The organism is Synechocystis sp. PCC 7509, assembly GCF_000332075.2.
Taxonomy (GTDB): domain Bacteria; phylum Cyanobacteriota; class Cyanobacteriia; order Cyanobacteriales; family Chroococcidiopsidaceae; genus Aliterella.
Map to the genome: position 1 here is coordinate 57,175 of NZ_ALVU02000001.1, position 114,453 is coordinate 171,627.

Genomic DNA, 114,453 nt, shown 5'->3' on the forward strand with positions numbered 1-114,453 from the left:
AATTGCTAAAGTCTCATCTTGAGAACCATCGTTGACAACAATTATTTCTAAGTTTTGATAGGACTGTTGTAAAACCGATTCAATAGTTTCTTTGACAGTGGTTGCCCCATTATAAACGGGAATAACTACAGAGATTAATGGTCTATTCTCGCTCACAATACCCCCTGAATCATTTTTCTAGCTGTTTTCCCTGCTATTGACCAATTTAAGCGAGTTTGGTATTCATTAAAAGAGGAATAAGCGAGTTTTTTGTAGTCCTGATAATTATTCATCAATGATGCAATATAGTTACAGTATTCAGAAATATTTGCACTTAGGGAAAATGTTTTTCCATTAATGTCGTGCTTAATTAAAGTTGGGATACCTCCTACTTGTGTGCCGATACAAGGTAATCCAAAAGAGTTCGCTTCACAAAAAACGTGGGGAGAAAAATCTGCTCTTGAAGGTAAAATTAGAAAATGAGATTCAGTAAATAGCTTGTTAATTTTATTTAAACCTTCCCACGTGTGTTTAGGAATAAAACCTAATTTTTTTACATAACTAGGTAAAGGAATCTCTGTTTCTGGTTCGCAACCTACTACAACTAATTCCGTTTCTATCCCTCTAGAATTTAATTCTTCAGCTACTTCAAAGGCGATGTCTCCACCTTTCCTAGTCCAGTCTACACCAATAAATAATAGCTTGCAAACTTCATTGTCTTTTGCTTCTACTATATTACGAATATCATGGCGATCGCGGTTAGTTTCTAAATTTGCTCCCCAAGGAACTACCGCAACCTTAGCGGCATCGATACCATAGGTTTCAATTGCAGTTTGAGCTGCCCAATCTGACAAAAAGATTGCTAATTCACACCTTTCTAGTGCCATTTTTTCCATAGCATATAAATTATCCTGGGTTTCTTTAGTTAAATTACTCAACCACGGATAAAAATTTATAGAGGCAGATAATGGTGCATCCGTCCACAATACAATGGGTTGCTTGCATTCAAGGTGAGCAATAGGAATTGTATTTTCTGGACATAATACTATATCGGAGTTGAAGTTAGCTAACTTGGGCAAAATTTGAGCGCTGTATTTTTCTAGAACTGATGGCTCTAAAAAATAAAAATAGTCTTGTTGAAACAGCTTTTGATGTAAGTGCCACTTAAACTTATGCTTTAGCGACGGCTTAACAAACTCTAAAGGTCCAACATAATCTAAGGGTGTGGATTGTGATTCTAGAGTTTTAGCTAAATGATGACCTGCGCCACAAAGACCTGCTTTATTTGCAGGCCACTTTGTCGAATCTAAAACATCATAGCTAGTGAGATAGGCCATGCGCATAAATGTATAGTCTCCTGACTGGCGATGATTAACTATTAGCAAAAAATGTTAATTAACTTTAACATTTTACTATTTTTTTTACAAATTTAATTTGACAATAAGTTAGATGTTTTTACAAACTTAGCGAAAAAAAAGTATAAAATATCCTCCTAAATTAGGATGTTTGAGTGTTAATCAGTCTAAAGGAATAGCTATCGAGCAACTATAAGTAAAGTTTTCTGGCTTATCGGGCAAGGCTTCTGTCTGTTAAAACTAACAACAAAAAACCGAGATAGAAAGTATTTTCTATCTCGTCGGTTACTTAAATTTAATTATTGTTGGGTACTAATTTCTTTGACCTAATTCATTTTGCATATTGTGATAATTCCACAATTTGCCGCGTTGCAAGAGGAGTTCTTGATAAGCTCCCTGTTCGACAATTTTACCTTGCTCTAAGACTACAACTTTATCAGCTTTGGCAATAGTTGATAGACGATGAGCGATCGCAATTACTGTTCGACCTACCGATAGTTTTTCCAAAGATTCTTGAATTAATCGCTCAGATACAGAGTCAAGGGCGCTAGTTGCTTCATCTAGAATTAGAATTTCTGGATTGCGCAGCAACGCCCGCGCGATCGCAATTCTCTGGCGTTGACCTCCAGATAAGCGTACTCCTCGATCTCCAAGTACCGTATCAAAACCTTCGGGCATTTCCAAAATAAACTCTAAAGCATTAGCAAGTTGTGCCGCTTGTTCTACTTCTGCTTGAGTAGCATTCATACCATAACTAATGTTGTCAAATACAGAGCTATTAAAAATAAAAGTGTCTTGACTAACAACTGCCATTTGCTGGCGGACTGTATTGATATCAAACTCGCGTAAATCGACACCATCATAGGATACTTGACCTTGCAGGGGGTCATAAAAGCGCGGGATTAAATCAGCCAAAGTAGTCTTCCCCGCGCCGGAAGAACCGACTAAAGCTGTCGTCTGTCCTTTTTTAATTGTTAGGGTAATATTGTTTAGCACTAGAGAGCTAGAATCGTAGCCAAAGTCTACCGATCTAAATTCAATAGCTTGTCTTAAACCAAGAAACTGCTGCGTCCCATTGATTAAATATTTTTTGTCCTCCGTCTTCAATAGATCCATAACATTAGTAATCGACCCACCAAAACTACTTAAGGCGGCTCTGCTGCCATTGATCTCATGAATAGATGGGACAAGCCGAAATAGTGTAAATAAAAATGTTAGTAAAGAAGCTACTTCTAAAGTGCCATTAGCAACAAATACTGTGAGCGCTAAAATAATCATGCTCACTAGCACCGTAGTAGCTGCTCCTTCGGCTAGTGGTCGGACAATTGCCAAGCCCAAACTTGCTTTGATTGAGCTTTGGACTACATTATTACTAGCTCTGTAGTAACGCTGGCGTTCAAACTCTTGGGTTCCCGATGCTTGGACAGTGCGAATACCATTAATAAGTTCTATAGCTCTAGTGGCAAACTTCCCATTAGCTTTAGAGACAGCAAAACTAGCCTCTCTTACTCGCTTATTGAGCGCTGATAACCCTACACCCAAAAGGGTAAATAAAGCGATCGCGATAATTGATAGCTGCCACGATAGTTGAAAAATTATAATTCCATAAACTGCTAAGGCTAGACCTTTAGTAAAAATAAAGGCACTTAAACCAAAAGCTTGTTGCAGCTTAAAAATTTCTCCGGTAATTGTATTAATAAGTTCCCCAGAGTGGCTGGTTGAAAAGTAACTTAAACTTAATGATTGCAGTTGTTCAAATATTCTTTTTCTTAGCCTATCTACCAAATTTAACTGCGTCATTTCAGTGTAAACTTGACCTAGATAGTTAAAAACTGCTCTAATCCAAGTAGCTGTAAGTATCAGTGCCGACACTCGATAAAGCCGCTCAGTTGAAGGTTTGTCTACTCCTAAAATTGAGATATCAAACCATCTAAGACCCGTTTGAATTGGTGGTGAATCAGGGTTAACTAAACTTTGCAAGAAAGCTAGCAGAAATCCTAATCCAAAACCCTCAAAAGCTGCGGCCCCGATGGCAAAAGCTATGGCTAAAATTGCCAGTTTGGGAAAATACTTAAATTCTCGAAGAATTAGATAATTATTTTTCCAAAAAGCACTAGCTTTGAGAGAATTGCGAATAGGAACAGGAAGATGAAAACCCATGGTTATCTGTTAATAGTAATAATGGATTAGTTGATGCTACTGGAGAAAAATTTTGGTAGAGTTTGGCGCAGAATTTTTAAGTCTTTAGCCAATGACCAATTGTTAATGTAAGTTAATTGAACCCCACTAACACTACTGACGGCAAGCGGGGTTTCAATTTCCGGTAAGCCTGTAATCCCTGGCAAAGTATTAAGTTGTTTTGGCGCTAGATAGTTGACTTCTGTTAAAGCCCAAGGACGCGCCCCTACTAAACTCATTTCACCACGCAAGACATTAAATAGCTGTGGTAAATTTTGAACGCGATCACCAGTTCCGGCGGTAGTTAAAGTATTAAACTTGAGTAATTCAAATAGTTGACCGCGCGCTCCGATACGCCATTGTCGAGAAAATATTGGCGACTGAGGAGATTTTATCCATTGCCAAGCTATCAACCCTAAAATTACCGGACTGAGGATGAGAAGTAAAGCGATCGCCATAAAGAAGTCGCAAGCACGCTTTAATCGCCAGCGACTAGAGGATACGTAAGTCAGTTTTTGGATCTTAGCCGCGCGTACAAATATCGCTTTTTGAGCGTGTTTACAGGCGGTCGCCCACATTTGTAAATTTGCCGCTCCTAGAGCTGGATCTATATGAATTATTTTTACAGAGGACTTTTGCAAGCATTCTTGCAGCCTTTGCTCGTCGGCAAATTCTAAGCCCGCCTGATGAGACTGTGGCTTTCGAGCCTTGACTATCAAGTGTTTTTGCTGCCACTTCAAAGTCCAGCTAATTAACTTGTGGTCTGGTTGATCACTTACCAAGGAGTAAGTAGGTAGATTGGGAGGATTAGAGATTAACATTGTACGGCGATCGCATTTTTTATGCTTCCTACAAAAATAATTAAGCTGTTTGTCGAGCCAAAACTCAAACTTAACTTATTGAGAAAGAGTTTTTTCCAACTTTCTAAAACTGCTAAAAAATTATCATTGAGTTTCAATTCCACTCCCATTTTTATTTTTTCAATGCAACTTTCTCTTATAGTTTAATACTTTACAAACTAAAGTTACTGATTCAATGGCTACTTTACGGACTCTTTAAATAGGCTTTAGTATTGATATTATTGAAATTCAAGTATCAAACAAATTGCTAGGTAGATTGGATAATGTTATCTCATTATTTTTGACAGTAAATACATATAAAAAGACTTATTATCTACCTAAATAGGTAGATAATAAGTCTTTTTTATCAAGTTATTTTTTTCAACATTTACTACTTTTGAAATAGTAAACACTTTCAATTTATTGCCAACTTTGTTGTAAAACTACTCCTTGGTCTTTTGTCGAACTTACATAAGTAGTGCTACCGTTAGCATGATTGGCAACCACGCCGATTGTATTTAATTTACTCAACATAGCTGTGGCTTGAGTAAGTTCAGTGCGTGTTACTTTACCCATGCGTGATACTAACAATACACCGCTACAAAACGATGCCGCCAAAATAGCATCAACCATTCCTAGCACTGGGGGAGCATCGACAAGAATTAAATCGTAAGTATCCTCAAACTTTGCCATCAATTCTCGCATTCTTTGCGAACTTAAGAGACTTGCGGAGTCGGTTGGTACAGGCCCTGCCGTTAAAATATCAATATAAGCGCCGGACGATTGAATCCCTGCATGGTTTGGGGCGGTATCATCGCTTTCTAGTAACGTTGAAAGCCCTTGTTCGTTGGGTAAATTAAGCATTTGATGCAGATTAGGATGACGCAAATCTGCATCTATTAATAGTACCCGTTGATGCAGACGAGCAGCACTTAGAGCTAGTCCCAATGCTAAAGTTGACTTGCCTTCGCCAGCTAAGGCAGAAGTAATCATAATCGATCTTAAAGTTGACTCGGTGGTATTTAGTAACTGGATATTTTTATAAATTAGATCCAGTGATTCCCAAGACGGAGGCCAATTACTAACTTGAACTGTCCAAGGAGCTAAAATGTTTGGCTTGCCAAAAGGTAAACTAACAATTGGTTCGCTGGCTTTAGTTTGCGATAACTCTGGAGTTATTCCTAATACTGGAATCGAGACTTGTTTTTCTAAGTCGTCACTTGTATGTACCGCATCATCCATTACTTCCCGCAGGAAAGCCGCAACTCCACCAAGCATTAACCCAGCTACTAAACCAAGCAATAAATTTTGCCTAATATTTGGGCCAATTTGTACGCCCAAGGATGGTTTTTCTATAGCTTGCCATTCAAAGCCGCCTCTGGCAATTTCTAGACTTAATTCTTGTTGCGCTTTCAATAATTGCTGCAACTTCTCACGGTTGATTAACACGAGCGGAATCAGGCGATTGTACTCCGCTAATAAGGCGGGAAAACGATCAAACTGGCTGCGTAAATTTTGCTCGGTCTTTGCCAAACTAACATCTTGAGCTTGCAAAGCACTAAGAAGTGTTTGGACTTCTGCCAACTGACCAGTTAAATTGATATCTAGTCCTGTTCTCTGTCCTTGAGATAGAAAATTTGTATTTGCAGCGTTTAGTTGCGCCGCATCGGCACCGACCACTCGCCCTTGTTCTGATTGCAATAGCGATTGCTGATTTTGGCGTAGTTCGATCAACTTTTGCACGCCGGGATCTGCATCGGTGAAAGTTCCTCGTCTGGCAGCTAAGAGCAAATCTGTTTTTTGTAACTCATTGAGCAGCGTTTGGTAGCGTGGTGATTGGCTCAAACGCGAAGATGCTAAAGCTGCTTGCGGGTTACTACCAACTTGTTGTTGCAGCACTTTGTAGCGTGCTTCTGTATCTTGAAACTGAGCGCGCAGAGCCTGTCTTTGCTGGACTACAGAATTTAAAGAATTGTTGATAGTGGCAGCTTGTTGTTCGGGGTCAATTAAATTTTGATTTGTGCGAAAGTCTTTCAGCTGACTTTCTGATTCCTCTACCTGTCTGCGAACTCCAGGAATTTGCTCGTTGATAAACTCCAGTCCTTTTTTTAACCGTTGCTCTTGCTGTTCTCGGTTGTAAGCTTGATAAACTTGGTAGATTGTTTCTAAAACTTTTTGCGTTTTTACCGGATCGTTGCTGACGTAATCTGCTTGAACAATTTTTGTATATTTTGCATCACTTTCTTCTTCGATGACTGGAGCTAAAAGTAGCGCTCTTTTGACTTCTTTGATAGTAATGCTTGGATACTCAGGTCTAAGCAAATCTACCGCTCTTTGAATTAGCAAGGTACTACGCATAACGTTAATTTGGGTTGCGTAGTCGATTTCCACATTCGGATCGGCAAATTCTGATTCCGATGGTTGAACGTCGCTTCTACCTTTGTAGTTTGCTTCGATCAAGATTTGCATAGTGCTTTCATAAGTGGGTTCTGCCGTCAAGCTAACAACCGTAGCTATTGATAAGACACCTGCTAATACACTTAGTAACCAGTAGCGGCGGCGACTTAAAACTGCAAATAGTTGGCCGTAACCTGGCTCGTTCTCAGTCCCAATGTTATTATTTTCAATTACTTTTACCATAAGTTTTGCTCCAGGGTTAAGACTTTACTATATTTATCAAACTAAGCGGCATTGCATACCTCAGCAACTACTCGGTCGATTTGGTTAAAGAAAGCAACTTCAGAAAAATTAGAAATTGCCCAATTACGAATATCTTGATAATCCCAGGTAGTTTGCTTTGCTTTTAAAAGGGCAGCTTGCAACGCATCGGGTGTTTGTTTGGAGAAAAATACTCCAGTTTTTCCCGGTATTTGTGTATCTAGTACGCCGCCTGCGCCATAGGCTATTACAGGAGTTCCACTCGCATTTGCTTCTATTGGTACTAACCCATAATCTTCTAAAGCGGCGACTATTACAGAACGAGCTTTCGCCATTAAACCTGAGCGTTCGCTATCAGTTACATGACCTAAAAATTGGATATTACTTAAAGCTTTTGATTGCAAGCGCGACTTTTCTGGGCCATTGCCAATTATGATTAACGGCCATCCCAACCAATTGAAGGCTTCTATAATTACATCTATACGTTTATAACCAATTAATCTCGCTGACGCTAGATAGTAGTCTTTTTTGCTGTCGGAAAATTCAAAATTATTGGTGTTGATTGGATAGTTAATAACGATCGCCTGCTTGCCGTAATTTTCCCGAACTCGCCCCGCTACGGTACTAGAATTAGCAATGTAAAAATCTGGCTCCTGGGCATACTTCAAGTCTACTTTCCTCATTGCCGCAAACATAGCTTCGATAACTGGGTAAAAATATCGATAATTTCCGTATTCTCGCAGATAAGTTTTTGTATCCCATAAAAATCTAGTTACGTTGTGACAAAAACAAATGTGCTTGGCTTTGGGGTTTTTGCGAACGGCTTTAGCAAAACTGGTGGTGCTGCTGATAATTAAGTCATAATCTTGTAGGTCTAGAACGCGAAAAGCTGGAAAATATAGTGGTGCTAAAAGCCTAAAATACTTAGCTGCTCCTGGAATATTTTGCAAAAAAGTTGTTTTGACTAAGCGTCCTTCCAAATCAATGCTGTTGTCTGGATCGTAAATTGATGTAAAGATATCTGCGTCGGGATAATGCTTACAAAGTAGCTCAAAAACTCGCTCTGCGCCCCCTGGCTGTGTTAAGTAATCATGGACTAGAGCAATTTTCATATATCTACAAAATCTAAGTATTATTGCTTACGAAATTTAAAGTCAATATTAGTTTAATCTACCCGGAATGCTATCGAAATATGCTTTGATTTCTGTTACCACCAATTTCTGCTGTTTTTTAATACTTAGAAGTAAAATGGTAGCTTTTTTCACAAAATGACACCTATATCTAAAGATATAGGTAGTAATGATACTCGATAAACGCCTGTATCCAAGCAAAGTGGAATATTTTGATACTTTAGAGCAGTGCATAAATTTTCCTACTTATTTACAGTTATAGGTAAAATCCGCCGTTCAATTTACATATTACTGTAAAGAGTTTGTAATGAAACTGTAAAATCACAGATGCTATGTAGTTAGTTTAAGCCGTGGCTAGTCGATTCTATTGAGAAGTAGTAAAAATTACAAAATGACTTGGAAGCGATCGCTTTAATTAATTTTGAGTAGCTAGACCTAACTATTTTATGCTATTGTTAACGATCTCTTGCAGATTTTGGCATTGTAGTATGTCTTCTTGCGGCACAATTCAAAGCGTGTATACAGATGGAGCTTGCACTGGCAATCCTGGCCCTGGGGGTTGGGGCGTAGTTGTTTACTACACAGATAAATCAGTGCGCGAATTTGGCGGCAATGAAAAGCAAACGACCAATAATCGTATGGAGATGCAGGCAGCGATCGCAGCATTAACTTTTTTAACCGAAACACCGCCCACAGAACCAATAACGTTGTATACCGATAGCGAATATTTAATTAAAGGTGTAACTCAGTGGGTAAAAAATTGGAAAAAAAAAGGCTGGAAAACCGCCACTGGTAAGCCCGTACTAAATCAAGACCTGTGGGAAAACCTCGACCAATTGAATAGTAAATTGGTATTGTGGCAACACGTCCGGGGTCATGCGGGAAATGTGGGTAATGAAAGGTGCGATGCGATCGCACGGGCGTTTGCTAATGGAAAAACCTTATCGCTACAACAAGGCAAACCAAACCTCCCACAAACAACAGAATTAGCTGAAAAAAAAGGCGACAATACCGCCACTAACCCAACTATCCAACCTAACTTGCTGGTTGCAAAAACAACAAATATGGATTCACCAGCCCCAATAAATACTCATGCAGACGAATTACCCCGCGAGGTCAAAGTGGGACAGTTGCGCCACTTGATTGATACGCTGCGTATAGCGGAAGAAATTGCGACCAAAGGCTACCTAATTACAAGTTCCGAACTTGCCGATTTGATGGATGTCCACGCCAGCGCCGTCACCAGTCGCGGAGACGAGTGGCGCTGGCGCAACTGGATTGTGTCGAGAGTAAGACGAGAAGGCAATCAAATTCTGTGGGAATTAGAACGAGGAGACGATGTTAGTTCGGCAACTAGCTATAACTCCGACCCCGCCACTGAGTAGGAATACGGTTAGCAGACAAGAAAATTCGCAGTACCGCTAAAGGATCGGCAATGGGAGAAAGCCAAAATAACCAGCCGCCTTTTGCCGTTGAAAAGTCGTAAGTAGAAGCAATAGCTAGTAACAACGCCCAGCGAATCGCCAAAAGAAAAGAATTTAAACCTAGTAAAAGCAGGGGTAAAAGCGCTGGGGAATGCTGCATCAAGCTGAAGTAAAGGACAACAAATAAAGGCAATCCTTGCACCGATAACAGTAGCCATAAATCGCCCCAAACTTGAGCCATTGACGACGCATCTTTGAGATCGAGACTTCGCCCCCATTCTTTCCAGGTTTCTAATGCGCCCTCATACATTCTTACCTTGAGGACTTTTGAGCCATCTAAGAAGCCAACTTTGAAGCCAAGAGAGGCGATATTTCTCGCTAAGGTGACATCATCGCAAAAAGACGACTTTGCGCTGGTATAACCCCCTAATTCTGCTAAAACTGAGCGACGGCATAAAAAACATTGTCCGTTTGCCATCACTCGTTCGGCAATTTCGCTATCAACTCCAGCGCTTTCAAATCTATACAGCAAAGTCATTAACAGCGCTGGTTGCAACCAACATTCTCCAGGATACTTAAGGATAAATTGCGGCGATAATGAGACTAAATCGTAGCCTTCTGCCATAGCAGTAGTAACGAGTCCCGCAATTAATCCCGCCCTTGGCTGAGTATCCGCGTCCATGCCCAAAATCCACTGACTTTGCTCGGAACTATAAAGAAATCCATTGTGCAAAGCCCAAGGACGACCGATCCAACCTGTCGGTAAAGCGTCGTCATTTATTAACCGAAAACGTGGATCTTTTTGTCCTGCTGCTTTGACAAGTTCTGGCGTTCCATCAGAGGAGTAGCTGTCTACAACAATAATTTCCCGCACTTCATAACTTTGCTGACTTAACCCAGTTAAACAAGGACTAATTCGTTCTGCTTCGTTCAACGTCGGTACTACTACGCTGACGTTTGCCAAAAGGTCTGGGGTTGCCCTACTTGGTTGAATCGGTGGGTGACGACTCGCTCCTTTTACCAACCGCGACAGCAAAACTGCCGTGGCTGGTAATTGAATTAGTAATATTCCAAAAGCAAGCCCACTTTCTACAGTCAACCAGTCACTCACAATTTATTGTCCAATAATTACTAGAGCTTACTTATAAGCAACTTGTTTGACGGGTATTACCGGAAGATGATTGCTTGTTTCTTCCGTCATTAAAACGGGTTGAGCCATATTCCATAAGGCGATCGCCGGAATTACACCCACAACTACCCCTAACAATACAGGAATCCAGTAACCCGCCGCGCAACTCATTACCGCCGCGAAGATAAAGTTAGTTAAATAAACTATTAATGGTACTGTTAATTGCGGTTTTTGCAATTTAGGAATTGGTGTAGTTTTCCACAATAAGGCGGCGACACTCATAAATAAAGCGCTAGTCCCAAACCAGCCAGCATAGTTTCTATAAGGCGTACCAAAAAATGCCCCAGCTTCTTCCCAAAACCAAAAGGGAACGGCAGTTTGACTCATAGCAGGTTCTAAAGCAAAGTCCCAAGAAGTGAAGATTGCCGCACCTAGCGCGATCGCTCCTATATGCCTTAATAGAGTAGGTTTTTGGTCTACATTTAACCCTACTCTTGCCAGCAAGTAAGCCGCCAAACCCACATAAAACCAAGATAAAGGAATCGTAAAGGGTACTAATCCAGCAATTTTATAACCCAAACCGCTCAAGTAACTATAGTCACCAAAGGGAAAGCCTGTGCTAGTTCCGAGTAGTTCGCTACCTAAAGATATAACAATTGTGGGCAACATAAATAACAGCCAAGCTTTAACGCCCAACTGCCTGTAAGCATAAATTGATACTGCCGCTATTCCTAGTAAAATATCTGATACTCCCCCACCCGCCATACTCAATTGAAAAGCTGTTTGTCCCACACTTCCCAAGTTTGTAATTACCTCCGCGTGAGGTACGACTAACAATAAACCTGCTAGTCCAAAAACTTTTGCCAAAATATGACCGCTTAAGCAGAAGCGCTCCGCTTTAACAAGTTGCTGCATGAAAACTCCCTAACAAAACTTGACACTCCAAAAGTATCTTTATTAGTTTACAAATCTTTAAGAGAATATTGTAAGTATTTTTTTGATTTAGTGCGATCGCCATCTTTCTTCTTTGTTCGCTCTCGATAGGATCGGTTTAAGTAGGAATTAACTGTACTATATATTGACATTTTTTTTAAATCATGATACAGAAAATACCTTGGCTGGCTTTATCACTACTATTAGCGACAAATATTACCCTAGGGGGCTTTTTATCGGCTTTACACGAGCATTGGTCAGCTTGGGCGGTAGTTTCGCTGTGCATTTTATTACTTGGAGCCGTGTTGTCGTGTTCTTGGGCAACAATGCGCGATAGTTTTGCTTACTTACTGGCTTCAGATTTTAAAGCCTTTTTAGTGGCGGTGCTTGTGGCTTTTTTGGGGGTAGTGATTGTTTTTTGGTTACACACTTTTGCTCATCTTTTGGTAATTATTTGTGCTTTTTTATTAGCCAAGATAGATTTGCAAGCAGCCAATTTTAGCGATCGCCAAATTTTTAGAACTATATGTTTTATATCGCTATTGGGTTTATTTTTAGGCGGCTTAATTAACTATTTAATCTCAACTTTGATTTTAGAGTAAGGATTTCGGCAAAAAATCTATTTTTAAACAAAAAACCCAGCTAATTTTAAAATTAGCCGGGTTTTTTAACCGAACTGACTAAGCAGCAGCTACCGCTTCTTGAATAGGAGCAGCTTGAGGAGTGTAGACACTTACTTTTTTGCGGTCTTTGCCTTTTCTTTCAAAGGTGACAACGCCATCAATTAGCGCAAACAAAGTATCATCGCTACCGATACCTACATTATTGCCGGGGTGAAATTTAGTCCCGCGTTGACGCACAAGAATATTGCCTGCACGTACAACTTGACCGCCGTAACGCTTGACTCCTAACCTTTGGGCGTTAGAATCGCGTCCGTTACGGGTACTACCTGTTCCTTTCTTATGAGCCATAATTGTTCCTCTTTTTTAACTTTAAATAACGAGGGAGATCCCCCCTTAAAAGGGGGGGAAATATTTTTAAAAGTCTACTGAGAGAAAGACTTTTAAAATATTTTTTATTCTGCTTCAGTTTGCGCTAGTTCTTCGCTGGCGGGGATATCAGTTTCAGGAGCGGTAAACACTGCACCATTAAAACTAATGGAGTTAATCATTAGTCTAGTAACTTCTTGACGATGCCCCCGCTTTTTGCGAGTTTTCTTTTTGGGCTTCATCTTATAAACAAGCACTTTGCGGGCGCGGAAGTGCCGCATTATCGTACCTTCTACCGTTGCACCTTCAACAAAGGGCTGTCCGATGGCGATCTCGTTGTCGTTGTTGACTAATAAAACGGTTTCTAAAGTCAACGTTTCTTCCGGTTCAAGATGCAGTAATTCAATGTCGTAAAAGCGACCTGGTTCAACTCTTAGTTGTTTGCCGCCTGTTTCAATGATTGCGTAAGTCATGGGATGATTTGTAAGTTTGCCGTACAGGTAGCTGGATTTTTTTTGATAAATTCCAGCATTTGCCAAGTGTCTACCCGATCCGAGCAGAAATTAGACAGCCGATCTAGCATTATATAAGACTGCCTGAATATTTGTAAATCTTAAAAATAATTTTTATGTCTCAAGCAATGGATACCAACGCTTCAACTCGCCCAATATTCATTTTAGTTGACGGACATTCTCTAGCTTTTCGATCTTATTTTGCCTTTGCTAAAGGACGAGATGGCGGGTTAAAAACAACTACGGGTATTCCTACCAGCGTTTGTTTTGGGTTTCTCAAGTCGCTACTAGAAGTAATGACCGCTCAAAAACCCGAAGCAATGGCGATCGCCTTCGACCTAGGTTTACCGACTTTTCGCCACGAAGCGGACGATACCTATAAAGCCGATCGTCCTGGTACGCCAGAAGATTTTGTCCCCGACTTGAAGAATTTACACGAATTGCTAGAAGGCTTGAATATTCCAGTTTTAACCGCTCCCGGCTATGAAGCGGACGATATTTTAGGCACTTTAGCGGTACAAATGAGTGCGGTGGGTTACGAAGTCAAAATATTAACAGGCGATCGCGATTTGTTTCAGCTTGTAGATCCGCAAACGCATATTGGGGTCTTATATCTCAACACTACTTTTATTCAGCGTGGCGGTACAGGCCCTAGCGAATTTGGCATTGAACAAGTCCAAGAAAAGTTAGGAGTTTTACCTTCTCAAGTTGTCGATTTTAAAGCTTTGTGTGGCGATAAATCTGATAATATTCCCGGTGTGCGAGGTATAGGGGAAAAAACCGCCGCCCAATTGCTGAAAGATTACAATAACCTTGATGAAATTTACGCTTCTTTAGACCAAATCAAAAGCGCTACGCAAAAGAAGCTCATAGAAGGGAAAGACGAGGCTTACCACTCCCGTTTTATGGCGCAAATTGTGCTGAATGTACCTGTAGAACTTCAGTTAGAAGATTGCAAATTAACAGGTTTTGATAGCAGTAAATTAGAGCCAATTTTAGAAAAGCTAGAATTTAAAACCTTTTTAAGCAAAGTTAATCAACTTCAACAGCGATTTGGGGGTGTAGTGGAGGAAAAACCCGCCGTTTCTGCTCCCGTTATTGAAGAACCCGAATTTTCCAGCGATGACCTGTGGTTTTTTAGCGCCGCCGATACCGCCAAAGCCGCCGAGCAACTAATCTCGCCCATTACACCGCAAATTATTGATACAGAAGCTAAATTAAGGCAACTAATTGAGAGATTACAGACCTTTACTGATATTAATACCCCCGTTGCTTGGGATACGGAAACGACAGATTTAGAGCCAAGAGACGCGCAATTAGTAGGAATTGGTTGTTGTTGGGGTAGTGAACCAACAGAGATGGCTTATATTCCCCTTGGACACAAAGCCGGGACAAATTTAGATAGTGCGATCGCTCTAAACCAATTAAAAAGTATTTTAGAAAGTTCCAACTATCCTAAATCCTTGCAAAATGCCAAATTCGATCGCCTAGTTCTGCACTGTCAGGGCATAAACCTAGCTGGGGTTGTATTTGATACGATGCTGGCAAGCTATGTAATAGATCCAGATAGCAGCCATAATCTAAGCGATTTAAGCCAAAAATATTTAGGGATAACGGCTAAAAGCTATACAGAGTTAGTCCCCAAAGGTCAAACCATTGCCGATATAAGTATTTCCGCCGTCGCTGACTATTGCGGGATGGATGTTCATTGCACGTTTAAATTAGTACCTAAACTGAGAGCAGAATTAGCCAAAGTCCCCAATTTACACAAGTTGTTGTTAGAAGTAGAGCAACCTTTAGAGCCTGTTTTGGCACAAATAGAGTATGACGGGATTCGGATTGATTCAGAGTACCTAAAAGAACTTTCAGACAAGCTAGAGCAAGATGTAGCCGCCTTGGAAATCCAAGCTTACGCCGCCGCCGGAGAAAAATTTAATTTAGGTTCGCCCAAACAGTTGAGTGCATTATTATTTGACAAACTCAACTTAGATCGCAAAAAGTCGCGGAAGATTGCTACAGGTTATTCTACCGATGCAGCAACTTTAGAAAAACTCCAAGGAGATCACCCGGTAGTTGATGCACTTTTGGAATACAGAACTTTATCTAAATTAAAATCTACCTATGTAGATGCGCTTCCAGCTTTAGTACGCTCGGATACGGGACGATTGCATACTAATTTTAACCAAACTGTCACCTCTACCGGACGCTTATCTTCTTCTAATCCCAACTTGCAAAACATTCCAATTCGGACAGCTTTTAGTCGGTTAATTCGTAAAGGCTTTATTCCCGAAACTGGTTGGTTGATGGTAGCGGCGGATTATTCCCAAATTGAGTTGCGGATTTTGGCGCATTTATGCCAAGAACCTATATTGATTGAAGCGTACAAAGGCAACGAAGATATCCACACTGTAACAGCGCGACTGTTGTTTGAAAAAGATATAGTTACCCCCGATGAGCGGAGACTAGCAAAAACTATTAACTTTGGCGTAATTTACGGGATGGGCGCTCAAAGGTTTGCTAGAGAAACTGGAATGAAAGCTACCGAAGGTAAGGTGTTTATTGAGAAATTTAACCAAACTTACCCGATGGTTTTTGAATATTTGCAAACAATGCAACAACAAGCGATCGCCAATGGTTATGTAGAAACAATTTTTGGTCGTCGGCGTTATTTTAATTTTACAAGCGATCGCCTCCGCAAGTTGCACAATTCCAAAATTGCCGACATTAACCTTGATGAAATTCGCGGTTTGACAGCTAATGATGCGGGTTTATTAAGGGCGGCGGCTAATGCACCAATCCAAGGATCGAGCGCTGATATTATTAAAGTGGCGATGATTCAATTGCACGATATTTTAAAAAACTACCAAGCGCGAATACTACTACAAGTTCACGACGAATTGGTATTTGAAGTTCCCCCCAATGAGTGGGAGTCTTTGCAGCCAAAAATCAAATCTACAATGGAAAATGCTGTAAAACTAAGCGTTCCATTAATGGTTGATGTGCGGGCGGGTAACAATTGGATGGAAACCAAATGATTGACCACGATCGCTTATTTAAGGAACTCATCAGCACATTTTTTTTAGAGTTTTTAGAGCTATTTATCCCGGAAGTATTAACTTATCTAGAGCAAGATTCTATTACGTTTATAGATAAGGAAATATTTACAGATATAACGGCGGGTGAAAGGTACGAAGCCGATCTAATTGTTAAAGCTAAATTTCGTTCTCAAGAATCATATTTTTTGATTCATATAGAAAACCAAGCACAACAGCAAACTGATTTTAGCAAGCGGATGTTTCGGTATTTTTCACGGTTGTATGAAAAATTCGACTTACCTATTTATCCAGTAGTTTTATTTTCTTACAAATATCCCAAAGCTATCGAACCAAACTACCATCAAATAACATTTCCAAATAAAGTAGTTTTACAATTTAACTACGATGTCATTCAACTAAATCAACTGAATTGGCGTGACTTTGTCCAACAAGCAAACCCCGTTGCTAGTGCATTGATGGCAAAAATGAATATAGCAGATAGCGATCGCCCAAAAGTAAAGCTAGAATGTTTGCGTTTACTGGCAACCTTGCGCCTAAATCCTGCAAAAATGCAACTAATATCTGGGTTTATCGATAGTTATTTGCAGTTAAACGCTCAAGAAAAGCGGCTTTTTCAAGCCGAAATTGATAAAATTGAACCAACCCAAAAGGAGGCAACAATGAAAATAGTTACTAGCTGGATGAGAGAAGGTATTGAACAAGGACTTGTTCAAGGACTTGAACAAGGAAAGAAATCTGAAGCATTATCTCTAGTTATGCGTCAGCTTAATCGGAGAATTGGTACAGTTACCCCCAAATTGCAACAGCGCATTGAGCAATTAAAACTTAGCCAGGTAGAAGATTTAGCAGAAGCATTGTTAGACTTCTTTGAAGTTGCAGATTTAGAAGCTTGGTTGCAACAAATTCCTGTGGAATAATTGCCAGCTTCTATTTGCGAACATCATTAAAGGAAAAATCATCTTCATCAAAGTCATCATCGGTATTTTTCCTCGCACCAGCAAAACTCCACAATGGTTGCATTAGCGCCATTAAAACTATACCCGCACCAACGCTGAAAGCAATTACTAGAAAAAAGGGTAGTTGAATAGAGGTAAAAGTAAAAAACTTTAAAGATACTGGCGTAACGTTTTTTAACGATAGAATTGCGATCGCAATTACCCACGTAGCCACAATTAAAGAAACAATTAAATTAGCAATAGTTTTCATTTTTACTAAAAATTAGCGATTAGCTGTTATTTTAGCTAATCGCTAATTTATTTAAACTGCTACAGGTTTTAACTGACTAATCAGTTGTTCCATTTGGGAGGCAATTTTGTTTTGCTGTTCTACCGAATGAGTTTCTAAGTAGACGCGCATCAAAGGTTCAGTTCCCGAAGGACGCAACAACACCCAGCTACCATCTTCTAAATACAGCTTAATGCCGTCTTTGCGCCCAACTTCTTTGACTTTGACTCCCGCAATATCTGAAGGAGGGTTTTTAGTAAAAGACTCAATAGTTGCAGCTTTGTGGGCATCATCTAAATGTAAGTCTAGACGCTGATTGTACAACGGGCCGCCCGCTTCGGCGATCGCTTCTTCTACTAGCTGACTTAAGGGCTTACCTTCGTAAGCAATTACTTCCGCGACTAGCATATCTGCCAAAATCCCGTCTTTTTCGGGAATATGCCCGATAACGCTCAATCCTCCCGATTCTTCACCGCCGATTAATACGGCAGTTTCCCGCATTTTTTCGCCAATATACTTAAAGCCTACCGCCGTTTCAAAAATCTCTAAGCCGTACTTAGCTGCAAGATTGTCGAGTAAATGGGTAGTTGCTACCGTGCGGACAATTGCCCCAGTTTTGCCACGATTTTTACTCAAATGACGCGCTAATAAGAGTAAAACCGTGTTGGGCGAAAGCATATTGCCTTGTTCGTCAATAATACCAAAGCGATCGCTATCTCCATCGGTTGCTACCCCAATATCAGCGCCATCTCTTTTTACCGCTTCGGCAAGCTCTACTAACTGCTCTCCTTTGGGTTCGGGCATCCCCCCCCCAAACAACACATCGCGGTAGGTGTGGAAGCTTTCTAATTCACAGCCACAGTGTTCTAGCACCGTATCTAAGTAGCCGCGAGAGGTGGAATAAAGTGCGTCATACTTTACCTTCAAGTGAGCGCTACGAATGCGATCTACATCAATAAGAGTGTAGATAAATTTCAGATACTCTGGTTTGGGGTCAAACGTAGTAATTTTGGCGCTAAAATTGCCGTTAACGGGCGTATCGGCAGCGCTTTCAAGATTTGCGACAATCGTATCGGTAATTTCTGGGGTGGCGGGGCCTGCATAGTCGGGAATATATTTAATTCCGCAGTAGGGTGCGGGATTATGACTAGCAGTGAACATTAATGCCCCCGCAGAATTTAGAAGACGGGCATTGTAGGCAATTACTGGGGTCGGACAATCGCGATCGCAAATCAATACATTCCATCCCAACTCTGCCAATACTTCAGCAGCAGTGTAGGCGAACTTCTCGGCTTGAAAGCGCGTATCGTAGGCGACCAGAACCGGGCGGTCTTTGGGGTAAGCGGTTTCGAGGTAAAAAGCGATCGCTCTAGTTACTTTCCGCACGTTGGGAAAAGTAAAGTCATCGGCAATTATTCCTCGCCATCCATCCGTACCAAACTTAATTTGATTAGAATTGCTAATACTGCTCATCCTTTGCCACTCAAGGAAGTGTTTATCATTAATAGTACAGGAAGCTTCTCCTTTTTCGGTGTAGCTAAGAAATAGGAAATGGGCATTTTTCTAAAACTGTTCCTGTTAAAGGCGATCGCCTACTTTGAGCGGTTTATTCACTGTAACTAAGTAATGCTAATTTTTGGGCAACCTTTTGCCAGCTATCATCTATGGTCATTAGTTGCCCCGGCGGTGGGACAAGAGCGTTGGCATTGTCAAATGAAGCGGGGATTTATTAAGGCACGGCAAAAAGAACCGATAGTCAAAGAGCTTTTAGCTCAAGCTACACCACCGCAGCGTATTGGGATTTTGGCTCAAAAAGGCGTTTATGAGTTTCATCACCATAGGGAATTATTAACCCAGCCAGACGGTGTAGAAAAAGTTGCTCAGTTACTTAAGTTGAACAAAACAACTGAGGAAGTGCAGCAGCGTGTAATTCAAATATTGAAAAATTATCATCATGCTCCGCTATTAGAAGGTAAGCATATTGTTCAGTTAACACGCGGTGATGAGGGCTTCCCGCGTCCAATTTTAATTAAACAAGTGGAGCATCCTTTTAGGTTGTATGCGGCAATGGACTGCATTTTTAGCGAAAATGGCAGCAGGCTACATATTATAGATTTTAAAACGGGTAAGTCAGCTTTCGATCAAAGGCAAGCTTTGGTATATTTAGTTGCTGCTCGTTATTTGTATCCTCATAATTATGCTGTTGCTTCTTTTTATAATTTAGAACACTGCAAAAAGTCGGTGTTAATTACTGTTAGTTCTAGTCAACTAGATACGATTGAAAATCAGTTGGCACAAGTTGCCCAAAAGCATCAGCAAGATTTACGCCGCTACGAGCAAAAACCCGTTAATTTTAGTAAAATTTTTCCTCCCAATCCTGGCAATCACTGTCGTTACTGTGCGTTTAATTCTATTTGTGAGTTCTCTGGGTTTAAAGCGTCTACTCCTGAAAAAATAGAGTTGAAACCTTAACAATAAGATTAGAAAATTAGTTTTTTAAACAAATATTTTGAAACGAACTATAGCAATCCTAAATGAGCGAGCAAAGCCTTACGCCCCTATAATTAATGTTTATGAATCAAACAGGATTGCTATAGCAATCCTAAATCAGTCGTGAACAGCAAGAGGGTTTCGCCCCCTAACCCCCAACCTTGGGGGGACAAGACTTCTGCGCCACCTCCAATTGGGGGTTGGGGGCTATCCATATTTCATAACTCAAATAGGATTGCTATATCTAAATTTGTAGTAGTTGTAACAGTTTTTATATTTTTGCTTAAATAATATAAACGAAATTAGAAGATTGAATCGCTAATTTAATCTATTATCTAACTCGATTGCTGTCTAAATAATGCCAATTTTTAGACACATAGATAAAGCAGATAGTGCTTTTACTTGCTGCAAGTTTTTGCTGGCGACAAATAATCAGGCAGTTTTGAATAATGTTTATAAGCGTGGGGAGAAACATTTAGTGAGCAAATTAGTTAAACAAGCTACCACAATATTAGTAACTCAGGGAGCATTACTAGCAAGCTTGCCCGTAGCAACTATAGCAGCGACATTCAATTTAATAGAGGCGACAATATTTGATATTAATGCTGTTTTTGATGCTGGCGCGTTGAATTCAGAGCAACTGACGCAATTATATCTTAACCGTATCGATGCTTATGATGATAGCGGCCCTAGTTTGAACTCGCTAATTACGATTAATCCTAATGCTTTGGAGACGGCGGCGGCTTTAGACTTAGAGCGCAAAACTACAGGAGCGCGATCGCCTTTGCATGGCGTACCCATAATTCTTAAAGATAATTACGATACTTTTGATTTGCCAACCACTGGCGGTTCGGATGCGTTGAATGGTTCATTACCGCCAGATGATGCTTTTGTAGTTGAGCAATTTCGCAATGCTGGGGCCGTAATTTTAGGCAAGGCAGAAATGGATGAATTTGCTATATCTGGGTCAGGATATAGTTCTCTTGGTGGTGCTACTCTCAACCCCTACCAACTAAATCGTCAATCTGCCGGATCGAGTGGTGGAACAGGGGCGGCAATTGCTGCCAATTTTGCGATGGTAGGTACAGGAACTGATACTGGTGGTTCGATTCGTACTCCTTCTTCACTTTAGACATTTTTTAGTAGTTCAACAAAAAGCCGAACCATTGCGCGTAGTTCGGCTTTTTGTTGGCATTAGGAAACGCGGTTAATTAATTGTTACCCGTGACTAGCTCCTTTACTAATTCAGCAAACAGCCAATCAATGGCGCGACTGGCGATCCGACTGCGGATAAGTCTTATCGGGCGCGACTGGTCTTTTTCTTTATCAAATATTGAGCCGAGCGCCGTGCCAATAGAATTTTTGACGCGGTTTCTTTTTGGTTCAATGCGAGTAAAGACCCACTGCCACAGCGCCATTCTAATCAAGCTAGATCCGGCTTTCTTGCTTTTCTTCTTATCGCCGCTATCTTCCCGCGTCGGCGCTACCCCTAGTGCTTTTTGAAAGCGTCTACGGGACAAGTGGCGTTTAGTTGGTTTGCCCGATACTCTACCTTTTTGGACTTTAATCTCTGGCTTTCCATCCGCGCCAAAGTAGTTTTCAAGCGGATAGATTTGCGAGAGGATTAGGGCTTCTACCCGTTCTCCAAACCCAAAACGAGCAAAGACTTTGCGGTATTTGAGAAAGCGTACGTCCTTCATTAAAGATCGCATCATTAGCTCTAAAGCTCGTTCCCGGCGCTGGAGTTCGCAAATAGCCTTAGCACTGTAAATTACTTCACTTTCCAGCCCCAGACCAGAGCTAAGAGTCAGCTTTTTATCATACCTTTGGCTTTTACGTTCTCCGGCTAGCCACCCCCAAAATAGCGGCGCATCTAAGCTAGTTTTGGCGACTTCTGGGAACTGCCATGCTAAGTCTTGGCGAATCCGGTTGATAATCGGCGACTGTACCCGGTTGAGGTGCTGAAGGCGTAAAACAATGTCCCGAATTTGAGAGATGATCGGATCGCGGATGCGGACAAAACGGCGATCGCTCTTTTGATGCTCTAGGTAGTAACAAGCTAGTGCCAAAGCGTCGGCGGAGTCATCTTTATCCGGTAAGTCCAGATTCACCCTGTAGGCGTGTAATTGCTTGTGTCCGACTAGGGCGATTTCTACTCCAGCTTCCGCTAGTTTTGTTACCCAAAACTTAGAGTAATTAACACCTGTTGGTTCTAGTACCGCTACATCAGGTTTGAGAGATAGTAGCGCTTTTATACCCCTGCTATCCGTGAAAAAGCTGGGAAACTTGTAATCGTAATATAATTGTCTAGGCTCTTCTACCGCAGCAGAAAGCAAGCAAGCAACTACAGAATTCTTGCAAACGTCGAGTCCGACAACTCGCATTAATTATTCTCCTTTTTGTTTTGCGGTGAGCGCCTTTTTACCCATGGCATTTTTTGGTGGATTTATTCCTCCAAAAAATGCCCATCTATGCAAGCCTGCGAATCACCCATAGGCACGCACTTAAGAGCGCCTAATTCACTTTTAAGGCCGAGTCTAAGCACGAATGCTTAGGCATAGTGGGGACTACCAAACTTCAACCACAAGCGCCTATGAAGATGGAAAGGCACTAAGCCTACTTCTTTTCTAAGGTCTTCTTCGTGGTTGATTTTTTAGTAGTACGCCTTGGTTTGGACCCAATGCGCGACACTCCACCATTTAATAGATGGGTGTTTCGCTAGGTGAGTTACCCTAGCTCGTCAGGCGTTGTCGTGGTATTAGAGTTGATAATCTGTAACCAAGTGGTTAGCAGAAAAACTGCTTTTTGATCTCGATAAGTGGTGCGTTTTCCGTCAGCCCAAGTAACTACTACAAGCAATGGATCGTCCTCGTATTGAAAAGAGCGGACGTGATCTAAATTAATCCACTCATCCTCGGACAAAAAACAAGGAAGCATTGCTTACATACCGCCGGAGTAATCAAAGATGTCATCTTCATCGTCAAGGGGTGTAACTTTGTCCTCGTTTGACGTAAGTTGCCCGTCAACAAAGGCGCGTAACGGCTTGACTGCTTCTGTTACGCTTTCATCTTCCCCGACGGTGGCAGTGGCTTCTAGGCGCTCGGATTCGTAGTTGCCAAGGTTTTTAACTTTCTGGTAACTGATAGACGTAATAATCATAAGTTTTTGTTAATGCGAGTTTGATTTAGTAGGGTACGCCTAGCGCGTTCAATCGCTCTTGAATGCGATCGCGCACTTCCCCTGACAAGCTAGCTAAAACCATCTCCCGCCAGTTTTTAGGGATGGGAGCGACTTCAATATCGGGCAGATCGGCAACGGTGAAGATTTTGGGAGTATAAGCGGGCGCTTCGGGGATAAAATTTTTGTACCATTCCTCTTTTAAACACTTGAATAGCCACCCGGCAGCGCTCTGAATTTCCTTGCCTTTGGCGATGGCTGCTTTGTAGTAGTCCAAGGATTTAGTTATTTGTTCAATACTAAAATCCTTCAGCGAATTGGCACTGGTGGGAGGAAGCGCGATCGCATACTTTTCAATCAGTTTGATTTTCTCCTCAGTAGAATTTTCCTGATTGATAACGGGCGAAGTTGGCATAGGCATAGGCATAGAAACCACTGCCAGTTTTTGGACTCTTTCGTTAATGAAAATATCCTTTAATTCCAGTCCTTCAGTGGTAACTAATTCCCACACCGTAGATAGCCTTTTAAGCTTGCGCGATAGTTCCCCAGCTTCAAGTATCCAGCCATCAGCAACGCGAGATAATCCCATGCCAACATCCCCAAGGATTTTAAATACTCGGTTTGTCTTGGGGCGGACGATTGGTGTAATGTCCCTGGCACGATTAATAATTGTCTTTTTTTCCCTCAGTTCGGCTTTTAAGCGTTCGTTCTCCTCTAAAAGTTGGCGGTACTTTTCTTCCATTGATTCCGGTAACTTCACTTGCTCTCCTCCGGTTGATACAAACGTTTCTAATGCTCCATTACTGCCAAATGCGATCGCTACGGCTTACGGCGGCAAGTGTTGGGCGTGAGAAACTGAGACGAAAGGACGGACATTAAGACTTAATTCTCGTGCTGGAGGCATTAATCAAATGCCTGTCCTTTTGTGTTGTTTATTCATGTCTCATTATGAGGCTTCATCTTGTCATGTGTCAAGTACAAGCCTCAGATTGAGACTTAACTGTGGTAACATGAATCCTAGAAGTAAAAGACAGAAGCAGGAGAGTCAATCGCCAGTGGAGACTCTAAGGATAGACCGTACAACATACAACCAAGATGAATTTGCTATGCGCTGCGGTATTCCTCGTGCTACCTATCAACGTTGGATAGCAGGAAAAGCAGAAGCTAGGCTAACTCTCGGTCAATTAAAGAGCTTATGTCGAGAATTGGGCATCATCAAAGTTGAGGATCTGCCCGACGGCTTCGGCATTCAAAATCGTTTGTTTGAGTCCGAATAAAACCAAAAGCCGCCCAGACTGATAACAGTCTGGGCGACCTAGGGTGAAACATCGAGCTTTTACACTTCGCTTTACAATCATGGCAAAAAAACGCACCCTCGCTGACCTCATCCGAGACGAAGTAGAACAGACTTCGCTATTTGACACGGAAATTTATAGCGGCGGATATTCTCCCGACTGGGCGATAGATATTGGTTCGTGCGTCCCCCAAAAAGAGGTAACGCACGAACCAACGCACGAACCAAAGTTATTTGCTTGGATCCAAACTTACTGGGTATCAAGACGCGGAACAAAACACCAATACTATAGATTCTGCTACTTAAAAACCCCTGGGAAAATTGGTTCGTGCGTCCGGGTACATTTACCCGGCGGCAACACAAACAGCGATCGCGCTAACTTACTCAAAGAAAAAGTAGAGAAGGCGATCGCGTTGGGTACATCTCCCCAAGAAATCATCGCCCTGATTGCTGGGCGGTAATGCGTTGCGGCAGTGGCTCAGGCACGGCTATCGCCTTAAAAGTAATTAAGCGCTCGTAAATGTTCGCGCCTTTCTCATCCTTGCCTACGCAGCGACTAAACCAGATCGCCGCATCAAACTTATTTGTAGGACTGCGACGCAAGTAAGTATGGTTGCGCCAAATAATCGCCGTCGCTCCATCGCTGTCGAAGTCTGCCACCACCGCGCCGATAGAAGCCCAATTAAAAGCGCTATAGTCCTTTAACTCAAACTGATAATTAGGAGCCGCCTGGGGAGGAATCATGTGTTCAAGAGCGATCGCAATCCTGGCAAGTGACTCAATAATTAACTGCTGCGTTCTCAGGTAGGTTTGAAAGTTTTGGGGAGTCATAGCTACATCGTTAAGCCAGCAAAAGAAGTAACAGCATTAAATAACTGACAAGAGCCACAAGATTTGCCATAAGATTTATCGCCTCAAAGCTGCGACGGATTTCGTTTTCTTGCGGTGTCATAAATTTAATGAGTTTTCACTACTTCTAATCTATACGAATAGATGGGGGCGTAAATTCAAAAGCCTCCTTCCAAGCACTATCAGAGAGAATTTCCAGCGCCGCCGCCAATTGAGCAATGTCTTTGAATTGTCCAGAAACAAGCCTTGCCACAAACAAGCCCATCTGATAAGCCAGAACCGGGGAAATTTTCATAGTAGAGCTAGAGCCTTAGTAATGCGATTGGGGTCAGCTTCGATGTATCGAACCAAAGCTTTCGGGTCTTTATGACCCGTGAGTAATTGGATGGTATGCAGATCGACACCAGCTTCCCAGAGCCGAGTAATAAAAGTCCGCCGCGTCGAATGGGTGCTAAAGCCTTTATGAGTCAGCCCCGCTAGTTCCACCGCGCCGCGCAGCATTAAGTCCGCCGCCCGTAACGTAATGTGAGTGCCAGGATAGATCCGACTCTCGAACATCCAGCCCGATTTAACAATTGGGCGCATTGCCGCCAGTTTTTCGCGCAAAACCGGATGAACGGGAACTTGACGAGTGAAGCGATGGCCCTTGGTGTCAGCTTTGCGAATGCCAGAAGGAAAAGTAATCTCTCCTAGCGGATTACCCGCCGCATCAAAAATATCTTCTATTTTTAGCTGCACAATCGCCCCCCAACGCTCCCCAGTAAACCTAGCGATATCTAAAAGCAACTTATATTTGGGGTCTTCAATTTTGGAGCGGATTTTCACATATTCAAATTCAGATATTAAAGCAGCTTGACCGTAGCGATTATTTTTCACTCTTTCTTCTACTTTTAACTAATAATTAACTTCTTCTTTTATCCAAATAACTATTAAAAGTGGAATATCACCACGAATAACTATTAATTGAAAGTGAGTCAACTATAGCCCAGTGCTAGGGTGTAGCGTCATCAGTAATCTTCCTGATTTCCATAGAAGTAGAAGTTTACGATAAATTTATAAACCCATAAACTAGGAGCAAATCTACAAATAATTTTTAAAACTATGACGGCTATAACTATTGCTACCGACATTCCCACAAACATTAATACCTTAGAAAAACTAGCTGTATGGGTGGGACTTGCCCTAGAACGCTGCAACCCTACGTTAAAGATCCTCGAATCTCCCGAAACCGAACCCCAAAGAGTAGCGCAAGCCGTATTAATTCGCGCCGATGACGCTACCCACCGCACAATCTTGCGAATATCCGTGCCGATTAGTGCTGACTATGCCTCCAATTCCACCGTCAAGTTTTGGCAGAACGCCACAGAAATATCTAACGTCGCGCTGCCTACTGCTTACAAAGCAAACTAATGAGCGGTTTACTTTTGGCTTTTGTCCCGTCGCCAGCCGTAGTCCCAAAAGTCACGCCCCCCAAACCTGCTAGTCTCGTGATTAAACCAGGTCCGGCAACTGTTGCTAGGCCAATTCATCCCAGGATGCAGCCTAGGCTACCTGTAAGCCCTTTGCCCGCCGTACCTGGTGGAGGCGCTGGAGGTTTGCCCCCAGCAAGCAACATTCCGGCAGCGGCGGGAGCGGCGGCGGGAGGTTTAAGCCTGCCAGCGCTCGGTTTCGCTTTTGCTCTGGCAATTCCTCAAGTTTTATTCTTTGACCAACCCCTTAGCCCCGATCAGGGGAACGTTCCCCAACCGGGAGAACCCAGCCAAACTTTAGAACCGCCCGTGTTTCCTTTTACTGGCGGACAAGATCCAAATAGAGATTACGAGATACTTTTTGCCGTTACTAATTTGTCCTATTTCACTCCCTCTGGAACCGAAATAAGTGGGGGAGCAATTAGAGGCAAAGTTACTTCTGTAATAATCGTTCAAGTGTTTGTCGGCGATGACTCCAACGGCCGACCTCGATACACCCATACTGTTGAAGCTAGAAATAATTTAGGTCAATTAGCAACAAGAAGGCTAGATCCCGGTAATGGGGAAGCTAAAGATGCCTATCGACTTAAAGGACTCATACCGTTAGGAGCGGGAGCCGATAACTTTGGCAATCCCCCCGCCACGTCTCCCGGTATAGATTCCCCACCGGGAAACTTTATCGCTCCCGGTGTCCCCGCGCCGCCAAACTTCGCCCCTGTTCCCGTACCTGGTGCGCCCCCGCTAATCGCTCCTTCTCCAGCGCCTAATAATCCCAACCCCGACCAGGAAGAAGAGCCGAAGAAATCCCCCGTACCTATTCCCGTTCCCAGGCCCAGGCCTGGAGATACGCCGCAACCTAATAGAGATCCAGATCCTACCCCTAGCGCTCCAGATTTTTTCCCCACCTTCGATCCAAGTCCTACCCCTGGTGTGGGTGTGGGTTCTCCCAATCCTGCCCCTACCCCCGCCCCTGGCGTACCGCAGATCCAAAATCCAACGATTGTAAATCCCAGGATCTACACGCCTAACTTGCCTCTAGTTGGCAACCCATTAACTCCTAATCCTCTCCCCACTCCCGCGCCTTTTACGGCTAATCCCTTACAACCCAACCCCCTAAGCCCCAGCCCTTTTACCCCCAATCCCAATACAGGCAACCCCGAACCACTCCCAATCCCGGTGACTCCAGCGCCAAATACTCCAGCGCCTACCCAAACGCCGATAGATGACATTAGGGAAAACATTAATAGATATCTTGGACCCATTGCGGTTATGGCGGCGGGGATTACAGCTTTAGTTCAGCCCGAAAGATTGCGAGAAGCTGCTAACGCCGGATCTTGCCAATCTTTCGCCCCTGGTGGCTGCAATGCGCCAATCGCGAATAATGCGGCGGCGGCGGCAGCCAACAGCGCCAATAACAACACGCTACTTGCTCAAATCCTGGCAGTTTTGCAAGCGCTGCAAACATTTTTCATGGTTCCCATTCTTGCCGGGGTAAACCTGATTAATACTAAGCTTGGCCCTGTGATGAGCGGTCTTAATGGTATCGGTGGCTTTTTGGCTCGTACTGCGGAAGCTGCCAAGCTCGATAAAGTCCTAAACGCCATGAACACAATACTGTTGCTGCATAATGCCGCGATGCTTTCGCGCAATTTGGGCAGTACCCTAGGCGACCTTACGAGCCAGGCACTAACCACTATTGGAATTAAAGATTCTGAAGGTGCGGGTATTGATGTTAACGAGATTCTAGGCAAGCAAGCTAATAGTTTTATGGCATCTCTCCTCGGCGCGGAAGTCTGGGCGGGAACAAAAGCTAGTTGGAATAAAGCCTCGTCGATTATTGCCAGCGCTACTAATCTCATGTACACCATGCGTTCGATATTCGACTCCACAAGAGAGATCCTCGAATGGACGGCAGAAAATACCGGCAAAATCGGCAACGCCTTAAAACGCTTTCGCATTGTGGGAGAGAACGCCTTTAATTGGCTACCAGAACGCGTCACCGTGCAAAACTCCTTTACTCGCAAGCTCGACCGCTTTAGAGAAGGGGTAGACGACCTAGACGACGCGGCAAGTAGTTTTAGTGGAGTTCTGGGGGAAGTCCAGTCGATTCAGCAAGAATACGCCGATTTGCAGGAACAAAAGCAAAAGTTTGAAACCAATATTAAAGATTTGACTCCCAAGCCAAGAGTAGAAAACAAACCTGTTGCTGACGCGGCAGTTGTTGCTAAAACTGCCAGCGCCGCCCCATCGGGAATTGAAAACGTATTTAGAGGCGAAGGAGAACAAATAGATGCCTGAACCCGATAATTTTACCCCCACTGAGCAGTTTCAAGACGTTAATAAAAGAGTCTGGAATAAGCTCGTTAAAGAGTATTTTCGCGATGTTAATAAACTAGAATCTGACTTAGATTTGACCACCCCAAGACAAGCATTATTAAAAGCTTGTTTGCACAAAGAAGATGACTCGCTGCTATTAACAATTGGGCGGATGCAGTTGTTTTTGCATGGTACTACTTACACCCGCGACCAGTTCCCAATTGTCGCTGGAAGCTTGCTTGACGACGTTGATACAAGTGTTACCTACAGACCTAAAATTACGCTGTTTTTTGTGGAGGATGCCGAAGATGCGGAAGCAGGTTATAAGCCCGCAGATATGGAAGTAAGTTTTAGATTAATTAGCGAGACTTCTTCAACAATTACCGAGGCAGAATTAAGAAGTATTGCTACTAAAATTAAAGCTAATTTTGGTACTGGAAGCGGCAAGATTTTTAAAAAAGGTCGCAAGTTAATTTATTACCTCGACCGCGCTAAAGGTTATAACTTTTTACTTCGTTCTCGTGACTTAGCGGAGGGCAAAGAGTTAATCCGGGAAATATTAACCATGAACGGCGACACCTTAGACACGAGCTTATTAAAGGTATCGGAAACCGACGACGAAGCCGACGCATACCCCTACAACCCAGGAACGCAAGTAATCCTTGGCAAGCGTAAATCTAAACCCCGCCGAAGACCCTTAGTTAACGTGCGGTTTAAATATGCTTACGCGACGGTACACGGGTACAACAAGCCAATTTACCTCTATAGCAGGTCGAGCTTTATTCCCGATGCGTTGGTTCAGTTCTAAAGGGGGAAACCTAGGTTTCCGCGCCTTCTAAAGCGATTTTTCCTATGCCAGATTTGACAAATCAACCTCGATTACAAAGTACGAAAATTTTTAATTATGGGTAAGCGATTTGGCGACTTAGAAAAGCAAGCTTTAGCAATCCTAGCCGGTGGCGGCGATCCTGCTACTTCCTTAGACGAAGGCTTAAAAAAATTCTGGGCTTGGAAAATCAACCCCAGCGCGGCTAGTCATAATTTACCCGCAGTTTCCGAGCGACCTAACGGACGAGAAACCCTTGAGATACATTTAAAACCTTTTGCAGCTACACTGCCGGCAAATGTATTTGCTACAGTTACCCTCTCAAAGCGCAGCGATACGGCGGGTGGCAATGCGATTAAAACGGCTTGCGGGCTAACTGTTCCCACCGTTGGAACAGATATCGGGCTAAAGCTTAAAAATTTCACTCCCGCGCGAGTCTACTGGCGTGTTGGTAGGGCGGCGAGTTCTTCTGACCGGATTAGCCGAATTACTGGGCGGTCTTACAAGAGCTACTACGCTGCGGCTGATGAAGGGTTTAGTATGCCTTTTGGCAAAAAAGGAACGGACGATTTAGAATCCCGCCAAGTAGAAATCGAAACTGCCGTTGAAGAGCTTGCTGGCGTAGGTGCAAACGGATTAATTACTTTCTCCCCTGAGAAATACCGCAAGTAAGGATTTTTATGAGCTTCACTGAATCAATGCTTTTATGGCTGCCGTCTTCAATGTCCTTTGAGGAATCATTAATAGAGGAAGTCACGGCAGCTAATGGCGCGATAATAGATTTTTGTGACGGTGAATTGTCCTTTGCTGACACGCTAGAAGCGATTGAATACTACGGCGCTGATGTTGACGAGTATCGAGCGGGATTAGCAGAAGACTTGCAACGGCTGGGGGTTTAAGATGAGCCAGCCCGTCCTTAACTTACAAGTTCAAGGCAATTGGGTGAAGGTTTACGACGAAGTTCGCACCACTTCTGTTGTGGTAGACAGCAGTTTTATCCCGATTCCAGCCTTTGAACTTGGGGTTTTATTCGAGTCTCATATTTTAGCCGTGCGCTGTTTGAGCGATTCGGCTAAACCTACTTGGAGCTTTGCTGGCATTCTTAGCCAGCGATTCCAAATTGGATCGGGTGGCGGCGCATCGGCCTTGCCCGTCGTCAATGCCAGCAGTCGGACGGCAAGACTAAACAAAAGCGCTTTAGTCCAGTTCCAGCACTTAACGAGTAATTACCAGTTAGTTTTTGAGCCGGCACACTGGCTTAAAGATGTGCAGCTAACTGTCTGGGAGTACCGGGGGCCGGTTTCCGATACGACAGAAGAAAAAATTGACCTAGTGCTAGATGCCACTGACCGCATCGAAGAATTGCTTGCTTCCCCTTAAATATTTAGGACTTATTAGTCATGCTTGGTATTGATATTGCAGCAGGTGGCTTATTACTAGCTGCCCTTACTTTTGGTTTTGGTTCGGTTCAAGCGATCGCTAAGGAAGCTCACAACGTGGGTTTAAAAAGCGCTCGGCTTGAGGGGGAAATTGAGCTACTAAAGTCGCGCTTGATGGCTTCCTTGGATCTTGTCTCCTATAGGTTAGGGCAAGTTGAAAAATCAATTAATTGCTTTAAGGAGTTGGATTAAATGAATCGTCTAACTGAATTTGGCTTAATTTTCTGCTGCGTCATTTTGGTCTGCGGTGGCTTGTTTTTGTCTCTAGACAATCAAGATAACGCGATCGCCTTTATGGATTTAGCCAAGATTACCCTAAGCGGCTTAATTGGCTACAGCGTCCACCCTATCGTTAATCCTCATGAATAATTTAGCTAAAAGAATTGTTGAGTATATGCACTCCAAAAAGTACCTACTTTTTAATGGAGCGCAGCACGCCAACATCATTTACATCGAAGGACTAAACGCTAATGGCACTGTTAACAGCGACGCGCCCAATTGCTTTAATGACAGGCGTTTGGTTTTACAGACTCTTAACGGCATTCCTCAAATAATTGGTAACTGGGAAGCCACAACAGAACCCGGCAGCCACTACACCTATTCCCCTATGAATAAAGCAGGGGCGGCGCGAATTAAGTTCGGTCAATATACAGCTTGGCGCGTGGGTATGCACGGGACGCGCGATCGCCATGAAGCTTTAGTTCAAGTGGCTAATGTAACGGTACACCGCGACTTTAATAAGGATTTTATTCGGACTGGCGATCGCATTGATACAGGATTATTTGGCATCAACCAGCATTGGGGCTACGATTTGCCGCTTAACAACATCGCTACTGCTTCGGCGGGTTGTCTTGTTGGGAGAAGCCGCGGCGGGCATCGGGAATTTATGAATTTAGTCAAGTCAGACGTTCGCTACAAAAAAGATCCATCTTTCATCTTCACGAGTACCATCATCCCCGGTGATGAACTAACAAAATTATTTCCTGGGGATTCTTTTCAAGGACTTGTGGGAGTTAGACCAACTCGCGGATTAGTTAGCTTAGATGGGATTATTCCCTATGCTTTATCTAGAGACAATGCCGGGCCAATGGCGCGTACCGTCACTGACGCAGCAATTACGCTTAACGTTATGGCTCAAAACGATCCTAACAATCCAGGTGTAAAAACTCTAGTTCCTGCTCCAGTGGTAGAAGACAAATCTTATACAGATTATACAGACTCGCTAGATTTGGATGATTTAAAAGGCGCTCGTCTTGGTGTGGTTGGTAATTATTTTGGGGTTGAAAATGGTGTCGATCCTGAAGTTGATTTGTTGATGGGCGAAGCACTAGATACGATCAGAGATTTAGGTGCAACTACTGTTGATGTCAACTTTGATAACAGTTTTCTGACAACTATGAGCGATGCTTCTAGAACTATTGCTCGTGCGGAACAAAAACCTTATTTAGAAGAGTATTTGGCTACTCTAGAAGATTCGCAATATCCCAAAACTGTAGAGGATATTATCGCTATACTAGAATCTCCTGAAGTTGCTAACTCTGAAACTCCATCAATAATAATAGGTACACTAGAGGCTACTTCTACTTTTGGCGGTTTAGATAATCCCGATTACATCAATGTTGCTAAAAATGTAATTCCCGAACTAAGAAAGACAGTTTTGCAGATTTTGGAGAGTAACGATTTAGATGCGTTGGTATTTCCAACTATTGGTACTTTTGCTCGTCCGCTAATTGGCACAACCGATCCGACTTTTGTTAGTCCTCCGGGTGCGCCACCAATCCGTCAAGTTGAATTTGCAAGTTTGCTTGGTTTTGCTGATATTACAGTTCCCGCAGGCTTAAGTGAGGGAGGATTACCTGTGACGCTTTCTTTTACAGGCAAACCTTACAGCGAAGAAACATTGTTGGGATTAGCTTACTCTTTTGAACAAGAAACAATGTTTCGCATTCCTCCAGATAGTACGCCGTCTTTGGCGGGCGAGATATTTGAGTACGAACCCGTTCCCGAACCAACTTCAACAGTAGGTTTTGCTTTATTTGGTTTGACGGCTTTAGCAATTAAATTTAAGAAGCAACAAAAAGTTAAGAGCGATCGCATCTACTAAATCTCTAACTTTATTTTTTTAATACGTGGCTGGAAATCATCATATTTTCACCCATGCTAGAAAATCTTTCTGTATGGCGATCGCCTTCTAATCTAAACTAAAATCACCAACTAAAGCTAATTGATTTGGTTCAGTAACTGTTACTTGCCAACTTCCGTCTTCTAATCTTTTGGGTGCTACATTTTTTATTTGTATAAATTCATCTACAGCATCTATAGGGTTAATGGGAATTTGATTGAGAGTTTGTCTCGATACTATGACTCTAAAAACTTTATTGGCTGGCGTTACTACTTTAAACTCTATACTTTTTGAAGTTGAGACAGTGTATTCTGTAACTTGTCCTTGAATAGTATTTTGTGGCTGATTTTGTCTTTTGCAAAACACATCTACAGTTTTTTTTAAATTTAGAGAACTTAACTTAAATTCAGGACAACTTATTATTGATTCTGTCCTAAATACAATTTTTTTTAATTCACTATAGTCAGGAATTTTTGTGTCTCCGTAATTGGCTCTAGTGCGAATTTCTGCGGGGGCATTCAACAGGATATTATTAAGCTTATTTCTATCTTCCTTAGATAATTTAGGAGATAAATAAACTCCCGCACCAGGAATCGCTTTACTAAGATGAATTATTCTTAGTTGGGAGTCATTTTTAATGACATCGTACCTACTAGATCCAATATCAACGTTACCTAATTTAACTAATTTTTTAGTTTCTGTTGGACTATAACCTGTACCTATTTTTAAAGATTTTCCATACAAAGTATAAATCGGTAAATGAAAGGTTGGGGCAGATTCGGGACTTCCTAAAGCAATAGTAGTAGTGGAATTGATATCAGCAATAGATTCAATTTCACTATCGGCGCGGACATATAAAGCGGCTCGATAATAAAGAGGTCTATCGGGATACATTGTAGCTATACCAAAGTAATTGTTGTCTTCTGCTACAATCGAAAATATTGGCGATCGCGTAAAGGCAATATCCCACTCTTTACTAGCAATACGCTGAGAATTTTGCCCGTAAGGCGTATCTCTATCAATTTCTAACTTGATATTAAGTTGTTTTTGTAAATAAGTTGCTAGAGTGCTATAATCTTCCTCCTTGGGCGGACTTGCTATACCAATTACTAATGGCTCAACTGCTAGGTTTTTGTAACAAGTACCCCAAATTCTTTTTTCACTTTTACTAGCACAAGGTTTATTTAGTTGCCAAGTCTTAAAAATACCTGCACCAACAGCTAAGGCGATCGCGCTGACAATTGCCGACAAAACTATCCCTTTATTTTTGTTTTTAGAAAGTAGTTGCATTTTGCAGAAGGGCGAAATATTGTTTAAGCGGTAGTTTTCTAAGTCTTAATTGCGTTTACTTATTTATTGTATAAACTCAAATCAACTTTGCCGTCTTCATGGCGATCGCACTAAAGTAGTATTTTAGGCAATTTATAAATTAGTAATGCACGCAGTCACAAACTTGTCAACCAAAAAGGCGTGGTCAAAAGCGATCGCCAAACCCGCTACAGAATTTGCTCAATCAAAACTGCCAATTATTTCCGGTAGCATTCCTCCCAGCTTAAAAGGTACGTTGTACCGCAACGGGCCAGCAAGGCTAGAACGTGGTGGTATTCGGGTGGGGCATTGGTTTGATGGCGATGGAGCAATTCTAGGGGTGAATTTTAGCGATGAAGGCGTAACCGGGACTTATCGGTACGTGCAAACTAGCGGATATGAGGAAGAAGCGGCGGCGGGTAAGTTGCTATACGGCAACTATGGTATGACTGCGCCTGGTGCAATCTGGAATCAATGGTTAAAACCTATCAAAAATGCTGCTAATACTTCAGTTTTGGCATTACCCGACAAGCTTTTGGCATTGTGGGAAGGTGGGAAACCTCACGCCTTGGATTTACAAACTTTGGCTACTATTGGCATCGATAGTTTAGATGGACTTGGAGATAAGTTAGCTTATTCGGCTCATCCTAAAAGAGATGCAAAAACTGGAGAGATATTTAATTTTGGTGTGAGTCCCGGTAAAAATGCCACCCTAAATATTTATAAGAGCGATCGCACGGGCAAAATTATTAAGAAGTCTGCTCTAGAGTTAGATGGTGTGCCTTTAATCCATGATTTTGTTTTAGCAGGGCAATATTTAGTATTTTTTGTCTCACCAGTGCGGGTAAACCCTTTACCCCTGTTACTCGGATTAAGCAGCTACAGCGAGGCGTTGCAATGGCAACCAAAATTAGGCACGCAATGGCTAGTTTTTGACCGGGACAGCTTAGAATTGGTTAATCGCGGCGAAACTGAAGCTTGGTATCAATGGCACTTTAGCAACGGCTATGTGGACTCTAGCGGTGCGATCGTGGCTGGGATGGTACGCTACGAAGATTTTGTGACCAATCAGTATCTCAAAGAAGTAGCAACCGGGGAAACTCATCGCGTTGCTAAAAGTACGTTGTGGGAAATACATCTAAATCCCCATACAGGAGTAGCAGCAAACGAACAAGTTTTAGATAAGCATTGCGAGTTCCCTGTAGTACCGCCGCAGCAAGTAGGACAAAGTGCTAGTTCCACTTATTTATCTGTACATCGCCAAGGAATAGATCCAAGTCAAGAAATATTTGGGGCGATCGCCCGCTTCAATAATACAACCGACACTCTCACTATTGCGGACATGGGAGAAAATCGCTACCCTACCGAGCCAATATTTGCCCCTAATCCTGAAAACCCCGATACTGGCTGGATAATTACCGTTGTTTACGATGGGAATACAGACACAAGTGAAGTTTGGGTATTAGATAGCGAAGGTTTGGATCGAGAACCTATTTGTAAACTGAGCTTACCTAGTGTAATTCCCCCAAGTTTTCACGGTACATGGCAACCGGGGTAAAGTTTGATGAGGATTTCACCCAATAATGTCGCGTCTTGGCGCTGTATTTAGTAAAAATATATTTGCGTCTTGACGCGCGTAATATCTCTAAAATTAAAACTTTTTATGGCTTACTACTGGTTTAAAGCATTTCATATTGTCGGTTTTGTGGTTTGGTTTGCTGGATTATTTTACTTGGTACGTCTTTTTATCTATCACGTTGAAGCTAACGCCGAACCCGAACCCGCGCAAACAATTCTCAAAAATCAATATCAGTTAATGGAGAAACGCCTATATAGCATTATTACTACCCCAGGAATGTTAGTGACAATTGCGATGGCGATTGGACTTGTAACGACCGAACCCGACGTTCTCAAACAAGGCTGGCTGCATATCAAGCTGGCGTTTGTGGTGCTTTTGCTTGGCTATCATCACTATTGCAAACGGCTGATGAAGCAACTAGAAAAAAATGAATGCACTTGGAATGGTCAGCAATTGCGGGCATTTAACGAAGCGCCTACTATATTGCTAGTAGCGATCGTCATGTTGGCGATTTTTAAAGACAATTTACCTACCGATCTTACGGCTTGGGTAATTTTTGCGATGATTATTGTTATGGCTGCAACTATTCAACTTTATGCCAGAAAGCGCCGCCTAGATAAAGAAAGAGTATTGGCAGAAATACCCCAAGAGTAATTTAATACTAGCTAACTTCCTTTAGCTAGTGGTTCGAGTGCGATCGCACTCGACGCAACCTATTTATCTACCTAGTTGAGGATAAAAATAGTTATTAAAGGATGTAACAATTACAGTTATTGTCAAAAACTATTTTAATCATGGACGACAAAGATTATTCCTGGAAAGGCAGCCCTAATGCTGGACTTGTATTAACAATTTTGGCTTTACTTGGGGCTATTGCGGTTTTTACTGTTGGCTTTTCTGGATAAACCTCTCCAACTAGCAAAATCTCGCTCTAAAGTAGCGAGATTTTGCATGATTAAAAAACTGATAAATTCTAAAATGCAAGCCTTGCTCTGCAATGTTACTGCACAATTAGCAAAGAGCAACCAGCATGATGCAGGACATAATTACTTACGCTGCCTAAAATTAGCTTGGCTACGCCAGAGTGACCGCGATGCCCGATAACGATGGTATCAGCTTCCCACTTTTGGGCAAAGTCGCAAATAGTTTTACCAGGACTACCAGGCGTTTGTGTAAATTCGGCTTTTACGCCAGCAAGCATTGCTTGCTCTTGACGAGACTTGAGCATTTTTAGACATTGCTGGGCAAAAACCGCCCATTCTTCGCGGTAGTTTTCAATAATTTTGTCACCGCCAGCATAGCCCATACCAGAAAATATAATGGGCAAATAGGGACTACCTTGTTCTTCGCTAGAAAGTACGTGGAGGAGCATTAGGTGCGCTCCTGTGGCTTTGGCTATGACTATAGCGCGATCGAATACGCGATCGCTACTTTCAGACGTATCTATTGCAACTAAAATTTTGTTAAACATATTTACCTGCACTAAAAAACTATTTACATATCCTCTAACTCAATACCTTTAGTTTCCTTGAGCAAAAAGAGGACAAAAAAGAACGAAATAGCGGCGGAAATTGTATACAAACCATAGGCAGAACCTAGCCCAAAGTATTGCAGTAAAGGCGGAAAAGAAGTAGAGATGGCAAAATTAGCTACCCATTGCACGGAAGCAGCGATCGCTAGTGCTGCGGCTCTAAGTTTATTATTGAACATTTCCCCCAACATTACCCAGACTACAGGCCCCCAAGAGAAACCAAAGCAAAATACATAAAGGTTGGCAGCTATTAGGGCGGTAGTTCCCGCCGAACCCGTCAAGTTGGGGTTGCCAGAAGCATCAAGGGCGGCGTTAGCAAAAATAGTTGTCAAAGTTCCTAACGTTAAAGTCATGCCTAGAGAACCGAGCAGTAGTAGGGGTTTGCGACCGAATTTATCGACAAAAGCGATCGCAATTAAAGTAGTAATAATGTTTACCGCTCCTGTAATTACCGTAATCCAGAGGGAATCTTGCTCGGAAAAACCCACCGCTCGCCATAAAACGCTGCTGTAGTAGAAAATTACGTTAATACCGACAAATTGCTGGAATACAGATAAGCCGATTCCTAGCCACACAATCGGTAAAAGTCCGCCACTTCTGGTTAAAAGATCGGAAAATCTAGGTTCGCGCTCTTGGCTCACGGTTTGCCTAATTTCGTTGATTTTTTCTAATACGTTACCGCCGAGAATTTTGGTTAGAACTGTAGCCGCTTCTTTCTCTCGATTTTGAGCAACTAAATAACGGGGAGATTCAGGAATCATTAATGCAGCCATTCCATAGAGAATAGCGGGGGGAATTTCTGTCCAAAACATCCATCGCCAAGCGGCGATTCCAAACAAAAACGGTGCTTCTGCCGAACCCGCCGATACAGCGATAAAGTAGTTGCAGAGTAAAGCAATAAAAATGCCCACAACGATCGCCAGTTGTTGCAAAGAACCTAATCTTCCGCGCAAGTGAGCGGGAGAACATTCCGCAATGTAGGCAGGAGCAATTACACTCGCCGCACCCACTGCCAGCCCTCCCAAGACCCGCCAAAAGATAAAATCCCAGATCGTAAACGGTAGCCCAGAACCAATGGCGCTGATGGTAAAAAATATCGAAGCTACTACCATTGCTTTAACACGCCCGTAGCGATCGGCAATTTTTCCGGCGTAAAAAGCGCCAATTGCCGAACCTAACAAAGCTAAAGATACTGCAAGACCAGTAATCAAACTATTGGCATTAAAGGCTTTGGCTAAAGCCGCCACAGCGCCGTTAATTACCGCAGTATCGAAACCGAATAAGAAGCCACCGAGAGCGGCAGCACCAGCAATTAAGACAACGTAGAAAGTGTTTGATTTACGCCGAGTAGTAACAGTCATAGTGTTAGATTTGGTGAGTTTTTAAGTTAATTGGGCAGCACAAAGAGCGCTACCTAGTAGACCAACTTGGGGGTTTAAAACTACGCGCACGGGAATTTGCTCTAGTAAAGAGTTCATTCGTCCTTTGCGTAAGAAGGCTGGCAAAAAGCCTTGTTGCATCAGGGGTAAGTTTTTGGCTGCAATCCCGCCTGCTATATATAAACCTCCGTAAGGGAGAAGTTTTAGCGCCAAGTCTCCAGCTTCCGCGCCATAGGCGGCTACAAATATTTCCATTGTTTTTTGGGCGAGGATATCTTGTTTAGCAGCCTTAGAGATTTCCGCCGCCAAATCGACGGTTTTGTTCTCTTTACCAATTTCTCGCTCCCAGGTGTTGTAAACGTCCGCTAAAAGAGGCGATTCTTGGTGAATTTTGCGCGATCGCAAAAACTGATAAATTGCTACAATCCCCATCCCTGAAACAACTCGCTCTACCGAAACTCGGTTGATGTTGTACTTTTCTAATAGGTATTGCAACAATTCAAACTCGATGGGAGATTGGGGTGCAAAGCTGGCGTGTCCGCCTTCAGTGCCAAATACGCGATAGTTATTAGCTTGGGGAATCGCAAACCCTTGTCCCAAACCTGTACCCGCACCAATTACCGCAATAGGTGCATTAGCATCGGGGACACCTGGTTGCAACGTATGCAAGTCAGCATCCGATAAACCTGTAACCCCATAACCTACCGCCACAAAGTCGTTAATTAAAGCTACCCTGGAGACTTGTAACTCTTGCTCTAAGCGGCTTGCTTCTAATATCCAACTTAAATTAGTCAGCTTAGAAGTATTGTTGACAACGGGCCCAGCTATGCCAAAGCAAGCTTTTTCAGGAGTTTTGTTATTTCCGGCGGCTTCCAGAAATTGATGTACCATTGGTACTAAGTCTGCAAATTCTTGGCTACGGTAGGTTTGCTCGTGTAAGGTGGTTTGCTGAGGTAAATCGTCCGATTCTACTAAGCGCAAAATTGTTTTAGTAGCGCCAATATCTCCAGCAAGTAATAAGGTCATTTTTTGTTTGCTCCTTTAAAATTTAAAAACTGTTCTAACTACACCAACTACTATGTCATCGTTGTTATTATTGTGATTCGGTGCAGTTAGCCAAATTACGCCGGGAGTGATGGCAATGTTGTCAGATATTTGATAGCGGTAAAAAGCTTCTAGATGCAGAGAGGTATCGGGGTCGGCTTCACCGTTATTTAAGGTACTGTCGATACTCGTTACTTTGGGTTCCATCCCGACTAAAAGACCGCCTAGATTGCCTTCTTTGCCTAGATTGGGAAATGCTAAAGTAATCGCCCAATTCCACACATCCGCATCGCCTCTACCGATGTAGCGCTGGTTGGCGTATCCTACCCAGCCACCAATAGAAAAATTGGGATTAACAAAAGTGCCTGATACGCCGTAGGCATTAGTAGATACAGCCCTGCCAAAGTTAGTATTAGATAAATTGCTGCCCGTGCTAGTTCCAAAGGGTACAAAGTCAGGGTTTAAATCTGGGTCTATACCTTCGCCAGTAGTAAAGAAAGATGGACTATAGCTATTGATATAAGTTAAGCCGATTTTTGTGCGATCGCTCGGACTAATAATTACTTGCGCTAAACCTGCGTAAACTCCATCAAATAAACCATTTTTTTCGTTAGGATTAGCCGCCGTGCTACTAGGGACTAAATAACCTAAATTTACTTCTATACTGTCCCCAAAAAAGTGTTGTATTCCCGCCCCCGAACCACCGCTATAGTTGTAGATGGGGTTACGCAAGGCAAACAAGGAAACCGCACCGCCATCAAAGTAAGGGTTCAATTGCGCTGAAGCATCCAAGTCTACAAAACCGTTACCCGTCGCCGCCAGGTAAAAATTTGTTTTATCACCTAAAGGAAAGCGGTAGCGCAGCAACCCTAAACCAAATTGATTATTACTATCGCCATCAAACTCTAATCGACCCTCATTAGTTAGCAATGGGCCGCTATTTGTACCGCCTAAAGGCGTAACATTATTAGCTTGCAAGCGAGTTGTGAGTAAATCTCTACCTGTGAAGCTAGTATCTAAATTCAGCCGTACTCGTTGACTTAAAGTTGGGACTGTATCAATAGATTCACCATTGGCATTTTCTCCCGCAACTACACTTGCTAAACCAACGACAACTTCAGCATTAAGTTTAGTAGTAGTAGAAAATTGATTGGCTTCAAGTTCCGCCGCTTGTGCTTCTAAACTGTCCACTCGTCCCCGTAAAACAGTTAGTTCCGTTGCAAATTCCGATTGTAATCTTTGCAGAGTTACCAAGTCTTCTTTAGTAACGGCGTTAGCTGTACCCGAAGCAATTACTTCATTAATTCGATCTAAAGCCGCATTTAAACCCGCCGCAAATTCGTAGCGCGTCATCGCTTGGTTTCCCCGATAAGTCCCGTCAGGATAGCCAGCAATAACCCCATAACGTTCAACTAAAGACTGTAATGATTGAAATGCCCAATCGGTCGGTTGTACGTCTGATAGTTGCGAAACTGATGTCACTTGACCTAATGTATTCTCTTGAGCGATCGCACTTTCAAAATTAATTAAACCAGTAACTAAACCTGTACATATAAGGGTTGGTGTTAACACATAGTTGTTCATCACTCCTCCGGTTACAAACTTAAAATTTGATAGTTGTATGGTTGTTAAGCAATCGACTACTCAAACCTGAGCAAATGCCAATCCCTTGCATTTCTAATCCTGGGGTGGCAATTGATGACGGCGAAAATAATTTTTCTATATTTGTTGACATAAAAAACTCCTGCAAAAACACTTGTGAGTTTGCTAGTTCAAGCTATGGAAAGTAAATTAAAGCGATCGCTCTGATTTTGCCTAAAAACTGTTCCCACATCTAAAACTTGCAGGATTTGCAGTTATCTACATCATAGGTAGAGGCAAACACCCAACGTATGTACCTAAAGATTTACCTTAGAGAGACTTTGCAATTCTTTACTTCTGACCTATCAGCCTTGGGCGGTACTCGCATTTTCTCGCGTTACTAACTGCATGGGAATCAAAATGTTGAGATTGCTAGGTTTTTTGCCGTTTAAAATATCGTTCCCAACTTGCACCGCTTTTTGTGTCATTCCTCTAGGGCTTTGCGTCGCTGTTGCTGCATACAAACCTTCTTTGAATGCGATCGCTTTTATCGCTTCGGGCGCACCATCCACCCCGACAATAAAGAAATCTTTGCGTTGTGCTTGATTAGCTGCCAAATCTACACCAATCCCACCGCAATTACAACTTTAGCTGCTCGTCGGACATTGTCAATTGCTGGTGCTATACCTTTACTATCGGCAGTATTGAGAATAATTAAATCAGTATTTGCATCAACAAAGTTTTCCATTTGGTTAGTTGGTTGCCGTGCAGTGCAGACGTTATACAACTGGCTGGAGTAGATTTTAGGATTGAATTTCGGTGGTTTTAGCCTTAGAGCGATCACAAGAAAAGTCTTGCAATAGTGCCATTAATGCCGGAACAACTGTCGGAGTCAAAATCGTAGAAAACGCCAATCCTCCAGTTAAAGCAATTCCTAACCCCTGATACAGTTCCGAACCTTGTCCGGGAAAGATGGCTAAAGGAACCATTCCCAAAATGCTCGTACCCGCAGACATGAAAATGGGACGGAGGCGATCGCGCGTAGCATTGTAAAGAGATTCATCGTACTTTTGCCCCTCCTCTTGAAGCTGTAGCACCCTCTCCACGATTAGAATGGCGTTATTTACAACCACTCCGGTTAAAATCAAAAACCCTAATCCTGTAATCATATCTAAAGGCACGATCGCACCAGGAATCCAGTTAGCAAAAACTAAACTTAGCAAAGCTCCGGTTAATCCTATTGGTACAGTTGCCATAATTACTAAAGGATATAAAAACGAACGATACAGGGCAACCAAAAGCAAGTAAGTAATAATTACTGAAAACAAAAAAGCCGAAGCAAGTTGTCCTACAGTTTCCGATAAGCGATCGGCAGAACCCGCTAATTCTAAACGAAAATCTGGGGGCAATTTGGCTCGTAAGGGGGACAAAATCTGCTCCTCAGTTTGCTGTATAAGCCGTCCCAAGGGCGCGTCAGGAGTCAGGCTGACTGTGAGAGTAGTAGAACGTTCTAAATCGACATGATTAATCACCCCAGGGCCCGTAGTCTCCCTCACCGTTGCCACATCTGCTAACTGAACTCGTCCGCCACCAGTTGCTTGAGAGGAAACATCAGACTCACTTCCGGTTTCTGCCGTTAAATTTTGAGGAATTTGAGAACTAAACAGGGACAATTGCCGCAACTGTTCGGGGGTTTCGACAAAAACGTTTTGCAACTGTACAGTTACATCCAATTCTTCTTTCCCCTCCACAAATTCCGAAGCAAAACGTCCTCCTAAAGCCGCTTCTACCATTGCTCCAACTTCGGCTTCTGATAAACCCACTTCTGCAAGTCGCGTGCGATCGGGAATAACTTGTAGTTGCGGAGCGCCATCAATGGAGTCTGCACGAGCATTAGCAACCCCTGGTAAGGTAGAAATTTGTTGAATCAACTGTTGCTCTAGCTGACTGAGTTGTTTGAGGTCGGGGCCAATAATTTGTACTTCAAAAGATTTGCCCGGATCGTTGAAAATGGGAAACCGGATCGGAAACATAAATTTATAGCCGGGATAGCCAAAACTTTGACCCGTCAATCGTTGTTCCATCTCCGCAAGTCCACTACCCGTCGCCGATTCTGGCTTTAAAGAAATTCCAATCCCGCGAAACTGGGGAAAGTTAGCAAAAAAAGTGCTGGAGATTTCTGGCTGCTGTTTAAGGAAGGATCGGGCTGGTGCAGATAGTTGTATAGATTCAGGAACGCTGGTTCCGGGAAACGTCTCGGTTAACCAAAATACAAAATTGAGGTTTCCTTGAGGCAGATAATCGGCGGGTGGTAGCAACAAAATACTAGAAGCCAGCAATACTATCGGAATAGATAGCAATACCAACCTCCGCTTGATTCGACGCGGGCCCAATGCCCAACCTACCGTTGCTAACAAAAAGCTTTCTAACTTACTTTGCAGTCGTCTAAAAGCAAAGGAAGTCTGCATAATAGAGCGCTCCAAAAAGTTATTGCTACCTTGTCCTTCAGCCTCGCTAGATCCCAATTGAAATGTTTGCTGTGCTTCGGCGGGATTGAGAAATAAACTAGCCAACATGGGTAGCAATGTCAACGAGGCAAACATTGATAACACCGCCGCCGCCGTAATTGTAATTGCCATATCAACAAACAACTCGGAAACTTCTCCCGTCACCAGCACTAGAGGCGCAAATACTGCCACGTTTGCCAAGGTTGCCGCTAAGATTGCGCCTCCCACTTCCTGAGTGCCATCAATGGCTGCTTGCAGGCGACTTTTTCCCTGCTGCATATGGGTAAAGATGTTTTCAACGACCACGATCGCATTATCAACCACCATCCCCGCCGCAAACCCCAAAGCTGCCAAACTGATAATATTTAAACTCCGCCCCAACAAAGCACTAACCACAAATACAACAATCATGGCGAGGGGAATAGTAATGGCAACTACTACAACCGTGCGGAGGGAGCCTAAAAATAACAGCAATACAGCGATCGCCAACACTCCACCAGTAATTAAATCGCCTCGGACATTGGACACTGACTGGTCAATATAGGTGCTTTCATCGTAGAGAATCTCAAAATCAACCCCTTGTTTCTGGCGATCGAACTGCGCCTCTAAATTGGCTAAAACGGCTCGAACTCCCTCCGATACCTGGGGTACATTGGCTCCCACCCGGCGGATAATCCCAATTCCCGCCGAGGGGCTATCGTTATACAAAAAGGCACTATCTTGAAACTTGCGCCCCATTTCTATATTGGCGACATCCCCCAAATACACCGTTCCGCTATCGTCTCGTCGTAGTACAAAGCTTTTAAATTGGTCTAATAGTTGCGCTCGGTTGACGGTGCGTACCTGATATTCGCGTTTTCCCAGTACCAAGGGTCCGCCGCGAATATCACGGTTATTGGTTCTTAGGGTGTCTGTAACATCAGCGAGAGTCAGATTGCGATCGGATAACCCTTGAGGATCGACAAGAATCTCTACTTCCCGTTCTTGACCGCCAACAATAAAAAATCGGCTTGTCCCTTCCACTCGTCGCAATGCTGGTTCGATAGTTTCTTCAATCAAATCGCGGTAACGGTTAGAGTCAGTTTGATAACCTGGTTTTGGTTTTAAGACAATCCACATCATCGGGTTATTATTGCCACTGGCGACCTGAATATCAGATTCTCCCGCTTCTTCTGGTAATGCTTCTAATTGCTGGAGTTTGTTGAGAACGGCAACTAGCCGCGCATCCACATCCGTCCCCCACTGAAACTCCATCGTAATTGTGCTGAAGCCCGATAAACTTTGGCTGGTGATTTCCTGCACCCCTTCAATTTCCTCTAGCACATCCTCAATGGGGCGCGTAATCAAATCTTCCACTTCTGCGGGGGCTGCACCAATGTAGGGTGTAGAAATTGTAATTTCTGGGCGATCGCCTCCCGGTTGTAGTTCTAAAGGCAATCCAAACAGGGCCACCAATCCAAACATTGCTAACAAAAAGAATAAAACAAAAGTGCCATGCCGCCAACGGATTGCTGTTTCAATTAGATTCATGTTTCTGGTTTTGTATTTGGCTCAACAACCTGTACGGGCGCTTCAGGCATTAAAGCTTCGCTACCCCGCACGACAACGGGTTGCCCGACTTGCAACTGGTTACTAGAAATTGCCATAGTTTCGCCCATATCGACGACGAGTTTTACCTCAACTTCCTTTGCTTTGCCTTCTAACACGGTATAAACTAGCCAAGTTTCATTGCGCCGAACTAGAGTATCGCGGGGAACAACAAAGCTAGAGGGATCGATTGGCAATTGTAGCTCTCCAGCCACCGCCATTTTAGGCAACAATTTCTGAGGTGGATTTTGTAACCGTACCCGGACTAATTGCCGCCGCGACGCTGCATTGGCCGAAGGGATTACACCGCTAATAGTGGCGATTCCTTCCCAGTCGGGGAGGGCGCGGGTTGTTATTTCGACCGGCAAACCGGGGGTAATGCTACCGCTCAGTTGCTCTGGTAATTCGAGAAAAACATCCAACTCGTTGCTATTGACTAAAGTAAATAATGGATCTCGACTCTCGACTAAATCCCCGGTGCTGACTTCCCGCGATCGCACAATTCCGGTGGTGGAAGCTGTAACTTTTGTTCGTGTCAACGCCAATTGAGCCTGATTAACGGCCGCTGTTGCCGCCGTAACGCTGGCTTGTTGCGCCCCAATTTCTTCACGGGTGGGGCCTGCGGTTGCTTCGGCCAGCGCTGCTTGTACTTTTACCCGTTCTGCCCTTGTGGCATCAAGTTCTGCCCTTTCCTCTAATAACGCCTGCTCGCTAATTGCCCCGGCGGCGACTAATTGCTCGTAACGAGCAAGGTTTTGTTGGGCTTCTTGTTCTCGCGCTTGAGCAGAACGGAGTTCGGCTCGACGTTGGGCAATAATTTCAAGTCGAGTACCGACTTGTAAGCTTGCAAGTTCGCTGCGTTCCTGTGCTAGTCTTGCTTGAGCTTCGGCTAAGGTTAGTTGTTGATCGGCATCGTCAAGGGTCGCAACGGTCATTCCTGGCGTGACGCGATCGCCCACCTCGACAAAAACCCGCTCTACAGTCCCCGCCGCTTGGGTACGGAGCGTAGCGCTTTTACTTGCCTCAATCTGTCCTATTAACTGAATGCGTCTTACTCCTTCACCACGTTTAAGAGCAACGGTTTCAACGGGTGTTGGGGGCATTCCTTGAGCCATTTCTGGTGGGGGTGCGACTTCTGGAGTAAGTAGCCGCCAAATGGTTGCACCGCCACCCAACAATAATAGAAGTGCGAGTATTTTTAAATAAGATTTCTTGAAGAAACGACGAGATTTTACTTTTGGTGGCGGCGAACTTTGATTTTCTAATGTTTTCATAGTTAATCAAGCCCCTAAAGTGAATAAGGTTTTTGAGAAAAGTGAGAAATCAAACTATAAAACTTTTTTCTTTCTACCGATATAGAGAAAATGGTCAGACATTCCTAATTCCTCTGGGGTTTGTCTAGTTGCTTCTACTAAATCCAGCCTTGCCTTGAACTTGCTCTCCATCAATTCTATCGATGGAGATAGAAAAGGGCGAGGCAAAAAATTTAATAGTAATACAGCATCGGCGATCGCGGTTTCTACCACTGATACTTGAGTTGCCGAAGCTTGCTGTATGCACAATACTTGTTGCTCCAGATTTTTAGCTTTGAGTCTGTTTTAGGTCGCCTCTAACAATTTCTGAGCAACATCAACTAGGTAATATCCTACTACAGGGCAGCAAAAACTATAATTAATAACGGGCAACTTCTTTATTATTCTTGGCTGATAAATGGACACGACTACTACAAAGCAACGCTACCATATCACTACTTTCGGCTGTCAAATGAATAAAGCCGACTCCGAACGGATGGCGGGGATTATTGAAAATATGGGCTTTGAGTGGTCAGAAGACCCCAACAATGCAGACTTAATTGTTTACAATACTTGTACTATTCGCGACAGCGCCGAACAAAAAGTTTACTCCTATTTAGGCAAACAAGCCAAGCGCAAGCACAGAGAGCCTCATTTAACTTTAGTAATTGCCGGATGTCTTGCCCAGCAAGAAGGAGAAGCTTTATTAAGGCGAGTTCCCGAACTAGATTTAGTCATGGGCCCGCAACACGCCAACCGCCTTGAGGACTTGCTACAACAAGTATATAACGGCAATCAGGTAGTAGCGACTGAGTCCGCGCATATTGCGGAAGATATCACAACACCTCGCCGCGATAGTACAGTAACGGCTTGGGTAAATGTAATCTATGGTTGCAACGAGCGTTGTACTTATTGCGTTGTCCCCAATGTACGCGGAATCGAACAGTCGCGCACTCCTGAAGCTATCCGCGCCGAAATTGAACGGTTGGCAAAGATGGGTTACAAGGAAATAACTTTACTCGGACAAAATATTGATGCTTACGGGCGAGATTTGCCCGGAACAACCCCCGAAGGCAGGCATCAGCACACATTAACTGATTTGCTCTATTTCATCCATGATGTGCCGGGAATTGAGCGCCTACGCTTTGCTACCAGCCACCCGCGCTATTTTACCGAGCGTTTGATTAAAGCTTGCGCTGAATTACCCAAGGTGTGCGAACACTTCCATATTCCCTTTCAATCGGGGGATAACGAAATCCTCAAATTGATGTCGCGGGGATATACTCACCAGAAGTACCGCCGGATTATTGATACTATTCGGCGTTATGTACCCGATGCAACCATTAGTGGAGATGCGATCGCCGCTTTTCCTGGAGAAACGGAGGAGCAGTTTAACAATACTCTTAAACTAATGACCGATATTGTCTTCGATCACACCAATACCGCCGCCTATTCTCCTCGTCCTGGTACTCCGGCGGCTTTGTGGGATAATCAGTTGAGCGAAGAAGTAAAGAGCGATCGCTTACAACAACTAAATCATTTAGTATCTATCCAAGCAGAGATGCGAAATCAGCGCTATCTCCATCGAGTTGAGGAGGTGCTAGTTGAAGACCAAAACCCCAAAACTCCAACTCAAGTAATGGGTAGAACTCGCGGTAATCGTTTAACCTTTTTTAGGGGCGATATTAACGAACTAAAAGGTAAACTCGTCCAAGTTAAAATTACTGAAGCTCGTGCTTTCAGCTTGACAGGTGAATCCGTCGAAGTTAGGCAAGTTTTAGCCGTATAAACTAACCGGAGCAAAGAGCCGCTAAAAAAGTTCTCTTTGCTCTAATTAAACAGCGATAAATATGTAACTTTTAGCGATAAAATTGTTCTTATATATTTTAATTGATTGGTATATCTTGAATATATTTACCTTTTAATTGAATAATTATGACAGATTCTAGTATTACTCTGCCGCGCGGTTCAATTATTGATAAAATAGTTCAACGCGCTAAAAATAAATCATTAATTGAAATAATCAAGTTAGTTATTTTCAAATTAATTCTAATTAAATATCGCTGGCAATACCCGCAGGTAACATTTGGCGCAGGAGTCAAAATCAAAGGTGCTTTTTCTGTAGAAGGAAAAGGCAAAGTAGTAATTGGCGATTACTGCTCATTTGTCGCTACTAAAAACCTACCAAATAAAATTACTGTTCGCGATTCATCAGCTTGTGTATCTATCGGCAGCCATTGTAGCATCGCTGGTTCAATCATAGCATTAGAAGGAAAAGGCTCGATAAAAATCGGGAACGATTGTCATTTTGCCAATTACTACGGCGTGCAAAACATTATTACATCGCGGGGTAATGCTGGATTTATTACGGTGGGCAATCATTGCTATTTCAATGGCACAAATATATTATCAGAAAGCTCTATAGACCTAGAAAAGTTGTGCATGGTAAGCGACGCTTTAATTATGGATACCGACGCTCATAGTATAGAGATAAATCGCTGGAGTCCAAAAGCAATAACAAAAACAAAGCCAATCTATATCAACGAAAATGTTTGGATTGCTAGTAAAAGCGCAGTTTTAAAAGGTGTAAAAATTGGCAGAAATTCGATAGTTGGGCTAGGTACAATTGTCCGGCAATCAGTGCCAGAAAATGTCGTAGTTATTGGCAATCCTCAGCAAATTGTCAAGCACTTAGATTCTACGGTATTACCTTACGAATTTCCTACTTGAGCAAGATTCGTCTAAATAAAATATCATCTCCTTGGGTAGAAGTGCGACAAGTACCTATGATAGGCTATGCCCATCGATAGGCTAAAGGGGACGTGAGGATGACAAAATTAAGAGTAGGGCTGCTATTTGGTGGACGTTCGGGAGAGCATGAAGTGTCGATTCGTTCCGCCAGTGCGATCGCCCTAGCTTTAAAATCTAGCCAAAACGCCGACAAGTACGAGATCCTACCTTTTTATATTCAAAAAGATGGTATCTGGCGATCGGGACAATTGCCCCAAAATGTTCTCGAATCGGGCGTACCCCTACAAACAGAAGATAGTAATACCCAAGGACTCAGCCCTTGGCAATTTCCCGCCCAAGTTGAAGATATAGATGTTTGGTTTCCCATTCTCCACGGGCCCAATGGCGAAGATGGTACAGTCCAAGGATTGTTGACTCTAATGCAAATTCCCTTTGTAGGTTCGGGGGTACTGGGTTCGGCACTGGGGATGGATAAAATTGCGATGAAAATGGCTTTTGCTCAAGTCGGATTAGCCCAAGTAGAATATATGGCGATTAACCGTTCTCAAGTCTGGTCAAATCCTTGTATCTTTTCCAAATTGGGCGACGAAATCGAGCAAAAACTTGGTTATCCTTGCTTTGTGAAACCAGCTAATTTAGGATCGTCGGTAGGAATTGCCAAAGTGCGATCGCGCAACGAACTAGAAAAAGCTTTAGACCACGCCGCTAGTTTAGATCGACGCATTATTATAGAAGCGGCAGCAGTGGGACGTGAAATAGAATGCGCTGTACTAGGTAACGACAATCCCCAAGCTTCAGTAGTGGGGGAAATTACCTACAATAGCGATTTTTACGACTACGAAACAAAGTACAGTCAAGGCAAAGCTGACTTATTTATTCCCGCAAATATCCCCGCAGAAATTGCCCAAAAAGCTCAAGATATGGCTTTGCAAGCTTTTAAATCCACCGATGCGGCGGGAATAGCAAGAGTAGACTTTTTCTATGTAGAAGCTACAAAAGAAGTATTAATTAATGAAATTAATACCTTACCAGGATTTACTGCTACAAGTATGTACCCGCAATTATGGGAAAAAAGCGGCGTTTCTTTCCCCGAATTAGTAGACAGGTTGATTCAACTTGCTTTAGAAAGAATTTAGTGGCAATTAAAGGCGCGATCGCCCTTAAGCTTTAGAGTTAAAAGCGATCGCAAATACTGATTTTTGTACCAATAATGAATCCTCACATAACCTTTAATAATTAAAATTTTGACTACTTAATTCTGTCTCCCTTTTTTCTATTGTTGTCGCTACTTTTCGCACGTTTGTATAGGGTTGTCCCAATCCCGCCGTCAGCGCGTAACTAATGTTAAGTAACTTGAACCATAATGCCGGAAAACGAGGTTCTAGCGAAGGCTGGAGACGGCGAATTAATTGGGGAAACCAAGAGGCAAAAATCGCACTAATTAAGGCGTGAATGCCAAAATTTACATAATTCCCCAGCCACCGCCAAATATCTTTCGCTCCTGCCAAATCCCAAATCCAAGGCAATAAAGCGGGATTTTTGAAAGCTGCTTTGAGCGCCAAGCGATTAAAAGTAAACCAAGTAAATCGATCTTTAATAAAGTTATCTGCTACTTCTAAGGGTTCGTCCGCCAATAATCCAAAAAATGTATTGAGCATCGAGTTGATTCTTTGCGGTGGTAAGTATTTCCCGGTGGGAACCATCATCCCTTTAGAAAATAGCCAAGTGACGGCAATATTACTTTGGTAGGCGCGAATTTGATTTAAGTGCTTGGCGCTTAATAAGTCGTGTTGCAAAGCGGTATCCAAAAGCTCCGTTAAGCGTCCCAAATTGCGGATTAATGAGCCAAACCCCGTAAATACTAACGGAGACTGCAAAGAAGCCGCATCACCGATCGCAATTAATCTGTCAAAAGCTACCGTGCGATCGCTACTATCACTACTAAAATGTCCTGGAATATAACCAAATGTTGGTTTTTTCCACACTAATTTATCTAAATCGCAGCGCCGATACTCTGGCAAAATTGCAAAAAAGTCTTCATACATTTCTAACAATGAGCCGGGATTAGTCTTATTTACTTGATGGTAGTGAAATAAGTAAATAGTTAATTCTTCTCCCGCTCCCGGAAACAACTCCCAAATTAACTGTCTTCCCCGCGAAATATCGCCGTGACTATTTAATACGTCTCCATAGTTGCTATCCCATACCCCAGGCTTAAAACCACTAGCTACCACCGCTCCTACAGTGGGACAAACGCTATCAAAAGCTCGTTTGCCATTTAATTGCCATGCGATCGGCGAAGCTGTTCCCATCGCATCTACTAATAAACGTCCGCTTACTTTTCGTTCTGTAAAGTTTTTTAAATCTTTAATAGTGACTGTAACTACAGACTGGTGAACATCTGCTTGCATAAATTCTGTAGAGTCCCAAATGTCACCACCAGAGGCTTTGAGCTTTTCACCGCATAGTTGCAACAATTTCTCGTATTCTATCCAGACATTTAATACTGTAGGGGTATGCAATACTACCGATTTTAGGTGACTAAGATTATTGCCATCAAAAAATTTATTAAATCCATCGGTATATTCTCTACCAATAATACTTTCAGTTTCCGTAGGAGTTAGTAAACCCAAGTCAATCAAGCTTTCCAACTCCGAGCGCGAAATATTCCATTCCCGGTTCATTCTGCCAAAAGGTAGGCGTTCTAGCAATAACACGCGATAGCCCAACTGTGCCATAACTGCGGCGTGAATTACTCCCAGCGCACCGCCAACATAAATTAGATCGTACTCAGGTTTTTGCTCGGTTTGTCCTTGATGAGAAAATACTACTTGCTTGGGTTGCTGGTCTTTACGCACTCCTTCACGCCACCTCTGTTCCCACCAGTAGACGCGCTGAAGATCGGCTTCCCCATTGGGCATTTTTTGAAAATACTTTGCTGTCAAGGGATAATAAGGGGCTAAAGCTTCAAAAATATTACAACTAGCTAGATCGATGGCGGGTGGTTCTGGGTACAACTGGGGAAACTTGATCTGTACCTGACTTGTCAACTGCTGTAAGATTTTTTGTTCGTTAGGAAATGGGCGATCGCCCATCCGAAATACTTTTAGATAAGTTGTGCGTTGTACTGACCACGTAAAAATAGAAAGTTGCGGAGTTTCAGAAATAAGCGATCCGGGGCTTGTAGTCTTAGCTATCTGCAATCTCACACCCACGGGAGTAGTTACTTTTTCTCCGGTAAGAGGTTGCCATTCCTCATGCAGCCACTGGCTTACAGAGGCGGTTTCAGGGGTAGGAATTTCTATATATAGGATTTCGTTCATTCGGCGATTTTAACTCCTAGTTAAATACTTAGAAAGGCAGAGTTGACAAATTGGCAGATTGCGCTACACTTCCTTTACAAGATAAATGAGAATTTGTTTAAGAAAGTTTACAACTAAGTCAAGTTTATTAAAATCCTCACACTTTTAACGTTACGCCATGCCTTACCCAATTCCCGCTAGTCCTCAAGAAATTGTCGCCCTTCATCAAAAGCCGGTTGACGAAGAAATGGTTGCCGCCGCGATCGCTGGCGTAATTAGAATTGTCAGTGCTGAAGGGCAATCATTGGAACAACTAACAGCGCAGTTGTTAGCCGATGACAGTTTACTAGATATGCAGCAACGTCAATGGTTAAGCGATGTAGTGGCAAATGCTTGGGAAAGCTTTACTGAAAAACGAGTCTTAGCCTCTGGTTTTTAGCCGTAGATGAGCATAAATTAAGGTAGATAGTGCGATCGCGATTACTTTCCCTTCTCCTCAAAGTTAGAATTGGCGGCTTATTACTAGCTGGAATTGCTTTATGGGTATTTGCTCAAATTGCTGAAGAAGTTTTAGAAGTAGAAAGTTACGCTTTTGATACAAATATTTTGTTGACGATCAGAAGTTGGCGCTCGCCGCCATTAGACCTATTAATGTTGGGTATTACATTTATCGGCGATCCCTTTGTATTGTTAATTAGCTGTTTGATTTTAGGCGCTTGGTTATTACAACGCAAACAAAAGTCGGAAGCTACTACTTTGGCGATCGCCGCTATTGGTGCGATCGGACTAAATGTACTGCTAAAACAACTATTTAGCCGCGCTCGTCCTGCATTATGGGATCGCGTAGTAGACGTGGGACAGTACAGCTTTCCTAGCGGTCATGCAATGGTGTCAATGGTTATCTATGGCTTTATTGGCTATATTCTTGCCACTCGCTACCGTCGCCAGCAAGTATGGATTATTAGCTTAACTACTTTATTAGTTGTGGCTATTGGTTTTAGTCGGCTGTACTTGGGAGTACATTGGCCAACTGATATCATCGCCGGGTATGCAGCCGGGATAGTATGGCTAATTGCGTGTATTTCTAGCTCAAAAATTTGGCATAGATACCGAGCAAAATAGTTTGATTTTGCCCAAATTAGCTAATTGTAACCACGTCAAAAATAATACTTTATACCTCATCAAATCCATTATTGGGTTTAGCTTCAATAGTTAAATCTGGCAATCCTTCGAGTTTTTCCACTACCGAAGATAGGGCAACGTGGGCGGGGACAAATATAGTTAAGCCTCCCGGTACGCACTCAACATCAATCGGAGTAAAACCAATAATTTCCCCGTCAAGAACTACTTTTTGCGGCGGATCGGTTTTAATAATTACTCTTTTCGCTCGCAAGTAACCTACATCGTCGCGTTCGGTAGCACTTTCATTTAAGGCAGTTTGCAGCAAATGATAAGAAGCGGCGATCGCCCCAGCACGAGTTACAGGCGAGACAACGGTTATATCTAATAAGCCATCGTCAAAAATCACCCCCGAAGGCCCTTGAGCTAATACTGATGTTGGTGGAGCGGCATTTGCTACAGTTATGGCGGCGGCGGTGAGCTTAATAATCTTGTCGGCGGTTTCAATCTCTGCCTCAAAGGATTCTAATTCGCGTAATTGTTGAATTCCAGCCATGAGATAGGCTAACACCCCAAACCGATTTTTGGCGCGGCGATCGGCTCGTTCTACCGTCTCTGCCTCAAAGCCAATTCCGGCAAGTAATACCATGGGGCGATCGTTACACTTTGCAGCATCAATTACCCGTGTCAAACCTCCCAAAATTGTCTCGCAGGCGGCTTCGATGGTATCTGGTAATTCTAAGGCGGCGGCGAAAGCGTTTGCTGTCCCCCGTGAAATTATCCCTAAAGGTATATTTGTCCCTACCAAGGCACTAGCGGCGGCGGATAAAGTTCCATCTCCCCCAGAGGCGATAATACTGGTTGCTCCTTGAGCAATTGCCTCTAAGGCGATCGCATCCGCGTCTAAATCTTCCGTTGTAAACCGGATATCTAACTCTATACTTGGTTCTAACAACTCTCGAATTTTTGCTAAATCCTGCTCTGGATTGCTTTGACCAGCCGATGGATTAAATATAAGACAGCTTCCAGTTCTTTTCATAGTAGTAAGTTTATTGCTCGGAAGTTATTAGGAATATGATTTTCTCATCAGTATAATTAAATTAATTCTTCTGTACTGAAGTTTTTTTTATTTAACAACTATAAATAGTTAATCACTTAACTAAGTTAACAGAACCCCTTCTAAGTTATACCCTATCTAAAGTTGTAATCCCTGCCTTATGCCCGACCCAATGATGTATCAACAGGACGATTTTGTTGTTTTAGAACCTAACCAACAAGAACAATTTCTCACGGCTAACGAGCTATTAGAAAAATTAAAAGTTGTTTTGGCGCACAATCAGCATAAGTTACCGCAAGAATTACAAACCTTTTCTTCTATTGAAGAACAAGCTAGTTATTTAATAAATACTAGCTGTGAATTAGTTTTAGAACCCGGTCAATATTTACAGTGGTATGCTGTGCGCCTAGAAAAATAAAAACTATTTTTCTGTAGTTTTTCTAACTAAAATATCTAGTTTTTACTTTCAGAAGTAGTAATTAATGCTAATTCAATAGCGTCTTTCTTTGGCTGTTTGATTTCAACTTGTACCCCAGGACCAAAAAAACTTGTCATTTTTTGATGTTTTTCTTCCCAGGATTGTAACGGAATTAATGGCGAATAAAAATCAATAATCAGTGTATAAGCGCCATCGGTTGCCGTTTCGCGTATACCAGTAATTAGCGGGCGTTCCTCATCGGTGGGACTTAAACTTAGGTGAGACAATGAACTATCAAGATGAGCATCTTGTCCGTAACGGTAGCGAGTAATATCTTTACGGATCTGATTTTGAGTGATGGTAGCTTGTTCCTCTCGCAGGGCAACTACTTCGGGTGCTGTAGGCTGCGTATAAGGTATGGGTTTTAGTTCTGAAACTTTAAGCGCTAATCCACCCAACAATAAAGGAATACCATAGAAAAACCCAACTAAATTAAGGGTCGGATTCCCAGAAAAGTAAGCATAAAATCCCACAATTGTTAAAATACCACCAACAGTTAATCCGAGCGATCCTAAAGAAGTTTGACGTAACATGATCTTGGGGCGGTAAATATGTAGATATATTACTAAACCTAACCTTCTCTTGCCCTGAAACACAAGTACCCTGTCTATCAACCAACTCCTTTGTTGGTCAAACTTTAAAGTTAAGTAAAGATTGCCGCTTATAGCTGTAAAGATTTAAAAATGCTGATGCAAAAAACAACAACTTGTGCTAGGCTGCTTGTGTATTTTTGTATAACAGTAGTAAAAAAACTCAATAATCACTCCAATCTACCAAGTTGGACATAGATATTAGAGTTTATAATTTGTAGAAATAATAAACCTTTAGTTTTCCCCAAATCGCAGCTTGTAAATTTATGAACGCCCTTCAACAACCTAGACCACCGCTAGAAACTGTAGAGCCTCGCCGGGGGGTAAAACCGCAAAGAAAAACCCGTAAGCGTAGCCGTTTGCATCCTTACCAGGGAATGGTAATCGAAAATACAGCCAAGCTAGTAGTGAATATTGTATTAGTGGCTGGAGCGGTGTCTGCTTTGGTAAAATTGTTGCCTTATAATGTTTCTCAGCAGGCAAAATTGCAAGAAATTTCTACAGAAGTTAAGTTGACCGAAAGCCGTGTTACCGATCTGCAAACAGACTTTAACCGCTCTTTCGATCCCCATGAAGCCAAAAAAATTATGGCAGAACAAAGCAATCGGGTAGATCCAAGACAACGCCAAATATTTTTGTTAAAAAATAATTAACCTATCAAGAGCTATTAATTAATAGCTCTTTGGTTTTTACGGACTGATTAACTGTTGCAACCAAGTTTCAACTTGCGATCGCAAACGATTGTTAGCAATATCTCCCGTTGACTCTAAATGCAGAGGTAGGAGTGCTAAAGCTCTACGATAATCGGCGATCGCTAAATTCCAATCACCCCAAAGATGGTAAGTCCGCCCTTGTTCAGCGTAGATATTGCCTTGCAGTTGACCGAACAAGGCGGCGATTTCCAAGTCTTCCACTGCTTCTTTGTACTTCCCTAAGTCACGCCAGGTAATAGCTCGATTGATCCAGGCTCGGACATGACTGGGATTGAGATCCAAAGCACGATCGTAGTCAGCGATCGCCATATTTAGACTACCAGAAACGGCATAGTAGTTAGCGCGGTTGTTGTAAGCACTAGCTAGTTGCGGATTGAGTTGAATTGCTTTATCGTAATCGGCGATCGCTTTAAGCAATTGACCGCTTTGAAAATAGATTAAGCCCCGATTGTTGTAATCGATCGCATTATCGGGATGGCGATCAATTAAATGACTCATTGAAGCGATCGCGCTTTTGTAATCTCCAAGTTTGGCTTTGGCTTTACCATAGGAGCGCAAACAGCGATCGGGTAACAATTCTGGTTCTAAGGGGCTAGGAGATTGTCGATCCCAGGGGTAAGGGTGTGCAAAACAATCGGGAAGGGAAGCTAATAATTGACGGTTCATTTTTTTTATAACTTCGAGCGGTAGCTCAACAAACTCAACGTATGATTTTTTTGGCAGCAACGCTTAGGCGGTTGTGTGACTTGATCAAGTGGCTTACATCATCATCGATGTTTTTTTAGAAAAGTTACCAAAAGTTAATATTGAATATATAATTGACAATTTAGCATTTGGTATTTTTTACTTCATCTTTCCTTAGTTCAATTCCAGAAATGAAGCTAGGAGTAGATCGACCCATTACCGGAAAAATGGGTTTAAAGCCCCGTCCTTGTAGGACGGCTTTATATTTTATTGGAGTTATATTCTCCAGTAAATATGTTAGAATAAAGCTATGCTCACACTCACTTATCGCTATCGCATCTACCCCCAAACCGTCCAACAACAATTGTTGGACGAATGGATGGATATTTGCCGCAACGCCTACAACTACGGGCTGCGACAAATCAAAGATTGGTGCAATAGCAGAAAGTGTTTGATTGATAGGTGTTCTATCCATCACGAGTACATCTTGGGGGCGGAGCTCCCTTTCCCCAACGAGGCAGTCCAACATAGTGCGCTGCCAGGAGCTAAAAAAGAGTTCCCGCGCCTTGCACTTGTACCCAGTCAAGTGTTGCAGCAAGCGATTAAGCAACTGCATAGGAGTTGGGAGGGATTTCAAAAACTGGGACATGGGTTCTCGCGTTTTAAAAAGTTTGGGCAATTCAAATCCTTGTTGTTTCCCCAGTTCAAGCAGTCGCCAGCCAGTGGAAACAATTTGTTGCTGCCCAAATTGGGACTGGTCAAAATCAACCTGCATCGTCCTATCCCTGATGGTTTCCTTGTTAAGCAAGTTCGCATCCTCAAAAAAGCCGATAGATGGTACGCCTGTATTGCTCTCCAGTGCGATGTCAGTGTTCCCGAACCTATGCCACATGGTCATCCGATTGGTGTAGATATTGGCCTCCTGAAATTCCTGGCAACCAGCGACGGCATTTTGGTAAAACCGCCTAAGTTTTTTAAAAGTCTGCAAAGCAAGCTGAAATTGCTGCAACGTAGACTGAGCAGAAAAACCAAACGGTGCGGCATTTTTGGGGAGAATAATTCTTCCCAAAAGATGCCTTCGAAAAACTACGAGAAAGCCAGAATAAACGTTGCTCTTGTCCACCACCAAATTGATAACACGCGCAAAGACTTTCACTTTAAGTGCGCCCACGCCCTTTGTGATGCCTCTGATATGGTCTTTATGGAAGACTTGGACTATACGGTCATGGCTAAAGGAATGTTTGGCAAGCATATGTTGGATGGAGGGTTTGGGGCATTCCGAACTATCGTCAAATATGTGTGCTGGAAGCGAGATAAGTTTTTTGGCGTGGTCAACAGTCGGGGGACTTCGCAAGAATGTCCTGAGTGTGGGGCGACGGTTAAAAAAGACTTGAAGCAACGAGTGCATAGTTGTCCTGAATGTGGTTTCACTGGCGATAGGGATGTAGCTAGTGGACTTGTAATTAGAAATAGAGGTATATCCTCACTTAGTACGGGTGGACAGCCCGGAATCGAAAGTGTCTGTGCAGCCGATCTACCGGGGGCTGAAGAAATCCAGTCTAGGCAAGTGGCGAAACCTCGCAAGAGAAAAACCAGAAAGTCTAAATTGTGAAGTTTAGAAGCCCCACGCCTTTAGGCTGGGGAGATGTCACTATCTCGACTTAAGCGAAGTCTCTAGACAACTTGGTACAATGCAACAACCAACAGCATTGACAGAAATACTTTTATGACCAATACCTTGTTAAGTGATGCTACAGATTTATCCGCCGATGACTATCTTGTGGTTGGGTTAGCAACTTGCTTTGTTAAAGAAGATGGGGAAGTACACGAAGTTGAAGTAATTGAGCCAATACCATCGGCAGCTTTGGAAGCAATTGTTAAAGGTATTCCGACTTCTTATAAACTTGCTTTGGCAACTACCATTGGCGACGTTGTGACTCAATTGCCCCAAAAACCCCAAGGATTTCCCGATTCGGCGCAATTTAGCGATGAATTTGTGATTAGAGCGATCGCCGCCGCCCGGACTTACAAGCGCCGTGATATCGCCCAAACCCATATTCCCCCAGGTACAACCCGCAATGACTTCAAATACTCTATTGAGCGCAAACGAGTATTAAATATGAGCCGTACTGTCACCACTGACGATAATGTAAAGCAACACTCTCATACTCATAAAGTGCTGTAGTTATGTTGAAACTTTACGGTGGCGCACGTAGCCGTGCATCAATTGTCAAGTGGTATTTAGAAGAATTAGCAATTGACTACAAGTTTGTCCTGCTAGATATGCAAGCAAGAGAACATCTCAAACCAGAGTTTTTAGCTATTAACCCAATGGGAAAAGTCCCGGCGATCGCTGATGGGGATTTTTGTTTATGGGAATCGGGGGCAATTTTGCTTTATTTAGCCCAAAAGTACGAAAAAATTGCTTTGTCTATAGAGCAATTGGCGCAAATTAATCAGTGGATTTTGTTTGCTAACTCTACTTTGGCGATCGGAGTTTTTGTCGAAGCCAACCGAGAGCGAGAAATGCCTAGGCTATTAACCGCCTTAGATGGAATTTTGGCACACCAACCGTATTTGCTAAAAGAAGAATTTACTGTTGCTGATGTAGCTGTAGGTTCGATCTTGGCTTACATTCCGCTCATGTTGAAGCTAGATTTGAGTGCTTACCAAGAAGTAACAAGCTATATGCAGCGCTTGGGGGAGCGTCCAGCATTTCAAAAAGCGATGTCTATGTAAAAAAATAGGACAGACTTTTAACCTGTCCTACACAATACTTATCACAAAAAAAATTATCTAAAACCAATTGCCGCTTGCCAAACAAACGCCAGCAACAAGAAAAATACGGGAATAATTGGTAAAACGTCTACTAAAGGATTAAAAATCGCGTAGGCTTCCGGGAGTTTTGCGAGCAACAGTACCGCTTCCATCTGTATATATCTCTACTTATGCAGCTTTAAGAATTGAGATGAATTTTAACACAAAAGGGATAGCTAATTAAGCTATTCGCTCAATGAGCTATCTTCAAATTGGGGATTGAGGAAGTGCTGAAAATCGGTAGTAAAGCGATCGCCTAAAATACTGTCACGAATCTTTTGCGTAAAACTAATTAGTTCCGTAACATTGTGGATGCTGAGGAGAGTATAGGCGAGGATTTCTTGACTGCGTACTAAGTGACACAAATAAGCGCGGCTAAAGTTTTGGCAAGTGTAACAAGGGCAAGTAGAGTCTAGAGGCGTAAAATCTTCTTTAAACTGAGCATTTTTTAAGTTCCAGCGATCACCCTGTACTAATGCTGCACCATGTCTTGCCAACCGAGTTGGGATAACGCAATCAAATAAATCTATCCCCGATGCGATCGCCTGCGCCATTTCCCGATAAGTTCCTACACCCATCAAATACCGGGGTTTATCTTCTGGCAATAGGGGAGTAGTAGCGGCAACAATTTTCGCAATTAATTCTGGGGGTTCTCCTACACTTACGCCGCCAATAGCATAACCTGGCAAATCATAGGTTGCTAGAGTCTGCGCCGCCGCCGCCCGTAGGTCTAGATGTACGCCTCCTTGGACAATGCCAAACAAAGCTTGATCGGTGCGATCGTGAGCGACAATACAGCGCTCTAGCCAGCGATTTGTGCGATTAGTAGCGGCGGTAATTTCTTCTTTTGTCGCTGGATAGGGGGGACATTCATCAAAAGCCATAATTACATCCGCACCCAAAATATTTTGGACTTGAATAGAAAATTCGGGAGTAAAGTTAATAATTTCTCCGCCATGAGGAGAGCGAAATATCACCCCTTCCTCAGAAATTTTCCGCATTTGGCTTAAGCTAAAAACTTGAAACCCGCCCGAATCTGTCAAAATTGGTTTTTGCCAATTCATAAACGAGTGCAACCCACCCGCCTTACCAACAATCGATTCACCTGGTTGCAAATGTAAGTGGTAGGTGTTTGATAGTACCATCTGCGCCCCGGTTGCCTCTAACTGCATGGGAGTTAGGGTTTTGACATTTGCCAATGTCCCTACAGGCATAAATCGAGGGGTTTCTACTATGCCGTGAGGTGTAAAAAAAACACCTACTCGCGCTTTAGTGTGGCGGCATTTTGCCAAGACTTGATAAGAAAATTGTGGCATTAAGGTCAAGAAAATTGCTGCATTCTTACCTCAGTGTAAGAGTAGATAACCGTTTAACCTAGTTACAACTAAAGTTTTAGCTAGTCGCCGCCAGTCCCACGTACCTATACTTTGATGCAGCGCCGGGTAGTTTACAAAGGACAGCTACCATCATCATCAATTTCTGCATCCCATTTAGCTGAGATTACTTGATCCATCATTGCTTCCAAACTTCCAACGTTTAAATTGCGTGTCAATCGTTCTTGCAACGGTGTAGAAAGCGGAATTAGCCGCAAGCAAGCGTTATCTTGCATCAAATCAAAATAGGTTTCTTGCTCTAGAGACTGTTTTAGTTCTAGATAATCAAAACTATGCAAATTCAAATACAGTGCGTGATTAGCAATCAGCGTCGCCTGTTGAGGATTAGTAAATATCTCCATCACATCGCCTTCACCTTGGCTTGTGAGCTTGCCATCTTGAATATAGAGATAGTGGACGCGCCCGATGTCGGCAAGTAGCCGCCCAATATCTATTTTGTTGGTAATAATGCCAGTATTAATAATGCACGGAGCGGGTAGCTGGGAGTCGGAGCGATAGTTACTCATAATTAAAACAACTTGTCGGCGAAACTTGTCTATGGTGGAAAAAATCGAAAGGGAACTTGAGTAAGTAGGTTTGCAGTCGTGAGTTTGCCAAACCTGAAGGACAAAAACTTCTACAAGCTTGTTTTAAGGCTAAGAGTTAGGTAGCAAAACTAATCAAGGTAATTACAAAAAGTTACAGTCAAACAGCAGCCTACGACACAATATTATCTCAAGTTTTTTGACTTTGCTCCTACTTGCTGTAGAGCTAAACAATTTAACCTGGGAGGACGTACACCTGACTATTTACCCTTTGCATCCACTAGATAGTGGCGATCGCCGATTTTAAAGGTAAAGCAACGCTTCAATAACCGGAGATGTTGTAAAAGTGTTGGTATGTATTCATTGGTATCCAGAGTAGCCATAATTACACAAGTATTGCATTGTCCTTGCTGTCAGGAAGTAGATTTTGTAAAAAATGGCAAGACTCCTCAACAGAAGCAACGCTACCAATGTCGGGAAGAACTTTGTAGTGGTCGAATATTTATTGGGCGATTATGCTTATCAAGGTCAGTTCAGAAAAGTAAAATAACAAATTGTAGACATGGTACTTAACGGCAGTGGAATTCGAGATACAGCACGAGAGATTTTGGGAGGAATAATTCCCCCCGAAAATCTCTCACTACTATTACATAGTATTACTAGCACTGTTATCAAAAAACTAAAAAAAACAAGCCCAATTGCAACCAGTTAATTTATCAGTTTTAAAGCAATCTGTTTGCGAATCAATTGTGGTTGATATTTGTGTAGCTAAATTAGACTTGATGCCGTTAGGGATGGAATCGGAGCTAATTGACATCCTCACCGCTCTAAAGAGACGGTGATTCCCAAACCTCACGATTTGAGTTTCTGTTTCATAGCAACTGCCTCCACTCCCAAAGGAATATTGGTCTTATGTTCGCTCCACAGACTATTCCCGCAAGCCCTGCGGTTCTTATGTATCGAAATCCAAAAAGGAATTCTTATGTACTGTTTGACTCAAGGGATGTTTACCATTGCCCTATCCTCTTTTCCCGGTCTACCGATTTTTCTGCGCCGCCAGTTGTACTGGACTTCGCTCGTTAGGCTGTCTGATCCATGCGTCGCGGGTGGGTCATTGACCATGTATATTATAGCACATTCTTTAAATATAAAGCCGTCCTGGAAGGACGGGGTTTCTACCCAATTTTCTGAGGACGGGGTTTCTACCCAATTTTCTGATGAAATGTGGATTGTTGGAAAAATTCTAATCAGAGGTGGTTGTGGCACGCTATTGATAAGAGCGGAAAAGTTTTAACCTATGTTTTTGGGACACGTTCTGATAAAGTTTTTGTCCAATGGAAAGCTTTATTAGAACCCTTTGGAATTACCCGTTTTTACACCGATGCTTGGGGAGCTTATTCGCGGCATTTAGAGCAACACTTGCATAAAATTGGCAAACAAAACACTCAAAAGATAGAAAACAGACCTTTGACACTGCGGACTCGGATTAAACGTCAAGCTCGGAAAACAATTTGTTTTTCTAAGACGGTTGATATACACGATTTGGTAATTGAACTGTTTATTAATAGATACGAGTTTGGACTATCCATTTAATTTTGCATCAACATCTATACAGCATCTCCCAGAAATTTACCTATAAAAATATTTCTGACGATAATGCAAATATAGTTATTCCCCAGAACCCGCACCAAAAATTAGCAGAAATTTCTCAGAGATTACAAGTGTTACAAAGAGAGCAGAATGAGCTTTTGCAGGAAACCGCAAAAATCTTGGCTTTAACTAAAGATTAATAAGTTAGGATTTGCTATTTTGGCTTAAGTATAGCGCTCCGTTTTGAGTTATGAAATATACAATCTGCCCCTAGCTCCCAAGTTTGGATGTTAAGATTCCTGTTCCCTCAGACTTGGGTACTAGGGGCAAAACCATTCTGGTTTATACAACTGATTTATGATTGCTATGTAGACAAATAAAAACATTAAAATCTGTAATTTGTCAAGCCATAAAAAAATAACCGAAATCTAAAATAAACCAATTTTTTATCAAAGTATAGTAGGCTAAGTCATTTAGCCTATCTAGGCAAAGCTTTAAGTAAAGAAAATCACTTTTATAGACTTTCACCAATTACCCATTCAAGACTTTTTTCAAGCTTTTCTGCCCAAATATTTGAATAATAACCAATTAGAGGTAAAATTATCAAAGTTACTTACTTTAATTAGCTTGCTATCAAAAAACTTTCTTATTAGTTACAAAACAGCAACCTAATCTAGTAATTACGAGCCAATTCACTGCAAGCGCCGTCAGCGCCGCTTGGGGAATGCCTCGTCGTAGGATTAAAAACATAATTGCTGTTTTGCCAGCTAGTTTCGGCTAGTCTATCTACGACTTTCCTCAAATTAATTATGAGTTTTGAAGATTTTTCTAATAGCTCCACTGATGACATCCAGCCTTTAATTTTAGCGGTAGATGACAATGAAGACAATTTACAATTAATTAGCCAACTATTAGTTATTATGAGCTGCTGTTTTATTACTGCTAAAGATGGTAAAGAAGCTCTATCTATGGCAGAAAATTACCAACCAAAATTAATTTTATTAGATATGATGTTGCCGGATTTGAGCGGTATAGAAGTTACTAATTATCTTAAACAAAATCCCCAGACAAAAGCAATTCCAATTGTCGCAGTTACAGCGATGGCAAGAGTAGAAGATAAAGAACGGTTTGTTAAAGCTGGTTGTGATGATTGTGTTACTAAGCCTTATGCAATTGATGAATTAGAAGCTATTATTCGCCGATATGTATCTTAGGTGAAATTCTTAGCTTAGAGGATTTAGATGTTAGGTATTAGGTGCTATAGTCTAGCTTAGTAAATAAAACTATAAGACCAAAAACTTAAGATCCAAAGTCCTGTTTTTAACCTCTACTATGGATTACGAAATTGTGGTGATTCTGCCAAAATGGCAATGGTAGCACTACGCCCAGTGTCTAGTTTTGCGTTACTTAGTAAGTCAATTACACTGATGCCAACTACTTCTTCAATTAATGCTTTTAATTGAGGCTGGAGTGCTTCGTCTAACTCAGAACGGACTTGTTCTGCTAGCTCTTGTTGACCATTATTAACTAAAACTTGCTCTGGTTGAGTGATGGAATCTTCCAGAATAATTGCAATTTTTCCGTCAAAAATTTGGCATATTACTCGACTTGGTGTATGTTCTAACTGAGAGCGATACAAAGATTGAATTCGCTGGGATAGCGTTCTTTCTATTTGTCCGCGTGTAGAAGAAGATGGATTCATAGCTATGGGAGTTCAGCAAAAAATATCTATCGTTAGATAGATGATAAAATTAAAACGTATCATTTTGTTAAAAATTATAAAAATACATCCAAAGATAGATTTTTATAAACAACTCAAATAATTTAACTAGGGATAGATCAGAATTTTTAAAGTATCGCTTTGAGGAGAAGTTGCTCTAGTAACCGCCGCCGGAAGTTCTTGCAAAGAAAAGCGATCGCTAATTAAGGCATTGACATCAATTCGTTGATTAAAAACAATATCTACAGCCAAACTTTGCAAGCGATAAGAAGAACTATAACTACCCATCAAATCAATCTCTCGACGGTAAAGAATATTAGGATTAATCGGAATCTCTAATTGATCAGGGAACTCTGCAAAAAATAAAATTTTGCCGCCACGACGAGTACATTCAAGCGCCTGAAAAAAAGCTTTATCGCTAGGAACAGCAAGCAAAGTGGTATCTACTCCCATCCCATTAGTTAAGGCTAATATATTTGCTGTTAAATTAGGATCGCGAGCGTCAAAAGCAGCTTCAGCACCGACACTTAAGGCTTTTTCCAAGCGAGAAGGGATTAAATCGGTAGAAATCGCTTTACCGCCAAAATACTTAATTAACATCACAAACATCAAGCCAATCGGGCCAGCACCAGTTACAAGTACCGATTCACCGGGAGCAATTTGGGCTTTTTTTACCGCCTTGAGACAGCAGTTAGTGGGTTCTACAAAACTTGCTTGTTCAAAAGTAACGCGATCGGGAATCAAAATTAAACCACCATTGCGGACAATATGACCAGGGACTTTGACATATTCAGCAAAACCGCCGCCACTAGCGTTAAAACCCGCCGTTGTGGAGATATTTTTGTAAACCTCGCACATCGAAAAATTGTCATGTAGACAGTATTGACAACGCATACAAGGAATATGGTGCATAACCACAACTCTTTGTCCTACTTGCCAATCAGTAACCTTTTCTCCTACCTTGGCAATAATTCCCGCCATTTCATGCCCAAAAATGCGCGGTGGTTCGTATAGTGGATAAAGAATCTTTTTGATATCTGACTGACACAGTCCTACTACTTGGACTTGAACTAAAACCTCATCATCGGCGAGGGTGGGTACAGGTAGTTCCTCATAACTTAGCTGATTAACGCCTCTAAATACTTGTGCTTTCATAATTTTTCCTTTTATCTTGCCAACTTTAGACTTTAGCAAAAGTTACGCGTCCAAGTGCAAGCACCTTAACTATTGCACCTCAAGAAAGATAATTAATAAGTCGCTAGGCATTAAGATTGTAAATATAAATAATCTATACAATGCTAGGCAAGTTACTTAAAGAACGCTACCAAGTTATAGATACCCTAAACGCCGGAGGGTTTTGTCAAACTTACTTAGCAAAAGATGTGTCTATTGCTGGTAGTCCAAGCTGCGTAATTAAACAACTCAAGTCTACACCTAACTTTGCGAATTATCTGCCAACTTTGGGCGAATTGCTAGATCGAGAAGCAGAAGCATTAAAAAAACTCGGCTTTTACGATCGCGTTCCTCAATTATTAGCTCATTTTGAAGAAGATGATGAGTTTTACTTAGTTCAAGAATTGATTGTAGGGCATCCACTTACAGAAGAATTAAGCCCCAAAGAACATTGGAGTGAAACCCAAGTCACTGAACTATTACAAGAAGTATTAAGCATTTTAGAGTATGTTCATAGCCAGGGATTAATTCATCGAGACATTAAACCCAGTAACCTAATTAGAAGACAGGAAGATGGGAAGTTAGTTTTAATTGACTTTGGCGCAGTTAAGCAAGCTTGGACGCAAGTAATTACTACTGGTGGCAAAACCGCTACTAATTACGCTTTTGGTGTGGCTGCAACTATTGCCATTGGTACGCCAGGCTATACTCCCCCAGAACAAGAACGAGGTATACCGCGCCCCAATAGTGATATTTATGCGTTAGGAACGATCGCAATTCAGGCATTAACAGGGCTAGACCCTACTCAAATCCCCGAAGACCCGGAAACTGGGGAACTGTTGTGGCAACATCACGCCCAAGTTAGCGATCGCCTAGCAACTATCATCAACAAAATGGTACGCTACCACTTTAAAGAGCGCTACGCCTCAGCAACAGAAGTATTGCAAGCTTTGCAGGTACAACTTCCTCCCAGCCCACCTATACAAATCTCAGCACCTGCTAAAACCAATAAAAAAAATATTCCCATTCTGCCATTTGTAGGCGTTGGCTTAACGATAAGTTTAATTGTCGGCAGCTACTATTATTATTTATTCAAATCGCCGCCAAAGCCAGCAGCTTCAACCAAACAATACAACTACTTATTTAAACAGCCCAGTAATATCAGCAATATTACTTTAGCCAAAACTCTCAAAAATCATTCTCAGCCTGTTTGGGCGACTTCTATTAGTGATAACGGTCAAGTTTTGGCAAGTGGCAGCCAAGATCGTACTATCAAGGTGTGGAATGTGCGTACAGGACAGTTACAGCGCACTTTGTTGGGACATAAAGACACCGTTAGATCCCTAGCAATGAGTGCCGAGGGACGGACTTTAGCTAGTGGTAGTGGAGATACAACAATCAAGTTATGGGACTTATCCCAAGGTAAGCTAATTGGTACATTTTCCGGTCATTCTAGCCCTGTTTGGTCGGTAGACTTCGCGCCGGATGGCAAAACGCTAATTAGTGCTAGTGAAGACGGTAGTATCAATATTTGGAATTTACGCACGGGTGCGACTAAAACTATTGAGTCTGCACACAATAGTAGAATTTTCTCGATTGCGGTTAGTCCGGACAACCAAACTTTTGCTACTGGAAGCAAAGATAAAACTATCAAGCTTTGGCAGCTACCAACGGGCAAACTCCTGCGCACTATCAACGAACACAAAGATGCGGTAAGGGCGATCGCTTATAGCCCTGATGGGACTCAACTTGCTAGTGGTAGTTGGGATACAACAATTCACATTTGGCATCCGCAAACCGGAAAACGATTGCAGACATTACAAGGACATAGCGATCGCATTGTTTCTCTCGTTTTTAGCAATGACGGACAGCAGTTAGCAAGTTCTGGGATTGAACCGACAATTAAATTATGGGATACCAAAAGTGGCAAATTACTACGTAAATTAACTGGACATTCCGACTGGGTTTTATCTCTAGCGACAGTCCCCGGTAGCAATCGTTTAATTAGTAGTAGCAAAGATAAAACAATTAAAATTTGGCATTAAAACCCCGTTGTCAAGCAATAGCCGCCTTGAATGAGGCAAACTAGATAAGGACAGTGTTAACACAACGCTTGTTACCGATTTACTTATAATTTTCTGGTTTGACTGCTCATGATTTGGCCCTTTAAGCCTCGTTTTCAAAAACAAATTGCCCGGATTGAAATTACAGGGGCGATCGCCTCCAACACGCGAAAGCAAGTATTAGAAGCCCTCAAAACTGTTGAAGAAAGACGCTTTCCAGCTTTATTACTCCGCATTGATAGCCCCGGTGGAACGGTGGGAGATTCTCAAGAAATTTATAGCGCTTTAAAAAAACTCCGCGAAAAAGTCAAAATTGTTGCTAGTTTCGGCAATATTTCTGCTTCTGGGGGCGTTTATATTGGTGTAGGTGCAGATTACATTATGGCAAACCCTGGCACAATTACCGGAAGTATTGGAGTAATTCTGCGCGGCAATAATATAGAGAGGCTACTAGAAAAAATCGGAGTTTCCTTTAAAGTAATTAAATCTGGCCCTTATAAAGATATTTTGGCTTTTGACCGCGAATTAACCGAGCCAGAACAGCATATCTTACAAGAATTAATCGATACAAGTTACCTTCAATTTGTGGAAACTGTAGCCGAAGGACGTAACTTAAGCGTTGAAAAAGTTAAAACTTTTGCCGATGGGCGAATTTTTACCGGACAACAAGCTGTAGAGTTAGGCGTTGTTGATAGATTGGGTACAGAGGAAGACGCTAGACGCTGGGCGGCAGAATTAGTAGGGCTTGACCCAGAAAAAACGAAATGCTACACCTTGGAAGAACGCAAACCCTTTTTAAGCCGCTTACTAAATAATCAATCGGGTAAGTCAACCCTAATCAGCAACTTGGGACAGTTACCGAGTTTAGCCATAGGCAATGATTGGCTAGAGTTTGAACTAGCTACCAGTGGGCTACCACTATGGATGTACCGACCGTAACTAATACTACTACCTGTGTAAGTAAAAATAATTGGTCTTCATTTACCCAAAAAAGGTTAATATTACAACAAAAAATCTAAAAGTTATCTAGGAGGACTTGGTTGTGGAGTGGCGACTTTGGGCAATTCGTGGGGCAACAACTGCGATGGAAAACACAGTTGAGGCAATTACAGAAGCTGTAGCGGAACTATTGGATGAGACAGAAACGCGAAATCAATTAGATCCGACAGAGATTGTCAGTGTGACTTTTTCTGTCACCCGCGATTTGGATGCAATTTTCCCCGCCGCGATCGCCCGTCACCGTCCTTACTGGGATAATGTACCTATGTTAGATGTCCAGCAGATGCACGTTGCAGGTAGTTTGCAACGCTGCATCCGCTTTCTGATTTTGGTGAATATTCCCACCAGTCACAATAAGGTTTGCCATACTTACCTGCGCGAAGCTCAAAACTTACGTCCTGATTGGAGTTTGCCGCAACCGCAACTATTTTCCCCTATCGGGTAATTAATTATTGCGGTAACACTTCTTTTTGCTCTAAAACTAAGGCTTTTTTGTGGGGATGAATACCAATAAAAAGATCGTAAATAAAGCTCCAAAAATCTCTTTTTTGCAACAACCCAGAAGTTTGATAGCAACCTTTAGCATCTAAAAGCGGCTTAGTGGCATAGTAAGCATTTTGGTAGTTGTACCAAGGAATAGAGGGCCATAGGTGATGAATTAAATGGTAGTTCTGCCCCATGATTAAGATATTGAGAACTTTACCGGGATAAACTCTAGCATTTTTCCAGCGATCGCGCTCTTGATGGGGACGATGAGGCAAATAATCAAAAAAGAACCCCAAAGCCAAGCCCACTATGGCTGTAGGAATAAACCAAAAATTGAGAATATAGCCTAAAAAGTGGTACTGAATCGAAACATAGAAAATTGCGGCTACTAAAGCGCGGCTAAAGAACCATTCCCACAATTCTTGTTTTTGCCAAAGTTGACGTTTAAAGAAAAATATTTCGTGATACAAAAACCGCACGGGAATTAACCACAAAGGCCCGGCGGTAGAAACAAAGTGATCGGGATCGTTTTCTGGGTCGTTAACGTTAGCATGATGCTGCAAATGTACCCGCGTAAATACCGGGAAAGCAAAAGCCAGTAGCAAGGCGCTACCATGCCCTAAAATGGCGTTGATCGACGGGTTGCGGTGGGCTGATTTATGACACGCATCATGAATTACCGTGCCGCAAATATGTAGAGAAATTGTATTAGTTACAAAACAACACCAGTGGGGCCATTCCCAAAGCCAGTAACCAAAATTGGATAGTGCGATCGCGCTAATTGCTGCTATAAACATCAGTAAAGTAGGATTGCGATCGCCTGGAGGGCTGAGAAACTCCCTAGGTACTGTTGTCAGTGGCTTTTTTGCCTCCGACATTAGCATCTTTGACTCCTTGATAAATTAATTTGCACGTACTAAATAGTAGACCTAATTAGATCATAAAGTTTTGTTTCGCACAAGTCATCCTTCTTAGCTCTATAGAGGTAGCCTAATAGCGATATAATTGCGGAGCAAAATGGCACAAAAAACATTACAGTAAGGCTGCAAGCAAGCTTTGACGGCAGTAAAGAAAAACCGAAGTTAAATAAAATTTGTTTTAGCCCTTTTATCTGCCCTTGTCCCTTTTTACAAAATTAGGCTCCATGCAACCAAGAGATTCTCAACGTCGGACAAAAATTGTCGCTACAATCGGGCCTGCCACCAGTAGCCCAGAAGTGCTAAAGGCAATCATAGAGGCAGGTGCAACTACTCTCAGGCTTAACTTTTCTCACGGTACTCATGCCGATCATCAACGCAGCGTGCGTTTAATTCGGCAAATTGCCTTTGAATTAAATCAACCTGTAGGGATTCTGCAAGACTTGCAAGGGCCAAAAATTCGTTTAGGTAAGTTTGAAAAGGGTTCTATAGAACTAAATAAAGGCGATTTATTTACTTTAACCAGTAATTATATAGTTGGTACTCAATCTATTAGCTGTGTAACTTACGATCTTTTGGCTGACGAAGTACCCTGTGGCGCGGCAATTTTGCTTGACGATGGGCGCGTAGAGATGCGCGTAGAAGAAATAGATCGTCCTAATAAAAACTTACACTGTCGGGTTGTAGTTGGTGGAACCTTATCGAACAATAAAGGGGTCAACTTTCCAGGCGTTTATTTATCAATCAAGGCGCTAACCGACAAAGACCGAGAAGATTTAATTTTTGGTTTAGATCAAGGAGTAGATTGGATTGCTTTATCTTTTGTTCGCAATCCCCAAGATGTACTAGAAATTAAAGAATTAATTTCTAACGCTGGGAAGCAAGTCCCGGTAATTGTCAAAATTGAAAAGCATGAAGCCATTGAACAAATGGAGGCAATTTTAGCTCTCAGCGATGGGGTAATGGTAGCAAGAGGCGACTTAGGAGTAGAATTACCCGCCGAAGATGTACCTATTCTGCAAAAGCGGCTCATTGCTACGGCAAATCGGTTAGGTATTCCGATTATTACTGCTACTCAAATGCTCGATAGTATGGTGAATAGCCCGCGCCCAACTCGTGCGGAAGTGTCGGACGTAGCAAATGCGATTTTGGACGGAACTGATGCCGTCATGCTCTCAAATGAAACGGCGGTAGGCAATTTTCCTGTGGAAGCTGTAGCCACAATGGCGCGGATTGCCGTAAGAATTGAGCAAGAACCCGCCTTAGCGGCTATTAATGCCAACCTTAAAGATACTCGTCAATCGATTCCCAATGCCATTAGTCAAGCGGTAGGGCAAATTGCCGAACAATTAGACGCGGCGGCAATTATGACTTTAACTAAAACAGGTTCTACGGCTCGTAATGTTTCTAAATTTCGTCCCCGTAATCCAATTTTGGCTATAACGCCTCACGTAGATGTAGCTAGACAATTACAGCTAGTTTGGGGAGTAAAACCATTGCTAGTATTAGATTTACCTTCGGCGGGGCAAACTTTTCAAGCGGCGATTAATGTTGCTCAAGAGAAACAATTGCTATCTGAGGGCGATTTGGTAGTGATGAGTGCGGGGGCGTTGCAAGGGGTGGCAGGTTCTACAGATTTAATTAAAGTAGAAATAGTAACTGCGGTACTCGGTCAAGGTATTGGACTTGGTTTAGGTCTGGTAAACGGTCGGGCTAGAGTAGCTCATACGGCTATGGATGTGGGTAACTTCAATCATGGGGAAATTTTAGTAGTTCCGCGCACCAGTGCAGATTTTATTGAGGCAATTCGCAAAGCTGCGGGAATTGTAACCGAAGATGAGAGTATGACAAGTCACGCTGCTATTATTGGTTTACGCCTTGGTGTTCCGGTAATTGTGGGCGTAAAACAAGCAACTCAAGTAATTCGAGATGGCACAATTTTAACTTTGGATATGCAAAGAGGTTTAATTTACTCTGGCACAGTAAAAAATAGTTAATGGAGCGCGTACTTAAAACCGGAAATGGTTGGCGGATTGGTTGGAATCCTCAATCCATAGAGTTTACAGGGTTAGTAGGTACAAATGATTGGGCTATTGAACTTACAGAAGCAGAATTGCAGGATTTTTGCCGCTTGTTAGTGCAACTAGCCGAAACTATGAGCCAGCTAAGTAGCGAACTCATGGATGAAGAAAAAATTACTTGTGAAGCTGAGAGTAGTTTAATTTGGCTGGAAGTGGCTGGTTATGCTCAATGCTACAGTTTACGCTTTATTCTGTTAACTGGGCGTTGCGCTGAAGGTTGTTGGAATGAATCCGCCGTTGGGGGGTTGTTGCAAGGAGCGCAGACTTTGCAAGTTTTTTAGTAGTAGGGGCGCAAAGCATTGCGCCCCTACGTCAATATTTATAAATCAAAGTAGGATTGCTGTAGCCAAATTTAGTAAGTTTGTTTTTGCTTCTAATTTGTGTTAGTATGGTTTTTCTGACACGGGGCGTAGCGCAGCTTGGTAGCGCGCCACTTTGGGGTAGTGGAGGTCTTGGGTTCAAATCCCAACGTTCCGATTTTAATTAAGACGTTGCATTGCAACGTCTCTACAAAAACAGAATTAATAAATCTAATTAGTTGGATACATCCGATCTAATTTCAAGAAAGTTTGCAAGAGTACGTTAGCTCCTTGGCTGCATTGTTCTGGGGATGTGTACTCATCTTCGGCGTGGCTGATTCCTTCCCGACTGGGGACAAAAATCATTCCCATATCAGCAAAACGCCCGATTTCTTGGGCATCGTGTCCTGCACGGCTGGGCAAATAAGTGTAACTTAGGTTTAGGTGTTGGCAAACTTGGGCGATCGCATCTTGAATTTTTACTTCAGCTAAAGTAGGTAAGACGTGCAAAGCTTGGGTTATAACTATTTCTGTTTTAGTCGTCTCAGCAATTTGATTTAACTGCTGTTTTAGTTCGCTCAGTAAATTATCTAAATGCTCTTGGGATAAGTCGCGCAGGTCGATTTTTAATTCAACTTTTGCCGGGACGATATTTACTGCATTAGGTAAAACATTCAAGTATCCTACTGTTGCAACTTGTTCTCCAGGGGTTTCCACTCCTAGCTTGTTTACAGCTAATACTACCTGCGCGGCGGCGACTAAGGCATCTTTTCTCATATTCATTGGTGTAGTCCCGGCGTGGTTTGGTCGCCCGGTAATTGTGACGGTATGGCGATACTGTCCGACAATTCCTTTAACCACTGCGATCGCATCCCCGGTACTTTCTAATATTCCCCCTTGTTCAACGTGCAACTCAACAAAGGCGGCAATTTCGCCCGGTTTGCGTTTAGCTGTGGCTATGTTTGACCAATCTCCGCCAGATCGCTTTAAACATTCTTCCATAGCTGTCCCATCATTGCGGCGATAATAATTGGGATCGTTTACGGTATTACCCGCCATTGCTTTACAGCCGATAACTGTACATTCTTCGTCAGTAAATACAATAACTTCAATGGGATGATCTAATAAAATCTTATTTTCATGCAGCACTCGTACTATTTCAATTCCTGCAAGCACTCCTAGCACTCCGTCGTAGTGTCCAGCGACGGGAACTGTATCAATATGCGATCCTGTTGCTAACGCTCCTGCGCCTTCTATGCGTCCGGGGTAAGTACCGATAATATTAGCCGCCGCATCAGTGCGGACAGCCATACCAGCATCGATCATCCAAGACTGGACAAGCTGACGCGCGAGGATATCTTCACGAGTAAAGGCTACTCTACTTACACCGCCATTTGCTAGTTTACCGATTTGGGCTAATTGGGCAATACTGCGATTTAGGCGATCGCTATTTACTAAAGGAATTGATGTAACAATCATGTTTTAGTGCAAAATTTGGGCTAAAAACTTCTTGGTTCTTTCTTCTTTGGGATGGTTAAAAAACTCTGTAGGCGTTGTATCTTCTACGAGCATTCCATCCGCTAAAAATATTACGCGGTCGGCTACTTCCCTTGCAAATCCTACCTCGTGAGTGACGCACACCATAGTCATTCCCGAATTGGCTAGACCTCGCATCACGTCTAATACTTCCCGTACCATTTCCGGGTCAAGAGCGGAGGTTGGTTCGTCAAATAACATTACTTTTGGTTTCATTGCTAAAGCACGGGCGATCGCAACTCTTTGTTGTTGACCTCCCGATAGCTGTCCGGGGTATTTAGCAGCTTGATGAGCTATTCCCACTCGTTCTAATAGTTGCATAGCTGCTTCTTCCGCTTTTACTTTAGTCATTCCGCGTAAATGAATCGGTGCTAAAGTTACATTTTTGAGTACCGTTAGATGGGGAAACAAGTTGAATTGCTGAAACACCATCCCGACTTCTCGGCGCACTGCTTCAATATTTTTGAGATCGTGAGATATTTTTACGCCATCAACTTCAATACTACCTTTTTGGTAAGGTTCTAAGCCGTTAAAGGTGCGGATAAAGGTCGATTTTCCTGAACCTGAAGGGCCCATTAATACAACTACTTCGCCTTTATTGACGGTTAAACTTACTCCTTTAAGAACGTGAAAGTTATTGCTGTACCACTTTTCTACATTTTTAGCGACGATAATTGCTGAAGATGCGATCGCGCTGTTACTTTGACTGGTTCTAGGCTGGGAATGTGTCATGTTTAGGTTTTTTTTGGGCAATTATTAAATTCTCTAACTTGCAGATATTTTCCCCCTTAAAAAGGGGGGTTAGGGGGGATCTCTTAAACGGGTAACAAAGTTAAAGGCTCTCCAAACCACTTTTGCGAGAGTTCGTTAAGCTTCCCCGATTCTTTTAAATCAAAAACGATCGCATTAACTTGTTCTAATAAGTCTGTATCCCCACGTCTTACGCCAATATGGCAGGGAGAATTTTTCATCACAAATTTGTTATCAATCCTTTTTTCGGGGTTATCGCGCATCAATTTAGCCGCGACTACGTTACCTGTAGCAATTAGTTCAACTTGTCCTGACACTAGCGCCGAAGCCGTTAAACTATTACTTGCAAAGCGTTTAATGGGGAAAGTTCCGGGCGGAATTTTTGATAACTCCAAGTCTTCTAAAGATCCTTGAGCAACTCCCACTGTGCGTCCTTTTAAGTCATCAAGCGATGAAACTTTAATACTTTGTTCGCCATAAACCCCAGAGAAAAACGGCGCATAAGGGGCTGAAAAATCAATGATTTTTGCTCGTTCTTTATTTTTCCCTAAGCTGGAAATTACCATATCTACTCGATTGGTTTGCAAAAAAGGTATCCGATAATTGCCAACTACCGGAACTAGCTCTAGTTTGACTTTTAACCCTTGAGCAATTTCTTGAGCAATATCAACGTCATAACCTTGAAGCTGCATAGTTGTATTTACCGAGCCAAAAGGGGGAAAATCGTCAGGTACAGCAACTTTTAGCTTTCCTGTAGCGATAATTTGGGCTAAAGTTGCGCCGGGATTGGGTACGCCAGGTAAACTAGATGCTGATGCGATCGCAGATGTTACCGCCAGTTTTTTAGTTGAAGAAGATTCGGGGGACGAACAAGCCGCAATGCTGACGGCGATTAAAAAACCTGTGATAAAAAGAGCTAAAGCTTTTAGTAGCTTGGTAGATAACCTTTTGTGCATTTTTTTATCGGGTTTTAAATTATTTGACTTTGTAGATGTAGGGTTGATGATTTGCGCCCCTACGGTTAAATTAGATTTTCTTTCATCTTCTAAGCTTTGTAGCTCATACTTCCTTCTAAGCGCTGGCTGAGGATTGAAAGGGGATAACACAAGCAAAAGTAAATTAAGCCAGCAATCGAAAATACTAAAAGACTTTGTAAGGTTACATTATTAATTTGCGCTGCTGCTCGTGATATTTCTGTAAACCCAATTACCGATGCTAGAGAAGTTCCCTTAATTACTTGCACTGCAAAACCCACTGTGGGCGCAATTGATAGCTTCAATGCTTGGGGTAAAATAATTAATCTCAGTTTTTTAAAATACCCAAAACCTAACGCTGAAGCGGCTTCCCATTGTCCCGTACCAATCGCCGCAATTGAACCGCGCCAAATATCTGCTAAAAAAGCACTGGTAAAAGCTGTTAAAGCTAAGGTTGCAGCTTGTAAGGGTGACAAATTTACCCCTAATACAATCGAAATGCCAAAAAAAGCCAAGAATAATTGCAATAATAACGGCGTTCCCTGGAAAAACTCGATATAAATCCAGCTAATGCTACTTAGCCATTTATTCGGGGAGATTCGCATTAACATTACACCAAAGCCAATTAGCCCACCGCAGATAAAAGCGATCGCGGATAATATTAATGTCCACTTGGTAGCTATAAGTAAGTTTGTAAAAATAATGGCGGTTGTAAATTCTTCCATTTTTGCTACCTTCTGTACTTGGCAAATTCAAAGTATTTTTTCTCTACTGCGTAAGCAATCCCTTTGATTAACCAGACGATCGCCAGGTAAACTAACGCTATTGTGAAGTAAATTTCAAAGCTGCGAAAAGTCCGCGCGTTTAAGTAATCGCCTGTAAAAGTCAAGTCTTCTGTAGCTATTTGAGATACGACACTTGTAAAAAGTACCGCTAAAATAATTTGTCCTACTAAAGCTGGATAAATGTTTGCTAAAGCTGGAGTTATGACAATATGGCGAAAAACTGATATCGGTTTAAATCCGAGCGCTAAACCTGCTTCTACTTGCCCTTTATGGATGCTTTCGACTCCTGCGCGGACAATTTCGGTTGAATACGCGCCAAAATTTACCGCTAAAGCTAGTGTTGCAGCTTGTTCTGCTGTTAACTTTAGTCCTAAATTGGGTAATCCAAAAAAGATAAAAAATAGTTGAATCAAAAACGGGGTGTTGCGGATTAATTCTACATAAGTCGCCGCTAATCCATTTAAAAAGCGGTTTCCAGACGTTCTACAGAGCGCTCCTATTATCCCAATTGCTAACCCAAAGGCGATCGCAATTAACGATAATCTTACCGTCACCACCGCCCCACTGAGAAATAAGCCCAAGTTATCCCAGACAACGGAAAAATCAAAAGTATAACCCATACTTCTATCTAAGGGATGATTTGTTTGCTTTTGAATACTGTATACATCATCCAAAAAAATAATACTGTATCTCTCTATACAGTAGAGTTACGGGCATTTTTCGCAATAGATTAAAGTTTCTTATATTTGGTAAATTTCTAGATTTTTCGTTACAATGGATACAGAAACAAAAACAAGCGTTCATCTCTTTTTAAAGAGACGGAAGTAAGTTAAGACTGAAGGAACGCGCCTCAAAAACGATGACGCTACAGGAGGCGGAATTAATGAATTACCAAGACCTAAAACTAATTACCAGCAGAGAATTAGAAGCAAACCAAATAAACCGCGAATCATGGTTAAGTAGAGTTTGGCAAAAGCTAACTACTTATTTAAGTCAAAGCTCTGGGTTGCGTGTATGGCAATCAGACAAAAAAGGTAGTAGTGTATGGAATCTATACAACCCAACTACAGGCGATAAACTTAGCTTTGATTCTGAAACAGATGTAAGAACATGGATTGAAGAATCTTACTATCGTCCAGCTTCCGCCGAAAGACAGTTTAGACCTTATGCTTGGTATCAGATAGAAAGATAAGCATTGGTTTAAATAATGTACGCATTTTGATGGTAGGGGCGCAATGCTTTGCGCCCTTACACATTTTTACAGATGTACCTTAAGTTAAGAATCGCCATAAACAAAAACCCGCAATTATCACGGGTTTTTGTCTAAAAACTAAAAGTTGTCCGTATCGTCCCAACATACTCCGTATCGTTGCTACTGTTATGTTCTGGATTGAAAATTGCTAATAATCCTGGCGTAACTTCAATGTTGTTAGTCAGACGATAACGATAAAAAGCTTCTAAATGATAGGACGTATCGCTATCAACTCGGCTTCTATTGCCAAAGCCAATTTCTCTTACATCCGAACTTGTGACTTTAGGGGATTGACCAAACAAAAGACCGCCTAAACTGCCTTCTTTACCCAAATCTGGAAAACCTAAACCCGCCGCATAGTACCAAATATCGGCTTTAGCGCCACGATTGCCCGTGACAATTGTACTGCTATCGGGGTCACCAATGGCGATCGCCTGACTATAACCACCCCAACCAAACAAAATCAACTTAGGACGTATACGGAGACTTGCTTGTACGCCGTAATGATTGCCTGTTGTGGAGATATTACCAAAGGGTGCGTTAGCAAAAACACTCCCGGTACTTTCCATAAAACTAATGTTACCTGTAGTAGGAGTATCGTAAGTGTGAGCATAGGTCAAACCCAAGCCAAAAGCCTCGCCTAGCTTAAAATTTAACTGACCAAAAGCTGCATAAGTTCCGTTAGCAATGCCAAAACCGTTATCGGGATTGTTTGCAGTGGGAGCTAAATAAGCCAAATTTGCCCCAATAGCGCCTTGAGGATTAATCGCAACTTCTACACCCGCGCCACCATTTTGATGTCGATAAATCGGGCTAAATCTACCGTAGCGGGAAATAGCACCGCGTCCACTACTTTCAAAAGGACTGTAGACAGGAAAACCTCTAGCGTCTAATTCCACATTAGTAGCATCAACTTGAACTACAATGCGATCGCCTACAGGGAAACGATAAAAAATTTGATCGACATCTAGACTATTATCATTACTGATATCAAAGCCCAAACGAGTCATATTGCTACCTGTAACACTTGTCCCAAAAGGGCTAAAGTTTCGAGCTTGCAAACGCACTCTTAAAAGGTCTTCACCGGAAAAACTGGTATTTAAAGCCAAACGAACGCGGCTAGTAAGAGTCAATGTATCTTCTATATTGCCATTAGAACCGGGAATGCGACTTGAAGAAACAGCCCGATTATCGCCAAATACACCATTAACAGCAAAAATAGCTTCTCCGCCTAGCTTAGTTGTAGTAGAAAATTGATTTGCTTCTAAAGTGGCGGTTTGTACTTCTAGGCTGTCTACTCTACCGCGAATAGTTGCTAATTCTGTAGCAAACTCTGTTTGGAGTTTTTGTAAAGTCGCTAAATCATTACGAGTAGCAATATCTGTTGTAGCAGTAGCAATTAATTCATTAACTCGGTCTAAACAAGCATTTAAACCCGCCGCAAATTCATAGCGAGTTAAAGCCCGATTTCCCCGAAAAGTCCCATCTGGATAACCTGCAATGCAACCATAACGTTCAACTAAAGACTGCAATGCTTGAAAAGCCCAATCGGTCGGTTGCACATCCGAAAGCTGAGAAACCGATGTAACTTGAGCCATTGGTTCTAGGTTTTGTGCTGTTGCAGTCAACGCAAAACCACTAATAGCAGAAGTTACAGCTACTATAGTTCGCAGAAAATACATCATCTCACACCTAAAAAATTATCGAGCTTTTTTACTGCGACTGACGACGGGAAAGTAATCTAATTCCTACCAGTGCTATACCAATTAAGATAAAAGAAAAGACTGTAGTTAATGTCCCCAAAGCATAAAGAGCGGGAGATGTGACATTAGTTGTCATCCCAAAAATTTCTAAGGGTAAAGTATTTGTTTCGCCAGAAATCAACGAAGTACGGGTAAATTCATCGTAGGAAAGCGTAAAGCCTAGCAAACCCACACCAATTACACTTGAAGCAATTAAGGGGAAAACAATTTGCCAAAACGTTGTCATTTCACTTGCGCCTAAATCGCGCGCAGCTTCTTCGTAAGCTGGATTAAAACGCCCAAAGATTCCCAGCATAATTAAGAAAGCAAAGGGCAAAGTCCAAGTCAAATGTCCCGCCAACGCTGACGAAAACCATTGATTGTCTAACCCAACTAAGCTAAATACAATCCCAATGCCTAGAGATACTAAAATACTCGGCACAATTAGGCTAGAAATTGTTAGGTAAAAAACGGCATTAGAACCAAAAAAGCGCCGCCGAAAAGCTAATCCCGCCATGACGCTAAAGACAACGGTAAACACTGTTACTAGCAAACCTAAGCTAAAAGAACGCCCAAACGCATCAACAAAGTTTCCTACACGCTGCACTCCAAATACGGCATTTAACCAATGGAAACTGAACCCGCGCATGGGAAAAGTTAACTGTCCTTCGGGGCCTTGAAGGGAAAGGATAAAAATAGCGAACATTGGGCCGTATAGAAATAAAACAAATAGTCCAAAAAATGCTGTCAGCAGATAACTAGAAAGAGATTTTTTTGCGCTTTGAGTCATGATTTAAAGCTCCTTACGAATATCAACGGTACGCAAAATTCCAAAGACAATTAGTAACGTAATGATGAGTAAGACTACCGCATTAGCTGCCGCTAGTGGATACTGCAAGCTATCTATTTGATTTTTGATCAGATACCCGACAGAGGAAGATTTACCACCACTCATGATCCGCATAGTGGCAAATTCGCCCATTACTAGAGTGATGATAAAAATAGAACCGATCGCAATTCCGGGCGCAGATAAAGGTAAAATTATTTGCTGTTGAATCTGTAATGGAGACGCGCCTAGGTCTTCAGCAGCAGTAATGAGCGATCGCTCGATTCGCATCATACTATTAAATATTGGCGCAACTATAAACAAAGCATACAGATGTACCATCGCTAAAATTACCGAAAAATCCGAGTAAAGCAACGCCTCGATTGGTTGGTTAATTAGCCTTAATCCCATCAAACCTTGATTAATCAATCCTTCTCGTCCCAAAAAGGGAATCCAAGAAATCATCCGAATGACGTTAGAAGTCAAAAAGGGAATGGTGCAAATTAAAAACAAAATAGTTTGCCATTGGGAACTTTTGACCTGAAAAGCTAGAAAATAAGCCACCGGATAACCAATTAACAAGCAAAGTACCCAAACGATCACGGCAAACTTGAAGGTATTGAGATAAGTTGCTAGGTAGACTTTAGATGTAAAAATCCCCAAATAGTTATTGAGGGTAAAGCCGGGAGTCATTGCAAAGCCGTTAAAGTTCCAAAAACTGACAATTGCGATCGCAATTATCGGTAAAATCAGAAATAATAAAAAAACTAGCGTCTGGGGAGCCACCAGTAAGTAAGGCTTTAAAGCATTAGAAGTTTTTAGCATTGGCTTAAAAGAGATAGGTTGGGTTAAAAATTGAAGTTTGTTCGCAGCACTCCCACATAAATTGTTTCGTTGTTGTCGTTATGGTCAGGATTGGTAATCACAATTAAACCGGGTGTAATGCCGATATTGTCGGTAATTTGATACTTATAAAACGCATCCACCATGATTGATGTATCCCGATCTTCAAAGGCTGAAACGTCGTTATTCGTAGTTTTTGAAGGCATCCCGACCACAATTCCGCCTAAATTGCCTTTTTTGCCCAAATCGGGAAAAGCTAAAGCCACAGCCCAAGATTGAATATTAGCCTCCGAACCGTCACCTGGCCCGCCTTCCGCCGCCGCATCCGCAAAATAATACCAACCACTCAAAATAAACTTAGAACTAAGCCGATACTCCGCTTCAACGCCATAGCCATTAGTAGAAGTACCATAGGGGCCAAAAGGAAAAGCAGCATTTTCGCTACCAAAAAAGCCTCCAGGGGGAGCATTTCCGCTACCGTCATCGTAGGCGCGTAGATAGGTAAGTGCGATCGCAAATTGTTTGCTAGGTCGAATTGTAATTTGTCCCAACGCCCCGTAAGCACCACCAAACAAGCCTGTATCGGGATTGTTGGCGGTGGGATCTCCGGCTAAATAACCACCCCCAATATTAATAGAGTCAGTAATGTTGTAATTAAATCCCGCACCCGTCACGCCACTAGGGAAATAAATGGGACTTCGCAAAGCAAAACCAGATAGTACCGTGTCGTAGTCGCCATCTAGGGGATGCAAGGTAGGGACAAATAAATCTAAAAATCCAAAAGCTTCTAAAAATACCGTTCCGCGATCGCCAATCGGAAAGCGATATTCTAATTGGTTAATAGAAAAGGCGTTATTGCTATCTGCGGTAAAAGCTAATCTAGACATAGCTGTTCCCGTCGCATCGCCAAGGGCGGGTGTATTACCTGCTTGCAACCGAGTAATTAAGCGATCTTTGCCTGTAAAGCTAGTATCTAAAATTAGCCGCACCCGCGCCGAAGCAAATATATTGTTGTCCAATGGTTCGCTCTGGGGCTGCGTTCCACCGCTTCTAGGCGTACCAAATTGACCGGGAGTAGGGGGGATAATTCCCGCTCCAGAAGTAACGGCTTTGTCGTCCCCAAAAGCTCCAGCAACAGCAAAAACAGCGTGACCAACTAATTTAGTTGTGGTGGAAAACTGATTTGACTCTAATTCTGCTGTTTGCACTTCTAAACTATCAACGCGCCCTCTAATTACAGCTAATTCGGTTGCAAAGTCAGCTTGGAGTTTTTGCAAAGTAGCCAAATCTGCTTTTGTAACTAGATTGGAAGTTCCACTACTAATTAATTCATTCACCCTGTCTAAACAAGCATTCATTCCCGCCGCAAATTCGTAGCGAGTCAAAGCCCGGTTTCCTCTAAAAGTGCCGTCTGGATAACCTGCAATACAGCCATAGCGCTCGACTAAAGACTGTAATGCTTGAAATGCCCAATCGGTCGGCTGAACATCCGAAAGCTGAGAAACCGAAGTTACTTGTGCTTGTAGGGTATACGGATTGTCTTGCCGTATAAGTGGAGATTCGTTTGCACTGGCAACTTGTATAAAGATTCCTAGAGAACCAAAAACAGCAAAACTTTGTCCCAGATATTGCCTGAGAAAATTTAACATTTGCTCCCTCACACCAATTAATGAAACTTTTTTAAAGACGGAGACGTAGCACCGCTACGTCTCTACGCAACGATAAATTCTGTCCACTTATAAACGAGGTAAACTTGCTGCTGCATAAAGGAATTCCAGCAAACAACGTTACCCATTCGTTCTGTAAAAGAACCACCATCACGCACAGCACCTTTAGATTCAATCTTTTTGCCAAAAGGATCGAGCATATCTATAGCTGCGGGTTTTCCTTCGTACCAAAAATCCCACTCCTCCGGTTTCATAAACTTTCGGGCATTTACTGGCGCGGCGCTGTAATAACCCTGTCTACTCAAAAACCCCCCAACCCAGCCATCTAGCATCCAGTTGAGATATTCGTAAGCTGCATCTAGTTGGATTCCTGAGAGATTTTTAGATAACCCCAAACCCCCGCCCCAACCTCGATAACCTTCTTTTAAAGGCGCATAAACACAAGGAATCCCCCGCGATTTTACGGCGGTAACTGCTGGCGACCACATTGATTGCAATACTACTTCCCCGGAGGACATCAAGTTAACGGATTCATCAAAGGTTTTCCAAAAAGCTCGAAATTGTCCCGCTTGCTTTTGCTCGATTAAAAGATCCGTTACTTTGTCGAGTTCCTCTTTAGTCATGTTGCCTTTGTCGCCGAACTGCATTAGCCCCAAAGACTCCATAATCATCGCTGCGTCCATAATCCCAATAGAAGGAATATCTAATAGAGATGTTTTACCTTTAAATTTGGGATCAAATAAATCTGCCCAAGATTCAATTTTTGTATCTACTAAATCGGGTCGATAGCCCAAGGTGTCAGCGTTGTACTGAAACGGGATCATTGTCGCCCAGTCTGTCGGACTTGTAGCAAGTTCCGTTGAATCTTTACCTTTAAGAAATACTACTTTGCGGGGTGCAGTCCCTTGAGAAGTATTTACTTTTGCACCGGGGTACAATTCGCCAGTTGTAAAAATCGGTGTTATTTTGTCAAACTCTTTAATTTTTCTGATATCAATGGCTTGCAGGTTTCCAGAGGGAACAACTAAAGGCAAGCTAAAATATTCACCATCGAAAATATCGTACTGTTTGGGCTGAGTAATCGCAATTTGAATATTTTCGGCGGTACTCAAAGCGCGCATATTAATCTTAAAACCTAAGTCTTTCTCGGCCTGAACGCGGATATCGTTAATTTGCGCCGCACCCGAACCAATCAAGCGTAAAGTTACATCCTTAATCTTGTTGGTAATTATGGTGGGCCCTCTTTGGGGTTGGCAACTAGCCGCCGCCAGCATAGTTCCCCCCGCCGCTAATCCGTAGGCGATCGCTTTACGCCGAGTAATTTTACTCATAGTTTAGTACGCTAGAAAAATACAGTTATCTTTCGACCAACTCAAAATCACTAATTGACCTTCTTGTAAGTCATTGATTCGCCAATCTTCGGTACGAACCTTGTAAAGTAATTCTTGTCCAGTGGCTTCAATCATCAGCGAAACCCGCGTTACATAACCCGTCATTTCTACCGCCGTAATCCTCGCCGATACTTCATTTGCACTTAAAGTTGACTTGGCTGGAATCCGGTTGTAAGGCGCAATAGACATCAAATCGGGTCTAATTGAACAGGCTGCTTCTGTTCCCACTGCTACCGCGTGTCCCCGGCAAAATATTGAGCCAATTCCTGCTACTTCTAGTTGAATTAAATCTAAACTGCTATCGGTAACACTGCTAGTTACTTTCCCAGTAAAAATGTTGTTGTCTCCCATAAATTTAGCGACAAACTGCGACGCGGGAGTATCAAACAATTCTTCCGGTGTTGCAACTTGATCTATGCGTCCGTGAGACATGACTACAATTTGGTCAGAAAGTGAAAAAGCTTCCTCTACATGGTGCGTTACTTGGATAAACGTCATCCCAAATTGTTTTTGAATTTTGCGTAATTCTGTACGCATCCGTACTCGCAAATTCTCATCTAAGGCGCTCAAAGGCTCGTCCAGCATCAATACTTGAGGACGGGTAACTAAAGCTCTAGCTAAAGCGATTCGTTGCTGTTGTCCGCCACTAAGCATTGTTGGTTTGCGATCGCCTACATGACTTAAACCTACAAGTTCTAACATCTCTCCTACTCTTGTTTGGCGATCGCTCTCTTTCAATTTCCGCATCTTCAACCCAAACTCTACATTTTCCCAAATGGTTTTATGGGGAAACAAAGCATAACTTTGAAACATCATCGCGGTATTACGTTTAGCGGCGGGAATCTCATTAACTCGGCGATTGCCAATTAATATATCTCCGCTCGTTGCTTCTTCGTGTCCGGCAACCATTCGTAAGGCTGTAGTTTTACCGCAACCACTTGGGCCCAAAAGACAACAATAAGTTCCGGCGGCAATATCTAAGGTAAGATTTTCTACGGCGGTAACAGCACCATATTTTTTTGTTAGCGATCGCAAGGCAACTCCGGCGGCGGCTTCTGCTAAAGCTTGTTGAATTGTAGAATTATTGAGAGATTTAGATTTAAGTTCTGTAGTCACGGCTCACGCTCCTTACAGCTTATGCTAGTAGCAATATTTTAAAATTCCGTTATATACTGTATACAATCACTATTTAAAAATAAATGTATAGACAAGTACATTTACAAAAAATGAGTAAGGAGGAAGATATTGCCCCTGTCGCCGCGAAGTCTTAAACGCAATCAATCATTGCAAGAGCAAGCTTATCAAGCTCTAAAAACAGCAATACTTTCAGGAGAACTAGCGCCAGGACAGCGATTAGTAGAAGTTCAACTAGCTAAACAGTTGCAAGTTAGTAGAACGCCAATTCGGGAAGCAATGCAATTACTTGAGCATGAAAATTTAATTGCCAACGATAACGATACTCTGCGCGTGGCGACGATTTCTGTAACTGACGCTGCACAGTTGTACGATTGTCGCATTGCTTTAGAGCAACTATCCGTAGCGGAAGCTTGTCAAAATGCCACAAAGTCGCAGCTAAAAGAACTCGAACAGATGGTGCAACAAGCCGAAAAGCTAGTAGAAAGCAAGCCTACTCAACTAACAAGTTTTCGCTTGCTTGACTTGGATTATCGCTTTCATAGATTAATAGCGAAAAGTTCGGGAAACCCTTGGCTAGTATCGCTCTTAGATCGAGTATTTGATAAAATGCAATTACTGAGGATTCAAACCACAAAAAATAATCCAGAAGTGTTAGAAATTCGTACCGAGCATCGAGAGATTTATGAACCAGTGCGCGATCGCAATGTTCAAGCCGCCGTTACAGCCGTTAGAGAACATTTAACAGCTAGTAAAGAGCGCGTAATTAAAGAAATAGAGCAATTACAGCAAGATAATCAAACCGCCCAATAAGGATTTTTACCCATGACTCAAAATTCTCTTAACTCCAAACTCGTATTTATCTGTGGTTCAGCCTTGCGAGGACAACCAGACCACAAAAACCTGCAATCTGCCAAATTTGTCAAAACTACGGCAACTCGTCCCAATTACCGCTTACACGCGGCGGGAGATGGTTGGCATCCAGCAATATACGAAGTAGATAACCAAGGAATTTCTATCCCTGGCGAAGTATACGAACTCACAACTGAGCAATACGAATATTTACTATCCACCGAACCGCCCAATATGTACCCATCAGATGTAATTTTGACCGATGGAGAAGCAATTACCGCCATGCTGTACCCACAAGAATTAGTAGAACAGTACAACTGGTTAGATATCTCCGATTACGGCGGCTGGGCAGCTTACAAGCAAGCTGCGGGTGTGGAGAGCAAAGTTTAATCAACTGTAAAAGATTGCAATATCCCTGTATAGAGCTTAGGAATTGGAAAAGCCAAAGATCCAACTTTACTTGTTTCTAGCCCTAAACTAACTAAAACTTCAACAAATTTGACCGCCGCACCCACACCGTCAATTACAGGTGCGCCAATCTCTTGACTAATCTCCTTTGCTAAGTCCGCCATCCCACTACAACCCAGTACGATCGCTTCAGTTTTGTCTTCAATCAAAGCTTGGCGGCATTCTTCGGTAATAATTTTTTTAGCGTTACCATCGGTTTCTAGCTCTAAAACCGCTAAATCCGTACTGCGGATATGGCGGCAAAATCGGCTCATCCCATAATTTTCTACTAAGTGCTGGGCAATAATTCGCGTCCGACTTAAAGTAGTCACAATTGAAAAGCTTGTAGAAATTAAACTAGCTACGTGCATAGCAGCTTCTGCAATGCCAATAACAGGACTTCGCGTCAATTCACGGGCTGCAAGTAACCCCGGATCGCCAAAGCAAGCAATAACGTAACCGTCTATACCTTCTGCTTCTCCTTTGCGAATTTCCTCTAGCAATCCCACTACGGCCAAAGCCTCATCGTAATGTCCCTCAATCGAAACTGGTCCCATTGAAGGGTTGCAAGCAATAATTTCTGTACTAGGATTAGCGACTGCTTGAGCCGCTAATCCAATTTTTACAGTCATGCTGATGCTGGTATTGGGATTGATAACTTTAATTTTCATCTTCCCATCTTGGTAAAAAATTACATTATTATCCCCCGTCGCGATCGCTATGAGGATACACAAGCAAGCATCACTTCTTAAATAGTTAGTGCAACGCTGTCTTGTTCAATAACCTGAGATCGCTTACAAAAAACCATGTTTTCAATATTCTAGAAAAATAAGTTGCCAGGAACAATAGAAATAATTACAGCTACTCCTAAATACGGTTAAACCCCACAGACAATTTTTTCACAATATCTAGTCCTCTTGATAGTCTCAGTAAATCTACTTTTTTTAAAGTGCGTTTTTTTCAAAAAATAGCAATTTATCTAGACAAGGCAATCAATTCAGCATTGTGAGTTTAATAACAATATCTTACTTAATTTACTGCGATCGCCCTCTCAATCCTCGGTCAAAAAGTACGATTTAGGGATTTTTGCCCTAACTACCAAGGTTTTTTTGTCCAAACACCGTATTTTTACTTCCAGTATATATGCGGCTATCTAGTCCCTGTTAGAGAAGGATAATTTGTGATAAATCCGTAGAATCTCGCTTTATTACTATTAGTAATTGCATTATCTTTATGAAGTAGGTTGGTTTTGTGAAGCTTTCAAAAGGCAACTACTCAGCCAATTCTACAAGTAGTAAAAGTATTAACTGCTTTCCTTAAGGAATTATTAATACTTTTATGCCAATACAGTTTATTAGATTAAATTCACATTCCGTGAACTTAATACGTAAAAAACCTCTGAAACGCTGTTAACAACTTACTTAGTCCGCAATACTAATAAAGATGTTTCCTTAATCGCTTAAGAGGCTTAAAACCAAGAATTTCAACTTTTCCTGCTGAATGCACTGGAACTGCAACCGCAGGGTAGGCTTTGTTGTTCTTATTTAGACGAATACATTTATTTTCCACATCAAGGTACAAACAAATGCAATCACAGAACAAACTAAACAAATTAGTCAAGTTAGCCCTAGTCGCAACTACGCTAACAGCTTCTAATATAGCACCAATTCTTATGGGTGCAATCCCCTCGGCTCAAGCTGTTCCCGTGACAGCAAAACGCGCTGACGATTTTATTAATAGTATTTGTGTTAACACGCATTTTGGCTATCCTGATACGCCTTACGTTAGCCAATTTAGTACCACTAAACAAAAATTAATAGATTTGGGAGTCCGCCACATTCGTGATGCTGGTGTAGGCAGCAGTTATGCAAGCAGATTGAAGGAATTGGCAGCCGTTGGCATCAAAACTAACTACGTTATGCTTCCTATCTATGGAGTTCTACCTAATTCCTCCTACTGGGGTAGAGGACAGTACGTTCAAATTAATGACTTGATTAAAAATCAAATAGGTACAGATGTCGTTGATGCGGTAGAAGTGGGCAACGAAATCGACCTTAACTACCGTAGTCATTACTGGCGTAAAGGTGATAGTGCAACATTAAGTAACGATCCAAATTCTTCTTTGTACTGGGTTTCTTATATCCGTAGTCTCACAAAAGATACATGGAATGCGATCAAAGGCGATCCAGCAACCGCACATCTTAAAGTTGTTGGCCCTTCTTTAGGTGGCAGTTATGGTTACGGCAGCAAAAAACTTTTAGGCGACTTGAGCAACGTTGTCGATTGGGGCAATGTTCATTCCTATCCTTTTGGTGGCAACCCTTTCAACAATCCTTTTTCCTACGCTACGCTTAGCAAGTATTTCTATCATGGCAACTTCCCATCAGTAAATATTGATGAAAATCCTTGGGCGCAGGATGTCTACAGCCCATCCTTTGGTTCTAAACCAATGACTGCTACCGAAACTGGCTACTATACTACTGGCAATGGCAAAGGTATTTCTGAAAAAGTCCATGGTAAATATATGCCACGTTTATTTTTAGAATACTTCCGCAAAGGTTTTGTTCGCACTTGCTCTTATGAGTTTCTCAATGAATGGAATCAGCCTACAAATTCTGAAGCGAATTTTGGTTTGTTGCGTAACGATCTAAGTGAAAAGCCTGCTTATACAGCGTTGAAAAATGTGATTACCAGAATGAAAGATCCTGGTGTCAACGCCAAAACCTTTACTCCTCAAGCTTTAGACTTTTCGCTAACTGTTACTCCACCTGCTGGATACAATCGCTCTCAATACGTACATAGCGTATTGCTACAAAAAACCAATGGCTCATTTTACTTAGCATTGTGGCATGACATTTCTAACAATGATACGACTGTCACCCCTCCTCGGAGTATCGAACACCCTGCTATGCCTACTAAAATCAATTTGAACACTCGAATTAGTCGCGCTAGCACTTTCGTTTTAGATGATGCGGGTAATAAAATAGAAGGAGATATTGCTGTCAACAACAATACTGTCAGTCTGAATGTAACGGACAAAGTCACAATCATCAAACTTACACCTTAAAAAGGCTTTACTTGGGCTTTTACCAAGTTTTGACTAAAGCTTAATTAGTAGATTTCCGTCCAACAAAATTGTTGGACGGGAATTATTTTTAAAATCGCTTAATTGTAAAAGGTTTGTTTTTTAAGCTGTTAAAACAAAAACTGGCTAAAATTGCTAGGTGTTTATTGCTCGCCCAGAAATTCTAAGTAACTGTTGCTCAGTTCTTTTACAGCTAAGTTGTAGAATTTTTTGCCCTGTTCGGGTGTAGCTAAAGCCGGATTAGATCCCATGCGTCCATCGGGGTAACGCTGCTGAAAGTCGGCGGCGCTATAGATTTTGTGTCCTTTGGCAACGTCAGGCGACAAAGGAGCATTTTTAATGACTTCTGGATAAATGTATTGAGTTACAGCAACTTCACTTGGGGTTGCATGATCGCCTTCTTGGTTACCGTATAGTTCTTTGGCTAAGTTATAAACAGAGTGGCACATAAACCAGTTGCCTACTTGACATTTAACTTGGGCATGATTGGGAATATTCAAATCGGCTAAATGGGCATAAGTTTCAGCAAAGGCGGCTTTGAGAGTAGCTATATTACCGCCATGACCGTTGATAAAGAAAAATTTGTTAAATCCTGCTCTAGCTAGACAAGTAATGTAATCTCGAATCACCAAAATCATCGTACTAGGTCGCAAACTAATTGTACCGGGGAATGCTGTATGGTGAAGTGCCATCCCCACATTAATAGTTGGGGCAACTAAAGCATGAGTGGCTTCTCCTACGCCATAAGCGATTTCTTCAGCACAAATTGCGTCTGTACCGATTAAGCCTGTTGGCCCGTGTTGTTCGGTAGAACCAATGGGTAAAATGATTCCTGGCGATCGCTCTAAATAAGTCTCAACTTCACACCAAGTCGTTAAATGTAACTGCATAATTAATTCCTTTGATAAACAAATTTATTCTCAAATCATCACGGCTTCAGGAATTGCCCCCTGCATCTTACTTAAAGAGTCAATTAAGGTATCTAGTTGCTGGTTGGGTTTGAGCAAGTTGAGACTGCGGACAATTATTTTTCCTGGAGCGTAGACATAGCGCGACTTCAAATGTTCGGGTAAATTCTCAACCATTAGTTTCCAAGCGGGTTCCGCCATTGCTGTTTCTAAAGCTATATGCTGTTTTGCCTCCGGTTTAATCCGACTAAAGCCGAGAGACTTGGCTAATTGTTTAAGTTCCATTACACGCAATAACTGTTTAGCGGCGGGGGGAATTGCACCAAAGCGATCGCTCCACTCAGCAGCAATGGCATCTAATTCGCTCTGTGAACTAGCTGTAGCAACGGCTCTATAAGCGCTCATTTTTTGATCTAAGTCGGCAATATAATCGGCGGGAATAAAGGCGGTAAGGTTTAGATCGATTTGCGTATCTTCTACTTGCGGAATTTCTGCCCCTTGAATTTCTCTAATGGATTCTTGCAATATTTCCATATACAAATCGAAGCCAATTACTTCCATTTGTCCCGATTGTTCCGCCCCTAACAAGTTACCAACGCCTCTAATTTCCATATCGCGCATAGATAACTGATAGCCAGAACCCAACGTTGCAAATTCTTGAATTGCTCTTAACCTTTGCCTAGCAGCATCCGATAACATTTGTTGTTTGGGATAAAATAGCCACGCATGAGCCTGAATGCCTGCCCTCCCGACTCTACCGCGCAATTGATATAGCTGAGATAAGCCGAATTTGTGAGCATCTTCAATCAAAATTGTGTTGACTCTGGGAATATCTAAACCAGATTCGATAATTGTTGTACAAACTAGAACATCTGCGTCACCATTACCAAAAGTGAGCATAGTTGATTCTAATTGAGATTCATCCATTTGCCCGTGGGCGATCGCCAAACGCACACCAGGGAGAGCATCGCGCAACGCCGCCGAAGTTTCCTCAATCCCATCTACGCGCGGTACTACATAAAATACCTGTCCGCCGCGATCGATTTCTTGGCGGATTGCACTGCGGATAGTTTCAGCATCGTAGGGCGATAAATGAGTTTTAATTGGTCGCCGCGAGGGTGGTGGTGTGGTAATTAAGCTCATTTCCCGAATGCCAGACAAAGACATATACAAAGTTCGGGGAATTGGTGTAGCGCTTAAAGTTAAGACATCTACTTTATTTCTCAAAGATTTGATTTTTTCTTTCTGATTAACTCCAAAACGTTGTTCTTCATCAATCACTAATAAGCCTAAATCGCGGATAGTTACACCTTTACCTAATAATTGGTGCGTACCGACAACTATATCTAGTTCCCCTGTTGCCAACCTTGCTTGAATGTTGCGACGTTCTTCGGCGCTGCGGAAGCGGTTGAGTAAACCAACTTGAATCGGGTAAGGTGCAAAACGTTCTTTGAGAGTATGGTAATGTTGTTGCGTCAAAATAGTTGTAGGCGCAAGTAAAGCCACTTGTTTACCAGCAGTTACGGCTTTAAAGATGGCACGAATTGCTACTTCTGTTTTTCCAAAACCAACATCACCGCAAACTAAACGATCCATTGGGCGATCGCTTTCCATATCTCTTTTTACATCCGCCGTAGCTTTCAATTGATCCGGTGTAGGGGCGTAAGGAAAGGAGTCTTCCATTTCTTCTTGCCAAGGCATATCGGGCGGATAAGCAAAGCCTGTTTGTTGGGATCTAGCGGCGTAGAGTTTGAGCAAGTCTACCGCCAACTTTTTAATTGCTTTACGGACTTTATTTTTAGAAGTTGTCCAAGAACTGCTGGACATTCTATTTAATACGGGTGTTCCGTCACCTGTCGCCCGAAACCGACTTAACGAACCAACTTGATCGGCGGCTACTCTTAGCAATCCATCAGCGTACTGAATTACTAAATATTCGCGGGTTTCTCTATTTATAGTCAGGCTTTCCAGCTTCAGAAACTTACCTAACCCGTGACTGCGATGAACTACATAATCCCCTTGAGCGAGTTTATTGGGGTCTACTTGTTTGGAGGCGGCGCGGCGGCGTTTGCGGACGTAGCCAGGAGATGCTAAAGAATGCTGTCCGTAAAATTCGCGGTCAGTTACAACAACTAACCGGAACGTAGGTAAAATAAAACCTTCTAATTCCGCAAGTCCTGAATATTTCAACGCTACCGGGGTATGTTGAATTTGTAAGCGATCGATCGCCAGGTAGTCGCGGGGATTGGGGACAAATTGCGCTGGACAATCGTGTTCTTGCAGCAAAGAAACTGAGCGACTAGGTTGGGCAGAAATTAGCCAAGTCGAAAAACGGCGATCGCGCCCGTTGCGTAAGGTTTCGGCTAATTTGGCGTATTGGTGAGGCGTTGAAGGTACGGGACGACTAGCAAGGTTTAGCCCGGTTTCTTCGGCTAGTTCAGCTAAATACAGCTTTTGAAACTCGGCGGCGGTAGCAATTGATTCGGCAAAAGTGCGGTGAATTTTGGGAAGATTAGAATTGCTTCCTTGCTGCCATTGTTCTTGGACGTTTTCAAAATTGCGATCGCTATGAGCAATACATTGATCGTTTTCGTCAATGGCAATTAAGGTATTTTTAGGCAAATAATCTATTAAAGAGGCGGGATGCTCGAAAGCTAATCCTAAAAATCTCCTGCTACCTTCGGGAGGTTGACCGTTATCAAACCTTTCCTGTTCAGGCTCAGATAAATAAGATTTAACAGTATTTGCGCCCTCAATAGTCAAAGAAGAAGTAATAATTCTCCCGAAATCAGTAGGAGTTAAAACAACTTGGTCAATTTTATCTAAAGCCGCGCCATTATTAGTATTGCGGGGGGTGCTGCGTTGAGTTGCGGGGTCAAATTCGCGAATATTTTGCAACTGGTCGCCAAACCAATCTAAGCGCACGGGCAATTCTGAAGCCACCGGAAACACATCAACAATATCGCCGCGCCGACTCCATTGCCCTTCTAGTTCTACCAGGGGAACGCGATCGTAGCCTAAATTAGCTAGTTGAGTGCTAAAAGTTTTTAAGTCTAACTCCATCCCACGATTAAGAGTCAGACAAAAGGGTAAAAACTTCTCCTGTGGTGGTAAATGCGGCTGTAAAGCGGCGTGAGTAGCCACGATCGCCATTTTTTTCGGCTTATCGGTTTCTTTGGGAATTAAGTCCGCTAAAACTTGCATTTGTCCCCAAATCATTTCTGTTTCCGGGTCGAAAGGTTCGTAGGGCGAGGTTTCGGAAGTCGGATAAAGATGTACAGTTTGCCAACCCATAGCTTCTAGTTGCGCCGCCCATCGTCCTGCTTCTTCTAAGGTGGCGCAGATGACCAATAAATTTTGTTCTTTATTTTGGGCTAAAGCTGAGGCAATCAAGCCTTTAGGTAAACGGGGAGCGCCGCTTAGATAACATTCTTTTTGCCGATCTAGTTTAGATAATAATTCTGTAGAGAGAGGCGATCGCCCCAAAGAGCGAACAATGGCGGAAAAAGGCATAGATTCTATAAGTTTACATATTACTTCTATTGTAAAAGTCTATTTAGGTGCGATCGCATTGATTAGCGATTTATCTATTAGTAGATGAATTCCTAGCAAGTTTTAGAGCAGTGTCAGGGGTGGAGACAGATATAAAGTGCGATCGCCTTTGCTATGTAAACACCTTCATCTTCAATAGCTAGAGTAAATTAATAATATTCCAACTCTCCAGCCTCTAATTTTGATTGACAACATCTCCAAGTTTCTCGTCGAACGAGACTCTACAGATTTTGCCGCTTGGTTGTTGGGGGAAGCAACACCTTTAACTATTATTAATCCCACCGAACTCAATGTCGAACCCATTAGAGCCGATTCGGTAATGTTATTGCAGTCAAGAGATACGATCCTTCATACAGAGTTTCAAACTCTTGTTGACTCCTCAATGTCTTTTCGGATGGCGGATTATTATTTGCGCTTGAGACGCAAGTTTCCCGAACTAGCTATTCAACAAGTAGTAATCTATCTCAAAAGGACAAGTTCAGATTTAGTTAGAGAAACAAGCTACCAAACTCCAGCAATGACTCATAATTTTCGCGTAATTCGACTCTGGGAAGAACCAGTAGAGGTGTTTTTACTTACCCCAGGATTGTTACCCTATGCGGTGCTAAGTCGTGTAACAGACAAGGAAACTGTGTTAGCACAAGTATTCGGAGAATTAGAGCAAATAAGCGATCGCACAGAACAAAGTAATTTAGTCGCAGCAACAAGTATCTTGGCAGGGTTAGAATTGAACGAGCAGGTAATTAGGCGATTGATCAGGAGTCCGGTAATGCGCGAGTCTACGATGTATCAATCTATTTTACGGGAAGGACTTGAACAAGGCTTAGAACAAGGCTTAGAACAAGGACTGGAACGAGGTCGCGCTGCTGAAGGTAAAGCCTTAGTTCTCAAGTTGCTTACCCGCAAATTGGGTATTTTATCACCCGTGCTGACGACAAAAGTGAGCGCTCTAAGTCTTGAAGAATTGGAGGCTTTGGGGGAGACTCTGTTGGATTTTACAAAGGTTGAAGATTTGGAGTTTTGGTTAGAGTAATTTGAAGCTTATTGGATTTTTGACTAACTTATCAGAGGATTTTGAACCCATTGGCGAAACTTTTAGTTGCTCATCAACTACGCTGGTTCTAGGTGCGATCGCTCACTCCCGGTTGGATTTAGTTAAGAAGGCGAAGTCTCGAAACCAAGTTAGATTTAGTTTAAAGTGCGATCGCATTCAATAGCGATTTATCTAACTCTCGATGAGTTACTTGCAAGTTTTAGAGCAGTTGAGGGGTGAAAACAGACATAAAGGGCGATCGCGGGCTTGTCTTTCCGTAATAATGCTTTAGGTGCTACTTGGGAAAATAATGTCGTTTCTACGTCAAATCTGTAGGACTGGAAGGATATTCCCACTTTTACCGCTCCAAATGGTTATCTCTCAAAACTAGACATCGAGCCTAGTGCGACTACTTATCAGCCTAATTATGCAATTAAGTTAGATCGTAGCAAAAATACTATCACTCACAACCGTCTCTTAGTGCCGGATTTTGGATGGTCGCAGTATCCCATTATCTCGCCTAACGATACATTAGATCCTTCAATTATAGTTCCCCAAGGTATTTGGAAAGTTGTTATCTCTGAGGATACCCAAGCTGACAGTAACTCGCCACCTTTTGCTAAGTTTGGTGTGTACGTAGGAAACAGCAATAGAAAAGAAGTAAAATGGGATGATAATGCGTTTGTAAGTTCGATTGAAACGCTAGAACGATATCTTAACAGCACTCATCAAAACTCTGATAGCTCTAGTCCTAAGTATAACTTCTTCAACAATCTTCCTACTCAGAAAGCAAACGAGCTTAAATCTGATTGGATTATTAGATATAAAGATGGCTCGGCAAAAACTCCTTATAACGCTCTACTCTTAGCCGAAGAATCAAAATTATCTACTGAGAACATTTCTTTTTACACTTCACCCGTAGAAGTCAACTTCAGTCAATCTAGCATTATCGAAGCTGGCACCAGTCAGGTCGCAGTCTTCAAAGGTGGACTGCAACAAGTCGGCTTCCTCCCAATTAGTATAGCTAAAGTTGCAGCGAGTGAAAATGCAACTACTTATATTATTGATCCCAGTAAAGTCGGAATCGCTAAAGTCAGCGTTTTCCCACTTCCAAAAATGCCAAATAGTGTATCGCAGATTAGCTTTCCTCACAATACAACCACTGAAGTCAACATTGAGACCAGACCTTTCCAGATTAATACTACTGAGATCAACACCTCTGGGCAATTTTTCATGCAAGTCATCAATAGCAACATAACTAAAATCTCTCTCTCCAGCAGCATATCTCCTCAGCAATTCCTTAACGGTAATTTCAGTAAGTTCCCGTTTACTGTCATTCATTCTTTAATGCCTAATCTTGACAATATTTACTCTACCGCTACATCCCAATGGTACAAATTCCTCGACCTAACTACCCCCTTTGACGTTAATTTTCAAGTAGTAGATTTAAGAGCCGGGCAACTAGAAAGAAGCCCAAATCACCAATTATGACCTCAAAATAGATGAATTACTAGCAAGTTTTAGAGTACGATCAATGGTTTAAGCTAACTTAAGCACAAGTTTTTTAATTGGTTTACAAATATTTGAACTCCTCACCCTTCCCCTTCTGTGCCTGAAATCGATCCCCACCTTGAACCTCTCACGCGCACTCAGTTGCTTATCGCCATGGGTGTAACCGCCGTTTTATTGGGGTTACTTGCCAAGTTGTGGTTAAAGTTTGGTGATGTGGCTTTGTTGCCTTGGTGTTGGGATGTGACAACTTTACCATTGGCAATGGCGATCGCCGCGATCGTTACTACTATTAGCTCCTTAATGTACCAATTCTGGGCATCTTACCGTCATAGCGCCGATTTTTACTTAGAATTTGTCCTGAAGCCTTTAGCATTACCAGATTTGATATGGGTGGGATTATTACCAGGACTGAGCGAGGAACTATTATTTAGGGGTGTAATGTTGCCAGCCTTTGGCTTGGATACAACCGGAATTGCCGTATCTAGCGCTTGTTTTGGGATTTTGCACCTTAGCAATTGTAAGCAGTGGCAATATGTTGTTTGGGCTACGATTGTCGGGTTCATCCTTGGCTACACGGCTGTCGCCACCCATAATTTACTTATCCCAATTATTGCTCACGTCCTGATAAATTTGATTTCTAGCTCTGTTTGGAAGCTAAAACACCCGGAATCTCAAGCATAAATACCCAAAGCATTGCGCCCGTAAGTTTATTTAGTAATTATTGATGAATCCGACCATCAGGCATAATTGTCCCCCGCAAGTTTGCCCCCGTGAGTTTGACCATAATGCGATCGCCTGCTCCCACTTTAGCACCGCTCAAATCGGCTCCACTCAGGTCTGCACCGCTAAAATCAGCACCAATCAAATTACTTTCGCGCAAATTAGCATTACTAAGATTTGCTTGGAGTAAGTTAGCTCTAAATAAATTTGCTCTAGATAAATCAGCTTGTTGCAAATTGACTTTATGTAGAAAAGCATCGCTTAAGTTAGCCTCACTGAGATTAGCTTTACTCAAGTTTCTATAGGAGAAATCTTTTTCTTGAAGATTTGCGCCCCTCAAATCAACGCCGCTCAAGTCACCATGGGGCTTTTTAGGCTGACTGTAAGACTCATAATGAGATTTATGGCGTGAAGATTGATAGTAGCTCGGTGGTGGCGGCGGTGGTGGCGCTTGAGGCGGTTTTTTTGGTTGAGACGATTGATAGTAGCTCGGTGGCGGGGATTGGGGAGGCTTTTTTTGTTGAGTTGAGTAAGTTGTGGGAATGCGATCGCGCGTTTTTACTTCCCGCAGGCAATCGCGGGCGTGGTTAATTTCCTTAAGTTTGTCTTGTGCTTTTTGATGTAACCGCAGATTATCTTTAGGAATGCGATCGGGATGCCAAATAAAAGCTAAGTCTTTGTAAGCTTGATTGACTTCGTCGAGGGATGCTCCTGGCTCAAGCCCAAGTAATCTGTAGCATCGGTCTAGATCGTTCATCTACACCAAACCCTAATACCATTCTTTTTATTGTGCCTTGCACAGGGCAAAATAAGCATTAAGTATAAAAAATAATTGATCGTTGGTCATCGGTCATTAATCATTGAAATTATTACCCATTACCTATTACCTATTACCTTCCAGTTCTGATACTAATTTAGGAACTCCATCAGTTAAAACTTCTTGTCCTGTGGCTGTAACCAAAACATCGTCCTCAATCCGAATCCCAATCCCAATCCAACGCGGATCTATTTCTGGCTGATCTTCAGCATTTGGAGTATTGGGAACAATATATATACCCGGTTCTACTGTTAAAACATTTCCCGCTTGTAAAATATGTGGTGATTCGCCGTGCTGATAAACTCCTACATCATGGACATCTAAGCCTAGCCAATGTCCAGTACGGTGCATATAAAAGGGTTTGTACTTTTCTTCTTCAATTAACTTATCAATTTCGCCGCGCAAAATCCCAAGCTCTACTAATCCTTCCGTAATTACCCTTACCGCCGTATCGTGAAAAGCATTGTAAGGATTACCTGGTTGAACTTGGGCGATCGCTTTAAGTTGTGCCTCTAGGACAATTTCGTACAAAATCTTTTGTTCGGGTGTAAACTTATTGCCTACAGGAAAAGTGCGGGTAATATCGGCATTGTAATAGTCGTAAGCGCAGCCAGCGTCAATTAACAACAACTCGTTATCAAGCATCTGGCGGTTGTTTTCAATGTAGTGCAGTACGCAAGCATTATCACCAGAAGCAACTATCGAAGGATAAGCAACACCTGTTCCCCCCCGATACCGAAAAATTCGCTCTATTTCTGCTTGAATTTCATACTCGTAACAGCCGGGACGCGCTAGTTCTCGCGCTTTATTGTGAGCTTCTACTGATATAGCCGCCGCAGTCCGCATTAATGCAAGTTCTGAATCGCTTTTGACTAGGCGCAGAGGGTGCAATATTACATTACTATCTTCGATCGCCATTGGGCCTATACCGCGCTTAGGATACATCGCCACCAAGCGTTGCCAAAGTTTGAGGATAGTTTCATTAAAGGCGCGATCGCGTCCCAAATGATAGTAAATTCTCTCGGCTTTTTCTACATACTGAAGTAATTTTTCCTCAAGTTCCCCAATTGGGTAAGCCTCATCTGCACCGTAGCGACTTTTTGCTTCTTCTACTCCCGTGCGATAACCTGTCCAAACTTCCTTTTCGCGCTCTTTAGGCTGGACAAAAAGAATAAAACGATGTTCTTCGTGGTGTGGCGCTAAAACGGCTACCGCTTGTGGCTCATTGAATCCTGTCAAGTAAAAAAAATCGCTATCTTGACGAAAAGTGTACTCTACATCGTTGTGCATAACTGCCATTGGCGCACTGCGAAAAATTGCCGTACCATTACCAATTTTTGCCATTAACTGCTGACGGCGATTTTCGTACTCTGCTTGCATAGCTCTAGTTTTGTTCTGTGTTTAATATTTATTTATTTTAAGCCTCGCCAAAAGTTCTAAGCGGAAAATCCTATTGTCTGCAAGTCTTGACTTGTGCCTATTGGTGGTATTCTATTTGTGTTGGACTGCAATCCGCGAGAGGCTTTCTTTCGATGCAAGTTAATGATTTAGGTTTTGTGGCAAGTATTTTATTTGTACTTGTGCCTACGGTTTTCCTTTTGATTCTGTATATTCAAACTGCCAGCCGTAATAGTAGCAATAAGGATTCGTAATTATTGGCTTAAAAAATCCCCACACCGTAATAGTGTAGGGATTTTTTATGGCTAAAGTGCGATCGCACTATCCAACAGTACGCGCCAACAGCACAGGACAAGTTGCGTTTACGCGCACGTAGTCTGATAAAGACGAACTAACAAGCCTGTCTATATCCACAAAGTTCTTAGCAATCGTTGGACGGCGATCGGGAGAACCGATAATTAACAAGTCTGCATCTTGTTCTTCAACTAAGCGACAAATTTCTTCGCCGGGTTTACCTGCAACCGTGATCGCACGAGGTTGGATTCCTTGTTTTTTTGCTTCTGCTATTGCTGGAGCTAAAACTGGGTTTTTCTCGGCACTTGTTGCTACGTCGCTAGCTTTGCCATTTTTATCGACGTTAGCCAAAATCAATTGACCGCCTTTAATATCTCTAACTAGAAATAATGCCAGTTGCAAACACTGTTTTGTAGCTTCCGAATCATCTAGTGCTACCATTACGCGCTTAATTTTTTTAACGTAAATGTCATCTTTTACTAGCAACATTGGGCGTGATGACAATTGAAAAACGTACTGGCTAACAGAATTTGCTAAAATCGATTGCAAGCGTTTTAATCCCCGCGAACCCATAATAATTAAGTCGGCATTTACTTCGTCAGCTACTTGACAAACGACATCTTTAGGATCTCCTTGGCGCAAAATAGCCGTAACTTTATTAGCATCTAAGTTTACTGTCTCAATTGCTGCGCCTAAAATCTTGCCTCCTTCTTCCCATTTGCTAGTCATAACTTGAGCGGAAGCTTGAGCGGGGACAACGTGTAAAACTGTTACCTCTGCTTGTTGAATTGCTGGTATTTCCTTCAAAGTTTTGAGCATTTCTTCAGCGTGTCCTAGTCCAGAAACCGCTAATAATATTTTTTTTATCATTGACCTACCTATTACGAGTTATTATCATTTTTTACAATTCCTCACTCTTATGGAGGAATTTTTAGATTTTGAGCCGCTAATTTATAGCTTTGGGCTTAAGTATTTAATCATAAAAGATCCTGTGAACCTTGCTATCTAAATTTGACGATTTGTTATTTTTAATAATTATGATAAAAATTAAATTTGCTGTTAGTTTTGAATACAGTTAAAGGTAATTTTGTCTAGCTAATTTAGTTAAAAATAATAAAGTTATGGACAAACAGAGAGAAATTGAGCAATTTGTAGTCAGCGCCCAGCAAATGCGAGACATTGAAGGGCGGATATTTGCCGCCGGAATGCCTGTAGCAGCATTAATGGAAAAAGTGGGATTAGCGATCGCCCGCAAATTTACAGAAATGTTCCAAACCCAACGAATTGGGGTATTAGTAGGCTCTGGACATAATGGCGGTGATGCTTTGGTGGTGGCGCGTGAGTTATATTATCGCGGCTACAAGGTAGTTTTTTTTAGTCCCTTTTCTAAATATAAAGACTTAACTGCTAGTCACGCTCAGTATGTAGAAAGCTTAGGTATAGAGCGTTGCGACAGTATAGAAAAGCTATTAAACCAATCAGATGTATTAATTGAGGGATTGTTTGGCTTTGGTTTAGAGCGCGATATTATGGGGGATATTGCCAAGGCGATTTCTAGCATTAACCAATCTTCACTACCAGTTATTAGCCTCGATTTACCTTCTGGGTTACACACCGATACTGGGGAAGTGTTGGGAATAGCAATTAAAGCAACCTATACTTTTTGCTTGGGATTGTGGAAACTTGGCTTACTTCAAGATTGCGCCTTAGATTATGTTGGTAAAGCGCAACTGATAGATTTTGATATTCCTGTAACCGATATTTATGCTGTATTAGGGGAAACGCCGAAGATAAAGCGAATTACTACAGAGTTTGCGATCGCATTATTACCTTTACGTCGTCCACCCGTTACACATAAATACAAGCAAGGACATTTACTATTAATTTGTGGTTCTACTCGTTATGCTGGCGGGGCAATTTTAACTGGATTAGGCGCGAGAGCAAGTGGTGTAGGAATGCTATCAATTGCCGTTCCCGAATCGCTAAAACCCTTATTAGTGGCTCAATTGCCCGAAGCTTTAATTATAGGATGCCCAGAAACCGAGCTTGGCGCGATCGCCCAATTACAATTACCAGCAAAAACTAACTTAGATTCCTTTGATGCAATTTCCTGCGGCCCTGGTTTAACTTTTGAAGCCACGCCGATAATTCAAGAAGTATTAGGTTGCAATTGTCCGTTAATTCTCGATGCAGATGGTTTAAATATTTTGGCAGAATTAGGAACTACGCCTACTTTAGCCAAGCGACAAGGAAAAACAATTCTTACTCCTCACACCGGAGAATTTAAGCGTTTATTTCCCGATTTAGGCGCTCTAGATTCTAATGAATCTGTTATTAACGCCGCTAAAACCAGCAAAGCTGTAGTTTTATTAAAAGGTGCTAGAACTACAATCGCTTCCCCCGATGGATTAGTTTGGATCAACCCCGAAAGTACCCCAGCTTTGGCGCGTGGCGGTAGTGGCGATGTGCTAACAGGGTTAATGGGTGGATTGGTGGCTCAACAATCTACCCGTTCTCTAGAGGAAATCGCCGCCGTTGCTGCTTGGTGGCATTCTCAAGCCGGAATTAAAGCGGCGGCTAACCGCACCCAAATGGGAGTAGATGCCTATACATTGACACAATACTTACTCCCATTTTTGGCAGATATTAAATGTTAACTGCTGTTTTGTTATTTATTGGCGGATAGCGATCGCTTTTACTATCAACTAAGGAATCTTCCCCCGTAATTAAACGCGCTCCTCGGTTGCGAGTCCAATAATTCCAACCCCACTGAAGCATGACAACTAATTTGTTGTCAAATTCAATCAAAAAGTAGATATGGACAAATACCCAAGTTAGCCAAGCTAAAATCCCTGAAAACTTAATAAAACCTAAATCTACTACGGCGGAATTTCTGCCAATTACTGCCAAACTACCTCGATCTAAGTAACGAAAGGGAACAGATTGTTTACCTTCAATCGTGTTTTGAATCAACTTAGCAACATAGCTCCCTTCTTGCATCGCCACAGGTGCAACCCCTGGTAATGGCTTACCGTTTTGGTGAGAAAAACTTGCCAAATCCCCCACTACAAAAATATTGGGATAACTTGGTACGCTTAAATCCGATGCTACAACGACTCTACCAACGCGATCGAGTTCTGCTCCTGTTTTTTCGGCGATAATTGCCCCCATTGGCGAAGCTTTGACCCCGGCAGCCCATAAAATTGTTTTTGCGGGGATTTGTTCAACTTTGTCATCCTGGCGCATAGTTACAATATCGTCACTAATATCTGTAACTAGCGCTTTTGTCTTCACTGTTACGCCCAATTTTGTTAAAGATACTGCGGCTTTGGCGGATAAATCTGGGGTATAAGGCGGGAGAATGCGCTCCATCCCTTCAATCAACAAAACTTGCGCTTCGGAGGTGTCAATGTTGCGAAAATCTTTTTTTAAGGTGCTATAAGCAAGTTCGGCGATCGCCCCAGCCAGTTCTACCCCGGTTGGCCCGCCGCCTACTACCACAAAAGTTAACCAAGCGCGGCGTTTTTCGATATCCGTTTCTTTTTCCGCCGCTTCAAAAGCTACAAAGATTTTGCGGCGCATTTCTAACGCATCTTCTACGGTTTTCAATCCTGGGGCAACTTGTTCCCAGTTGTCATTGCCAAAATAGTGATGGCTAACGCCTGTAGCTACAATCAAACTATCGTAGGTTAGCTCTTGGTTTTGTAAGGTAACTTTTTTTTCTTGGGGATTAATATCTAATACCTCACCCATCAGCACTTGAGTATTTTTGCTGTGATTGAGTACCGATCGCAGAGGCGAAGAAATATCCGCCGGGGATAACGTACCTGTAGCAACTTGGTAAAGTAATGGTTGAAATAAATGGAAGTTGCGCTTATCAATTAAAGTAACGAAAACATTTTTGTCTCGGCTCAAAGCTTTAGCTGCGTACAGTCCGCCAAAGCCGCCACCAACAACTACCACATGATGAGGAGATTGATTCTCAGCATTTATCATTGCAAGTTACGTGTAGAAATGTCTTTATAAGTATTTATACTACTTTACATTATTTTACTTGCAATGAGCGTAGCGATCGCTACAGGTAGATTAATTAAGCACTTTAGGTGACAAAAGATAGTTAAGAAATCAGCCAAAAACCATTTTTTTGCCAGTATTGCTTCTCCAAAATTTGTTCTAGCTGCTCCTCAGAAATGATACTTTTTTCTATCAAAAGTTCGCCTAGTCTTTTATGGCTGTGGTTTTGCTCTATTAGAGATTCTTCAAGTTGAGCTTGAGAAACTAAGTTGTTTTGCAATAAAATTTTTCCTATCAGCATATTCTGCTCAATCAGTACGCCATCAAGCTCAACTTCAGAAATCATATTTCGTTCTACCAAAATCTCGCCTAGCTTTTTTGTGCTGTTAAGCTGTTCTAGTAAAGCTCGTTCTAGTTCAAATTCTGAAATTAATTTTTTACGAACTAGCATTTGTCCTAGAAAAGCTTTTTCTATACGGTCAATAGTTTTGGTTAACATAATTGATTATTAGCTACAGGTATTTTTGTAGAGAACTATTATAGTTGAAAAATATGCTAACCTCAGAATTACTAATATTTTATTTACATTTTAGAGAGTTATCTTACCTCTAAAACTCTTGGAGTCAGAAGCATTTATCCAAATATTGCTGTTTGCCTAACTTCAAAGCTATGTAATAGGATGTAAGCTCCATCGCTAATCAATCTTAATAGCTGAATTTAGCCTTAAATTCAGTCTTTTTTGTAACAATTTTACCCATGAAAAAACCCGGCTTTAACCGGGCAGATTGATGCACTCTCTTGAGCGAAACTTTTGTCTCGTGCAATCTTTGCTACTTAAGGTCGCACGTTAGAGGACAAGCTGCATAAACAGAAGTGTGTGCATTATCTACCTCACCATGCAGCCAGCTTAACCATGTAACTTCTGTAGGATGGATGCCCTTAAAAGTTAAAATACTAGCGCCAGAAATTACTGCCAACACATTCAAACCAATTAAGCTACCAGCTACTAACAAAACTGCACTAATTGGCATTACTGACTGAAGAATGACCGATAGCAAAGCACCAACAGTAGCCATCAAAACTACTAAAGGAAAACCTACCACTAGCAAGCATACAGCTAAAGTAAATGTCCAAATTAAAAAGCTTTTCACCATAAATAAAGAATAAGTTTTTCTTAGACTGGAGCTTTGAGCTAGAGCCATGATTTACCTCCAAAGGTAATAATAATTTTAAGTTGAGTAATATTTCTATTCCGCTAGAAACTTCTAGGCGTGCCATTAAAAATTAGTATATAGAAACTGTCCCTAAGTATGATCGATTAGTTATTAAAATTTACAATTAATATTCAACGTTTATGAACAAGAAGTTTCAATAAAGTTGGTTTCAACCCTTCTACTTTCGCTCTGTCTTTAATTGCAAGTGTCAGAGTCCTTTATGCTTATGAGTTACAACTTTTTAAGTCAATTAATTCTAGTTTAGATTTATCGGCTTTAGATTGAGATTAAATAGTTTATTAAGAATTAGCTTAATATTTCTTATAACTAGGAATTTTTTCTCTCATAATTGCCTGATGTAACCAAAGTAGAGATGTTACAGCGACACCTTTATAGATAAAAATCGCTTGGCTGATAATTTGGGTCGCATTTTGGGAAGAATAGCTGCATGGGAGGCGATTGTTGGACTCGATCGCCTCCTATGTAGGGGGAAACAATAACGCGCCTACGTCTAGCACTCAAGCTAGGCTAAAGTTAATCGCTTTTTAATTGATTGGCTTTAGCTGTTAGAGCGATTTATGGAATCGCCCATTTTATATTGACATTCATCTAAGTACACCTAAAAGCAGCCATACGTATATGACAGACTCGCACAACAAATTAAATTCGATTCCGACAGACTCCCGTCTACCACCGCCACCACCACCAAGACAAAAAGTCAATGCTGGTATGCAACAACAGTCTTTATCAGCCCTAGGAAGTTCTAACGCTCAGGTTGATGATTATTTGGCACCTTTACCGCCAACGTCCGCTCATCAGCCAGCGCCTTTACCGCCAACGTCCGCTCATCAGCCAGCGCCTTTACCGCCAACGTCTGCTCATCAGCCAGCGCCTTTACCCAAGGCTCAAGCACCGCGTTCTAGCTTTGGGAAAGATGTACAACCAACCTTAGAAAAATTGGTTTATGAGGCCTACGAACAAGGAGCTTCAGACTTACATTTGGGCGTAGGTGAAACACCTCGTTTCCGCGAACGCGGTTACATTGTCATTAGCCAGTATCCAGAAACTGATGAAGCTACCTTTTATAGCTGGCTAAGAGAAATTCTCAACGAAGACCAAATTGAGAAGTTTCAAGCTCATATGGAGTACGACGGTGCTATTCAGTATGAGGGATTGGTGCGGGTGCGGATTAACATCTTTATATCGCTAAACGGGCCGGCGATGGTAATGCGATTAATTCCCTTAAAAATTCTCAACATGGAACAACTAGGTTTACCGCCAGTTTTCCGGGATTTGTGTCACTACCAAAAAGGCTTGATTTTAGTTACAGGGCCAACGGGTTCTGGTAAGTCTACAACAATGGCAGCAATGATTGACTATATCAATAGAGAAATGCCTAAAAATATCATCTCTATTGAAGATCCGGTGGAATTTGTGCATAAAAGTCAAAAATCATTGATCAAGCAAAGAGAAGTAGGCATTCACACTTTAGAGTTTGACAAGGCTTTGAAAGCATCGTTACGGGAAGATCCTGACATTATTTTAATTGGGGAAATGCGCGATCGCGAAACTGTAAATACTGCCATCAAAGCCGCACAAACTGGACACTTAGTTTTTGGGACTCTCCATACCAACGGCGCTGTTAAAACTATTGAGCGGATTCTCAACCTTTACAACCCTGATGAACAAGCACCTATGCGCATACAAGTCGGGGAGTCTTTAGTGGCGGTAATTTCTCAAAGCTTAGTCAGAACTACCGATCGCAAACGAGCGGCAATTCATGAAATTATGATTAATACTGATGCCATCAAAGACTACATCTTGCGTAATGAAGTAGAAGAAGTAGAATCTATTATTCCCCGATGTAACTTTGAAGGGATGTGTACCATGAACCAGTCAATCTACCGACTTTATGAAGAAGGTAGGATTACCGAAGAAACAGCTTTAGAATCTTCGCCCAAGCCAAATGAAATGGCGCAAATTCTCCGAGGTAGAGCTTAAACAGTTTCTACAAGCAAATTAGTTAGATTCCTTGCCAAATATAGCTTAACCGCATTTTTTGTCAGGCTAAAAAACTAATTGCTATTATAATAAATAAGGTTGCGCTGCGACGTTGGTGACTGCCAATAATGTTTTTGATCTATGTTTTGTCCGATAAGGGAATCAAAACGTTTCGGCAGCAGTAAACCGGGCTTGTACCCGGAAACTTCAAGCTAAACGCCCCGATACCCACCTGGTTTTACCAGGTCTAAAACTGAGGTAAGACGGCGTTGCGGTCAACTTTTTAAATAACATTCCTTGAACACAAAAGGTTTGTCATCAGTCTTTAGTCAATAGTTATCTGTCCCATCAAGTACAAAGAGTAATTAATTTTGCTCTTTTTTGAGGTGTAATTCAGGAAAGCTTAGGAGTAGTGCTATAAAACTTAGGACTACTTTATTTGACTTGTTCGCCAAATGCTATTGCGAAATCTATTGTTTAAAATTCGCTCACCCTACTTATTTTCAGGCTGGAAGCAAATAGATTTATGGCTGCTGGGTTTGTGCGTGATTGTAACGCTGTTTGGCGGCATGATGATTCGCAGCGCCGAATTAAACCAAGGACTTACCGACTGGTGGCAGCATTGGCTTGTAGGCGGCGTAGGCTTAACGATCGCTCTATTAATTGCTCGGTGGCGTTACGAGAACTTGCTGCAATTGCATTGGGTAATTTATGGGCTGACAAATATCAGTTTGATAGCGGTGATGATTATTGGGACTACTGCTAAAGGAGCGCAACGTTGGATTGCGGTGGGAGGCTTCAATCTGCAACCATCGGAATTTGCCAAAGTCGGAGTCATCATCACCTTAGCGGCAATTCTCCACACCAAAACCGCCTCGACAATTCCAGCTTTTATCAAAGCTTTAGCAATTACGTCTGTACCTTGGGCTTTGGTATTTTTGCAGCCAGACTTAGGTACTTCGCTTGTATTTGGGGCGATTACTTTGGGAATGCTTTACTGGGGAAACGCTAATCCGGGCTGGCTAATCTTGCTAGTTTCGCCCTTAGTTTCGATAATTTTGTTTAATGTTTATTTACCAGGCTGGATTGTATGGACGATCGCCATGTGTGCGATCGCATTTTTTACCCTACCTTGGAAGTGGATGGGAGCAGTAAGTGCTGTGGCGGTGAACCTTGTAGCCGGGGAATTGGGTAGTTTGCTATGGGGAATATTGAAAGATTACCAAAAAGACCGGATTATTCTGTTTCTCAATCCCGAAAAAGATCCTCTTGGTGGCGGTTATCATTTGATTCAATCGCGAATTGCGATCGGTGCGGGGGAGAAGTGGGGACAAGGACTAAATAACGGTACTCAAACTCAGCTTAATTTTATTCCAGAGCAGCATACAGACTTTATTTTCTCCGCCGTTGGGGAAGAATTGGGCTTTGCAGGCTGCTTGATGGTTTTATTTGTTTTTTGGCTAATTTGCTGGCGTTTGATTCATATTGCTCAAACTGCTAAAGATAATTTTGGTTCTCTATTAGCAATTGGCGTGTTGTCAATGTTGGTATTTCAAGTAATCGTAAATATTAGTATGACTATCGGTTTAGCCCCAGTAACGGGCATTCCTTTACCTTGGATTAGCTACGGGCGATCGGCAATGCTAACGAACTTTATTGCGATTGGAATTGTGGAATCGGTGGCAAATTATCGCCAACGGGCAATTAGATATTACTAAAGGCGATCGCGGAGATTTTACGAATGATTGCATTTCAACAGCCTTATCTTAGTCCTGACCAATACCTCCAGATGGAGGAAACAGGCTTTGTCAAGCACGAATATATCGACGGACAAATCTATGCAATGGCTGGTGCGAGTGACGCTCACGTTACTATTGCCGGAAACTTGTTTGCTTTACTCCGCAGCCATGTTAGAGGCTCTGATTGTCGCGTTTATATCTCAGACATGAAAGCACCAATTGAAGCGCTCAATCGATTTTATTATCCTGATGTTATGGTTAGTTGCGACGATCGCGATCGCCTTTCTCTAACTTATAAGCGCTTTCCTAGTTTAATTATTGATTTTGAGGCAAAACTAGAACTCGTTTATGAGGATGTGTTTTTATAGTTGTTTTTCCAGCCAAGGCAAAGTAAGGTAATTTAAAAAAAGTAACTTAAAAATTTTAAAAATGATGCTATTTCCTGGCTCAGTAGTGCGCATAACCAATACTAACGATACCTACTACGGTATGACTGGCTTAGTGCAAAGAGTAACCGACGGCAAAGCGGCGGTACTATTTGAAGGTGGCAATTGGGATAAAATCGTTACCTTCAAGTTGTCCGAACTAACATCTGTAGAAGTCACCGGACGCAAAAAAGCAAAATAGTTAGTTTATGCGCCTTCCTCTACCACAATTTGCTTCGCGCGATCGCCCATCCCATCATATTGCGGAAGTAATCGAAACTTCTACCACCGAGTTTTTGGCTCAGTGTCTAGATCCTGACGATTTGAGCTTTCCAGTTATGCCGCCTTTTGGTAGCTGGGTAAAGTCTTTAGATGAAGAATCGGGTAATCAAGTCTACGCGGTGGTTTATCACGCTACTACTATGCCTATAGACTCGATTCATCGGGCTAGAGCCTTGGGTTTATCTTTGTCAGACTTGCGCGAACAACAACCGCAAATCTTCGCTATGCTCAAAACCGAGTTTCGCGCCGTGATTGTTGGGTTCAAGCAACAACAAAGTTCTAGAAGTCTTAACCAGACTTATCAGTATTTGCCCCCACGTCCGCCCCAAATACATCAAGCTGTTAATCAGTGCGAACCGCAAGAAATTGTCGATTTTAGCGAACAGTTAGATTTTTTGCGGACACTATTGCAGGTAAATGGCGCACCAGTGGAAGCATTGACGGCGGCGGCGATTCGAGAAATTTATCAGTTGCGATCGGGCGATCGCCCTTGGCTAGTCAAAGCTGGGCGTACTTTGAGCGTGTTACTTAAAGATGACTACGATCGCTTAAAAATTATTTTGAGCCAAATCCACCCCTAGAGGGTTATTTTAGACAGCTTTTCTGTAGTAGGTTAACAATTTTAGTTGTTGACAAAACTATTTAGGTTTTTTAGGAAAACAATTAACCTAAACAATTTTGCCCTTCATCAGCTAAAGGATTTTAGAGCAATTAGCTCGATCCAACTATTAGAGATGAGAGCTATTTATGCTGAAACCCTTACAAGTTCTGGCTCAAGAATCAGCTTCGCAAGTTCTTGGCAATGAGCCGATTGTACCTTTTGCAATTCTGCTAGTCGTTATTTTAGTTGTCCCGATTGCAAGTGAAAAGCTGCGATTACCAGGCTTAGTTGGTTTATTAGCTGCGGGTGTAGCGCTTGGCAGCAATGGCTTAAATGTACTGCAAACAGAATCGCCGACTATGGAATTACTGTCAGACATTGGACTTGTGTATCTAATGTTTGTGGCGGGGTTGGAAGTTGATATGGAACAGTTTAGACGCACTAAAAATCGTTCTTTAGTATTTGGGACGTTTACTTTTTTAGTGCCTTTAATCATGGGAACAATTGTTGGGCGCAGTTTTGATTTTGGCTGGAATTCGTCAATTTTAATTGGCTCTTTGTTTGCTTCCCATACTTTACTTGCTTACCCGATTGTCAGCCGCTTGGGAGCGATCGCCAATGAATCGGTAATTGTCACTATTGGCGCAACTATTTTTACCGATATTGGCGCGTTATTGGTACTTGCTATCTGCGTTGCCATTCATGCGGGAGACTTTACTGTTTGGCGCTTAATAACTCTGGTTGGCTCGCTAATAATTTATTCTGCGGTGGTTTTATTTGGCTTTGATAAAGCCGGGAAAGAATTTTTCCGACGATCGGGAGACGAAGAAGGCAACCAATTTTTATTTGTATTACTTGCGGTATTTCTTTCGGCGGTAGGCGCTCAACTAATTGGGATTGAAAAGATTGTGGGCGCTTTTTTGGCGGGATTGGCGGTAAATGATGTCGTTGGTGGCGGGACTGTGAAAGAAAAAGTTGTATTTGTGGGAACTGTTTTATTTATTCCCATTTTCTTTGTCGATCTGGGTTTACTCATCGATATTCCCGCCTTTATCAAGAGTATAAGTACGATTTGGCTAACTTTGGCGATCGTCATCGGTTTAATTGCTAGTAAATTTATCGCCGCCTTCTTAGCAAAACTTGTTTACCGTTATCAATGGAACGAGATGCTCACTATGTGGTCTTTATCGATGCCACAGGTAGGAGCAACTTTAGCCGCTACGTTGGTAGGTTACAAAGCTGGATTGTTAACTGAAGGGGTATTAAATAGCGTCATTGTTTTAATGCTGGTCACGGCAACTTTAGGTCCAGTAATCACTAGCCGGGTAGCGGTAGGTTTAGTACCCGCTACAACATCAATAGAACCAACTTCGCCCGACTACGCCCCTAGTGACGAAACCGGAAAATTTATCGTAGTCGTACCTGTATATAATCCCAAAACCGAGCAGTATTTAATTGAAATGGCTGCCGAACTAGCACGGCAAACTTCCGGGCGAATTATTCCTTTGGCGATCGCCAAGGCTTCCGTCCATATGAACGCACCACAAGTAGAAGTAGCTCGGCAAAAAAGTTTGGCACTGCTCAACAACGCGGCTCAATTGAGTCAAGAATTGGGAGTAGAAGCTGAACCATTATTACGCATTGATGATGCGGTAGCTTCAGGAATTACTCGCGCCAGTCGCGAACAAAATGCCAGCTTAATTGTTATGGGTTGGGGAAAACGCACCGGAATTAGATCCCGGTTGCTCGGTAACTTAATAGATAGTGTTTTATGGGCGGCTCACTGTCCGGTTGCCGTTACGCGCTTGCTACAATCTCCAGCAACTATCAAACAAATTTTAGTGCCAATAGAAAATTTGACAAGCCAAGCATTACGACCTGTTAAATTTGCACGGATGCTGGCATCTACAAACAATAGTCAAGTAACATTACTCCATATCTGCGATCGCCGGTCTAGTCCAAGTAAAATTGCTTGGATGAACTCGCAACTTTTGCTCATGGTATCTAAACTGGGTTTAGAAGGGCAAGTAAACATCAACATTATTCCTCACGATAATATTGCAAGTGCGATCGCCTTAGCCGCCAAAGAATACGACTTAGTAGTATTGCGTTCTTTACAAAAACGCACCAATACCGGAATTTTAGCTTTGAGCGATGTCAATACCCAGCTAATTACAGCGATTACTGGTTCTATTGTCATGCTGGGAGAACCCCAAAGAGTAGCCAATAGCGATCTATTTAATACAGTGAGCTAAACTCAGTAATAGAAGCCGCTTGATGTTATGAATGTCCAACTTCTCTCTTAAATGGGACTGGTGACAGAAGCTCTGAGGCTACCCAGATGTAATATAGTTAGCGTCAGTACCCGAAAATAGACTACGCACAGAAATGTGTCACGCTGCACTTGACTGTAGCCCATGTAAAGATTCTGAGCAAAATTGCCGAGTTTAATCGAGATGTTAGTTCCTAACATCTTTAAAAGTCGATAGGAAACCGCTATCATGCTCACCTCCAAGATAAAATTGGTAAGTTTGCGTGAGTGAGTTAGGATTGCTTTTTTGAGTATTAGAAACTCTAATCAATAGCTTTGCGGGAGTGGAGTAGTTTATTGGAACAATCCTGGCAGATGCGCCGCTAAGACTGTCTTTGCCACTTTTACATCTAAAAAACTGCTAGTTCAGCGTAAGGCTCAAGGAAGGGTACACT

Annotated in this window: 118 protein-coding genes, 1 tRNA gene, 1 other RNA gene and 1 riboswitch (2 of these 121 cut by a window edge); of the genes, 56 read left to right on the top strand and 64 right to left on the bottom strand. The window is 42.2% G+C overall.

Annotated elements, in window-relative coordinates; all coding sequences use genetic code 11:
* From SYN7509_RS0200300 to SYN7509_RS0200330, 7 genes are all read right to left on the bottom strand, one after another.
* A protein-coding gene (locus tag SYN7509_RS0200300) for a glycosyltransferase (protein WP_009632477.1) crosses the window boundary here: on the bottom strand, positions 1-156 show its beginning. The gene continues 783 nt to the left of window position 1, outside the view; only the first 156 of its 939 coding nucleotides appear in the window; it begins with the start codon at positions 154-156; its stop codon lies off the left edge, out of view.
* Positions 153-1,322 (bottom strand): glycosyltransferase family 4 protein, encoded by a 1,170-nt coding sequence (locus SYN7509_RS0200305; protein WP_009632476.1) that lies wholly within the window; start codon positions 1,320-1,322, stop codon positions 153-155. The genes SYN7509_RS0200300 and SYN7509_RS0200305 overlap by 4 nt, the downstream gene beginning before the upstream one ends.
* A 324-nt stretch (positions 1,323-1,646) precedes the next feature.
* Complete coding sequence (hepA, locus tag SYN7509_RS0200310; protein ID WP_009632475.1) at positions 1,647-3,494, bottom strand: heterocyst formation ABC transporter subunit HepA; 1,848 nt, start codon at positions 3,492-3,494, stop codon at positions 1,647-1,649.
* A gap of 26 nt (positions 3,495-3,520) precedes the next feature.
* A complete protein-coding gene (hepC, locus tag SYN7509_RS0200315; protein WP_009632474.1) occupies positions 3,521-4,333 on the bottom strand; it encodes a heterocyst development glycosyltransferase HepC in 813 nt (270 codons plus the stop codon).
* A complete protein-coding gene (locus SYN7509_RS30000; protein ID WP_009632473.1) occupies positions 4,327-4,482 on the bottom strand; it encodes a hypothetical protein in 156 nt (51 codons plus the stop codon). Before SYN7509_RS30000 ends, hepC begins: the two co-directional genes overlap by 7 nt.
* A 289-nt stretch (positions 4,483-4,771) precedes the next feature.
* Positions 4,772-6,991 (bottom strand): GumC family protein, encoded by a 2,220-nt coding sequence (locus SYN7509_RS0200325; protein ID WP_009632472.1) that lies wholly within the window; start codon positions 6,989-6,991, stop codon positions 4,772-4,774.
* Positions 6,992-7,032: 41 nt separating this feature from the next.
* Positions 7,033-8,121: a glycosyltransferase gene (locus tag SYN7509_RS0200330; protein ID WP_009632471.1), complete on the bottom strand. Its 1,089-nt coding sequence runs from the start codon at positions 8,119-8,121 to the stop codon at positions 7,033-7,035.
* 506 nt (positions 8,122-8,627) lie between these two features.
* On the opposite strand from SYN7509_RS0200330, the gene rnhA reads away from it, so the two are divergent.
* Entirely contained in the window at positions 8,628-9,524 is an 897-nt protein-coding gene (gene rnhA / locus SYN7509_RS0200335) for a ribonuclease HI (protein WP_009632470.1), read from the top strand.
* On the opposite strand, the gene cruG is transcribed toward rnhA, so the two are convergent.
* Together cruG and cruF are read right to left on the bottom strand one after the other, a co-directional pair.
* Positions 9,493-10,674 (bottom strand): 2'-O-glycosyltransferase CruG, encoded by a 1,182-nt coding sequence (cruG, locus tag SYN7509_RS0200340; RefSeq protein ID WP_009632469.1) that lies wholly within the window; start codon positions 10,672-10,674, stop codon positions 9,493-9,495. The genes rnhA and cruG overlap by 32 nt on opposite strands.
* Before the next feature lie 27 nt (positions 10,675-10,701).
* The gene (gene cruF / locus SYN7509_RS0200345; RefSeq protein WP_009632468.1) at positions 10,702-11,607 is read right to left on the bottom strand and encodes a gamma-carotene 1'-hydroxylase CruF; all 906 of its coding nucleotides are present in this window, start codon (positions 11,605-11,607) and stop codon (positions 10,702-10,704) included.
* Between the two features lie 182 nt (positions 11,608-11,789).
* Here cruF and SYN7509_RS24755 point away from each other — a divergent pair, with 182 nt between their 5' ends.
* Complete coding sequence (locus tag SYN7509_RS24755; protein ID WP_009632467.1) at positions 11,790-12,227, top strand: hypothetical protein; 438 nt, start codon at positions 11,790-11,792, stop codon at positions 12,225-12,227.
* Between the two features lie 78 nt (positions 12,228-12,305).
* On the opposite strand, the gene rpmA is transcribed toward SYN7509_RS24755, so the two are convergent.
* The gene (gene rpmA / locus SYN7509_RS0200355; protein ID WP_009632466.1) at positions 12,306-12,596 is read right to left on the bottom strand and encodes a 50S ribosomal protein L27; all 291 of its coding nucleotides are present in this window, start codon (positions 12,594-12,596) and stop codon (positions 12,306-12,308) included.
* A gap of 104 nt (positions 12,597-12,700) precedes the next feature.
* Positions 12,701-13,087: a 50S ribosomal protein L21 gene (rplU, locus tag SYN7509_RS0200360; RefSeq protein WP_009632465.1), complete on the bottom strand. Its 387-nt coding sequence runs from the start codon at positions 13,085-13,087 to the stop codon at positions 12,701-12,703.
* Between the two features lie 155 nt (positions 13,088-13,242).
* On the opposite strand from rplU, the gene polA reads away from it, so the two are divergent.
* Positions 13,243-16,161: a DNA polymerase I gene (polA, locus tag SYN7509_RS0200370; protein ID WP_009632464.1), complete on the top strand. Its 2,919-nt coding sequence runs from the start codon at positions 13,243-13,245 to the stop codon at positions 16,159-16,161.
* On the top strand, positions 16,158-17,099 hold the full coding sequence (locus SYN7509_RS0200375; RefSeq protein WP_009632463.1) for a DUF4351 domain-containing protein: 942 nt from the start codon (positions 16,158-16,160) through the stop codon (positions 17,097-17,099). The genes polA and SYN7509_RS0200375 overlap by 4 nt, the downstream gene beginning before the upstream one ends.
* A 10-nt stretch (positions 17,100-17,109) precedes the next feature.
* Here SYN7509_RS0200375 and SYN7509_RS0200380 read toward each other — a convergent pair whose 3' ends face one another.
* On the bottom strand, positions 17,110-17,388 hold the full coding sequence (locus SYN7509_RS0200380) for a lipopolysaccharide assembly protein LapA domain-containing protein (protein ID WP_009632462.1): 279 nt from the start codon (positions 17,386-17,388) through the stop codon (positions 17,110-17,112).
* 51 nt (positions 17,389-17,439) lie between these two features.
* A complete protein-coding gene (locus SYN7509_RS0200385) occupies positions 17,440-18,879 on the bottom strand; it encodes a phosphoglucomutase/phosphomannomutase family protein (protein WP_009632461.1) in 1,440 nt (479 codons plus the stop codon).
* Between the two features lie 153 nt (positions 18,880-19,032).
* On the opposite strand from SYN7509_RS0200385, the gene SYN7509_RS0200390 reads away from it, so the two are divergent.
* A complete protein-coding gene (locus tag SYN7509_RS0200390) occupies positions 19,033-19,878 on the top strand; it encodes a PD-(D/E)XK nuclease family protein (RefSeq protein WP_009632460.1) in 846 nt (281 codons plus the stop codon).
* A 376-nt stretch (positions 19,879-20,254) separates the two neighbouring features.
* Positions 20,255-21,028, top strand: a complete 774-nt coding sequence (locus SYN7509_RS24760) for an amidase family protein (RefSeq protein WP_009632458.1) — start codon at positions 20,255-20,257, stop codon at positions 21,026-21,028.
* Positions 21,029-21,107: 79 nt separating this feature from the next.
* Here the strand turns inward: SYN7509_RS24760 and SYN7509_RS0200405 are convergent, their stop codons facing one another.
* The 4 genes from SYN7509_RS0200405 to SYN7509_RS0200420 all read right to left on the bottom strand — a co-directional run bounded on the left by SYN7509_RS0200405 (position 21,108) and on the right by SYN7509_RS0200420 (position 23,833).
* Positions 21,108-22,280, bottom strand: a complete 1,173-nt coding sequence (locus SYN7509_RS0200405) for an IS110 family transposase (protein WP_009632457.1) — start codon at positions 22,278-22,280, stop codon at positions 21,108-21,110.
* Positions 22,281-22,623: 343 nt separating this feature from the next.
* Positions 22,624-22,833, bottom strand: coding sequence for a hypothetical protein (locus SYN7509_RS0200410; RefSeq protein ID WP_009632456.1), 210 nt, complete (start codon positions 22,831-22,833; stop codon positions 22,624-22,626).
* Positions 22,834-22,836: 3 nt separating this feature from the next.
* A complete protein-coding gene (locus tag SYN7509_RS0200415; protein ID WP_009632455.1) occupies positions 22,837-23,055 on the bottom strand; it encodes a hypothetical protein in 219 nt (72 codons plus the stop codon).
* A gap of 25 nt (positions 23,056-23,080) precedes the next feature.
* A complete protein-coding gene (locus SYN7509_RS0200420; protein ID WP_009632454.1) occupies positions 23,081-23,833 on the bottom strand; it encodes a hypothetical protein in 753 nt (250 codons plus the stop codon).
* A 295-nt stretch (positions 23,834-24,128) separates the two neighbouring features.
* On the opposite strand from SYN7509_RS0200420, the gene SYN7509_RS24765 reads away from it, so the two are divergent.
* Entirely contained in the window at positions 24,129-24,350 is a 222-nt protein-coding gene (locus tag SYN7509_RS24765) for a helix-turn-helix domain-containing protein (RefSeq protein WP_227501455.1), read from the top strand.
* A gap of 79 nt (positions 24,351-24,429) precedes the next feature.
* Entirely contained in the window at positions 24,430-24,828 is a 399-nt protein-coding gene (locus tag SYN7509_RS27410) for a hypothetical protein (RefSeq protein WP_009632452.1), read from the top strand.
* On the opposite strand, the gene SYN7509_RS0200435 is transcribed toward SYN7509_RS27410, so the two are convergent.
* The 3 genes from SYN7509_RS0200435 to SYN7509_RS0200445 all read right to left on the bottom strand — a co-directional run bounded on the left by SYN7509_RS0200435 (position 24,803) and on the right by SYN7509_RS0200445 (position 26,092).
* Entirely contained in the window at positions 24,803-25,198 is a 396-nt protein-coding gene (locus SYN7509_RS0200435; protein WP_009632451.1) for a single-stranded DNA-binding protein, read from the bottom strand. The two genes, SYN7509_RS27410 and SYN7509_RS0200435, sit on opposite strands and share 26 nt — an antisense overlap.
* Before the next feature lie 145 nt (positions 25,199-25,343).
* Positions 25,344-25,511 (bottom strand): hypothetical protein, encoded by a 168-nt coding sequence (locus SYN7509_RS30005; RefSeq protein WP_009632450.1) that lies wholly within the window; start codon positions 25,509-25,511, stop codon positions 25,344-25,346.
* A complete protein-coding gene (locus SYN7509_RS0200445; protein ID WP_009632449.1) occupies positions 25,508-26,092 on the bottom strand; it encodes a tyrosine-type recombinase/integrase in 585 nt (194 codons plus the stop codon). The genes SYN7509_RS30005 and SYN7509_RS0200445 overlap by 4 nt, the downstream gene beginning before the upstream one ends.
* A gap of 225 nt (positions 26,093-26,317) precedes the next feature.
* Here SYN7509_RS0200445 and SYN7509_RS0200450 point away from each other — a divergent pair, with 225 nt between their 5' ends.
* From SYN7509_RS0200450 to SYN7509_RS29510, 9 genes are all read left to right on the top strand, one after another.
* Complete coding sequence (locus SYN7509_RS0200450; RefSeq protein ID WP_009632448.1) at positions 26,318-26,626, top strand: hypothetical protein; 309 nt, start codon at positions 26,318-26,320, stop codon at positions 26,624-26,626.
* Complete coding sequence (locus SYN7509_RS0200455) at positions 26,626-28,983, top strand: hypothetical protein (RefSeq protein WP_009632447.1); 2,358 nt, start codon at positions 26,626-26,628, stop codon at positions 28,981-28,983. Before SYN7509_RS0200450 ends, SYN7509_RS0200455 begins: the two co-directional genes overlap by 1 nt.
* Positions 28,976-29,809 (top strand): hypothetical protein, encoded by an 834-nt coding sequence (locus SYN7509_RS0200460; protein ID WP_009632446.1) that lies wholly within the window; start codon positions 28,976-28,978, stop codon positions 29,807-29,809. Before SYN7509_RS0200455 ends, SYN7509_RS0200460 begins: the two co-directional genes overlap by 8 nt.
* 96 nt (positions 29,810-29,905) lie before the next feature.
* Complete coding sequence (locus tag SYN7509_RS0200465) at positions 29,906-30,499, top strand: hypothetical protein (protein ID WP_009632445.1); 594 nt, start codon at positions 29,906-29,908, stop codon at positions 30,497-30,499.
* Positions 30,500-30,507: 8 nt separating this feature from the next.
* On the top strand, positions 30,508-30,726 hold the full coding sequence (locus tag SYN7509_RS0200470) for a hypothetical protein (protein WP_009632444.1): 219 nt from the start codon (positions 30,508-30,510) through the stop codon (positions 30,724-30,726).
* 1 nt (position 30,727) lies between these two features.
* The gene (locus SYN7509_RS0200475; RefSeq protein ID WP_009632443.1) at positions 30,728-31,207 is read left to right on the top strand and encodes a hypothetical protein; all 480 of its coding nucleotides are present in this window, start codon (positions 30,728-30,730) and stop codon (positions 31,205-31,207) included.
* Between the two features lie 20 nt (positions 31,208-31,227).
* The gene (locus SYN7509_RS0200480; protein WP_009632442.1) at positions 31,228-31,458 is read left to right on the top strand and encodes a hypothetical protein; all 231 of its coding nucleotides are present in this window, start codon (positions 31,228-31,230) and stop codon (positions 31,456-31,458) included.
* Complete coding sequence (locus SYN7509_RS30010) at positions 31,459-31,635, top strand: hypothetical protein (protein WP_009632441.1); 177 nt, start codon at positions 31,459-31,461, stop codon at positions 31,633-31,635. It begins immediately after the preceding gene.
* Positions 31,628-33,370, top strand: a complete 1,743-nt coding sequence (locus tag SYN7509_RS29510; protein WP_009632440.1) for an amidase family protein — start codon at positions 31,628-31,630, stop codon at positions 33,368-33,370. Before SYN7509_RS30010 ends, SYN7509_RS29510 begins: the two co-directional genes overlap by 8 nt.
* An 87-nt stretch (positions 33,371-33,457) precedes the next feature.
* Here SYN7509_RS29510 and SYN7509_RS0200490 read toward each other — a convergent pair whose 3' ends face one another.
* Positions 33,458-34,678, bottom strand: a complete 1,221-nt coding sequence (locus SYN7509_RS0200490) for a phosphate/phosphite/phosphonate ABC transporter substrate-binding protein (RefSeq protein ID WP_009632439.1) — start codon at positions 34,676-34,678, stop codon at positions 33,458-33,460.
* A 145-nt stretch (positions 34,679-34,823) separates the two neighbouring features.
* Between SYN7509_RS0200490 and SYN7509_RS0200495 the strand changes: the two genes are divergently transcribed.
* Positions 34,824-36,254 carry a carotenoid oxygenase family protein gene (locus SYN7509_RS0200495; protein WP_009632438.1) on the top strand — a complete coding sequence of 477 codons (1,431 nt, stop codon included), beginning with the start codon at positions 34,824-34,826 and terminating at the stop codon, positions 36,252-36,254.
* A gap of 105 nt (positions 36,255-36,359) precedes the next feature.
* The gene (hemJ, locus tag SYN7509_RS0200500) at positions 36,360-36,929 is read left to right on the top strand and encodes a protoporphyrinogen oxidase HemJ (RefSeq protein ID WP_009632437.1); all 570 of its coding nucleotides are present in this window, start codon (positions 36,360-36,362) and stop codon (positions 36,927-36,929) included.
* Positions 36,930-37,275: 346 nt separating this feature from the next.
* Here hemJ and SYN7509_RS0200510 read toward each other — a convergent pair whose 3' ends face one another.
* The 10 genes from SYN7509_RS0200510 to SYN7509_RS0200550 all read right to left on the bottom strand — a co-directional run bounded on the left by SYN7509_RS0200510 (position 37,276) and on the right by SYN7509_RS0200550 (position 47,466).
* Entirely contained in the window at positions 37,276-37,746 is a 471-nt protein-coding gene (locus SYN7509_RS0200510; RefSeq protein ID WP_009632435.1) for a universal stress protein, read from the bottom strand.
* A gap of 23 nt (positions 37,747-37,769) precedes the next feature.
* Positions 37,770-39,167 carry a sugar porter family MFS transporter gene (locus SYN7509_RS0200515; RefSeq protein WP_009632434.1) on the bottom strand — a complete coding sequence of 466 codons (1,398 nt, stop codon included), beginning with the start codon at positions 39,165-39,167 and terminating at the stop codon, positions 37,770-37,772.
* Between the two features lie 21 nt (positions 39,168-39,188).
* Complete coding sequence (locus SYN7509_RS0200520; protein ID WP_009632433.1) at positions 39,189-40,211, bottom strand: glucokinase; 1,023 nt, start codon at positions 40,209-40,211, stop codon at positions 39,189-39,191.
* A gap of 15 nt (positions 40,212-40,226) precedes the next feature.
* Positions 40,227-41,813, bottom strand: a complete 1,587-nt coding sequence (locus tag SYN7509_RS0200525) for an iron uptake porin (RefSeq protein WP_009632432.1) — start codon at positions 41,811-41,813, stop codon at positions 40,227-40,229.
* Between the two features lie 19 nt (positions 41,814-41,832).
* Complete coding sequence (locus tag SYN7509_RS31155; protein WP_009632431.1) at positions 41,833-41,964, bottom strand: hypothetical protein; 132 nt, start codon at positions 41,962-41,964, stop codon at positions 41,833-41,835.
* A 211-nt stretch (positions 41,965-42,175) separates the two neighbouring features.
* Positions 42,176-42,427: a type 1 periplasmic-binding domain-containing protein gene (locus SYN7509_RS27420; RefSeq protein WP_009632430.1), complete on the bottom strand. Its 252-nt coding sequence runs from the start codon at positions 42,425-42,427 to the stop codon at positions 42,176-42,178.
* A gap of 2 nt (positions 42,428-42,429) precedes the next feature.
* A complete protein-coding gene (locus SYN7509_RS31160; protein WP_255327274.1) occupies positions 42,430-42,558 on the bottom strand; it encodes a hypothetical protein in 129 nt (42 codons plus the stop codon).
* A 55-nt stretch (positions 42,559-42,613) separates the two neighbouring features.
* On the bottom strand, positions 42,614-45,847 hold the full coding sequence (locus tag SYN7509_RS0200540) for an efflux RND transporter permease subunit (protein ID WP_009632428.1): 3,234 nt from the start codon (positions 45,845-45,847) through the stop codon (positions 42,614-42,616).
* A complete protein-coding gene (locus SYN7509_RS0200545; protein WP_009632427.1) occupies positions 45,844-47,178 on the bottom strand; it encodes an efflux RND transporter periplasmic adaptor subunit in 1,335 nt (444 codons plus the stop codon). The genes SYN7509_RS0200540 and SYN7509_RS0200545 overlap by 4 nt, the downstream gene beginning before the upstream one ends.
* A gap of 54 nt (positions 47,179-47,232) precedes the next feature.
* A complete protein-coding gene (locus SYN7509_RS0200550; protein ID WP_009632426.1) occupies positions 47,233-47,466 on the bottom strand; it encodes a hypothetical protein in 234 nt (77 codons plus the stop codon).
* A gap of 148 nt (positions 47,467-47,614) precedes the next feature.
* Here SYN7509_RS0200550 and miaB point away from each other — a divergent pair, with 148 nt between their 5' ends.
* The 3 genes from miaB (at position 47,615) to SYN7509_RS0200565 (ending at position 51,083) form a co-directional block, all read left to right on the top strand.
* Positions 47,615-48,985, top strand: a complete 1,371-nt coding sequence (miaB, locus tag SYN7509_RS0200555) for a tRNA (N6-isopentenyl adenosine(37)-C2)-methylthiotransferase MiaB (protein WP_009632425.1) — start codon at positions 47,615-47,617, stop codon at positions 48,983-48,985.
* Positions 48,986-49,131: 146 nt separating this feature from the next.
* Complete coding sequence (locus SYN7509_RS30565; protein ID WP_009632424.1) at positions 49,132-49,926, top strand: acyltransferase; 795 nt, start codon at positions 49,132-49,134, stop codon at positions 49,924-49,926.
* A gap of 98 nt (positions 49,927-50,024) precedes the next feature.
* Entirely contained in the window at positions 50,025-51,083 is a 1,059-nt protein-coding gene (locus tag SYN7509_RS0200565; RefSeq protein ID WP_009632423.1) for a D-alanine--D-alanine ligase family protein, read from the top strand.
* Positions 51,084-51,176: 93 nt separating this feature from the next.
* Here the strand turns inward: SYN7509_RS0200565 and SYN7509_RS0200570 are convergent, their stop codons facing one another.
* Positions 51,177-53,270: an FAD-dependent monooxygenase family protein gene (locus tag SYN7509_RS0200570; protein WP_009632422.1), complete on the bottom strand. Its 2,094-nt coding sequence runs from the start codon at positions 53,268-53,270 to the stop codon at positions 51,177-51,179.
* 157 nt (positions 53,271-53,427) lie between these two features.
* On the opposite strand from SYN7509_RS0200570, the gene SYN7509_RS0200575 reads away from it, so the two are divergent.
* A complete protein-coding gene (locus tag SYN7509_RS0200575) occupies positions 53,428-53,688 on the top strand; it encodes a hypothetical protein (protein ID WP_009632421.1) in 261 nt (86 codons plus the stop codon).
* A 29-nt stretch (positions 53,689-53,717) separates the two neighbouring features.
* Positions 53,718-54,371 (top strand): phosphatase PAP2 family protein, encoded by a 654-nt coding sequence (locus tag SYN7509_RS0200580; RefSeq protein ID WP_009632420.1) that lies wholly within the window; start codon positions 53,718-53,720, stop codon positions 54,369-54,371.
* A gap of 49 nt (positions 54,372-54,420) precedes the next feature.
* Here SYN7509_RS0200580 and SYN7509_RS0200585 read toward each other — a convergent pair whose 3' ends face one another.
* Positions 54,421-55,407: a YegS/Rv2252/BmrU family lipid kinase gene (locus SYN7509_RS0200585; protein WP_009632419.1), complete on the bottom strand. Its 987-nt coding sequence runs from the start codon at positions 55,405-55,407 to the stop codon at positions 54,421-54,423.
* A 178-nt stretch (positions 55,408-55,585) separates the two neighbouring features.
* Here SYN7509_RS0200585 and SYN7509_RS0200590 point away from each other — a divergent pair, with 178 nt between their 5' ends.
* Positions 55,586-55,843, top strand: coding sequence for a CRR7 family NDH-1 assembly protein (locus tag SYN7509_RS0200590; RefSeq protein WP_009632418.1), 258 nt, complete (start codon positions 55,586-55,588; stop codon positions 55,841-55,843).
* A gap of 35 nt (positions 55,844-55,878) precedes the next feature.
* Here SYN7509_RS0200590 and SYN7509_RS0200595 read toward each other — a convergent pair whose 3' ends face one another.
* A complete protein-coding gene (locus SYN7509_RS0200595) occupies positions 55,879-56,436 on the bottom strand; it encodes a DUF2854 domain-containing protein (protein WP_009632417.1) in 558 nt (185 codons plus the stop codon).
* Positions 56,437-56,759: 323 nt separating this feature from the next.
* Here SYN7509_RS0200595 and SYN7509_RS0200600 point away from each other — a divergent pair, with 323 nt between their 5' ends.
* A complete protein-coding gene (locus tag SYN7509_RS0200600) occupies positions 56,760-57,146 on the top strand; it encodes a slr1601 family putative cell division protein (RefSeq protein WP_009632416.1) in 387 nt (128 codons plus the stop codon).
* Positions 57,147-57,182: 36 nt separating this feature from the next.
* Here SYN7509_RS0200600 and SYN7509_RS0200605 read toward each other — a convergent pair whose 3' ends face one another.
* The gene (locus SYN7509_RS0200605; protein WP_009632415.1) at positions 57,183-57,872 is read right to left on the bottom strand and encodes a tetratricopeptide repeat protein; all 690 of its coding nucleotides are present in this window, start codon (positions 57,870-57,872) and stop codon (positions 57,183-57,185) included.
* A gap of 328 nt (positions 57,873-58,200) precedes the next feature.
* On the opposite strand from SYN7509_RS0200605, the gene SYN7509_RS0200610 reads away from it, so the two are divergent.
* The 3 genes from SYN7509_RS0200610 (at position 58,201) to SYN7509_RS0200620 (ending at position 60,629) form a co-directional block, all read left to right on the top strand.
* A complete protein-coding gene (locus SYN7509_RS0200610) occupies positions 58,201-59,502 on the top strand; it encodes an RNA-guided endonuclease InsQ/TnpB family protein (protein WP_028954018.1) in 1,302 nt (433 codons plus the stop codon).
* A 114-nt stretch (positions 59,503-59,616) separates the two neighbouring features.
* Positions 59,617-60,075 (top strand): hypothetical protein, encoded by a 459-nt coding sequence (locus SYN7509_RS0200615; RefSeq protein WP_009632413.1) that lies wholly within the window; start codon positions 59,617-59,619, stop codon positions 60,073-60,075.
* A gap of 2 nt (positions 60,076-60,077) precedes the next feature.
* A complete protein-coding gene (locus tag SYN7509_RS0200620; protein WP_009632412.1) occupies positions 60,078-60,629 on the top strand; it encodes a glutathione S-transferase family protein in 552 nt (183 codons plus the stop codon).
* Positions 60,630-60,682: 53 nt separating this feature from the next.
* On the opposite strand, the gene SYN7509_RS28065 is transcribed toward SYN7509_RS0200620, so the two are convergent.
* The 4 genes from SYN7509_RS28065 to SYN7509_RS31165 form a co-directional block, all read right to left on the bottom strand.
* The gene (locus SYN7509_RS28065) at positions 60,683-60,820 is read right to left on the bottom strand and encodes a photosystem II reaction center protein K (protein ID WP_009632411.1); all 138 of its coding nucleotides are present in this window, start codon (positions 60,818-60,820) and stop codon (positions 60,683-60,685) included.
* Positions 60,821-60,892: 72 nt separating this feature from the next.
* Positions 60,893-62,023, bottom strand: coding sequence for a tRNA guanosine(34) transglycosylase Tgt (tgt, locus tag SYN7509_RS0200630; RefSeq protein WP_009632410.1), 1,131 nt, complete (start codon positions 62,021-62,023; stop codon positions 60,893-60,895).
* Positions 62,024-62,154: 131 nt separating this feature from the next.
* A complete protein-coding gene (locus SYN7509_RS0200635) occupies positions 62,155-62,607 on the bottom strand; it encodes a hypothetical protein (protein WP_009632409.1) in 453 nt (150 codons plus the stop codon).
* Between the two features lie 278 nt (positions 62,608-62,885).
* Entirely contained in the window at positions 62,886-63,008 is a 123-nt protein-coding gene (locus SYN7509_RS31165) for a hypothetical protein (RefSeq protein WP_255327275.1), read from the bottom strand.
* Between SYN7509_RS31165 and SYN7509_RS31585 the strand changes: the two genes are divergently transcribed.
* From SYN7509_RS31585 to SYN7509_RS0200650, 4 genes are all read left to right on the top strand, one after another.
* Positions 62,980-63,198 carry an IS1/IS1595 family N-terminal zinc-binding domain-containing protein gene (locus SYN7509_RS31585; protein ID WP_071994132.1) on the top strand — a complete coding sequence of 73 codons (219 nt, stop codon included), beginning with the start codon at positions 62,980-62,982 and terminating at the stop codon, positions 63,196-63,198. The genes SYN7509_RS31165 and SYN7509_RS31585 overlap by 29 nt on opposite strands.
* Before the next feature lie 651 nt (positions 63,199-63,849).
* Positions 63,850-64,218 (top strand): IS1 family transposase, encoded by a 369-nt coding sequence (locus SYN7509_RS24790; protein WP_084610609.1) that lies wholly within the window; start codon positions 63,850-63,852, stop codon positions 64,216-64,218.
* A gap of 2 nt (positions 64,219-64,220) precedes the next feature.
* Positions 64,221-64,415 carry a hypothetical protein gene (locus SYN7509_RS24795; RefSeq protein ID WP_038020722.1) on the top strand — a complete coding sequence of 65 codons (195 nt, stop codon included), beginning with the start codon at positions 64,221-64,223 and terminating at the stop codon, positions 64,413-64,415.
* Between the two features lie 609 nt (positions 64,416-65,024).
* The gene (locus SYN7509_RS0200650; RefSeq protein ID WP_009633665.1) at positions 65,025-65,429 is read left to right on the top strand and encodes a response regulator; all 405 of its coding nucleotides are present in this window, start codon (positions 65,025-65,027) and stop codon (positions 65,427-65,429) included.
* Between the two features lie 116 nt (positions 65,430-65,545).
* On the opposite strand, the gene SYN7509_RS0200655 is transcribed toward SYN7509_RS0200650, so the two are convergent.
* Positions 65,546-65,917: a Na-translocating system protein MpsC family protein gene (locus tag SYN7509_RS0200655; RefSeq protein WP_009633666.1), complete on the bottom strand. Its 372-nt coding sequence runs from the start codon at positions 65,915-65,917 to the stop codon at positions 65,546-65,548.
* 126 nt (positions 65,918-66,043) lie between these two features.
* Entirely contained in the window at positions 66,044-67,090 is a 1,047-nt protein-coding gene (locus SYN7509_RS0200660; protein ID WP_009633667.1) for a zinc-dependent dehydrogenase, read from the bottom strand.
* Positions 67,091-67,230: 140 nt separating this feature from the next.
* Here SYN7509_RS0200660 and SYN7509_RS0200665 point away from each other — a divergent pair, with 140 nt between their 5' ends.
* The 3 genes from SYN7509_RS0200665 (at position 67,231) to aroH (ending at position 70,615) form a co-directional block, all read left to right on the top strand.
* Complete coding sequence (locus SYN7509_RS0200665) at positions 67,231-69,153, top strand: serine/threonine-protein kinase (RefSeq protein ID WP_009633668.1); 1,923 nt, start codon at positions 67,231-67,233, stop codon at positions 69,151-69,153.
* A gap of 108 nt (positions 69,154-69,261) precedes the next feature.
* The gene (gene sppA / locus SYN7509_RS0200670) at positions 69,262-70,110 is read left to right on the top strand and encodes a signal peptide peptidase SppA (protein WP_009633669.1); all 849 of its coding nucleotides are present in this window, start codon (positions 69,262-69,264) and stop codon (positions 70,108-70,110) included.
* A 103-nt stretch (positions 70,111-70,213) separates the two neighbouring features.
* Entirely contained in the window at positions 70,214-70,615 is a 402-nt protein-coding gene (gene aroH / locus SYN7509_RS0200675) for a chorismate mutase (RefSeq protein WP_009633670.1), read from the top strand.
* A gap of 4 nt (positions 70,616-70,619) precedes the next feature.
* Here the strand turns inward: aroH and crtR are convergent, their stop codons facing one another.
* A complete protein-coding gene (gene crtR, locus SYN7509_RS0200680; protein ID WP_009633671.1) occupies positions 70,620-71,540 on the bottom strand; it encodes a beta-carotene hydroxylase in 921 nt (306 codons plus the stop codon).
* A gap of 260 nt (positions 71,541-71,800) precedes the next feature.
* Here crtR and pyk point away from each other — a divergent pair, with 260 nt between their 5' ends.
* From pyk to SYN7509_RS0200695, 3 genes are all read left to right on the top strand, one after another.
* A complete protein-coding gene (gene pyk, locus SYN7509_RS0200685; protein ID WP_009633672.1) occupies positions 71,801-73,570 on the top strand; it encodes a pyruvate kinase in 1,770 nt (589 codons plus the stop codon).
* Positions 73,570-73,935: a DUF1818 family protein gene (locus SYN7509_RS0200690; protein WP_009633673.1), complete on the top strand. Its 366-nt coding sequence runs from the start codon at positions 73,570-73,572 to the stop codon at positions 73,933-73,935. Before pyk ends, SYN7509_RS0200690 begins: the two co-directional genes overlap by 1 nt.
* A gap of 122 nt (positions 73,936-74,057) precedes the next feature.
* Positions 74,058-74,131, top strand: a tRNA-Pro gene (locus tag SYN7509_RS0200695).
* A gap of 53 nt (positions 74,132-74,184) precedes the next feature.
* Here SYN7509_RS0200695 and SYN7509_RS0200700 read toward each other — a convergent pair.
* The 5 genes from SYN7509_RS0200700 to SYN7509_RS0200720 all read right to left on the bottom strand — a co-directional run bounded on the left by SYN7509_RS0200700 (position 74,185) and on the right by SYN7509_RS0200720 (position 78,672).
* The gene (locus SYN7509_RS0200700; protein WP_009633674.1) at positions 74,185-75,432 is read right to left on the bottom strand and encodes a Zn-dependent hydrolase; all 1,248 of its coding nucleotides are present in this window, start codon (positions 75,430-75,432) and stop codon (positions 74,185-74,187) included.
* Between the two features lie 3 nt (positions 75,433-75,435).
* Positions 75,436-76,221, bottom strand: a complete 786-nt coding sequence (locus SYN7509_RS0200705; RefSeq protein ID WP_009633675.1) for an amino acid ABC transporter ATP-binding protein — start codon at positions 76,219-76,221, stop codon at positions 75,436-75,438.
* A gap of 83 nt (positions 76,222-76,304) precedes the next feature.
* Positions 76,305-77,195, bottom strand: coding sequence for a transporter substrate-binding domain-containing protein (locus tag SYN7509_RS24800; RefSeq protein ID WP_071994133.1), 891 nt, complete (start codon positions 77,193-77,195; stop codon positions 76,305-76,307).
* A gap of 89 nt (positions 77,196-77,284) precedes the next feature.
* The gene (locus tag SYN7509_RS0200715; RefSeq protein WP_009633677.1) at positions 77,285-77,938 is read right to left on the bottom strand and encodes an amino acid ABC transporter permease; all 654 of its coding nucleotides are present in this window, start codon (positions 77,936-77,938) and stop codon (positions 77,285-77,287) included.
* 5 nt (positions 77,939-77,943) lie between these two features.
* Positions 77,944-78,672: an amino acid ABC transporter permease gene (locus SYN7509_RS0200720; RefSeq protein WP_227501456.1), complete on the bottom strand. Its 729-nt coding sequence runs from the start codon at positions 78,670-78,672 to the stop codon at positions 77,944-77,946.
* Positions 78,673-78,793: 121 nt separating this feature from the next.
* Positions 78,794-78,848, top strand: a riboswitch (Glutamine riboswitch).
* A 33-nt stretch (positions 78,849-78,881) separates the two neighbouring features.
* Here SYN7509_RS0200720 and SYN7509_RS0200725 point away from each other — a divergent pair.
* Entirely contained in the window at positions 78,882-79,190 is a 309-nt protein-coding gene (locus tag SYN7509_RS0200725) for a hypothetical protein (protein WP_009633679.1), read from the top strand.
* Between the two features lie 131 nt (positions 79,191-79,321).
* Here SYN7509_RS0200725 and SYN7509_RS0200730 read toward each other — a convergent pair whose 3' ends face one another.
* The 6 genes from SYN7509_RS0200730 to SYN7509_RS0200755 form a co-directional block, all read right to left on the bottom strand.
* Complete coding sequence (locus SYN7509_RS0200730) at positions 79,322-80,932, bottom strand: iron uptake porin (RefSeq protein WP_009633680.1); 1,611 nt, start codon at positions 80,930-80,932, stop codon at positions 79,322-79,324.
* 31 nt (positions 80,933-80,963) lie between these two features.
* Positions 80,964-81,782, bottom strand: a complete 819-nt coding sequence (locus SYN7509_RS0200735) for an ABC transporter permease (protein ID WP_009633681.1) — start codon at positions 81,780-81,782, stop codon at positions 80,964-80,966.
* A gap of 3 nt (positions 81,783-81,785) precedes the next feature.
* On the bottom strand, positions 81,786-82,643 hold the full coding sequence (locus SYN7509_RS0200740; RefSeq protein ID WP_009633682.1) for an ABC transporter permease: 858 nt from the start codon (positions 82,641-82,643) through the stop codon (positions 81,786-81,788).
* Positions 82,644-82,666: 23 nt separating this feature from the next.
* Positions 82,667-84,310: an iron uptake porin gene (locus tag SYN7509_RS0200745; protein ID WP_009633683.1), complete on the bottom strand. Its 1,644-nt coding sequence runs from the start codon at positions 84,308-84,310 to the stop codon at positions 82,667-82,669.
* Between the two features lie 62 nt (positions 84,311-84,372).
* Positions 84,373-85,659 (bottom strand): ABC transporter substrate-binding protein, encoded by a 1,287-nt coding sequence (locus tag SYN7509_RS0200750; RefSeq protein WP_009633684.1) that lies wholly within the window; start codon positions 85,657-85,659, stop codon positions 84,373-84,375.
* 3 nt (positions 85,660-85,662) lie between these two features.
* Positions 85,663-86,835 carry an ABC transporter ATP-binding protein gene (locus tag SYN7509_RS0200755; RefSeq protein ID WP_009633685.1) on the bottom strand — a complete coding sequence of 391 codons (1,173 nt, stop codon included), beginning with the start codon at positions 86,833-86,835 and terminating at the stop codon, positions 85,663-85,665.
* Between the two features lie 129 nt (positions 86,836-86,964).
* Between SYN7509_RS0200755 and SYN7509_RS0200760 the strand changes: the two genes are divergently transcribed.
* Both SYN7509_RS0200760 and SYN7509_RS0200765 read left to right on the top strand, forming a co-directional pair.
* Positions 86,965-87,666, top strand: a complete 702-nt coding sequence (locus tag SYN7509_RS0200760; RefSeq protein ID WP_009633686.1) for a GntR family transcriptional regulator — start codon at positions 86,965-86,967, stop codon at positions 87,664-87,666.
* A 12-nt stretch (positions 87,667-87,678) separates the two neighbouring features.
* A complete protein-coding gene (locus SYN7509_RS0200765; RefSeq protein WP_009633687.1) occupies positions 87,679-88,095 on the top strand; it encodes an allophanate hydrolase-related protein in 417 nt (138 codons plus the stop codon).
* Here the strand turns inward: SYN7509_RS0200765 and SYN7509_RS0200770 are convergent.
* Positions 88,092-88,886, bottom strand: a complete 795-nt coding sequence (locus SYN7509_RS0200770) for an aspartate/glutamate racemase family protein (RefSeq protein WP_009633688.1) — start codon at positions 88,884-88,886, stop codon at positions 88,092-88,094. The genes SYN7509_RS0200765 and SYN7509_RS0200770 overlap by 4 nt on opposite strands.
* Positions 88,887-89,737: 851 nt before the next feature.
* On the opposite strand from SYN7509_RS0200770, the gene SYN7509_RS0200775 reads away from it, so the two are divergent.
* Positions 89,738-91,219, top strand: a complete 1,482-nt coding sequence (locus SYN7509_RS0200775; protein ID WP_009633689.1) for a hypothetical protein — start codon at positions 89,738-89,740, stop codon at positions 91,217-91,219.
* A 161-nt stretch (positions 91,220-91,380) separates the two neighbouring features.
* Here the strand turns inward: SYN7509_RS0200775 and SYN7509_RS0200780 are convergent, their stop codons facing one another.
* On the bottom strand, positions 91,381-92,127 hold the full coding sequence (locus SYN7509_RS0200780; protein ID WP_009633690.1) for a creatininase family protein: 747 nt from the start codon (positions 92,125-92,127) through the stop codon (positions 91,381-91,383).
* 30 nt (positions 92,128-92,157) lie between these two features.
* Positions 92,158-95,658 (bottom strand): transcription-repair coupling factor, encoded by a 3,501-nt coding sequence (mfd, locus tag SYN7509_RS0200785; protein WP_009633691.1) that lies wholly within the window; start codon positions 95,656-95,658, stop codon positions 92,158-92,160.
* Positions 95,659-95,878: 220 nt separating this feature from the next.
* On the opposite strand from mfd, the gene SYN7509_RS0200795 reads away from it, so the two are divergent.
* Positions 95,879-96,730, top strand: a complete 852-nt coding sequence (locus SYN7509_RS0200795; RefSeq protein WP_009633692.1) for a DUF4351 domain-containing protein — start codon at positions 95,879-95,881, stop codon at positions 96,728-96,730.
* Positions 96,731-96,749: 19 nt separating this feature from the next.
* Complete coding sequence (locus SYN7509_RS30015; RefSeq protein ID WP_158506127.1) at positions 96,750-96,914, top strand: hypothetical protein; 165 nt, start codon at positions 96,750-96,752, stop codon at positions 96,912-96,914.
* A gap of 4 nt (positions 96,915-96,918) precedes the next feature.
* Here the strand turns inward: SYN7509_RS30015 and SYN7509_RS30020 are convergent, their stop codons facing one another.
* Positions 96,919-97,086 (bottom strand): hypothetical protein, encoded by a 168-nt coding sequence (locus tag SYN7509_RS30020; protein ID WP_158506128.1) that lies wholly within the window; start codon positions 97,084-97,086, stop codon positions 96,919-96,921.
* A 124-nt stretch (positions 97,087-97,210) separates the two neighbouring features.
* On the opposite strand from SYN7509_RS30020, the gene SYN7509_RS31880 reads away from it, so the two are divergent.
* Together SYN7509_RS31880 and SYN7509_RS0200805 are read left to right on the top strand one after the other, a co-directional pair.
* Positions 97,211-98,221 carry a hypothetical protein gene (locus SYN7509_RS31880; protein ID WP_009633693.1) on the top strand — a complete coding sequence of 337 codons (1,011 nt, stop codon included), beginning with the start codon at positions 97,211-97,213 and terminating at the stop codon, positions 98,219-98,221.
* 117 nt (positions 98,222-98,338) lie between these two features.
* Entirely contained in the window at positions 98,339-98,923 is a 585-nt protein-coding gene (locus tag SYN7509_RS0200805; protein WP_009633694.1) for a CPBP family intramembrane glutamic endopeptidase, read from the top strand.
* Between the two features lie 37 nt (positions 98,924-98,960).
* Here SYN7509_RS0200805 and SYN7509_RS0200810 read toward each other — a convergent pair whose 3' ends face one another.
* Positions 98,961-99,719 carry a pentapeptide repeat-containing protein gene (locus tag SYN7509_RS0200810; RefSeq protein ID WP_009633695.1) on the bottom strand — a complete coding sequence of 253 codons (759 nt, stop codon included), beginning with the start codon at positions 99,717-99,719 and terminating at the stop codon, positions 98,961-98,963.
* A 126-nt stretch (positions 99,720-99,845) separates the two neighbouring features.
* A complete protein-coding gene (locus SYN7509_RS0200815; RefSeq protein WP_009633696.1) occupies positions 99,846-101,159 on the bottom strand; it encodes an aminopeptidase P N-terminal domain-containing protein in 1,314 nt (437 codons plus the stop codon).
* A 152-nt stretch (positions 101,160-101,311) separates the two neighbouring features.
* Between SYN7509_RS0200815 and psbM the strand changes: the two genes are divergently transcribed.
* A complete protein-coding gene (gene psbM / locus SYN7509_RS28080) occupies positions 101,312-101,431 on the top strand; it encodes a photosystem II reaction center protein PsbM (protein WP_071994135.1) in 120 nt (39 codons plus the stop codon).
* A 67-nt stretch (positions 101,432-101,498) separates the two neighbouring features.
* Here the strand turns inward: psbM and SYN7509_RS0200820 are convergent, their stop codons facing one another.
* The gene (locus SYN7509_RS0200820; RefSeq protein WP_009633697.1) at positions 101,499-102,341 is read right to left on the bottom strand and encodes a universal stress protein; all 843 of its coding nucleotides are present in this window, start codon (positions 102,339-102,341) and stop codon (positions 101,499-101,501) included.
* A 251-nt stretch (positions 102,342-102,592) separates the two neighbouring features.
* On the opposite strand from SYN7509_RS0200820, the gene SYN7509_RS0200825 reads away from it, so the two are divergent.
* Entirely contained in the window at positions 102,593-104,128 is a 1,536-nt protein-coding gene (locus SYN7509_RS0200825; protein WP_009633698.1) for a bifunctional ADP-dependent NAD(P)H-hydrate dehydratase/NAD(P)H-hydrate epimerase, read from the top strand.
* Here SYN7509_RS0200825 and SYN7509_RS0200830 read toward each other — a convergent pair.
* The 3 genes from SYN7509_RS0200830 to SYN7509_RS0200840 form a co-directional block, all read right to left on the bottom strand.
* Positions 104,118-105,467, bottom strand: coding sequence for an NAD(P)/FAD-dependent oxidoreductase (locus SYN7509_RS0200830; RefSeq protein ID WP_009633699.1), 1,350 nt, complete (start codon positions 105,465-105,467; stop codon positions 104,118-104,120). The two genes, SYN7509_RS0200825 and SYN7509_RS0200830, sit on opposite strands and share 11 nt — an antisense overlap.
* A gap of 121 nt (positions 105,468-105,588) precedes the next feature.
* Positions 105,589-105,984: a hypothetical protein gene (locus SYN7509_RS28995; protein ID WP_009633700.1), complete on the bottom strand. Its 396-nt coding sequence runs from the start codon at positions 105,982-105,984 to the stop codon at positions 105,589-105,591.
* 331 nt (positions 105,985-106,315) lie between these two features.
* Positions 106,316-106,687 carry a hypothetical protein gene (locus tag SYN7509_RS0200840; protein WP_009633701.1) on the bottom strand — a complete coding sequence of 124 codons (372 nt, stop codon included), beginning with the start codon at positions 106,685-106,687 and terminating at the stop codon, positions 106,316-106,318.
* Positions 106,688-107,338: 651 nt separating this feature from the next.
* Here SYN7509_RS0200840 and SYN7509_RS0200845 point away from each other — a divergent pair.
* The 7 genes from SYN7509_RS0200845 to SYN7509_RS24810 all read left to right on the top strand — a co-directional run bounded on the left by SYN7509_RS0200845 (position 107,339) and on the right by SYN7509_RS24810 (position 114,002).
* Entirely contained in the window at positions 107,339-108,700 is a 1,362-nt protein-coding gene (locus tag SYN7509_RS0200845; protein ID WP_028954021.1) for a type IV pilus twitching motility protein PilT, read from the top strand.
* Between the two features lie 98 nt (positions 108,701-108,798).
* Positions 108,799-108,982, top strand: a non-coding RNA gene (gene ssrS, locus SYN7509_RS28085) — 6S RNA.
* Positions 108,983-109,173: 191 nt separating this feature from the next.
* Positions 109,174-110,418 (top strand): rod shape-determining protein RodA, encoded by a 1,245-nt coding sequence (gene rodA / locus SYN7509_RS0200850; RefSeq protein ID WP_432205677.1) that lies wholly within the window; start codon positions 109,174-109,176, stop codon positions 110,416-110,418.
* A gap of 23 nt (positions 110,419-110,441) precedes the next feature.
* Positions 110,442-110,807 (top strand): Uma2 family endonuclease, encoded by a 366-nt coding sequence (locus tag SYN7509_RS24805; protein ID WP_009633704.1) that lies wholly within the window; start codon positions 110,442-110,444, stop codon positions 110,805-110,807.
* A gap of 64 nt (positions 110,808-110,871) precedes the next feature.
* Positions 110,872-111,066, top strand: coding sequence for an NAD(P)H dehydrogenase subunit NdhS (locus tag SYN7509_RS0200860; protein WP_028954022.1), 195 nt, complete (start codon positions 110,872-110,874; stop codon positions 111,064-111,066).
* Between the two features lie 7 nt (positions 111,067-111,073).
* Positions 111,074-111,727 (top strand): HAS-barrel domain-containing protein, encoded by a 654-nt coding sequence (locus SYN7509_RS0200865; RefSeq protein ID WP_009633706.1) that lies wholly within the window; start codon positions 111,074-111,076, stop codon positions 111,725-111,727.
* Between the two features lie 166 nt (positions 111,728-111,893).
* The gene (locus tag SYN7509_RS24810; protein WP_009633707.1) at positions 111,894-114,002 is read left to right on the top strand and encodes a cation:proton antiporter; all 2,109 of its coding nucleotides are present in this window, start codon (positions 111,894-111,896) and stop codon (positions 114,000-114,002) included.
* A 406-nt stretch (positions 114,003-114,408) separates the two neighbouring features.
* Here the strand turns inward: SYN7509_RS24810 and SYN7509_RS0200875 are convergent, their stop codons facing one another.
* Positions 114,409-114,453: the 3' portion of a hypothetical protein gene (locus SYN7509_RS0200875; RefSeq protein WP_009633709.1), read on the bottom strand. It continues 393 nt past the right edge of the window; 45 of the gene's 438 nt are visible here — the last part of the coding sequence; the start codon falls outside the window, past its right edge; its stop codon occupies positions 114,409-114,411.

Bases quoted from the DNA above. Each gene is read 5' to 3' on its own strand.
- SYN7509_RS0200305 (WP_009632476.1), bottom strand. From the start codon at position 1,322: ATGCGCATGGCCTATCTCACTAGCTATGATGTTTTAGATTCGACAAAG.
- hepA (WP_009632475.1), bottom strand. From the start codon at position 3,494: ATGGGTTTTCATCTTCCTGTTCCTATTCGCAATTCTCTCAAAGCTAGT.
- hepC (WP_009632474.1), bottom strand. From the start codon at position 4,333: ATGTTAATCTCTAATCCTCCCAATCTACCTACTTACTCCTTGGTAAGT.
- SYN7509_RS30000 (WP_009632473.1), bottom strand. From the start codon at position 4,482: ATGGGAGTGGAATTGAAACTCAATGATAATTTTTTAGCAGTTTTAGAA.
- SYN7509_RS0200325 (WP_009632472.1), bottom strand. From the start codon at position 6,991: ATGGTAAAAGTAATTGAAAATAATAACATTGGGACTGAGAACGAGCCA.
- SYN7509_RS0200330 (WP_009632471.1), bottom strand. From the start codon at position 8,121: ATGAAAATTGCTCTAGTCCATGATTACTTAACACAGCCAGGGGGCGCA.
- rnhA (WP_009632470.1), top strand. From the start codon at position 8,628: ATGTCTTCTTGCGGCACAATTCAAAGCGTGTATACAGATGGAGCTTGC.
- cruF (WP_009632468.1), bottom strand. From the start codon at position 11,607: ATGCAGCAACTTGTTAAAGCGGAGCGCTTCTGCTTAAGCGGTCATATT.
- SYN7509_RS24755 (WP_009632467.1), top strand. From the start codon at position 11,790: ATGATACAGAAAATACCTTGGCTGGCTTTATCACTACTATTAGCGACA.
- rpmA (WP_009632466.1), bottom strand. From the start codon at position 12,596: ATGGCTCATAAGAAAGGAACAGGTAGTACCCGTAACGGACGCGATTCT.
- rplU (WP_009632465.1), bottom strand. From the start codon at position 13,087: ATGACTTACGCAATCATTGAAACAGGCGGCAAACAACTAAGAGTTGAA.
- polA (WP_009632464.1), top strand. From the start codon at position 13,243: ATGTCTCAAGCAATGGATACCAACGCTTCAACTCGCCCAATATTCATT.
- SYN7509_RS0200375 (WP_009632463.1), top strand. From the start codon at position 16,158: ATGATTGACCACGATCGCTTATTTAAGGAACTCATCAGCACATTTTTT.
- SYN7509_RS0200380 (WP_009632462.1), bottom strand. From the start codon at position 17,388: ATGAAAACTATTGCTAATTTAATTGTTTCTTTAATTGTGGCTACGTGG.
- SYN7509_RS0200385 (WP_009632461.1), bottom strand. From the start codon at position 18,879: ATGAGCAGTATTAGCAATTCTAATCAAATTAAGTTTGGTACGGATGGA.
- SYN7509_RS0200390 (WP_009632460.1), top strand. From the start codon at position 19,033: ATGCTAATTTTTGGGCAACCTTTTGCCAGCTATCATCTATGGTCATTA.
- SYN7509_RS24760 (WP_009632458.1), top strand. From the start codon at position 20,255: ATGCCAATTTTTAGACACATAGATAAAGCAGATAGTGCTTTTACTTGC.
- SYN7509_RS0200405 (WP_009632457.1), bottom strand. From the start codon at position 22,280: ATGCGAGTTGTCGGACTCGACGTTTGCAAGAATTCTGTAGTTGCTTGC.
- SYN7509_RS0200410 (WP_009632456.1), bottom strand. From the start codon at position 22,833: ATGCTTCCTTGTTTTTTGTCCGAGGATGAGTGGATTAATTTAGATCAC.
- SYN7509_RS0200415 (WP_009632455.1), bottom strand. From the start codon at position 23,055: ATGATTATTACGTCTATCAGTTACCAGAAAGTTAAAAACCTTGGCAAC.
- SYN7509_RS27410 (WP_009632452.1), top strand. From the start codon at position 24,430: ATGGCAAAAAAACGCACCCTCGCTGACCTCATCCGAGACGAAGTAGAA.
- SYN7509_RS0200435 (WP_009632451.1), bottom strand. From the start codon at position 25,198: ATGACTCCCCAAAACTTTCAAACCTACCTGAGAACGCAGCAGTTAATT.
- SYN7509_RS30005 (WP_009632450.1), bottom strand. From the start codon at position 25,511: ATGAAAATTTCCCCGGTTCTGGCTTATCAGATGGGCTTGTTTGTGGCA.
- SYN7509_RS0200450 (WP_009632448.1), top strand. From the start codon at position 26,318: ATGACGGCTATAACTATTGCTACCGACATTCCCACAAACATTAATACC.
- SYN7509_RS0200455 (WP_009632447.1), top strand. From the start codon at position 26,626: ATGAGCGGTTTACTTTTGGCTTTTGTCCCGTCGCCAGCCGTAGTCCCA.
- SYN7509_RS0200460 (WP_009632446.1), top strand. From the start codon at position 28,976: ATGCCTGAACCCGATAATTTTACCCCCACTGAGCAGTTTCAAGACGTT.
- SYN7509_RS0200465 (WP_009632445.1), top strand. From the start codon at position 29,906: ATGGGTAAGCGATTTGGCGACTTAGAAAAGCAAGCTTTAGCAATCCTA.
- SYN7509_RS0200470 (WP_009632444.1), top strand. From the start codon at position 30,508: ATGAGCTTCACTGAATCAATGCTTTTATGGCTGCCGTCTTCAATGTCC.
- SYN7509_RS0200475 (WP_009632443.1), top strand. From the start codon at position 30,728: ATGAGCCAGCCCGTCCTTAACTTACAAGTTCAAGGCAATTGGGTGAAG.
- SYN7509_RS0200480 (WP_009632442.1), top strand. From the start codon at position 31,228: ATGCTTGGTATTGATATTGCAGCAGGTGGCTTATTACTAGCTGCCCTT.
- SYN7509_RS30010 (WP_009632441.1), top strand. From the start codon at position 31,459: ATGAATCGTCTAACTGAATTTGGCTTAATTTTCTGCTGCGTCATTTTG.
- SYN7509_RS29510 (WP_009632440.1), top strand. From the start codon at position 31,628: ATGAATAATTTAGCTAAAAGAATTGTTGAGTATATGCACTCCAAAAAG.
- SYN7509_RS0200490 (WP_009632439.1), bottom strand. From the start codon at position 34,678: ATGCAACTACTTTCTAAAAACAAAAATAAAGGGATAGTTTTGTCGGCA.
- SYN7509_RS0200495 (WP_009632438.1), top strand. From the start codon at position 34,824: ATGCACGCAGTCACAAACTTGTCAACCAAAAAGGCGTGGTCAAAAGCG.
- hemJ (WP_009632437.1), top strand. From the start codon at position 36,360: ATGGCTTACTACTGGTTTAAAGCATTTCATATTGTCGGTTTTGTGGTT.
- SYN7509_RS0200510 (WP_009632435.1), bottom strand. From the start codon at position 37,746: ATGTTTAACAAAATTTTAGTTGCAATAGATACGTCTGAAAGTAGCGAT.
- SYN7509_RS0200515 (WP_009632434.1), bottom strand. From the start codon at position 39,167: ATGACTGTTACTACTCGGCGTAAATCAAACACTTTCTACGTTGTCTTA.
- SYN7509_RS0200520 (WP_009632433.1), bottom strand. From the start codon at position 40,211: ATGACCTTATTACTTGCTGGAGATATTGGCGCTACTAAAACAATTTTG.
- SYN7509_RS0200525 (WP_009632432.1), bottom strand. From the start codon at position 41,813: ATGAACAACTATGTGTTAACACCAACCCTTATATGTACAGGTTTAGTT.
- SYN7509_RS31155 (WP_009632431.1), bottom strand. From the start codon at position 41,964: ATGTCAACAAATATAGAAAAATTATTTTCGCCGTCATCAATTGCCACC.
- SYN7509_RS31160 (WP_255327274.1), bottom strand. From the start codon at position 42,558: ATGGAAAACTTTGTTGATGCAAATACTGATTTAATTATTCTCAATACT.
- SYN7509_RS0200540 (WP_009632428.1), bottom strand. From the start codon at position 45,847: ATGAATCTAATTGAAACAGCAATCCGTTGGCGGCATGGCACTTTTGTT.
- SYN7509_RS0200545 (WP_009632427.1), bottom strand. From the start codon at position 47,178: ATGAAAACATTAGAAAATCAAAGTTCGCCGCCACCAAAAGTAAAATCT.
- miaB (WP_009632425.1), top strand. From the start codon at position 47,615: ATGGACACGACTACTACAAAGCAACGCTACCATATCACTACTTTCGGC.
- SYN7509_RS30565 (WP_009632424.1), top strand. From the start codon at position 49,132: ATGACAGATTCTAGTATTACTCTGCCGCGCGGTTCAATTATTGATAAA.
- SYN7509_RS0200565 (WP_009632423.1), top strand. From the start codon at position 50,025: ATGACAAAATTAAGAGTAGGGCTGCTATTTGGTGGACGTTCGGGAGAG.
- SYN7509_RS0200570 (WP_009632422.1), bottom strand. From the start codon at position 53,270: ATGAACGAAATCCTATATATAGAAATTCCTACCCCTGAAACCGCCTCT.
- SYN7509_RS0200575 (WP_009632421.1), top strand. From the start codon at position 53,428: ATGCCTTACCCAATTCCCGCTAGTCCTCAAGAAATTGTCGCCCTTCAT.
- SYN7509_RS0200585 (WP_009632419.1), bottom strand. From the start codon at position 55,407: ATGAAAAGAACTGGAAGCTGTCTTATATTTAATCCATCGGCTGGTCAA.
- SYN7509_RS0200590 (WP_009632418.1), top strand. From the start codon at position 55,586: ATGCCCGACCCAATGATGTATCAACAGGACGATTTTGTTGTTTTAGAA.
- SYN7509_RS0200595 (WP_009632417.1), bottom strand. From the start codon at position 56,436: ATGTTACGTCAAACTTCTTTAGGATCGCTCGGATTAACTGTTGGTGGT.
- SYN7509_RS0200600 (WP_009632416.1), top strand. From the start codon at position 56,760: ATGAACGCCCTTCAACAACCTAGACCACCGCTAGAAACTGTAGAGCCT.
- SYN7509_RS0200605 (WP_009632415.1), bottom strand. From the start codon at position 57,872: ATGAACCGTCAATTATTAGCTTCCCTTCCCGATTGTTTTGCACACCCT.
- SYN7509_RS0200610 (WP_028954018.1), top strand. From the start codon at position 58,201: ATGCTCACACTCACTTATCGCTATCGCATCTACCCCCAAACCGTCCAA.
- SYN7509_RS0200615 (WP_009632413.1), top strand. From the start codon at position 59,617: ATGACCAATACCTTGTTAAGTGATGCTACAGATTTATCCGCCGATGAC.
- SYN7509_RS0200620 (WP_009632412.1), top strand. From the start codon at position 60,078: ATGTTGAAACTTTACGGTGGCGCACGTAGCCGTGCATCAATTGTCAAG.
- SYN7509_RS28065 (WP_009632411.1), bottom strand. From the start codon at position 60,820: ATGGAAGCGGTACTGTTGCTCGCAAAACTCCCGGAAGCCTACGCGATT.
- tgt (WP_009632410.1), bottom strand. From the start codon at position 62,023: ATGCCACAATTTTCTTATCAAGTCTTGGCAAAATGCCGCCACACTAAA.
- SYN7509_RS0200635 (WP_009632409.1), bottom strand. From the start codon at position 62,607: ATGAGTAACTATCGCTCCGACTCCCAGCTACCCGCTCCGTGCATTATT.
- SYN7509_RS31585 (WP_071994132.1), top strand. From the start codon at position 62,980: ATGTATTCATTGGTATCCAGAGTAGCCATAATTACACAAGTATTGCAT.
- SYN7509_RS31165 (WP_255327275.1), bottom strand. From the start codon at position 63,008: ATGGCTACTCTGGATACCAATGAATACATACCAACACTTTTACAACAT.
- SYN7509_RS0200650 (WP_009633665.1), top strand. From the start codon at position 65,025: ATGAGTTTTGAAGATTTTTCTAATAGCTCCACTGATGACATCCAGCCT.
- SYN7509_RS0200655 (WP_009633666.1), bottom strand. From the start codon at position 65,917: ATGAATCCATCTTCTTCTACACGCGGACAAATAGAAAGAACGCTATCC.
- SYN7509_RS0200660 (WP_009633667.1), bottom strand. From the start codon at position 67,090: ATGAAAGCACAAGTATTTAGAGGCGTTAATCAGCTAAGTTATGAGGAA.
- SYN7509_RS0200665 (WP_009633668.1), top strand. From the start codon at position 67,231: ATGCTAGGCAAGTTACTTAAAGAACGCTACCAAGTTATAGATACCCTA.
- sppA (WP_009633669.1), top strand. From the start codon at position 69,262: ATGATTTGGCCCTTTAAGCCTCGTTTTCAAAAACAAATTGCCCGGATT.
- crtR (WP_009633671.1), bottom strand. From the start codon at position 71,540: ATGCTAATGTCGGAGGCAAAAAAGCCACTGACAACAGTACCTAGGGAG.
- pyk (WP_009633672.1), top strand. From the start codon at position 71,801: ATGCAACCAAGAGATTCTCAACGTCGGACAAAAATTGTCGCTACAATC.
- SYN7509_RS0200690 (WP_009633673.1), top strand. From the start codon at position 73,570: ATGGAGCGCGTACTTAAAACCGGAAATGGTTGGCGGATTGGTTGGAAT.
- SYN7509_RS0200700 (WP_009633674.1), bottom strand. From the start codon at position 75,432: ATGATTGTTACATCAATTCCTTTAGTAAATAGCGATCGCCTAAATCGC.
- SYN7509_RS0200705 (WP_009633675.1), bottom strand. From the start codon at position 76,221: ATGACACATTCCCAGCCTAGAACCAGTCAAAGTAACAGCGCGATCGCA.
- SYN7509_RS24800 (WP_071994133.1), bottom strand. From the start codon at position 77,195: ATGCACAAAAGGTTATCTACCAAGCTACTAAAAGCTTTAGCTCTTTTT.
- SYN7509_RS0200715 (WP_009633677.1), bottom strand. From the start codon at position 77,938: ATGGAAGAATTTACAACCGCCATTATTTTTACAAACTTACTTATAGCT.
- SYN7509_RS0200725 (WP_009633679.1), top strand. From the start codon at position 78,882: ATGAATTACCAAGACCTAAAACTAATTACCAGCAGAGAATTAGAAGCA.
- SYN7509_RS0200730 (WP_009633680.1), bottom strand. From the start codon at position 80,932: ATGTATTTTCTGCGAACTATAGTAGCTGTAACTTCTGCTATTAGTGGT.
- SYN7509_RS0200735 (WP_009633681.1), bottom strand. From the start codon at position 81,782: ATGACTCAAAGCGCAAAAAAATCTCTTTCTAGTTATCTGCTGACAGCA.
- SYN7509_RS0200740 (WP_009633682.1), bottom strand. From the start codon at position 82,643: ATGCTAAAAACTTCTAATGCTTTAAAGCCTTACTTACTGGTGGCTCCC.
- SYN7509_RS0200745 (WP_009633683.1), bottom strand. From the start codon at position 84,310: ATGTTAAATTTTCTCAGGCAATATCTGGGACAAAGTTTTGCTGTTTTT.
- SYN7509_RS0200750 (WP_009633684.1), bottom strand. From the start codon at position 85,659: ATGAGTAAAATTACTCGGCGTAAAGCGATCGCCTACGGATTAGCGGCG.
- SYN7509_RS0200765 (WP_009633687.1), top strand. From the start codon at position 87,679: ATGACTCAAAATTCTCTTAACTCCAAACTCGTATTTATCTGTGGTTCA.
- SYN7509_RS0200775 (WP_009633689.1), top strand. From the start codon at position 89,738: ATGCAATCACAGAACAAACTAAACAAATTAGTCAAGTTAGCCCTAGTC.
- SYN7509_RS0200780 (WP_009633690.1), bottom strand. From the start codon at position 92,127: ATGCAGTTACATTTAACGACTTGGTGTGAAGTTGAGACTTATTTAGAG.
- mfd (WP_009633691.1), bottom strand. From the start codon at position 95,658: ATGCCTTTTTCCGCCATTGTTCGCTCTTTGGGGCGATCGCCTCTCTCT.
- SYN7509_RS0200810 (WP_009633695.1), bottom strand. From the start codon at position 99,719: ATGAACGATCTAGACCGATGCTACAGATTACTTGGGCTTGAGCCAGGA.
- SYN7509_RS0200815 (WP_009633696.1), bottom strand. From the start codon at position 101,159: ATGCAAGCAGAGTACGAAAATCGCCGTCAGCAGTTAATGGCAAAAATT.
- psbM (WP_071994135.1), top strand. From the start codon at position 101,312: ATGCAAGTTAATGATTTAGGTTTTGTGGCAAGTATTTTATTTGTACTT.
- SYN7509_RS0200820 (WP_009633697.1), bottom strand. From the start codon at position 102,341: ATGATAAAAAAAATATTATTAGCGGTTTCTGGACTAGGACACGCTGAA.
- SYN7509_RS0200825 (WP_009633698.1), top strand. From the start codon at position 102,593: ATGGACAAACAGAGAGAAATTGAGCAATTTGTAGTCAGCGCCCAGCAA.
- SYN7509_RS0200830 (WP_009633699.1), bottom strand. From the start codon at position 105,467: ATGATAAATGCTGAGAATCAATCTCCTCATCATGTGGTAGTTGTTGGT.
- SYN7509_RS28995 (WP_009633700.1), bottom strand. From the start codon at position 105,984: ATGTTAACCAAAACTATTGACCGTATAGAAAAAGCTTTTCTAGGACAA.
- SYN7509_RS0200840 (WP_009633701.1), bottom strand. From the start codon at position 106,687: ATGGCTCTAGCTCAAAGCTCCAGTCTAAGAAAAACTTATTCTTTATTT.
- SYN7509_RS0200845 (WP_028954021.1), top strand. From the start codon at position 107,339: ATGACAGACTCGCACAACAAATTAAATTCGATTCCGACAGACTCCCGT.
- SYN7509_RS24805 (WP_009633704.1), top strand. From the start codon at position 110,442: ATGATTGCATTTCAACAGCCTTATCTTAGTCCTGACCAATACCTCCAG.
- SYN7509_RS0200860 (WP_028954022.1), top strand. From the start codon at position 110,872: ATGCTATTTCCTGGCTCAGTAGTGCGCATAACCAATACTAACGATACC.
- SYN7509_RS0200865 (WP_009633706.1), top strand. From the start codon at position 111,074: ATGCGCCTTCCTCTACCACAATTTGCTTCGCGCGATCGCCCATCCCAT.
- SYN7509_RS24810 (WP_009633707.1), top strand. From the start codon at position 111,894: ATGCTGAAACCCTTACAAGTTCTGGCTCAAGAATCAGCTTCGCAAGTT.